Raw genomic sequence first — 115,343 nt, 5'->3', positions numbered from 1 at the left:
ACATGGTTTATGTGCAAGATCGCGCCCAGTACGAGCCTGCGGACGAAATCGAAAACAAAGAGAACGTGACCATCCTGAACATCTCGGGCACCGAGCTGCGTCGCCGTTTGGCCGAAGGTCTCGAAATCCCTGAGTGGTTCTCGTTCCCGACTGTTGTTCAGGAATTGCGCCGCACCCGTCCACCACGGGCCAAGCAGGGCTTTACCGTGTTCTTCACTGGTTTCTCTGGTTCGGGCAAATCCACGATCGCGAATGCGTTGATGGTCAAGCTGATGGAAATGGGCGGCCGCCCTGTGACGCTGCTGGATGGTGACATTGTTCGTAAGAACCTCAGCTCTGAGCTGGGCTTTTCGAAAGAGCACCGTGACCTGAACATCCGCCGGATCGGTTATGTCGCATCCGAGATCACCAAGAACGGTGGCATCGCGATCTGTGCGCCCATCGCGCCATACGCAACGACCCGCCGCGCGGTGCGCGAAGACATCGAATCTTTTGGTGCCTTTGTTGAAGTGCATGTCGCAACATCGATTGAGACATGTGAAGAACGTGATCGCAAAGGTCTCTACAAGCTGGCACGCGAAGGCAAAATCAAAGAGTTCACTGGCATCTCGGACCCGTACGATGTTCCAGAAAGTCCAGAATTGCGGGTTGAAACAGTTGGCTACGACGTCGACAACTGTGCGCATCAGGTATTGCTCAAGCTCGAGAGCATGGGTCTGATTTCGGCCTAAGCCGGTCAAACCTGAAACGAATTCATGGCCTCCGATGCAAGTCGGGGGCCACTTTTACATCACCCGCCCCCTGTGACCGCTGCGCGGTGAGTAGCGTCGATTTTTTGACATACTTAGGTGTTAGAGCGTCACCCGCGAACAACGCAGTGAGGACGACATGGCTGACATGACCCTAGAGAACCGGCCCAAATGGGGCCTAGCGGAATTCATTTTGGGTGCAATTGCGCTGCTCATGGTTGTCCTGACTATTGCCCAATTGTTTGGGCAATCTCAATCCGCGTCATCGACAAGTATCGGCACCAGCATAGGTGAAATCGCTGCTGAAATTCGCCAAGCCGCACAGCCCAAAATTTCCGGTGACCAGCGTCCCGAAGTGGTTCAAGCCCCAAAGACCACTGATCCGCGCGATGTCGTCGTCATCATCGCCTATGTGTTGGCAGGAATTTCGATCATCACAGGGGGGATCAGCCTCTATCGCGGGGAACCTGCGACCCTCGCCAAAATCACCATCGCACTGGGCCTATCGGCCATAGTGATGCAATACGCGTTTTGGATGGCGTTGCTCATTTGCGGGATGATGATCATCACCGCCGTCATAAACAACATTGGCGATATACTGGGCTAGATCAAAGGCAGCCACCCCGCCATAGGGTGGCTGTATCTCGTTCAATGTACGCGCACCGGCGACATCTCGTTTTCGCGGGCGATGTGATAGGCGAGCTGGCGATTGGCAACCAGCGCGATTTGTTCGCCCTTGGCATCATGCACTGAATAGATCCGCTCGGCGCCATCAGCCTGCTCTTGGATATCAGCAGGGAGTTCGGACACGTTCAACGGTTTTACATAGACCAGTTTTTCGGACAGCCGGTCGTTCAATGCATTCAGGTCAATTGGGGTGTTCATGTGTCGTTCCTTTTGATCTTGATAGTTTGTACAACGCTCTCTGGGACGGCGCGCTTCAGGTCGACGTGCAGCAGCCCGTTTTCCATGATTGCCTCACCCACGTCAACGCCATCAGCCAGAACAAAGCTGCGCTGGAATTGGCGTGCGGCGATACCGCGATGCAGGAACATGCGACCCGCGCTGTCATCCGCTTGGCGACCCCGGATCACCAGCTGATTGTCTTCAACTGTGATCGACAGATCCGCCTCGGCAAATCCCGCCACAGCCAAAGTGATGCGGTAGGATGTCTCGGATGTTTGTTCAATGTTGTAGGGTGGGTAGCCCTCGTTGCCAGATTTGGCAGTGCGTTCAACCAGCCGCTCTAGCTGTTCAAATCCCAATAAAAAGGGGTGCGCCCCCAACGTCAGCTTTGTCATGTCGACATGTCCTTTTTCCCAAGCGACCGTCAGTGTGGGTCCCGCATTCGGCAACCCGTCTGCTAAACATGGGAAGCATAACGCGCGCTTGCAAGCCCCTATGCGCGGGGCCGCAAATGCGCTAAAACGAAACGAATATGCAGGACCGCCCCCCTATGACGCCTTCAGCTAAGATGGACACGCTTGATGTATTACGCGTCAAGCTTGAGGTTTTGCACCGTGAGCACCGCGATTTGGACGATGCAATCGAAGCCTTGCAAGAGCGCGCATCAGCGGATCAGTTGACGATCCGGCGGCTGAAAAAGCAAAAGCTGGGTCTGAAGGATAAGATCGCCCAGATCGAAGATCGGATCACTCCAGATATCATTGCTTGATTCCGTGATTGAACCCTACAGCATGCTAGCTATAGTGCCGCTTCCTTAGATCAGGGGGTCATTATGACCGATATCACCGTAGGCATCATCATGGGCAGCACGTCGGACTGGCCGACCATGCAAGAAGCCGCAACCATTCTCGATGAATTGGGCATCGCCTATGAGACCAAGATCGTCTCGGCGCACCGCACCCCTGACCGACTGTGGGAGTACGGCAAGACCGCCGCTGATCGCGGGCTCAAGGTGATTATCGCGGGCGCCGGTGGTGCCGCACATCTACCTGGTATGATGGCGTCCAAGACACGCGTGCCGGTTGTAGGTGTTCCGGTCCAAACCAAGGCGCTATCTGGCGTCGATAGCCTGTATTCGATCGTGCAAATGCCCAAGGGCTATCCGGTTGCAACAATGGCGATCGGGACAGCTGGTGCGGCGAACGCGGGCCTGATGGCAGCTGGCATCTTGGCCACGTCTGACTCCGCTCTGGCCGAACGGTTGGATGCGTGGCGCGCGGCGCTCTCTGCCTCAATTCCGGACGCGCCATAATGCTAAGGACCGGCGATACGATTGGTATTTTGGGCGGTGGCCAATTGGGCCGCATGTTGTCTGTCGCGGCCGCGCGTTTGGGCATCAAGACCCACATCTTTGAACCCAGTGCGAACCCACCTGCTGGCGACGTGGCCCACCATGTCACGACAGCGGCTTATGATGATCATGTGGCACTGACTGCCTTTGCCCAGTCGGTCGATGTCATCACCTACGAATTTGAAAACATCCCTGCCGAAGCATTGGATGTCATCGAGGCCCTGCGCCCTGTGCATCCCAACCGCCGTGCGTTGGCCACATCCCAAGACCGGATGACGGAAAAGGCGTTCTTGAACGGCCTTGGGCTGGCTACAGCGCCGTTCGCGAATGTGGAAAACCTAGATGATCTGGTCAAAGCTATTGATCAGATCGGGGTGCCCAGCATCCTAAAAACCCGCCGGTTTGGCTATGATGGCAAGGGCCAGTCGCGTCTGACCGCAGACACCGATCCTGCCGCCGCATGGGCAGACATGGCGGACGCCCCCAGCGTTCTCGAAGGGTTCATTGAATTCACCCATGAGGTGTCGGTTGTCGCAGCCCGCACTGCCAACGGCGCAATTTCGTGCTTTGACCCCGGTGAGAACGTGCACCGCGATGGTATTTTGCACACGACGACTGTGCCTGCGCGGCTGTCACCGGCCCAGCGCACAGATGCGGTTCTGTTGGCCGCAAAGATACTCAATGAATTGGAGTATGTGGGTGTTCTGGGTGTCGAGCTTTTTGTCACGCCGCGTGGTCTGATCGTAAACGAGATCGCACCACGAGTGCACAACTCGGGACACTGGACCCAGAACGGCTGTGTCACCGATCAATTCGAACAACACATTCGTGCGGTTGCGGGTTGGCCATTGGGTGACGGCAGCCGCCATTCAAACGTCGAGATGGAAAACCTGATCGGCGATGATGTGGACCGGATCCCCGAGATTGCGGGAACGGCAACTGCGATCCACTTGTACGGCAAAGCTGACGTCAAAGCAGGCCGCAAGATGGGTCACATCAACCGCGTCACTGGGCCAGCGTCTTAATCCCCAAAAATCAGGTCGGTCATTGATAGGTCGTGATCAAAGCGGCCGTTTTCGAGAAACGCCTGAACCTCGGCAATCACCAGCGGATTGTTCATCATGAACGTATGGGTGACGGGCAAAACGATGTGATCGTCCATCCCTTCGAGACGTGTGGACGCGACTGAAACCTTGCCATCGTCCGGCCCTTCGATCAGCGCAGAATACACGGGGTTCAAAGTGCGGTCGCCCGCGATGATCCCCAGATCGAACCGCGCCAGATCAAGCCGGTTTACGTAGTCGTTCTCATCTGTGCCAAGCTGGAGACCCGCGGGTCCATTCACCCAAACGAACGGGTCAAATTCACCAAAGATATCGACCAGTTCAGACCCTTGGTTCGGCGGTGACAACATCACCACGCGCCCCATGTCTGCAGGACGGTTGTCGCCCAACCATGCCCGCGCCAGAATCCCACCCATTGAATGAGTGACAAAGTGCACCTTGCGTGGCCCACATTGCGCGACCGCGTCTGGCAGCGTCTCGACCACAAGCGTTTGGATCGTAGCGGTGGTCGAGGGGTAGCCCGTGTTTACTGTCTTATATCCTGCGCTTTTCAGCACTTCTTCCATCACGAGAAAGCTGATTTCGCTGCGGGCTAGGCCGTGCAGCAACACGACACATTCGTCCTGCCGGCTCGGCTCGTTCTCTTGGGCCACGGCAAAGAGCCCACCAATGCCCAAGAGGCTGGCGAAGGCCATGCTGATCAGTACAATTCGTTTCATACCGCCCAATATAAGCTTACGTTCACGTCATGTAAGGTATGGATTGTTTGACCTTACGTCGCGGTGTAGGTCGAAACTATGCCCAATCCACCCCGTATCGCGGCGCGTGCCGTTATCCTTCACCAAGATCGCCTGCTGATCGTCAATGCATGGCCAGGTCATACACGTCTGTGGTGTGCACCTGGCGGCGGGGTCGAGCCACATGCGTCCTTGCCCGATAACCTCGCGCGCGAAGTACTAGAAGAAACGGGTTTGACTGTCGTGGTTGGGGCACCCTGCCTGATCAATGAATTCCACGACAAGGACCGTGATTTTCATCAGATAGAGGTGTTCTTTCGTTGCACGGTGGATCAACCCGACATTGACCCCAACTGGACCGACCCAGAGGGCATCGTCAATCATCGGCGGTGGGTCACGCGCGCAGAGCTAGAGACGCTGACATTGCGGCCAAAGTCGCTCGCCAGCGTTGCGTGGGACGATACGCCGCTTAGCTACGACGCACTAGAGCCGATATTGAAATAAGCGACACGACGATCCCGCCGAGGACCAAGCATGCCGCAATGACCAACTGAATGGTAAGCGGTTCGGACAGGAACACGACGCCACCCAAGACGGCAATCACTGGCACAGTCAGCTGGGCGACGGCTGCGACGCTCGGCGTGATTTGCGGCAAGACGTGATACCAAAGGGCGTAGCCCAAACCCGACGTAATGGCACCCGCAAGCACTGCCAAGACAACGCCATCAACAGGCATGGCATCGCGCCAGATCAATGCGATCAAAACGCCAACCGGCACAGCGAACACAAAGTTCGACCCCGTCAATGCCAAAGGGTCTGAAGCGCCGCGCCCGTGTAGCGAATAGATGCCCCACGCGATCGCTGCGATAACCATAAGAGCCGCGCCACCCAGATCAGGCGCCACAGCCGCACTGGGCCACAGCAAATAAGCAAGCCCGATCAGTGCCATAGCCGCGCCAACATAGCGGCGCGCGGGGACAGTTTCGCCCGCAATCAGCGCACCGGCGAACATGGTCACCTGCACCACACCAAACAAAATCAACGCACCGGCACCCGCATCGAGCGTGACATACGCAAAGGAGAACCCGATCGCATAGACCAGCAGCGACCCTGCGCCCATTGCATCGAATGCGATCCGTCCAGAGCGACGCAAACGTATCAAAAGCCAAAGGGCGATTGCGCCAGAGAGCAAACGCACAGCGGCAAAGCTGGCAGGGCCCATCTCAGCCCCAACCAGAGCCATCCGGTTGAGCACGGAATTCGCCGCAAAGGCGATCATCACAAGGGTCACAGTCAGGATCAAGCGCATGCCCCACACTTGCGCCAATCAACCACCAACCACAACGCCCCATGTGGCTCTTCGAATAAACTCTGAGTGAGCCGTGTGGGCGGGCGAGAACGTCGGTGAGGGGCCTAAGACAAAAAAGGGCCCGCAAAAAGCGAGCCCTTCTTTAATCGTATAGCGACATCTTCCCGAAGGAAGACGTGATTTACATCATGCCGCCCATGCCGCCCATGTCAGGCATGCCGCCACCAGGCGCGCCGCCGTCTTTGGCTGGCTTGTCTGCAACCATGGCTTCTGTTGTGATCAAGAGACCTGCAACCGATGCCGCGTCTTCCAGAGCAGTACGAACAACTTTTGCAGGGTCAATGACACCGAATGCAAATAGGTCGCCGTACTCTTCTGTCTGAGCGTTGAAGCCGAAGGACAGGTCGTCGCTCTCGCGGACTTTGCCCGCAACGACTGCACCGTCAACACCAGCGTTCTCAGCGATCTGGCGCAGTGGCGCTTCGATTGCTTTGCGAACGATGTTGATGCCGTTGGTTTGGTCAGCGTTTACGCCTTCCATGTCAGCCAGCGCTTTGCCAGCCTGAACCAGTGCAACACCACCACCAACAACAACGCCTTCTTGAACCGCAGCACGTGTCGCGTTCAAAGCGTCGTCAACGCGGTCTTTGCGCTCTTTCACTTCGATTTCGGACATGCCACCGACGCGGATAACAGCAACACCGCCAGCCAATTTGGCAACACGCTCTTGCAGCTTTTCACGGTCGTAGTCGGATGCAGTTTCGTCGATCTGACCACGGATCTGAGCAACGCGTGCTTCGATCTCGGCCTTTTCTCCTGCGCCGTCGATGACTGTTGTCTCGTCTTTGGTGATGTTAACGCGCTTGGCGGAACCCAGCATGTCGATTGTTACGCTCTCGAGCTTCATGCCGAGATCGTCGGAGATCACCTGACCGCCTGTGAGGATCGCGATGTCCTGCAACATGGATTTACGACGATCGCCGAAACCAGGTGCTTTGACAGCTGCGATTTTCAGACCGCCGCGCAGTTTGTTCACAACCAGAGTTGCCAGTGCTTCGCCTTCAACATCTTCAGCGATGATCAAGAGAGGCTTGCCGGACTGGATCACTGTTTCGAGCAGTGGAACCATTGGCTGGAGCGACGAGAGTTTTTTCTCGTGCAGCAGGATCAGGCAGTCTTCGAGTTCTGCAGTCATCTTGTCAGGGTTGGTAACAAAATATGGCGACAGGTAGCCGCGGTCGAACTGCATGCCTTCAACAACATCAGTCTCTGTCTCGAGGCCTTTGTTCTCTTCAACAGTGATAACGCCTTCGTTGCCAACGCGCTGCATTGCGTCTGCGATCTGCTGACCGATTTCCGCTTCGCCGTTTGCCGAGATTGTACCCACCTGAGCAACTTCTGCGCTGTCGCTGACAGGGCGTGCTGCGGATTTGATCGCGTCGACAACAGTCGATGTCGCCAAGTCGATGCCGCGCTTGAGGTCCATTGGGTTCATGCCAGCCGCAACCGACTTCATGCCTTCGCGAACAATCGCTTGGCCCAGAACTGTCGCAGTTGTTGTACCGTCGCCAGCTTCGTCGTTTGTGCGCGATGCAACTTCTTTGACCATCTGTGCGCCCATGTTCTCGAACTTGTCCTCAAGCTCGATCTCTTTGGCAACAGATACGCCGTCCTTTGTGATGCGTGGCGCACCAAAGGATTTGTCCAGAACCACGTTACGGCCTTTTGGACCTAGTGTGACTTTGACAGCATCAGCGAGGATGTTGACACCGTTCAGCATGCGGTTGCGTGCGTCGGTGCCGAATTTGACGTCTTTAGCAGACATAATGAATGCTCCTTAGAAATTAGAATTTGTGCGAAAGGGGACGGATTAGGACAGGATGCCCAGTACGTCGCTCTCTTTCATGATCAACAGCTCTTCGCCGTCGACAGTGATCTCTGTGCCGGACCATTTGCCGAACAGGATTTTGTCGTCAGCTTTCAGCGTCATCGCGATCAGCTCGCCGCTGTCTTTGCGTGCGCCTTCGCCCACTGCAACAACGATGCCCTCAGCAGGCTTTTCTTTTGCAGTGTCGGGGATGATCAGACCACCCGCAGTTTTCTCTTCGCTTTCGATGCGGCGGACCGTTACGCGGTCTTGAAGCGGTTTCAATGCCATTGGTGTAGGCTCCCTTGAGTCTAACAGTTTCTCCCAAGCCCCTCGTTCGAGAGGCGTTATCACTCACCTCTGGCGAGTGCTAACGGCAGATACGTAAGGAGGTCATGGGGCCGAGTCAACAGGCGGGCCCTTTGGTTTTTCGCTCTGTTTTGATTTTTTTATTTTTGAGACGACCACCGCAAATTGCGACACGGTCTATGTCCGAGTAATTTCGGGGGTCCTCGATCCACCTTGGTTCACGAACTGATCGCCACGCTGTGGGGGCTTTTCGGGCAATTGCAAATGCGACAGCATGTCGACAGCAATTGGGATCACCGCGTGAAAAAAGTAACTGTCATCAGCGACTATGCCGCCCATGCCCCCAAAGTTTGGGCGCTCGCGACGGACTATGGTGCATTGGCGAAAATCATGAAGGGATACGCGACGTTCGACGTGCTACCGTCGGGGCGCACAAAGACCGGTCAAAGGATGGATGTCATGGTTTCGCTGTTCGGCAAACTACCGCAACAGCCGTATTTCATGGAAGTCTTAGAGTGCGATGACGAACACATGGTTCTACGCTCGTTAGAACGCGGAGCTGGCGTCAAAAATTGGCAGCATACATTGACGGTCACAAAAACAGAAACAGGCAGCCGACTGACCGATGAGATCGAGATAGATGCGGCGTGCTGACCTTCGCTTTCGCGCTGTGGGCCAAGTACCTTTATGGCGCATGCCACAAACCTCGACTGAGGATGTTGGGCGAACGGGAAACAGCGCAACCGCGCCGCCCGCACCGGGGGTGGCCCCGCGTTTGACAGAGAAACAAATGTCGAATACCAACATGCGTCAGGGGCGCGCAGGGGTCTCGTGAGGCGCCAGCAAAACCTTGCATCCTTCCAGTTTCAACCTTTCTCCGGAGGATGCTTTATGGCGTCGTACAACGAAATATCCGTGGCTAATTTGTCCCGATTGATGGGGACACCTGACTGTCCTGTCTTGCTTGATGTGCGCATCAACGAAGACTTTGACGACGATCCCAGGCTGATCCCCGGCGCCTACCGCCATCCATTCCAGACCGTCACGGATTTGGCAGATGATCTGCACGGCAAGATGGTTGTCATCTACTGTCAGAAGGGTCTGAAGATCAGTCAGGGTGCTGCGGCACTGCTGCGCAACTGTGGGGTTCAGGCCGAAGTTCTCGAAGGCGGTCAATTTGGATGGCGCGATGCCGGATACCCAATGGTCGACGCCCAAAAGGTGCCGACCGCCGACACGGCCGGTGGCACTGTTTGGGTCACCCGCCAAAGACCCAAGATTGACCGCACCGCCTGTCCGTGGCTGATCCGGCGGTTCATCGACCCCAAGGCCCAGATCCTGTTTGTAAGCGCCTCCCAAGTCGCGAATGTTGCCGAACGTTTTGACGTGACACCTTTTGATATTGAGAATGTGTTCTGGAGCCATCGCGGCGACCACTGCACCTTTGACACGATGATCCAAGAGTTTGGTATCAGTCACGCCGCATTAGATCGGTTGGCGCTGGTGGTTCGTGCAGCAGATAACAACAAACATGACTTGGCGCCCGAGGCTGCAGGCCTCTTGGCGGCATCGCTCGGGCTGTCCCGCATGTATCGGGACGACTTGGAACAGTTAGAGGCCGGCATGACGTTATATGATGCGTTCTACCGGTGGGCGCGCGATGCGACAAACGAAGGGCATGATTGGCCCGCTACAGCGTCAAAGGGATAGATATGGCTCATTCTAACTCAGCACCGACGTTGGGCGAAGCAACGCGAGTTTGGTGGAAAATCGGCATCCTGTCCTTTGGCGGCCCAGCCGCGCAAATTGCATTGATGCACAAAGAAGTCGTCGAAGACCGTCAATGGTTGTCCGAGCAACAGTACCTTAACGCATTGAGTTTCTGCATGCTGCTGCCCGGACCAGAGGCGATGCAACTGGCGACCTACGCAGGTTGGCGGCTGCACGGCACATTGGGCGGATTGATCGCCGGCCTTTTGTTTGTGATCCCCGGTGCGTTTGTCATCATGGCGCTCGCGGCGATCTACGGGGCCTTTGGCAACGTGCCATTGGTCGAAGCCCTGCTCTACGGCATCAAAGCTGCGGTTTTGGTGATCGTGGTCGAGGCGCTGTTTCGTGTGGCCAAAAAAGCGCTGTCGGAGAACCTGCATTGGGTCATTGCCGCGGCCGCGTTTGTCGGGATCTTCTTTTTATCCGTACCCTATCCGTTGATCGTCTTGATTGCGGGGCTCTTTGGGTGGTTCTACGGAACCCGGCGCCACGAACACACGGACGTCGACATGACGCATGTCTCGGTCGGCAAAACGACGGGCACTGTTGTCAGCTGGCTCGCGATTTGGTTGCTGCCTTTGCTGGCTCTCGCCCAATGGGGCGCGCCTGATATTCTGGTCGAAGTGGGCAAGTTTTTCTCAACGCTAGCCGTGGTGACGTTTGGCGGCGCATACGCGGTTCTGGCCTACATGGCCCAAGACGTCGTAGTGCAATTCGGATGGCTGACCGCAGGCGAGATGGTCGACGCTCTAGGGTTGGCGGAAACAACGCCCGGGCCGCTGATCCTCGTGACGCAGTTCGTTGGATTTTTGGCAGGTTTCAAAGAAGGTGGGTTTCTGTTGGGTGCGTCCGCCGCGATTGTTGCGCTATGGGTGACCTTTGCCCCATGCTTTTTGTGGATTTTCGCAGGCGCCCCTTACATCGAATGGATTTCGGCCCAACCGAGGCTCAAAGGGGCGCTAAAGGCGATCACTGCGGCCGTTGTGGGGGTTATCCTGAACCTGTCGATTTGGTTCGCGCTGCACGTCCTGTTTCAAAACGTGAACCGGACGCAGCTGGGGCCTGTCACGCTGTGGGTGCCCGATTTCGCATCGGTCGAATGGTTGGCGCTGTTTCTGTTTGGTCTAAGCTGCTTTTTGGTGTTCCGGCTGCATTGGGGCATCATTCAGGTGTTGATGGTTGCGGCGATCCTAGGGGCAGCCTTGCGGCTGCTGTTGTGAACAATTGCCGCCTAGACGGTGACATCCCCGTAGTCCCCTAACCCTGTGCGGCCCTGTTCAGACAGATCATAGATACCTTTGCTCACCTTGGTGAACCAACCGTAGTGATCGTCGCGCATGATGCGGGTGGCATGGGGGACCTCGGTCCATTCCGCGACTTTGGCCCCTTTGCTGGCACCATGCACAGCGAGAAACCGCGCACAGCGGATCGCGTCCTGCCGGTAGGCGGTGATGATGCCGTGGCGGGTTGCGCCGCCTTCGTTCGGGTCGCCAACGCGACGCTCAAATTCGCGTAGCATCTGCCTCTGCTTTTTCTTGTTCTTGCGCGGCGCGTAGGGGCCCGGATCGCATTGCGCCTCGACCGCGCCATCCCGTTCGCGCACGGTCAGCACGCCGACCCCTAACCTGCGCGCCATCGCCACGTTATCTTTGAGCGCGCGTTTTCCTTTGGGTTTGAACACCGCGATATAAACCAAATCAGTCAGCGCAAGCCGCGTGATCGCCTGATGAAACAGCGTCAGCGAAAACCCTACCTTGAGCTCAACAATCACGGGCGGTTCGCCATCACGCAGCGCCATGACGTCTGCGGCGCCGATCTCGCCTTTGACGTCATACCCTTGGCGCGTCAGGAACGCCTTGATTGGTGCATATAAATCTGCTTCTCGCATACCAGCCATGCGTGCCTCTTCGCCCCCGTGACAAGCTGCAACGACCTTCCTATAAGGCGGCTTGAAAAGACACCCCTATCCGCGACGGAAAAGTTGAAAATGATCAAAGTATTTGGCCACAAGGCCCCCGACACCGACACGACAGGCTCTGCTATTATCTGGTCATGGTACCTGAACCAGATCAAAGGCACGCCGGCGACACCCGTTTTGCTGGGCGAGCCGAACACCGAAGCCGCCTTTGTGCTGGACCGTTGGAAGTTCGACAAACCTGTGATCATCGCCGACGTCGCAGATGACGAGCCTTGTGTGATCGTCGATACAAACAACCCTGCGGAACTGCCTACGAACATCAACAATGCTGATGTTCAGGCGATCATCGACCACCACAAACTGGTCGGCGGTCTCGAGACCAAAGGCCCGATCGACATCACGATCCGTCCGCTCGCCTGTACGGCCACCATCATGTACGAACTGATGGGCAAAGACGTGGCACAGATGCCAACCGACATCAAAGGTGCTGTTCTGTCGTGCATTTTGTCCGACACATTGGGCTTTCGCTCACCGACGACAACCCAGACCGACGAAGCGTTGGCACATGGACTGGCCAAAGAGCTGGACCTCGATCTGACGGCCTATGCAGACGAAATGTTCGCTGCCAAATCTGACGTATCGGCATTCTCGGACGCTGAATTGCTACGGATGGATTCCAAAGAATACGCTGTTGGTGACACCAAATTCCGCGTCTCGGTTCTAGAAACAACAGCGCCAGCGATCGTTCTGGACCGCAAAGCGTCGCTGATGGAGACGATGACAACCGTGGCGGCCGAGGACGGCGTTGATCAGGTTCTGCTGTTTGTCGTCGACATCCTGAACGAAGAAGCAACCATGCTGATCCCGAACGACCTGACCAAGGGCGTAGCGGAAAAGAGCTTTGACGCGACAGTGTCAGCCGACAGTGTTGTTCTGCCTGGCGTGATGAGCCGCAAAAAGCAGATCATCCCGAACCTCAAAGTCTAAACCAATTCGCGCCCCCTGCATCACCGCACGGGGCGTTTCTCATTCTAAAAGGCGCGTCCTATGACCCAGATCATCGAGCATTTCTCTGAGATTTCTGCAAACTATGACGCGGCCTTTGTCGATCTATGGGGCTGTATCCACAACGGCATCACAGCCCACCCTGCGGCTGTTCAGGCGATGCAAGACTTTCGCGCCTCTGGCGGTGTTGTGGTGCTGGTCACCAATTCCCCGCGCCCTCGGGACAGTGTCGCAACCCAAATTGCCGGTATGGGCGTTCCAGACGACGCGTATGACGTGATTGCAACCTCAGGCGACAGCGCCCGATCTGCGATGTGCCGCGGTGTTGTGGGTGAAAAGATCTGGTTCATGGGCGAAAGCCCACGCGACGATGACTTCTTCAAGCCGCTCACAATCATCAAAGAGCCCGCGAACATTCAGCAGGTCCCGTTGGTTCAGGCCGAAGGCATTGTGTGCTGTGGTCCATTTGATCCAATGGCCGAACCGGACATCAACCGCCCCGAATTTCTTTATGCCAAGGAAAAGGGGCTCAAGCTGTTGTGCGCGAACCCTGACATTGTGGTTGATCGCGGAGAGACGCGCGAATGGTGTGCTGGCGCATTGGCGGCTCTCTATACCGAAATGGGCGGTGAAAGCCTGTATTTTGGCAAACCCCACCCGCCTATCTATGATTTGGCGCGGCGACGGCTTGCATCCCTTGGGAAATCGATTTCAGACGACCGCATCATCTGTATCGGCGATGGCATCATCACCGACATTGCCGGTGCCTTGAGCGAAGATCTCGATTCGCTGTTTATCTCGGGCGGTCTCGCTTCTGCGGAAACAAAAACTGACCGCCAGCCAGATCCAGACGCGCTAAGCGCTTATTTAGATGCGGAAAAGATGGTTGTTACCTTTACAATAGGTCACCTGCGCTGACCCTCTTTGCCGTTGCTTTTTCTGCAACTGCAAAGTAATTAAGTTACAAATACGAACGTAATGGCGGTTATTTGTTACCTTATGAGGCGCGACATGCTCGACAATATGCCCCGTGGCACGATCTGTATCGAAGACATCGAGATCGGGATGACCCGTTCGCTGCGCAAAGTTGTGACCGATCACGATATTGAGCTATTTGCCGAAGTTTCGACCGATCGGAATCCTGTGCACCTCGATGACGACTATGCCAATGACACGATTTTTGAAGGCCGGATTGCGCACGGTATGCTGACTGCTGGTCTTGTCTCTGCTGTGATTGGGGAACAACTGCCCGGCCATGGCACTGTATATCTGGGTCAGAGCCTGAAATTTCTGGGTCCGGTCCGACCGGGTGACATGGTTCTGGCCGAAGTCGAAGTCACAGATATCGATCATTCCAAGCGCCGCGTGAAAATGGATACACGGTGTTTGGTCGACGGGAAAAAGGTCTTGGTCGGTGAAGCAACCGTGCTGGCCCCGAGCCGCAAGTTCGACTGAGCGCGTACGCCCCCTTGAAGGCCCGCGCGATGGACGTTACCCAACCTCATGCGCATCATTCGTGACACCTCATTTCTGCCCCCTGACGACCGCGGCGCCGCTGTGGCGATCGGTAATTTCGACGGCGTTCATTTGGGACACCAAGCGGTTCTAAAGCAGACCAGTTCGGCGGCAGCAGGCGTGCCCTTGGGTGTGATGACCTTTGAGCCGCACCCCCGCGAATTTTTTGCGCGACAGCACGGCAAAACACTGGATCCATTTCGTTTGATGAATGCGGATGCCAAGGCGCGCCGCCTGAGCAAACTGGGTGTTGACCGGCTCTACGAGATTAGTTTCACCACCGCACTAGCCGAACTGAGCGACCGTGATTTTGCCCGCCAGATTTTGGTTGATGGAATGGGCGTGTCTCATGTGGTCGTCGGTGCCGATTTCCGGTTTGGCAAAGGGCGGACAGGAGACGCAAAGACGCTTGCGGCCTATGGTGCCGAGATGGGTTTTGGCGTGACAATTTCCGACATGATTTCGACCCCCGTTGGCGAGGTGTCTTCGACCAATATTCGTGCGGCACTGACCGAGGGACGCCCCCAAGATGCCGCCGCAATGCTAGGGCATTGGCACCGGATCGAGGGCGAGGTTATTCGCGGCGACCAACGCGGTCGCGAGCTGGGGTATCCCACTGCGAACGTGTCGATTGACGGGCTGCACCAGCCAATGTTCGGGGTCTACGCGATCAAGGTTGATGTCTTGGATGGCGCACATGTCGGCACCTATGACGGGGCCGCCTCGATTGGCGTGCGTCCGATGTTCGGTGTGAACACGCCAAACTGCGAGAACTTCCTCTTTGATTTCCAAGGGGATCTATATGGCTCACGCATCTCGGTTGCGTTGGTTGAATTTCTTCGCGGCGAAGAGAACTTTGACAGTCTCGACGCGCTGATCACGCAGATGGGCGCCGATTGCATCAAAGCAAGAGAGATCTTGTCAGATGTCTGACCCAATCAACCGCTCTTCGGTAAGGCGCGAGTTTTGGGCGCATGTTCCGACGGAAAAGATGACAGCCACCGAATGGGAAGCGCTGTGCGACGGCTGCGGTAAATGCTGTTTGAACAAACTCGAGGACGAAGACACTGGCCACGTGGTTCTGACCCGTATCGCGTGCCGCCTGCTGGATGACACAAGCTGCCATTGCAGCCAGTACGAAATTCGCCACCAATTTGTGCCTGAGTGCATCCAATTGACACCCAAGTCGCTGCCCGATCATATGTATTGGATGCCCGACACCTGCGCCTACCGGTTGATCTACGAGGGCCGCCCACTGTTTCCATGGCACCCTCTGATTTCCGGCAATGCCCAATCGGTCCATGATGCAGGCGTTTCGGCCCAAGGCATTACGGAATCCGAAATGGACATCCATGAGGATGATTGGGAAGACTATGTAATCGAGGAGCCGACCTGATGTTTTTTGCCTCTGACAATGCAGGCCCAGTTCACCCCAAGGTGATGCAGGCCCTGAACGATGCCAACACAGGCTATGCGATGCCATACGGCAACGACGAAATCATGAACCGTGTGCGTGCTCAGGTCCGCGAGATCTTTGAAGCACCAGATGCAGCTGTCTTTTTGGTTGCAACAGGAACGGCTGCGAACTCTTTGATCCTAGCCACCCAATGCCAACCCTATGAGACCGTCTTTTGTCACCGCGTGGCCCACATCCACGAAGACGAATGCAACGCACCCGAGTTCTATTCTGGCGGGGCGAAACTGTCGCTGGTCGAAGGCGAGAATGGCAAAATGACGCCAGACACATTGCGTGCAGCCATCGTGGCCGAAGAAGTGCGCGGAGTGCACGGCCCCCAACGTGGGCCTGTGTCGATCACCCAAGTCACCGAAAAGGGCACCGTCTATTCAGTTGATGAACTGACGGCGCTGACAACGGTCGCAAAGGACTACGGTCTGCCTACGCATCTGGACGGGGCGCGTTTCACCAATGCGATGGTTGCGTTGGGCTGCAGCCCTGCAGAAATGACATGGAAGGCCGGCATCGACGTGGTGAGCTTTGGCGGCACCAAGAACGGACTGATGGGTGTTGAGATCGTCGTTCTGTTTGACCGAAAACAAGCGTGGGAATTCGAGCTGCGCCGCAAACGGGGTGCGCATCTGTTTTCCAAGCACCGCTATTTGTCTGCACAGGTCGAGGCCTACCTGACGGACGGGCTATGGACCGATATGGCGACCTCTGCCAACCGTGCAGGCGCGCGCATGGCTGACGGCCTACGGGCGATCCCGCATGCCGATTTGGTCTTTCCTGCGCAGAGCAATTTGCTGTTCGCAACTTTCCCGCGGTCAGCACATCAACGGCTGAATGACGCAGGTGCGGTCTATTACATCATGTCCGGCTCGCTAGAAGGCGACGATCCAGACGAGCCTCTGCTGGCGCGGATTGTTTGTGATTGGTCAGCCAAGGATGCGGACATCGACCAATACCTAGCGCTCGTGCGCGGCGATTGATCTAGGCCAACGCCGCTGCCAATTCGGCAGGGTGGGTCACCGACATCATATGCGCCGCACCGTCGATCAGCAGCTCGGTCATTGACGACCGTCCCAAGAGTCCGCAGTGAATAGCCCCAACGATCGCAGGCGAAGCCGAGCCGCGGATCAGCGTCGTTGGTATGGCCAGCGCCTCTAGCCGCCCTGCCCCAAGCAACTGCGAGCGGTCCTGTTCCAAGAATGCCCCCGTCGCCGGAATGATGTGAATGCGGTCGGTCAGATAGGCGCGCTGTGGTGCAGGCAATTTGTCCCAGTTTTCTCCACTGCCCCAATGTGCCGTGAATTGACGCGTTGGCGTTTCGCGGTCACCCGCCTCAAAGGCCTCTTGGAATGGTGCAAAAAACGTCAGATGGTCACGGTGCGCCTGAGTTCCAGCAGCCGCTGCAAACAGCACCGGTTCAATGAGGCTAAGCCGTGCGATGCGGTCAGGGTGTTCCAGAGCCAAGCGAAGGGAAAGCGCGCCCCCCAGCGAATGGCCAATCAGATGGCAGGGTTCATCCGGTAAAACGGCCAAGAGCGCCGCGAGAGCCACGTCTGAATAGTCAGCTTGCCCGTCCCAATCGCCCGCCCGCCCATGTCCCAGTAGGTCGACCAAGACCGGACGCTCAGCCAACGCCATATAGGCGCACACCCCACGCCATATGCCCGCATGGGCCAGCGCAGGGTGCACAAAGACTGTTGGTATCGTCGTCAACGCTTAGAGGTTGTCCATGAGGTGTGCGTGCAGATCGCCCAGACGATCCTGGCCCCAGAACCGCTCGTCGGTTTCGGTGATATAGAACGGCACACCAAAGGCACCGCATGAAACGGCCTCTTCGAGGTTGGCCGCATAGGTTTCGGCCGAACCAAGCATATCCGCATCAGCCAACGCTGGGTCAAAGCCCGCTTTGCTCAGGCAGTCGCGGATAACGTCGTCTTGGGAGATGTCACGATCTTCGGCCCAGACCGCGCGCGTAATTGCATGAACGAGGACGCCCATGTCGCCGCCACCGCCATTTGCCGCCGCGATGATCGCGTAGGACGATGGCGCAGGGTTGGTAGGCCAAAACGCTGGTTTCAGGTTGATCGGCAGACCAACGAGACTGGCTTGGCGGCGCATATCTTGCAGGCGGTATTCCTGACGATTGGGGTGTCTGTCTTTTGGTGGTGTGCCGCCCGTGCGACCAAACAGGGCCGCCACGTCCAGTGGCTTGTACGCGATTGTTGCGCCACATTCGCCTGCGATTTCTTCGAGCCGCGTGCCCGCCATATACGTAAAGGGCGAGAGTGTCGCAAAGTAGTAATCAATATGTGCCATTTGCCCACCTTTAGGTTCAGATTTCTTTGCGAGACCCTATCCGTGTGCTAGGCGGTGTCAACGTTACGATTCTGTGACATGGCGCTGCTTGGGGACCACATACGATGGCAAATGTTCTTGAACCAAAACTGATTGCGGGCAACGCAAATCAACCATTGGCAAAAGCGGTCGCGCGACGGATGTCGATGCACCGTGGAATGAACGTCGAATTGTGCGATGCACGGGTCGAACGATTCAACGACGGAGAGGTCTTTGTCGAGGTTTACGAGAACGTCCGCGGTGAGGACATGTACATCGTCCAGCCCACATCAAACCCCGCCAATGACAACCTCATGGAACTGCTGATCATCGCAGACGCGCTGCGCCGCTCGTCAGCCGCACGCATCACTGCTGTGATCCCTTACTTTGGGTATGCCCGTCAGGATCGCCGCTCGAAGGCGCGCACACCAATCACAGCCAAGCTTGTGTCAAACATGATTGTCGAGGCTGGCATCGAACGGGTTCTGACGCTCGATTTGCATGCGACCCAGATCCAAGGCTTTTTCGATATTCCGGTCGACAATCTCTATGCGTCGCCGATCTATGCACTGGATGCAAAACATCATTTTCGCGACCAAATGGATGACTTGATGGTCGTATCACCAGACGTTGGTGGTGTGGCCCGTGCTCGTGATCTGGCCCAACGGATCAATGCGCCGCTGTCGATCGTCGACAAGCGTCGCGGCAAACCCGGTGAAGTCGCTGAGATGACCGTGATCGGTGATGTCAGTGACCGCGTTTGTATCATCGTCGATGACATCGTGGATACGGCTGGCACCCTATGCAAAGCTGCTGAAGTCCTGATGGAGAACGGCGCAAAGGAAGTTCATTCCTACATCACACACGGTGTTCTGTCGGGCCCTGCCATTGAGCGAATCACAAACTCAGCGATGAAGAGCCTTGTGATCACCGATACGATTAAGCCGACCCAAGCGGTCGCTGACGCCCATAATATCCGTATCGTGCCAACCGCACCCATGTTCGCCCAAGCGATCCTGAACACATGGAGCGGCACATCTGTCTCATCGCTGTTCAATCACAAGACATTGGGTCCAATCTACGAAGGTTTGTACGCCGCTGAATAAGCGCACAACCTAAAGAGAAAACAGGCGGTGTTGACCCAAGGGTCACGCCGCCTTTTTCATGCATGGTCTATCTAGGCGTTAGTAGAGATCTCACTCATCGGCATGACGCAGTTCACCAATGGCTGTCCAGCCGACCCGCAATCGGGCAACGCTTGTGTCGCCCCATGTCTGGAACTCGATCTTAAAGCCATCGTTCATCACGTCCACGGCACGGATGTCGCCACGGGTATTGGTCGTGCCGTCAAAGTCCCACATGGTCATAAACACTTGGGCAATCGGCGGGGTTCTAAAGCTCTCGGAAAACTTGACCTCTTGTGTCGCCGAGCGGTCACCGGTGCCGGTCCACATCTCGCCATTGTTCTCGAAATCCGAAAACATAATAACTTCGCCTTGATCGGCACCAACATAGTGGTTTTGTAGTCGCTTCATTCAAAATGACCTAACACGTGGACCCCCTGCATAATTCGGGAATTTGGCGCAAATTGGGCTAAAAATGACAAAAGGCCGCGGTTGATACCACGGCCTTTTGCAGAAATCAAAATGTCCGGTGGATCAGTTGTTGTTAGACAACCCCATATCACCACCCATTGCGACCATGTCTGACAACAGTTTAGCCGCGTCATCGACGGGACCAGGCTGGTTGTCAAAACCGTCGCCAGATTTAGCTGCTTCTACCGCTGCACGGGCTTCGGCCACCATCGCATCAAAATGCTCTTGGGTGACTTCACCGCGAGGCAAGGCCTGCTCGGCCAAAACCGACAAGCCCTCGCTGCTCATTTCAGCAAAGCCGCCGGACACGATATATTCGTCTGTCCCACCCGCATGGACAACACGCAGAACGCCAGGGCGCAGGGTCGTGATGACCGGTGCGTGGTTTGGCATCGCTGTCATATCACCGTCAGCGCCAGGGATCTGAACCTCGGTCACCTCGAGCGACGCAAGAGCGCGCTCGGGGCTTACAAGGCTGAATTGCATGGTGTCTGCCATATCGGCTCCTTACGCCGCGTCTGCGGCCATTTGCTCGGCTTTTGCGATCACTTCGTCGATGCCGCCAACCATGTAGAAGGCGCCCTCGGGCAGGTGATCGTATTCGCCAGCAACAACAGCTTTGAACGACGTGATTGTGTCTGCCAGAGGCACCTGCTTACCGTCAGAACCGGTAAAGACCTTTGCTACGTCAAACGGCTGGGACAAGAAACGCTCGATCTTACGGGCGCGTGCCACAGTCAATTTGTCGTCCTCGGACAATTCGTCCATGCCGAGAATGGCGATGATGTCCTGCAGCGATTTGTAGCGCTGAAGGATACCTTGGACGTCACGTGCAACCTGATAGTGCTCGGCACCAACAATGGACGGGTCCATCAGGCGCGATGTCGAGTCGAGCGGGTCAACCGCAGGGTAGATACCCTTTTCCGAAATCGCACGGTTGAGAACGGTTGTCGCGTCGAGGTGCGCAAACGATGTCGCTGGTGCTGGGTCGGTGAGGTCGTCCGCAGGCACGTACACGGCCTGAACCGATGTGATCGAGCCGGACTTGGTCGACGTAATGCGTTCCTGCATCTGGCCCATGTCTGTGGCCAGTGTTGGCTGGTAGCCCACCGCGGATGGGATACGACCCAAAAGCGCAGACACCTCGGAACCCGCCTGAGTAAAGCGGAAGATGTTGTCGACGAAAAACAGAACGTCTGTACCGGACTGGTCGCGGAACTGCTCGGCCAGTGTCAGACCTGTCAGGGCCACACGCATACGCGCACCGGGAGGTTCGTTCATCTGGCCGTAGACCAGTGCAACTTTGGAGTCGACGAGGTTATCAGGAACGATAACGCCGGATTCGATCATCTCGTGGTAAAGGTCGTTACCTTCACGTGTACGCTCGCCCACACCCGCAAATACGGAGAAGCCAGAGTGCACTTTGGCGATGTTGTTGATCAATTCCATGATGAGAACTGTTTTACCAACACCCGCACCACCGAAGAGGCCAATTTTACCACCCTTCGCGTAAGGCGCGAGAAGGTCGATAACTTTGATGCCTGTTTCCAGAACAACCGATTCAGTCGACTGCTCGGCGAACTCAGGTGCGTCAGCGTGGATCGAGCGGTGCTCGTCAGCTTTGACAGGTGCGCCTTCGTCGACGGGCTCGCCCACAACGTTCAGGATGCGGCCCAGTGTGGCGTTGCCCACTGGAACTGTGATTGGGCCACCTGTGTCGGTGACAGCTTGACCACGAACCAGACCTTCGGTCGAGTCCATCGCAATGGCGCGAACTGTGTTCTCACCGAGGTGCTGTGCAACCTCGAGAACCAGCTTTTTGCCGTTGTTGTCAGTGTTCAGCGAGTTGAGGATTTCCGGCAGGTCGCCCTCGAACTGCACGTCCACAACGGCGCCAATCACCTGAGTGATTTTGCCGGTGGCTGCTTTTGCTTTTGCCATGTTGTTTCTCCGGTTCGGTCTTAGAGCGCTTCAGCGCCCGAGATAATTTCAATCAGCTCGTTCGTGATGACGGCCTGACGCGAGCGGTTAAACTCAACAGTCAGTTTATCGATCATCTCGCCCGCGTTGCGTGTGGCGTTGTCCATCGCAGACATCCGTGCACCCTGTTCGGATGCACCGTTCTCTAGCAGCGCCGAGAAAATGGCCGTGGCCACACCGCGCGGCAGAAGATCGGCAAGGATTGCCTCTTCGCTGGGTTCATAGTCGTACATCGCCGATACGCTGGCATCTTCAGCTTCTTCAAACGAAGCCGGGATAACCTGTTGCGCCGTTGGGATCTGGGTCACAACGTTGACGAACTTGGAATAGAACAACGTAGCGACGTCGTACTCACCCGCATCAAAGCGAGCCAGAACGTCCTTGGCGATGCCCTGTGCGTCGGTATAGCCCACGCGCTTGACTTCGGTCAGGTCGACGTGGCCGACGAACATGTCGCCGAAGTCACGCTTGAGCGCGTCGCGGCCCTTTTTGCCAACAGTCAAAACCTTAACGGTCTTGCCTGCAGCGGTCAATTCGTTCGCCTTGGCACGCACCAATTTCGCGATGTTACCGTTAAAGCCACCGCACAAACCACGCTCGGAGGTCATAACGACCAAGAGATGCGTGTTGTCCACACCTGTGCCGGACAACAGTTTGGGCGCGCCCTCACCGGTACCAACACTTGAGGCCAGCGCACCCATCACAGCATTAAAACGCTCTGTATAGGGACGCGAGGCTTCGGCAGCTTCTTGGGCGCGGCGGAGTTTAGCCGCCGCGACCATCTGCATGGCCTTCGTGATCTTGCGGGTCGATTTGACCGACTCGATCCGAGTTTTGAGATCCTTGAGACTTGGCATTGCCTACGTCCCCTTACGCGAAATCTTTGGCGAAAGCGTCGAGTGCCGATTTGATCTTGTCTTCGGCGTCGCCTTTGATCTTTGGATCTTCGTTTGTGATGAAGTCCAGAACATCAGCGTGCTTGCCGCGCAGGTGCGCCAGAAGACCAGCTTCGAATTCGCCAACGCGGTTCACGTCAACTTTGTCGAGGTAGCCTTTGGTGCCCGCGTAGATCACGCAAACGATTTCGGCGTTTGTCAGCGGTGCGTACTGTGGCTGTTTCATCAACTCGGTCAGACGTGCACCCCGGTTCAGTAACTGCTGAGTTGCGGCATCAAGATCGGAACCAAACTGAGCAAACGCTGCCATCTCGCGGTACTGAGCAAGCTCGAGCTTAACCGGACCAGCAACAGATTTCATCGCGTTTGTCTGAGCGGACGAACCAACACGAGACACCGACAAACCTGTGTTCACAGCAGGGCGGATACCCTGATAGAACAGCTCGGATTCGAGGAAGATCTGACCGTCTGTGATCGAAATCACGTTTGTCGGAATAAACGCCGACACGTCGCCGCCCTGTGTTTCAATGATCGGCAGCGCTGTGAGCGAGCCAGAACCGTAATCTTCGTTCAGCTTGCACGAACGCTCGAGCAGGCGAGAGTGAAGATAGAAAACGTCACCAGGATAAGCTTCACGTCCGGGTGGGCGACGCAGAAGCAAAGACATCTGACGGTAAGACACAGCCTGTTTTGTCAGGTCATCATATACGATGAGAGCGTGCTTGCCGTTGTCGCGGAATTCTTCGGCCATCGCAGTCGCTGCGTATGGTGCAAGGAACTGCATCGGAGCAGGGTCGGACGCAGTCGCGGCCACAACGATCGAATACTCAATCGCGCCTGTCTCTTCGAGCTTTTTAACAAGCTGAGCAACAGTCGAACGCTTTTGACCGATCGCTACATAGACACAGTACAGCTTGTCGCTGTCGCTCTTGGCGGCATCGTTGTAGGATTTTTGGTTCAGGATTGCATCGAGCGCGATCGCTGTTTTACCAATCTGACGGTCGCCGATGATCAGCTCGCGCTGGCCACGGCCAACTGGGATCATCGCGTCAACAGATTTGAGGCCCGTCGCCATCGGCTCGTGAACCGATTTACGTGGGATAATGCCAGGCGCTTTTACGTCAGCAACGCGGCGTGTCTTGGTTTTGATCGGGCCTTTGCCGTCCAGCGGGTTGCCCAGACCGTCAACAACACGACCGAGCAATGCTTCGCCAGCAGGAACGTCCACGATCGAGTTGGTGCGCTTAACAGTGTCACCTTCTTTAATGTCGCGGTCAGAACCGAAGATAACAACACCGACGTTGTCGCTCTCGAGATTCAAGGCCATGCCCTGAATACCGCCGGGGAATTCAACCATCTCACCGGCCTGAACATTGTCCAGACCGTATACGCGGGCGATACCGTCGCCCACTGAGAGAACGCGGCCCACTTCGGCCACTTCAGCTTCTTTGCCAAAGTTTTTAATCTGGTCCTTAAGGATCGCAGAGATTTCTGCAGCTTGGATCGCCATTATCCGACCTCTTTCATGGTGTTTTGGAGTGCGTCGAGCTTGGAGCGGATCGACGTGTCGATCATCTTCGAGCCCACTTTCACGATAAGACCGCCGATGAGGGATTCATCAACGGTCGTATTGATTTTGACAGTCTTGCCGATCTGCTCTTTGAGCGTCTTGGCCAGCTTGTCCGACTGCGCCTTAGTCAATGCCTTGGCTGCGGTCACGTCTGCGGTGACTTCACCTTTTTCTTCTGCGATCTTTTCACGCAGCTGTTCAACCAACTGGGGCAGAACAAACAAACGACCCTTTTGCGCCATCAGCGCGAGGGTGTTTGAAACAATAGGTGAGAGTTCCATTTTCTTGGCAATCGCGGTGATCGCGGCGCCTTGTGCGTCGCGGCCGTAGATTGGCGACGAGATTAGGTCTGCAAAATCTGAACTGTCGTCCAGAGCAGCGCCCAATGCGTCTACATCAGTCTCTAGCGCTTTGAGCTTTTTGCCATCTTTGGCAAGATCAAACACTGCCGACGCATAGCGATCAGCGATGCTTGTTGAAATCGAAGCTGGTTCGGACACGTCCACCCTTCCGATGTCTAGGCCTGTCCCAGACGCGTATATGCGTCTCGTTCCGGCGTTGTACCTAGCCCAAACAACAGCATGAGCCACAAATCAGGGGCGATGTAGCAGACGGTTATCGCTGCCGCAACAGGCATCGAAAGTTATCCACAGTGCGTCTTTGGCGCGCTCAAAGAGTTTATTTTTAAGGGCTTAGTCGCCGGATTCCACCAAAACAGGGCGTTGCGACATAACGCCCGACGAAAATACCATGCGAATCTGGGCATCTTTTGGGGGCAAATCACCTGATCTGGGGTAATTTTATCGAGCGGGTGGCGCGAATTTGAAACAATTGCGCCTTAATGCCGTCGATGTTTCTGAATACTCGTCAATCATGGTGCAAGACCAAGCATGATTTGGCTCGCGCGCGCATCTCTCGCACCACTTACAAATTCTATTACTGTCTAGGAGAGTGTCGTGACTGGGTTTGGTGTTTTTGAATATGGCGTGCTGGCCTTTATGGTCCTTGGCCTTGCCAACAGCTTTTTTGATCTCGATTTCGGAAAAATTCTGGGATCTGAGCGCGGCGACGACGAGACAACAGATCCTGGTGTCGCCACGATCACCGATGACGAAGGCACCGTCAGCACGATTGACCTGGCGATGTCGACCGATGTGATTGGTACGACCGGCGACGATACCATCCAAGCAGACGAAGCATCGGCGCTTGCTTTGAATGTACGGGGCGAAGAAGGCGACGATACAATCAACGTAGGTTTTGGTGCGAATGTCGACGGCGGTGAAGGTGATGACACGATCAACCTGAACATCACGGCCGAGGCGCTCGAGGTCGAAAATGCGCGTAGTGGCACGATCGATCTGACCGAACCCGAAGATGCGCTGAACATCGAATTGCCAGATGAGTTCGAGGGCAACGTCCATGTTGTCACATTGACCGAGACTGTCACCAATGGCTCGGAGATCACAACAACCGAAACAATGTATCTGACCACATCTGAAAGCGATGAAGCGTTCGATCCGACACAGTTTAATTCCATCGAGGAAGATTAATTCCATCGAGGAAGAAGAAGCTGCCGGCTACACCCGTCTTGCGGTGATTGGCTTGGGCAGCACTGTCGATACGCTGGACGCAGACGGCAACGTCGAATCCACAACGGGCGCTATCAACGCGGACCCCCTTGTGGTTGTGGATGCCGAAGTCACCACGACCACCGAAGTTTTGGCATCTTCTGATGCGGCGGATGATGAAGGTGACGACGAGACGGAAGATACAGGAACCGACGACACGGAAACAGATGACGGCGCAGGTGGTGAAGAAGACGACACCGAGACCGCGGACGATTCTGAGGAAACGGACGACGGAGCCGAGGAAGAAGACGCTGGTGAGGAAACCGGAGACACCGGCACAGATCCAGAAGATGAAGAAGAAGATACTGCGGTCGCAGTGTAAGTGGTCGTCGCAGCAACAGCTCTTACAGACGCCTAAGGTTCTAGGCGCTGCGTTCTTGGCGATGCCCGACCTCTTGCTGGTTCGGGCGTCGCGATCCCTTCTAGGACACGCAGCGGTTTGCGCACTTTTTCTGTTAGACCAGACCTAGGTTTTGCCGCGACCTGCTTGCTGACTTCGACCATCAACACCCCGCCCGCGGTGATCCACGGCAAACTGCTTCCCATACGCTCCCAAAAAGCGGCTGTCTTGCGCCAGAATTTGCGGTGCGAGGGTGGTTGATAGAGCGTAGACAACGTGTGTTCTGTAACAAACCGATGTTTGCGCAATTGCGTTTCAAGCTGGCCCAACGAATAGGGCCGCCCATACCCCAATGGCGTCTGGTCGCGCCGCGACCATAGGCCTGCGCGGTTCGGAACCACAAACACGGCCCGCCCCCCCGGACCTAGAACGCGCCAACATTCCTCGAGCAGGGCAGCTGGATAGTCAGACGTCTCGAGCCCGTGCATCACGACCAACCGGTCAACGGTACCCGTTTCAATCGGCCATAGCATTTCCTGACACAGGACGCTGATATTATCGGCGCCATCCGGCCACGCCATAACGCCTTGTGGTCCCGGCATGAGCCCGACAACCCGCCGCGCTTCGCCCAAGAACGGACGCAGCAATGGCACAGCAAACCCAAAGCCCACAACCGACTGGCCCTTGGTTTCGGGCCACATTTCTCGCAAATGATTCCGCACGGTTTTTTGCGCGGCACGACCAAGCGTGCTGCGATAGTAAAAGCTGCGTAGATCCACCACATCAAGATGCATTGCGCATTGGCTCCGTCCTTGCGACAGTTGTACCCACGATAACAGCAAGGCGCGCAAAAGCTATGGCAATCGAAATCGTCACCCTGCCCTGTCTTGAAGACAACTATGCCTACATCATCCACGACCCTGTCAGCACGGCGACAGCACTGGTTGATGTGGCCGATCATGAACCGATCTTGGCCGAGCTTGACCGTCGTGGCTGGCGCCTGACCGACGTTTGGATCACGCACCATCATTGGGATCACGTTGATGGCCTAGCCCCGCTATTGGACGCGCTTGCAGCCAAGGGGATTGCGCCACTTGTTACTGCAGCTGCCGCCGATATGCACCGCATGCCAGAAGGATTGATCACAGACACGGTCGAGGAAGGCTCGAACATGCGGTTTGGCGATCATCCTGTCCAAGTCTTTGATGTCTCGGGTCACACCATTAACCACATTGCGTTTTACCTCGCGGCTGCAAATGCTGCGTTCACTGCCGATAGCCTGATGGCGTTGGGATGTGGCCGCTTGTTCGAAGGTACACCCGCGCAGATGTGGAAAAGCTTGCAAAAACTGCGTGTTTTGCCACCTGAAACGGTCATTTGTTCCGGCCATGAATATACCGCGAGCAACGCCAAATTCGCGCTGACTATTGAACCTGACAATTCCGAGCTTATCTCTCGCGTCCGGGCCGTTACTGCGGCGCGGGACAAAGGCGTGCCAACTGTACCCAGCCTATTGTCGGATGAAATCAACACAAACCCGTTTTTGCGCGCAGATCACCCCGATCTGCAACACGCAGTCGGTATGGCAGGTGCGAATGCGTCTGAAGTCTTCGCTCACGTGCGCCGCGCCAAGGATCAATTCTAGGGCAAAACGCCACAGACACGCCCCATTTGAGGGCTAAAAACAGGGCCGAACACACCGAATGGTGATTTTGTGACCCGAAAAACGAAGAAACTGCTTGAAGTGCGGCGATTTAAGCCAAACTTTAAGAGTTAGAGGCCACGGTTGGAACGGGCACTCGCCCACCCCGACCCCGATTATGAGGAGCACGCGACGTGCCGTCTTTCTCGAACACGCTGGAACAGTCCATTCACTCTGCCTTGGCGCTCGCCAATGCACGCAATCACGAGCTCGCAACGCTCGAGCATTTGTTGCTTGCGTTGATCGATGAACCCGACGCCGCCCGCGTGATGCAGGCCTGTTCAGTCGATCTCGATGATCTGCGCAAAACCCTCACGACATTCATCGAAGATGATCTCAGCACACTCGCCACCGATGTCGAAGGATCCGAAGCGGTTCCAACGGCCGCATTCCAGCGTGTGATCCAGCGTGCAGCGATCCATGTGCAATCCTCTGGCCGCAACGAAGTCACAGGCGCAAACGTGCTGGTGGCGATTTTCGCGGAACGTGAATCGAATGCGGCGTACTTCCTGCAAGAGCAGGATATGACCCGCTATGATGCTGTGAACTTTATCGCCCATGGTGTTGCCAAAGATCCGGCGTTTGGCGAAGCACGCCCAGTCAGCGGCGCGCCCGATCTCGACGACGAGCTGGGCGCACCAGAAACCGAAAAAGAAGAATCCGCGCTCGAGAAATATTGCGTCGATCTGAACGCCAAAGCACGCAAGAACGAGATCGACCCACTGATCGGTCGCAGCCACGAGGTAGAGCGCTGTATCCAAGTGCTGTGCCGTCGTCGCAAGAATAACCCGCTGCTTGTAGGCGACCCTGGCGTGGGTAAAACTGCAATTGCAGAAGGCCTCGCTCGCAAGATCGTTGCAGGTGAGACACCCGAAGTCCTGTCTGGGGCCACAATCTATTCGCTCGATATGGGCGCATTGCTGGCCGGCACACGGTATCGCGGTGACTTCGAAGAGCGGCTCAAGGCTGTGATGACCGAGATGGAGGATCATCCAGACGCTGTTTTGTTTATTGACGAGATCCACACCGTCATTGGTGCTGGTGCGACATCAGGCGGCGCGATGGACGCGTCTAACTTGCTGAAACCTGCATTGCAGGGTGGCAAGCTGCGCTGCATGGGATCGACCACCTACAAAGAATTCCGTCAGCACTTTGAAAAAGACCGCGCCCTGTCGCGTCGTTTCCAAAAAATCGACGTGACCGAGCCATCTGTCGAAGACGCGATCAAAATCCTACGCGGTCTTAAGCCGTATTTCGAAGAGCACCATTCGATCAAATACACGTCGGATGCGATCAAGACTGCAGTCGAGCTATCGTCGCGCTATATTAACGATCGCAAGCTGCCAGACAAAGCCATCGACGTCATCGATGAAGCTGGCGCTGCTCAACATCTGGTTGCTGAATCCAAGCGTCGCAAGACAATTGGCGCCAAGGAGATCGAAGCCGTCGTCGCAAAAATTGCGCGTATCCCGCCCAAGAACGTCAGCAAAGACGATGCCGAGGTTCTGCGCGATCTCGAAAAATCGCTCAAACGCGTTGTCTTTGGCCAAGATCCGGCAATCGATGCTCTGTCCTCAGCGATCAAGCTAGCGCGTGCCGGTTTGCGTGAACCTGAAAAACCGATTGGTAACTACCTCTTTGCGGGTCCAACCGGCGTCGGTAAAACCGAAGTTGCAAAACAGCTGGCTGACACGCTTGGCGTCGAGCTGCTGCGCTTTGACATGTCCGAGTACATGGAAAAGCATGCGGTTTCGCGTTTGATTGGTGCACCTCCTGGCTATGTTGGCTTTGACCAAGGTGGCATGCTGACGGATGGTGTTGATCAGAACCCTCACTGCGTTCTGCTGCTCGACGAGATGGAAAAGGCACACCCTGACGTCTACAACATTCTGTTGCAGGTGATGGACCACGGCAAATTGACCGACCACAACGGTCGTACCGTCGATTTCCGCAATGTGATCTTGATCATGACATCGAACGCGGGCGCAACCGAACTGGCCAAGGCGGCGATCGGATTTGGCCGTGATCACCGCGAGGGTGAAGATACTGCCGCGATCGAACGGACGTTTACGCCAGAATTCAGAAATCGGCTTGATGCGACCATTTCCTTTGCTCCATTGCCCAAGGATGTCATCCTTCAGGTCGTCGAGAAGTTCGTGCTGCAGCTCGAGGCACAGCTGATGGATCGCAACGTGACCATCGAACTGTCAAAACCGGCTGCAGAATGGCTGGCTGACAAAGGGTATGATGTCAAAATGGGTGCGCGTCCTCTGGGCCGCGTCATTCAAGAACACATCAAGAAACCGCTGGCCGAAGAGTTACTGTTCGGCAAGCTCGCCAAAGGTGGTGTGGTCAAAGTGGGCGTCAAAAAGGGTGAATTGCATCTGGAAACACTTGCCCCAGAACAACCGCGCCTCTCTGACAAGGGCGACAAGCCACCGCTGTTGACGGCCGATTGATCAAACAGACGACACATGCCGCAATTGGGGCGGCTCTGACCCTCGCAACGCCAGCCGTTGCGAGGGATCCTATTTTGCGGCAACCCATCGCCTGCACCTTGGGTGAGACCTGCTATATTCAGCAATACGTGGATCACGACGCCAGCAGCGGGACCTCTGACTTTCGCTGTTCGAAACTAACCTATGATGGCCATAAGGGTACCGATTTTGGGCTCTATTCACTCGCGGATCAGGCTGCGGGCGTTGACGTGCTTGCCGCCGCACCGGGAACCGTGGTCGCCACACGCAACCACATGCCCGACATCCTAAGCAACGCACCAGACGCACCGTCAGTCGATGGTGTTGAATGCGGCAATGGCCTGGTCATTCGTCATGGCGACGGTTGGGAAACGCAGTACTGCCACATGATGCAGGACTCGATCATCGTGTCCAAAGGCGACCGGGTCGCAGCGGATACCGTTTTGGGGCAAGTCGGCCTAAGCGGTCGGACCGAATTCCCTCATCTGCATCTCTCGGTTCGGCATCGGGGCACCGTGATTGACCCGTTTGATGCAGACGGCGGAATATCATGCACCAACAATACAGAAACCACATTGTGGGAAGACCCGATTAACTATGTCCCTGGCGGGATTTTGGCCGTTGGTTTTTCCGAGGAAGTCCCTGCATTTGACGACATCAAGGCCGGCGGCGCCCATGAAACCACCCTTGTGGCTAACGCGGCAAGCCTCGTGGCGTGGGGCTTTGCCTATGGCGGGCAAGTGGCCGACACCATGGCAATCACCATCACAGGGCCAGATGGTACGATCCTCTATGAGGGTGAAAATACGCTGGAACGTAACCAAGCCCAGTTTTTCCGCGCGGGCGGGAAACGTCTGCGCGCAAACGCTTGGCCTACCGGGCGCTATTCAGCAATTATCAAGCTGATCCGTGATGGTGAAATTCTCGACCAGTCCCAAACCGAAATGACCGTGGAACGCCCCTAGCGTTCCGTGAATTTCAGTTCGATCCTGCGGTTTTGGGCCCGCGCCTGGTCTGAATCCCCGTTGGTCACCGGCTGGTATTGGCCAAAGCCATTGGCGGCCAGACGGTTTGGTGGAATGCCTAGAAAATTAACCATGTAAAGCACAACAGACAGAGCCCGTGCTTGGCTCAGTTCCCAGTTGTTGGCGAATTGACCTAGGCCTGACAACGGGGTGTTGTCAGTGTGTCCGTCGACGCGGATCACCCAATTGATACTGGGTGGAATTTCGCTCGCGACACCGCGCAGGATGCCCGCGACTTTTGCAATCTCATCGCGACCAGCGTCGGACAAATCCGCACTGCCAGGACGAAACAAAACCTCGGATGCAAACACAAAGCGGTCGCCTTCAATCCGCACACCGTCTTGACCTTCGAGCAAGTCACGCAACTGTCCAAAAAACTCTGAGCGATACCGCTCGAGATCTTGAGCTTCAGCTTCGAGCCGCTTTCGTTCAGCTTCTTCCAACTCGGCACGCTTGCGCTGTTCTTGGGCGACGCGCGCCAATGCCGCGTTCAATTGCGCGCCCAATGCCTGAATCTCGACGTCCGATGCCGCATCTTGTTCCGAGGCCACATCGAGAAGGGTTTGAAGCGATGCCAGCTGGGTGCGCAATTGCGCGACCTGTTGGTTCAACGCCTCAATCCGCAGCTGGCCTTCGTCTGAAATCGCCTGTTCCTCTGCCAATCGCGCACGCGCAGCCGCAAGAAGCGTTTCTTGCTGCTCTGCTTCAGTCAGGCGATCTTCGATCGCACGCTCGGCCGCGAGACGCGCAGCCAAGGCCGCTGCGAGCTGGTCTCGCAGAGCATCTGCACCCTGCCCTTGTGCATCCATCGCGGCGCGCGCTGCAGCAAGCTCATTGATCGCCTTGTCCCGTTCGGCCAATGCCGCGGCCAATTGATCACGGAGATCAGCAGCACCAGCGCCAGCTTGATCCGCAGCCGCACGGGCCGCGGCCAAATCAGCCTCGACCGCAGCCTTTTGGTCCAGGGCCGCATCCAACGCGACTTGCAGGCGCGCAACCTCGGTCTGGGACGCACCGATTTGCGACGTCAGAGTTGCAATCTCATCGTTCGCAGCACCCAGTTCGGCGGTCAGCGCCGACGTTGTTTCGCCACCCGCCTCAATTGCGGCTTGGGCCGCACGCACTTGGGCATTGATGTCTTCGTTCTCAAGCAGTGCCGCAGCGAGCCGTGCCTCGATTTGCGACCGATCCGCATTGGCGGCCAGCGCTCCTTCTAGCGCGGTGCGAGCCGCCTCAAGGTCGCCATCGCTGACCTCTTGGGCGAGCAGCGCAGCTGCCAGTTGGGCGGCAACATCGTCTTGTGCGGCTTTGGCCGCGGCGAGCAAGGTCAACGTGTCCTCAGCGGCCTGCCTTTGCTCTTCGAGTGCGAGGGTCATTGCGGTCAGTTCGGCATCCGCATCCTGTAGTTTTGCGCGCAACGCTTCGGCTGCTGCTGCATCTACCAACTGCTGTGCTTCTAGCTCAGAGATTTGCGTTTGTGCCGCCTCAAGCGTTGCGGTTGTGTCAGACTGTTCTGCCCGTAATTCAGCAATCAAAGCATCAAGTGCGTCGCGACGGGCTGCCGCCAATCGCGCGGCCTCAGCAGCGGCATCAATTTCATCGCGCGATTGCGCCAGCGCAAGGTTCAGCGCCTCTTGTTCAGAAAGCAGCCGCGATTGCTCTGCCTCAAGCCCTGCGATTTGCTCGCGCGCCTGATCGCGGCCTGCCAATAGGGCAGCGACTTGGGCCTCGAACCCTGTGATCCGCGTTGTGGCCGCTGCCAGTTCGGCGGTTCGGGCATCTCGTTCAGCGGTCAGGCTGGCTATCAATGCAGACTGAGTTGCAGCCTCTTGGGCGGCATTGTCGAGATTGGTGGTGAGGGTTCCAACCTGTGTTTGCAAATCCGCAGCGTCGGCTTGGGAAATACCCAAGGCCTCGTTCAGCGCGATCACTTGGGCCGTCAGTTGGTCCAGTTCGGTTTCTTGTCCAGTGATCGTTTCGCGCAGAACAAATTGCACAACCATAAAGATGGTCAGCACGAACATCAGAACCAGCAATAGCCCTGTCATTGCGTCCACAAACCCCGGCCAGATCGAGGCTTGGAACCGCTGTCCTGATCTGCGGCTCAGCGCCATCGGTTACTCCTTGGGGGCGCGTTTGCGCGCAGGAGGGTTCTGTTGCCGCAGCGCGCGGCTGAGTGCGGCAAGGTCAGTGCGCAACTCGGCCATAGTCTCTTGGCGACCTGCGGCCATCTCTTCGAGAATACGGAGCATTTGGACATCGATCGACCGCAGTCGCATGCGGCTCTCGGCATCCATACCATCACCACCTGCCCCGCCACCTTCGGCCAGCTGGGCGATCAGTCGGTCCTGCCCTTCGGCGACACGGTCCAGTGCTGCAGACCCGCCGCCGGTGTTCAATGAATTCGCGAGCCCCGCAATAGCGCCCGTTAGATTATCTAGTCGTTCATCGACCTGCGCGCGACTGATGTCCGACTGAACGAACATTTGCTGCAGGCTCTCCATTTGTTCGGCCATGTGATCAAGCACGGTGGTCATCGCGTCCTGTTCAAAACTGCCACCATCCTCGCCACTAGAGAAACTGACGCGCGTGATCGTCGACAGCCATTCCTCAAGCTCGCGGTAGAACCGGTTTTGACCGTGGCCTGCGAACAATTCGAGCAATCCTAGGATCAACGACCCTGCAAGCCCCAAGAGAGACGATCCAAAGGCGACACCCATACCGCCGAGCTGCGCCTCAAGGCCGGTCATCAAACGGCCAAAGACCTCGACCCCGCCTTCGTCCTCGGTCGGGGCAAGTGAACGGATCGTATCGACCACAGCGGGAACCGTTGTGGCCAAGCCATAAAACGTCCCCAAGAGGCCGAGAAAAATCAGCATATTGACCAGATAGCGCGTGATCTCGCGTGCCTCATCAATCCGCGTCGCGACGGAATCGAGGATAGAACGGGTCGAACTGGCGCCCATCTGCATCCGCGCGCCGCGAGACCGCAGCAATGACGCCAACGGAGCCAGCAATTGCGGTGCTTTGACCAAATTATGGCCCAAACGTTCCTTTGCAAATCCTTCGATCCAGCCAACAGAACTGATCAACGTGATGACCTGCCAGAAACAGGCGATGACACCTACAAAGAATACCAAAACGATAAAGCCGTTCAGGTAGGGGTTTGCCAGAAACACAGGTGCGACGCTGGGGTACACTAGATAGGCGCCCACGCCCACCAGCGCGAGCACGATCAACATCGATGTAATTTGTCTGACCGGCTGGGAAAATTGCGGTTCAGTCTCGGGGCCCTTGGTGTCCATGTGGACGGGTCCTCTCTGCTCTGTCTCAACTGGGGCTAGGATACGTCCAATGCCGGCAAAACCCAAATAAATTATGCGGTATCGCCAGCAAGCTCGCGGACACGCCCAGTGAGCCATGTCATATCGTCGTCACGGACACCAATTTCGTCCAACATCTGTGTCGTATTATACAGGTATTCGGTGTTCGGCCCCCGCCCACCTGTCGCGTGGGCAATGCGCTGTGCCTGCTCTTCGAGTGGGAAATTACAATACTGTTCGTGTTCGCGGTTGATCACATAGGCCAACGCCGTCAACGCACGCCCGTCATCTGCGTGCAGCGTCACGGTGTCCTCGACATAAGCCGATGAAATCAGCTCGCGCTCACGCAGATACGCAAGCACACGGTCATGATCATCGTCTGCGACCCGCAACGCGAGACCCGTACATGCTTTGCCAGCCGACTGATCCAAGGCCAAAACCAAACCCGGATGCTCGTCTGTGCCGCGGTGATGGATCGACAGCATGCAAAAGCTGCGCGAATAGTCATCCAATCGCGCCCGTACGGTTTCAGCCGCATCAAACCCAGGGTTCCACAACAGCGACCCGTAACCAAACACCCAAAAGCTCATACTGCTGGTTCTCCTTTGTCTGTCGCTATAAACAACGCCCAACTTATGGGAAAGGCCCGTCAGATGCGTAAACTCTTTGTGCTTATCCTCGTCGCCGCAGCAGGCTACAGCGGATATTGGTTTGTCGGATCGTCTGCGGCCGAAAAGGGTGGCATCGCCGCACTGGATCAACTGCAGGCTGATGGGCTCGATATCAGCTATGATAGCCTAACCACCCGTGGCTTTCCTTCGCGGTTTGATACCACGATCGAAAACATCGATATCACCGATCCGGCGACAGGATTGGGATGGGCCGCGCCCTTTGTTCAAATTTTTGCACTGAGCTATCAGCCAAACGAGATCATCACCGTTTGGCCGAACACACAGACCGTCAAGACCCGAAACCAAGATGTCGAAGTTCTGACCCAAGACATGCGTGCCAGCGTCGCCTTTGATCCGAACACCGATCTCACGCTGAACCGCGGCACGATGGAAATTGACGCCGCGGCTTTGCTGCTTGGGGACACCCAAGAGTTACGCTTTGATCGGTCGTTGTCATCTATTCGTCAGGCCGAAGGGCGCACCAACGGCTATGATCTCTATGCTGATGTGCAGCGGTTGAATTTGCCCGATGACGCGGCTGCGTTGCTAGATCCCTCTGGGTCGCTGCCGCGTGCGATCGATCTGGTCAAACTTGACGCCACAGTCGCGCTAGACCGTCCGCTAGACCGTCACACGTCGCCAGTGAACAAACCGCAACCGACCGAAATCAACATGCGAGATGTGTCCATAACGTGGGGCGATATGAGCGTGGCGATGTCAGGCGATCTGGATCTCGACACGACAGGTCTTCCAACGGGCGAAGTCACGCTTGCCCTGCGCAACTGGCCTGCGATGGTCGCCGCCCTACAGTCAGTGGGTGTGTTGGATTTGCGCAGCCAAAAGATGTTATCTGCGACGCTTTCTGGGATGTCCGGTGACGGCGACGGTCCTGTCGAGGTCACCGTCAAGATGCGCAGTGGCGCCATGAGCCTAGGGTTCATCCCACTGGGTCGCGTGCCCCGTATCCGGTTCTAGCGACAGTACGATCCGCTGCGATACCGCGCCGTGTCAAAATGGAAATGATCGCGGTGGAACCTATCCGCCTCGGGGCCAAGCACGGTGCCGAACGGCCCACACGCAGCGCGGTGCATCTGACGCAAGGCGCGCCCTTTGGCCCCGCTGTTCCAATCGGTTAGAACGCTCATCTCGGACTCGTCGTTCAACCCAATGCCAGCAATATCAATTGCACGACCACTGCCATGTTCCGAAACCTTGGCGCCTGGTTGGTTGTTGCGCATCCGGCAAGCAAAGCCCGCTGCGACACGCAATGATCTAATGCCGCCCCCTTGGGTCCCAACGGCAGGTTTTGCACCGTTCTCGACCCATGTGCGCAACGCGCGTGCCGTTGTGCAATCCATCCGCGCGGGGGTGCTAAGCAGAACACCGGCAACAGAACGCACGCGCACCGGATTTACGACACCACAGCCAGCGATCCGCCTCGGTATGTCGGCAATTGCCTCGCCGTGGATGTTCAGATCCCCACAGACCGCACCCCTCGCCCGTTCATCAGAACGTCGCTGGCCCATTGCCAAAATCGCGGCCGGTCTATTTACCGGACGTTCCGTCAAAAGAGGTGCATGTTTGGTCGCCCGGTAGACGATCACACTGCTTTGAAAGGCGCGTTCGGCCAATACAGCATCATTGCGCAACTGAGGACGCAGCGGTCGCAAACTGGCGACGCTCGATGTTGAAATCCGATCTTCTTGGACTGCTGGAATTGTTTGCGCGACGTCACGTGCGATTGGTCGGAGCGATTGGCTTGGCCCATCGGCCAAAGCTGATCCCGCCAAAAGCACTGCGATCGAACCCGCAAATCTGCGCATTAGTTTTCTCCGCCATCCTGTCTGCCAAAGTTCGCAGCCTCTGTATCCTGTCCGGCCTCAACAATACCACGGCGGAGCGCGCGGGTACGGGTGAAATAGGCATGAAGCAGCTCACCATCCCCCGTGCGGATTGCGCGCTGCAACGCAAAAAGTTCTTCGGTAAAACGCCCCAAGACCTCGAGCGTGGCTTCTTTATTGTTCAGGAACACATCGCGCCACATGGTCGGATCGCTGGCAGCAATGCGCGTAAAATCCCGAAACCCAGACGCTGAATAGTTGATCACTTCGCTCTCGCTAACACGGGCGAGATCATCGGCGACCCCAACCATCGTGTAAGCGATCAAATGCGGCGCATGTGATGTGACCGACAGCACCAAATCGTGATGATCTGCATCCATCACGTTGACGTTGCTGCCCAGACCTTCCCAAAAATTGGTGAGGCGCGATACGGCGACACGATCGACATTTTCGCCGGCAGGCACGATCAGACACCAACGGTTGTCAAAAAGTTCAGCAAACCCAGACGTCGGTCCCGACTTTTCGGTTCCCGCAATCGGGTGTGCTGGAATGAAATGCACATTGTCGGGCAACGCGGGGCCAACAGCGTCGATCACCGCGCGCTTGACGGATCCAACATCGCTGACGGTGGCGCCATCCATCAAATGAGGTGCGATTTCCACAGCGATCCCGCCCATGACACCGACAGGGACACACAGGATCACCAGATCGGCCCCTTTGACCGCATCTGCGGCAGTGTCGGTCACGACGTCACACAGCCCAATCTCGCGGGCTGTGGTGCGCGACGCTTCGGATTTGGCATAGCCAACAATTTCATGCGCCAGATTTGCGCGACGAATACCATGGGCGATGGACGAGGCGATGAGCCCCAAACCGATTAGCGCCACTCGATCATATAGCTCGCTCATCCGGTCTCTCCGTCTTCTTTGAATTGCGCGACTGCATGGGCGACCCGTTTGCATGCCGCCTCGTCCCCGATGGTGATCCGCAAACAATTGGGCAACCCGTAGCCACCAACCCGCCGGACCAAGATCCCTTGGGTCTTGAGAAAGTCATCGCATGCATTTGCTTCGACTTTGGTTGCGAACCGCGCGAGGATGAAATTTGCCAGCGACGTGTCAGACGGCACACCCAGCGCGGCTAAAGCTTCGGCTAGCCATGTCCGCCAGCGAGCGTTGTCTGCACGGCACTTGTCTGCGTAGGTTTGGTCTCTTACAGCCGCTTCTGCCGCAGCCAGCGCTGGCACAGATAGGTTGAACGGCCCGCGCACGCGGTTCAGAACGTCAATGATCGCTTGGGGGGCATACCCCCAACCCACGCGCAATCCGCCCAACCCATACAGTTTCGAAAAAGTTCGCGTCATCACAACATTTTCGCGCGCCTCAACAATCGAAGCACCACCATCATAGCCATCAACAAATTCGGCATAGGCGCCATCTAGAACGAGGATCACATGGGGCGGTAGCCGCTCGGCAAGCTCGGACATCTGCGCGACTGAAATCATCGTGCTGGTCGGGTTGGCGGGGTTCGCAATGAACACCAGTCGCGTCTTGTCCGTGCAGCCTGCGACTATGGCATCGATATCCACAACACGGTCACGCTCGGCCACCTCGACAGGGGTCGCGCCCGCCGCGAGTGCCGAAATCCGGTACATCGAAAATCCGTGCTCAGTGAACAGGACCTCGTCGCCGATGCCAGCGTAGGCTTGGCATAAAAAGGTAATAATCTCGTCCGAGCCGACACCACAAATGATCCGCTCCGGGTCGAGGTCGTGGACTTCGCCAATCGCTGTGCGCAGGGCGATTTGATCGGTCGGGGGGTAAATGTTCAGGCCGCGTCCTGCACGACTGTAGGCATCAATGGCTTCGGGGCTTGGTCCCGCCAAGTTCTCGTTCGATGAAAGTTTGAGAACATTGGACTGCCCTTCGGCACCAGATGCGCCACTTTGGTACAGTTTGATGTCCATAATGCCAGATTGCGGCGTGATCGCAGTCATTGTCGTTCCCCCTTGATTGGGTTTCTAACGGGTGGCCTGACCAAGAGCCAGACGCAAAAAAGGCCGCGCTGGTCTCCCAACGCGGCCTTTTGGAATGTGTGTCTGCCAAGATTAGTTCTTGGCGTAGAATTCCACGACGAGGTTGGGCTCCATCATCACGGGATATGGAACATCGCCCAAACCAGGAGTGCGCACAAAGGTTGCAGTCATTTTCGAATGATCCGCATCAACGTAGTCAGGAACGTCACGCTCGGCCAACTGAACGGCCTCGAGGACAACAGCCAACTGCTTGGAACGATCACGCACCTCGATCACGTCGCCTTCTTTGACGCGGTAGGATGGGATGTTCACTTTTTTGCCGTTCACTTTGACGTGGCCGTGGTTCACGAACTGACGTGCAGCGAAAACGGTTGGAACGAACTTGGCACGGTAAACAACCGCGTCGAGACGGCGCTCGAGCAGACCAATAAGGTTTTCACCTGTATCGCCTTTTACACGCTCAGCTTCGGCATAGATCCGACGGAACTGCTTCTCTGTCAGATCACCGTAATAACCCTTGAGCTTTTGCTTAGCGCGCAGCTGTGTACCAAAGTCAGACAGTTTGCCCTTGCGGCGCTGGCCGTGCTGGCCGGGGCCGTATTCGCGGCGGTTCACTGGGGATTTTGGACGGCCCCAGATGTTTTCGCCCATACGGCGGTCAATTTTGTGCTTGGCAGACGTGCGTTTTGTCACGGCTGTTCTCCTTCTTAGGGAGCCACACGAGGTGGCTATGAAGGGCGTTGTCCTCTGGGCCGAAACCCCGACAGGGACCCTCTTGCGAGGACCACCAACACCATTGAAAGGCGGCGTATAAACGACCAACCCCACGAGTCAACAGCTAACAGCCGATTCAAACCCACGTTTTGTCATGAAAAAAAGCCCGCCCGATGAGGGGCGGACTAATAACAGAATGCGCCGAAAGGCGCGCAATCGGATCAGGCGACGTCGTGACGCAAGATTGCCGCCTCGGACGCTGACAACGACCGGCGCGCATAGGTGCCATATGACGTCGCATCTTCCACCACTTGGGGCATTTGCGCGACAAGACGTTCACGCTCTTGCGGCGTGATCGTGCTGAGTGATCCACTTGCTGGGTGAAAGCTCTCGGTTTCTACGCCGTTGGCGAACACAACCTGATGCTCTTCGAGCAGCATGTGGATATAGGTCACTTCGCGGACGGAATGATCAATGAACACCGTTTCTTCGTTCACAAGATCGCTTGCCGCGACCAGCACCTCGTCTGCATTGAACAAAGACCGCGCTTTGGGCCCCCGCACGATGATGCGGTGATCTGGCGACACCAGCAAACCTTGGTCAGGGATGTCATCGCCCAACGCAGTTTGGACCAAACGAACCGGTGCAAAACGGGGCATCGCATGAAGGCGCGCACCGGTGATCCGGCGGCGACCCATCCACAGCACCTCTTGGCACCCGTTGTCTTTGGTCTGGATTTTGACCCCTTCGTCGATTTCGTCGACAAGACGCGGGCCGTCCTCGCACTGAATCATAGTGCCTGGAGTAAAGCAGATGACGCCACCTGCGTTGGCGACTTCATTTTGCCATGCGGTCATGTCGATCGCTTGGTTCACGACCCACAGTTCGGCCTCTCGCGGCGGAATTGCGTCGTGGAACATCAACAATGGTCGTCCGCCCGTAGGGCGTTCAATCAGCGTCACGGTCCATGTGCCTCGGCCGTCCGTTACTGTAAAACTAGCGTCAAAAAACAGGGCGGAATCTGGATCCGCCTCAGCCTTTTCGATCAATGCGTCTACGTCACATCCGTCTACGGCCCCAATCAGCCGTTTCAAGGTGCGCGCGGCGCGTCTGCGTAAGTCTGCCTCTCCAATCGCGGAGCTCAGTTTGAGCACCTCGCGTGGACCATCCACGCGCACGGCCTCTCCGGTCCAACGCCATACCGCGCCCGTCCGTAAGGATGATATTGGTGCAGCCCAAAGGCCGTCCAACTCCGTCTGCGACCAGGAAATGACAAACGCGCCCTCAAAGCCCGTTTCCATTACTGCTTGCCTGCCTCTTTGTTCCCACGTCTTTGCGCGGATTTATTATTGGTTGTGTTTAACCGAGCTTATTCGCGCCGATCAAGACCCTACGATAGCCTTCTGATCAAAAGTTGAAATTCAGCTTGAGCGAGCCCAGAAACTGGCCTTCGCTTTGGCCTTCAAACTCTTCTGAAAGGTAGGTCACACCATAGAAAAAAGACGTATCTTCGGCCATTTGCCAATGTAGGCCCGCCCGTCCACGGCTGCGTTGCTCTTTTGCCGCAGGACCTGTGTCATTTGGCAAAAAGACGCTATCGCCGACCGCCACGTAGTCAGCGCCAACCACAAAAGAGAAGCCTGTCACGCTATTGTCTGTCCCGCGGTACAACTGGCCAGTTGTGACGTCTCGCAGCAGCAAATCATCACGCCCGACGGGGCCAAAAAATGCGTCAAAACCGATGCGCGCGATGTCTTCAACACCGGCAGAAACTTCGATAAATGGACGCACCATTGCGGGGCCAAACGTATAGCTCTTGGCGACTTCGATTGTGCCGCTCAAATGAAAACCGTCTTCGATTTGATCGTCCAGAACCTCAGGGATCTTTGCGCCGATCAAGCGGTGTACGCTTTCTTGAAAGCCGCCCAAGCCAGTTTGAGGACCAACTGCGACCAGATCAACACCGATTGAGAACTCTGCGCCAAACTCTTCGAAATGGGTGTGGATGCCGAACGAGAACATGCCCGCGTATTGACGGTCATCCGGCGCACGTTGGCTCAGCCTGGACGGCGCGATGATCTCGCTGCGGAAGCGGTATTCAATGATAGCGCCAAATGTGTCTGGCCGAGCGCCATTCCATTCGTAACCTCGCACTTGGCTCAGGACATATGATCCTGTGCGCCAGCGGTCTTTGTTGTCACCGAAATAGTCGTTTGTGAACAAACGCCCGTAGCCCAGAACATCGCGGTCCTGTGCCATCGCTGGCGTTGCTTGAAATCCTGTCACGAGGCCGAGGGCGGCCAATGTGGTGAACGCGAATGCGCGCATTATATTCCCCAATCTATGCCCCCCCGGCGCCCCCCTCATAGGGCGAGCACATTAACCAAGGCTAGTCGGCGATATTCGCAGTCGTCCGACACACCATAACTTGGCCATTCCGCAATACGGGCCCATTGATTTCATTGAGAAAATTTCATCCACCGGCGGCCAAAATGACCATTTACACATATCAAATGACCATCGAAAATTTCAAAAAAAATGCCACCCGAAGGCAGCATTGTGAAAATTAGATGTGGATAAACAAGCAAAATAGCAGTCAGCCCATCCAAAATCGAATCTCATCCGAGGCATTGTCGGGAGGATCTTCGATACATTTCATGATCTCGGTCGGCGAAACCATTACTGCCTCAAACCCATGATGATCCTTTAATCGATACACATTCTTCAAGTGCTGACCGAACAAAAGCTCTAGGATTGCCAGCAAGGTAACTCTAGTTTTCTCGGCCGCCTTCGCCAAATGCACATGCCCTACAGGTATGACATCCAAGACCTCAAATCGCCCTTCGATGAACTTCAAAACCTCATCGATCGACCTCCCATCGATCGCTTTTCCAACCTTACTTTTGAGTTCGTCGTGATCCTGTATTCTGCGCAACTGGCCCAGCTCAATCAAAGCAGCAACCAACGGCCGAGATGCGGACAACATGTCTGGGACCCGGGTGACAGGTGTTGCGTGTTTCGCACGTTCAATAAGAGGTTTCGCTTTAGCGTAATCGGCGACAACATTGGGAGCGCCTTTCAACGGCTCCGTTTCATTAATAACGCCAGCCAGCTCCAGAATTTTCGTCAACGTCTTTGAATGAAGGTGCTCAGCCTTCGCAATAGACGTGATGCTGGCAAAGCGCGGTGTGGTGATCTGCTTGCCCAAGAGCATCTGCCCCGGCACCAATGGCACATTGTCGACGATGACGTCGCGCACGATGTCACGAATGGGTCCTGGATCTTTTGACAGCTTACTGGCGAATAACCAGCCATAGAGCATGCCGAATGCGTTCCTTGGACTCGGGTGCCCGTTCTTTTTGATCGCACTCAGGAGCTGTGTGCTGATAATTTCACGGATTGCATCTTCTCCATCGCGCACAACAGGCCAACCAGTGCGGCCCGCTTCGTCCCACATATCTTCCGTCATTTCAGCTGCCCTTTGCGCTGAACCATATGTCATCAGGCCACCAAGTATGTGCACGGCGCGGCAGGCTTGATCAATACCTTGCCCGTCTAGCCAGGCAGGTCCCGCCTGACCCTCCAGACGTCCTTCGGCGTACTCTTGAAGCGGCGATGGAATCCGCGAAGGAAGCTTCTGTGCCGAAACGCAACCAGCTGTCACAGCATCATTCATCGCTTGAACCTCGTGAAGCATGTCGGTCCACTTGCCCATGCGTACATTGATCAAAGGGATATTGTGCTTTCGACAAGTCCGCACGGGCGAAAGACGCCAGAGTAAACGATGCCGCATAGCTGCGTTTGGCCAAGCCTGCCCATCGCGATCTTCTGCGAGGCAAAACGGGCAAAACCGCGTCACAATACCAGTAGTGAACTCCGCAGAAAACTCGCACCCGCGAAGACTGTAACGGCGCTCGCCCATAGCCATAATCGTGTTTACCAAGACAGGTTCCGGGTCCTAACCGGTGATCTGGCACAATCGCTCAACAGCCTCAGGTTTGCCCGTTGCAAGATCTGCAGCTGGGATACTCATAGCATTTAGAAACGGCAGAACGCGGCCTCCCGTATGGAAGGCCGCTAGTCGTGCTGCCCATGACATGGGCGTTTCGTCATGCTGAAACGGAAGATCTGGGAATAGAGCTGCCATAGCGTTCATCCTTTCCGTTTCCGGCGCGATCGCGGCATTGGCGCGTCATCACCAGCATCGGGATCCAAGACATGATAGTTGTCTGCATAGAAGACATTTTCCGACGCTGGACAGGCCTCGTTCATCGCATAAGCCGACGCGAAGTGATCGATGGTCAGATATTCATCATCCTGCTCAATCGCGAATTCCATAGCCAACAACAACAGTTCGATAGCCCGTCCAAAGCGATATCGCGCGCCATGGAAAATACGACCGATCAAGTCTGACTCAACAGGTGGCTCCAACCCGACTCGGCCGCAATAGTCAGCTAAAACAGCACGATACATGTCGCCATGAACGGTTTCGACCATCTCCGGTAGACCCATCGCCGTAAAGCGGCGCTTCACCTGGGCATCAGAACGGATAACTTCAGCCAATTCTTCAGTGCCAGACAAAACGACAGCGACAGCATTGTCGCCTTGCATGAGCGACTTCAAGGCGCGCAGGATAAGCCTCCGGTCAGCGCAAAAGAGATCCTGCGCCTCATCAATCCAAACCAACGCGGTCTCCAACATGCCGATCCTGTGTCGGAACATCTGCCAAAGGGACCAGGCTTCCTGACGAGGGTTCGCGCCCTCAAATCCCGACTCTTCCAGCAGGGCCAACACCATACTCTTGAAAGTAGCAGGACTCGGAACTGGACAAGCAATCACCGGGCGCGTGTCGACAGAGCGCTCGAGCACCTCGCCCATCTTGCTCAATGTGCGATCCATGAGGTGGGATTTGCCACTACCGGGCGCACCGACCAACATCATCCCGCGGGTCTCACCGGTCCGCGTTAACCGGCGCGCTTGGGGAAGTAATCTCCCCTCCTCATCCCGCCCCAGAAGCCGCTTGACATGCATTGCTGCCTCGCCATCCAAATCAAGTCCAATGTGAAGGTCTCGCACTGCGTCCAACGCCGCCTCTTTTGATACGAAATCCTTCATGATTAGTCCTCCTCGACTGTAAAGTTGGATGGTTTCTTGGGCAGATCAGACGACGCAAAAGATTTGCCCTTCTTGGTGGGGCGAGCTTGCATAGGCGCACCTGTCAGTTCCTCGACAGTCGGAATCTCGCTCCCCAATGTGCCCTTCAGTTGTGTAGGCTCTTTGCGCTCAAAGAACTCGATGCCGGCCAGCAGATTTTTCTCCGCCAGTGCCATACGCTCTTCGGACCAATCCTGAAGATTCAGGCTGGATGCCAACTTGGCCTGCTCATTGCGTTCAGAAATCGCCTTGATCGCCTCCCGCACAGCTAAGCTGTCCATACGGTTCGCCTTTGGGTTCGCCGACTTTGTATGACGCACTGCAGTCAACCACGTTTGCGCTGCGACACCGTCCAGAGTGCTATCCAAAGCAGGAATCTCAAACCATGCCTTCCCGATCCGCACCGAGATCGCGCCGATGTCTTTAGGGTGCCAGCGCACATCAACCTTATGCGGTTTTTTCCGGAGCATATGCTGGTGGAGCGCTTCTGACTGGTACCGTACACCCAAGATTGTGATCCCAGTCTTTTCGAGAACGTACTCCCGTTCTTGACCAAAACACAGACGCATCATTTCCATATCTGGAGAAGACGGCACGCCATATTCCTGCGATAGACGACGCCATGCCTTTACTGGCGTCTCACCGTTCAACCCGCCGTGCGGCGTGTTGTGGTAGATGTCCGTCACCCAGCGGATCAGTGCGAAGGTGAAATCATCCAAGGTTAGGGCAGCGCGCGCCTCGGGGTCAGCATCACCTTTTTCCACGATGCTATTGAAAGTATGGCCCGACAGTCGTGGCGCAAAGTCAGTGGCAAAAGTTCTAAATACACGCTCGATTGTACCACGGTTTTCAGGGACGCCATTCATAGCCATTTCCCAAATGACCCCAAGATCATTGACGGCCATACGAAATCGTTGCGATTTAAAGGCGGGCCCACCGTCGAAAACAATCAATTCTGGGGTGCCGTGCATATCCCAAGAAGTCAGCGCCCCGACGGCATCGCTCCACGCACCCTTGTTGGTCGTGATCATCTCCAACAGTTGAACTGCCGCCTCACTTCCAGGATTGCGGCTCAAGACCATCCCGACAATGCAACGTGTCGCGCAACAGATCGCAGCTGTCAGGGTCCAGCGCCCAAATTTCTTGCGCAATTTGCGATCATCCAAGTCTTGTTCGTCTTCAACGTAGAGCCCCAACGACTTCTTATCTTCGTCTGACATCAATGCGTACATGCCGGTGCTTTGCATGAAAGTGATGACGTCCACGGTCCATTCGTCGATTTCCACCCGCTCCAGTGGACGCGTCACCGAAATGCCAGTCATGACCGGCCGGAATTTTTTGCGCGCAGCGGCCTCACCATTGCGTGCCAATTCAACCTGGTAAGGATCAAGAGCTCGGATCGCTCGGCGGACAGTTTCACGGCTCGGAACGGTCAGAGGGTGCAGGCTCTTTACTTTTCGCTCTTCATTGCGTTTCTCGAAACCCAATACAACCTCTTCATGAACCTGCTCGATCGACGGCCTTTCGAGCGAAAGGTATTTACGCACCTCCTTCATCATCAGACCCGACGCCTCTGGCCCTAAATTACTTGCCCGATTACCCCGGCTATCAATCCGATCAACCAAACCGCTACGACCAAATTCATTCACTGCGGCAAGCCAACGGCGCAGTGTCCGAGCGGCTGGTGGCTTGCTGAAATCTTCTGTCTTCGGAAGCTTTGCATTCCCGCTTGGATTTAGGTTATCTACCAATCCCATAGCCCGCCCCATAAGCCGGTCAACGTTCGCTTTAATAGACACATCTGTAAAACTCATCAGGCCTTCATTACGCATTTCATATGCGGCCTGAGTGTATGCCTCTCTCTTGCTCAAGCGCGTTTTTACGCCAGCCGATAGGCCACCGTAGGCGGTACTTGCATGCAACTGACGTTTCGCCGCAAACTCGGGGTCAAAATAGCCACGTTCCACACGGACACGATGCGCATTGGTCAAACGCTGCATGTCCTCATGGCTGAACTGATGTGCCAACTGGGTTTCATCATCGCGGAGGAAGACAAAGCCAACTTCAGTTTCTTGATGAAAGCGGTAACCAACACCCTCGATCGTAACGCGATCAAATTTGGAGATAGCCAGGCGGGCGTTCTGAGAGAATTGTGTAGGGTTTGAGAGATCCATAAGAGTTTCCTTTCAGGAAGTTGGACGGCTTAGCGCCGCGGAATATGGACGCCGTGAAAGGCGCTGTGGTAATTTTAGTGGTTTCTTGAAATAGGAATTTACCGACTGAGATGCCTTCAAATCTAAGACCCAATCATCGACTTCGACGCGGGCAAACTTCTTGGCATTTCCTTTGATTTCACTGATTGGAGCCAGCCAATAACCGGCGATAGTTCTGTCTGAGTTCATAAAAAACTCGAGTTTGATGCGTGGCATAAGACTTACCTTCATTCACATGGCTGGAGACACCTCAGGCGATGGCCGCCTGAGTGATTTTAGAGATTGAGAAATGAGATCGACCTTGATCAGTTGTCATAAGCCGATCTCGAAGAAAGCAATCAGATCACGCGGGCCCTGAAAACCTCTGTTGAACGCTTGATACGTTCATGCCGAACCATCTTTAGGTGACCAGATTTGATCAGACGAACTGCAGCCCGAAAGCCCATTCCATCAAGGCTTGACTGATCAACCAAGTCACCAATCGTCGTCACGCCGACAGAGGATCCAACGACATCCTGCATGACGGGATCAGCAAAGCAATCCGGGCGGCGCACGGCATGAATCAGTTCAGCGTTAAACAGCTCTACCGGACAGACGTCTTGTTCCGTGAACAGTACGAAATCATCCAAGAAACACTGGTGGATAGCCTGCTCTTTGATACGAGCGAGTTTCGCGATATACTCAGTGCTTACTCGTCCCATTGGACGGACAGCATAGCCGACAACATCTCCATCAATCTGCGTCGCCACAAGGTCGATGTAATGTGTATGGTACTCACCGTGCTCATCATACCAAACGAACGAAACCTGCCCGGTGAGGTCAAGCGTTGAGGAACTTGCCAGCAGTAGCAAAGCCGCATTTTTCTCGAGATGGCTTTCAAGACCGAGGCGAACACCATGATCACCACCGATCACGGCGCCACCAGTAAAATGTCGTTTTGACCCAACTTGGGTGTCACGATCACCACGGCTTGCTTCAGGAAGGCGGGTACCGCCGGAGTGGAAAGGATAGGACATATTTCTGTCTTTCTATTGAGTGGGGTCGCGCCCCAAATTCTTGAGAAGAAAGATCTCGTCAGGCAGCCATCCGCTTGTTCGCGAAACGTCCCTTATGGACGGCGAAATCGGCTTCAGGCGCACCTCCCCCGTTGCCATCGAACGATGACTTGGAGCGAGATCAGGATTTTTTGAAAAACCGATGTCCTTGAAATGGGCCCTCATACGTGGTACCTAATCCTTGCTTAGAGGAAGGCTTCGGTCTTTCAGGAATTGTCGCGGTTTGCTTATGTAGGCCGCGTTTTTCTTTTTTAGGGCTCGGTCATATTCGTTCCTTTTTGTTGTTTCGGCTCATACCAAGAAGTTGCGTTAACGATAGCGTGCGAACGATGCTTAGTGAACTATTTTTACTTTTAAATTCAACACTCTACACGATGCTCACGAGTTCCATTTTCGCATGCGAATTCTCGCAATAGGTTGTGGTTATGGATCTTAGACTTCTAAATCTATGACCCCGGCGACCCCGTCAGTTCGGATTGCCGCTTGCGAAAAACCCTCATCCAAAATCGCACAAGAATTTTTCTCAAACAGGCATTCTCGGTTTCGCTCAGAATCCAGGGCCAGTCGGGCTCCGATTCGTCGCCGCCAACCGAAGGAGTGATGCGAAGTTTAGGCAGACTGACCACGTATTGATGGCCATCGATATGATGAGAATGAAAAAAACACGAGTATCGCTTTCGGACAGTTCTTACGAAACCGGCGCACTAGAATATGCGTCGAAATTACCTGGTTAGGTTATTCGTATGAGCCGTGAAGTGATATGATGTGCTGTGTTTGTCATGGGATAAGATTTGGAGGAACGATCGCCGAGTAACAAGGGAATCCGCGCAACCGTTTTGCCGCCTGCCACTCTACCGTGGCGTGTTCGACACAGGTTGGCACAACATTTTGATTGGGAATTGCGGCCTATTGATCAGCTGAGTAAACGCCTCCCTATCGGATTGGGAGAGTGTGCTCGACCAACGATGTCACCGATAGGGAGAACATCTCGGCTCGGACTAGAAAGCGAATTCGGGTAAATTTCTTCGGAAAATTAATTTCTCAACGAACCTTGAAACGTTGGCCGCAAGCTATCAACGGGCCGGCTTCATAAGCTTTTCTAAATTTGACTTTGCTGACGTGAGATTTGGAAGCTACTGGACTATGCAACGGCTTTGCAGTTGCGCCGGCGAACCTTTTCCCGCTGTTTGCGGTCAACACCCAGTTGCTTCAAGACATATCATATCGGATCAGGCAAAATTGGCATCACGCGCCTTCTCTTTGCAGGCAGCCTAGCAGTCTGACCTCAAAACCGACACAAAGCGTTGCGTTTTTTACCTCCTCCGAGTGTAGCCCCTTTTGGAGATTTGGCATACGTTTGGGGAGATACAGCTCATATATGACACCGTGAAATGTAAAGCGCACTTATCACCCCGGGGTATGTCCCCCCAAAAATGATAAGTGTACTTTACAAAATTTCGATGTTTCGGCCTGGCGGCAAAAAACGGCGACTTGATGGCGCGACTAAGCATCAAGGAATTTCGTCGCCTTCCTAGAACTTTCTAAGCAGGCACAATCGAACCGTCACAGCACCCATTAAACCGAATTGCAGCCCAACCACCCCACAGATAACGTCAGCCTAACAATAAGAGGCAGAGCATATGATTACCGGCACCGTTCGCACACAAATCGACCAAATCTGGAACGCCTTCTGGTCGGGTGGCGTGTCCAACCCGCTATCCGTTATCGAACAGCTCACCTTCCTACTATTCATCAAACGCCTTGACGATCTGCACACTGTCGAAGAACGCAAATCCGAAGACCTCGGCATACCGATGCAACGCAACATCTTTCCCGAAGGTAGCGACGACAAAGGCGAGCCTTACGACAATCTGCGCTGGTCCCGCTTCAAGAACTTCGAAGCCCGCGAGATGATGCGCATTGTCGATGAACACGTCTTCCCATTCTTGCGCCAGATGGGCGAGGAAGGATCGTCCTACGGCACCCACATGAAAGACGCGCGGCTTGGCTTCTCCAATCCAAACCTTCTGGCCAAGGTCGTGCAATTGCTTGACGATATCCCGATGGAGGACCGCGACACCAAGGGCGACGTGTTTGAATACATGCTCGGCAAGATCGCCAGCGCCGGTCAAAACGGCCAGTTCCGCACCCCGCGCCATATCATCAACCTGATGGTCAACCTCATGGCGCCGACACCGCAGGATACCATCTGCGATCCGGCCGCGGGCACCTGCGGGTTTCTGGTCCAGTCGGGGGAATACCTGCGAGACCACCACCCAAAGATGCTGCGCGACAAAGACCAACGCGCGCATTTCCATAACGATATGTTCCACGGCTTTGACTTCGACAGCACCATGCTGCGGATCGGCGCGATGAACATGACACTGCACGGCGTGGAAAACCCTGATGTGGCTTACCGCGATAGCCTTGCCGAGGAACACGGCGCGGATGAGGGACGCTATTCCCTGATCCTTGCCAACCCGCCCTTTGCCGGCTCACTGGATTACGACACGACGTCCAAAGACCTGCTCAAGATGGTCAAAACCAAAAAGACCGAACTCCTGTTCATGGCGCTGTTCTTGCGGCTGATGCGCACAGGCGGACGCGCGGCGGTGGTTGTGCCGGACGGGGTGCTGTTTGGATCCTCCAAGGCGCACAAAGACATCCGCAAAATGCTGGTCGAGGATCACAAACTGGATGCGATCATCAAAATGCCCTCGGGCGTGTTCCGCCCCTATGCCGGTGTGTCCTGCGCCATCGTGGTGTTCACCAAAACCGGCGTCGGCGGCACCGACGACGTATGGTTCTATGATATGGAGGCGGACGGGCAAAGCCTTGATGACAAACGCACGCCATTGCTGGATGACGCCAAACTTGGCCCAACGCCAAAGATCGCGCTGAGCGAAGACGAGCACGCCAAAAACAACCTGCCCGACATTCTGACACGCTGGCAGGCGTTGGAAGTTGAGGCAGAGCGCCCCCGCACTGCCCAAAGCTTTATGGTGCCCGCATCCGAGATCATCGCCACCGGATCATGGGACCTGTCCCTGAACCGCTACAAAGAGATCGAGCACGAAGAGGTGCATCATGACGCCCCCGCCGACATCATCGCCGAACTGCGTAAACTTGAGGCCGAGATTGCCGAAGGCTTGGATACGCTTGAGGGGATGTTGGGATGACGCCAGCCCATTTTGCGCCATTTCTGGAGGTTTGCGATATCCAAGGAGGAACGCAGCCACCCAAAAGCACCTTTATCGACGAGCCAACAGACGGCTACGTCCGTCTCCTGCAAATCCAAGACTTTAAGACCGACAAGAAGGCAGTGTTTGTTCCTGACAAACAGACGTTAAAAAAATGCAGTAAAAACGACATTATGATTGCGCGGTATGGGGCCTCACTCGGAAAAATTCTGTCCGGCCTTGAAGGTGCTTACAATGTCGCGCTGGTCAAGACCATTCCCGATTTGGAACGGTTGGATAGAGCATACTTCGCACATTTTCTTCGCGCGAATGCATTTCAAAGCTTCATCCTCAATCTTGGTGGTCGCGCTGCACAGGCGGGGTTTAATAAGGCCGACCTTGAGCGCATCAAAATCCCCCTCCCGCCGTTGGAGGAGCAGAAGCGGATTGCGGGGATATTGGATCAAGCGGACGCGCTCCGCCGCCTCCGCACCCGCGCCCTCGACAGGTTGAACACCCTCGGACAAGCGATCTTTCATGAGATGTTTGGGGATCCCACTCATAACTTTTCCTTGGCTACTCTTGGCGAGGTCTGCGATGTTCGAGATGGAACACACGACTCACCTAAGTATGTCGAGACAGGCTACCCTCTACTAACATCAAAGAACTTTTCGACTGGGGTGCTATCGTTTGATGGTGCCAAATCGATTTCTGAAGAAGACTACTTCAAGATCAACAAACGTTCTAAAGTGGACTTGGGAGACATCGTAATGCCTATGATCGGAACGATTGGTTCTCCAGTGGTTATCGAAGAAGAAGCTGCCTTCGCAATCAAAAATGTTGCGTTGATCAAATTTGTCGAAGGATCGCCTAAGGCCTCTTTTATTCAAACGTTGTTGTCTGGAGTTTATTTGGAGCGCATTGTCAAAACTCAAGGACGTGGGGGAACTCAGAAATTCGTATCTTTGGGCGACTTAAGAAAACTTCAGTTCCCTTTACCTCCGAAAGAGCAGCAAGAGGCATTCGAAGGCCTGATCAGCGAAATAAAAAAACAAAAATCAAAACTCTGCAATCTCGTAACAACCCAAGAAACCCTCTTCGCCTCCCTCCAACACCGCGCGTTTCGGGGGGAACTTTGATCCCGTCACACTCAAAGGTTGAGAAGCGGCACGCGCCCGTCTAACCTCCTGCGCATACAGGAATTATTTATGACCCAATTTGCCTTTCTCACTACCGATTTCCCCGACCTGAAACAGCACGCCGAAAAGGCGGAAAAGCTGGCCTTGTCCGATCCGCGTGGCGCGTGTTTCTGGGCGCGGTTGACGTTGGAAACCGCCGTCAAATGGCTCTACCGCCGCGACCGCAGTTTGCGTAACCCCTATGATCAAACCTTGGCCGCGTTGATCGCAGAACCCAGCCTAACCGCCCTGACCGGCCCCGCCATCACCACCAAGGCGAAATACATCAAGGATCAGGGCAACCGCGCCGCCCATGACAGCGGCAAGCCCCTCACCGCCAAAGACGCCGCCGCCACGGTGCGCGAGCTGTTCCACGTCTGCTACTGGATCGCCCGCACCTACGCGACAGGCCCCAAGCCCGACCCTGCGTTGACGTTTGATCTGGCCAAGCTGGAAAAATCCCTGACCATCTCGGCCAGCACCGTAGCGCAGATCCAAAACATCGAGGCCGACGTCAAAGCCGCCAACAAACGCGCGGCAGACGCCGAGGAGGCCCGCAAGTCATCCGAGGACGGGTTAAAGGCGGTTGAGGCTGAGCTTGCGCAATTGCGGGCCGAAGTGGCCGCGACCAAGAACGCCAACCAAGCCATCCCAGACGATCACGACTATGGCGAGGCCGAAACCCGCGATGCGTTCATTGATCTGCTGCTACACGAGGCGGGTTGGCCACTCGACCAAACCCGTGATCGCGAATTTCCGGTCAAGGGCATGCCCAACCAAAGCGGTGACGGATTTGTCGATTATGTGCTGTGGGGCGATGATGGCAAACCACTGGCCGTGATCGAGGCCAAACGCACCAAGAAAGACAGCCGCACAGGCCAGCAGCAAGCCAAGCTTTATGCCGACTGCCTAGAGGCCCAATATGGCCGCCGCCCTGTGATGTTCACGACCAACGGCTATGAACATTGGTTGTGGGATGACGCGCAATATCCGCCGCGCCCGGTCTCCGGCTTTTTGAAGAAGGCCGAGTTGGAGTTGCTGCATCAACGGCGCGGCAATGTGAAACCACTAGATGATGTCAAAATCGACGAAGACATCGCCGGACGTTTCTACCAACAACGCGCCATCCGCCGTGTGGGTGAGGCGTTTGAAAAACATGCCCAACGCAAGGCGCTTTTGGTCATGGCCACCGGCAGCGGCAAAACCCGTACGGTGATTGCACTGATCGACCAGTTGATGCGCGCCAACCGTGTGAAACGCGTGCTGTTCTTGGCTGACAGGATCGCCTTGGTGAAACAGGCCCACGGTGCGTTCAAGACACATTTGTCAGCGACCCCAAGCGCCAACCTTTTGGAACGTCACGACCCCAAGAAAAACGACCATTCCGGCGCGCGTGTCTGTATGTCGACCTATCCAACAATGATGGGGTTGATCGAACAGATGAAGGGCGGCCAAAAGCAATTTGGCCCCGGCCACTTCGACATGATCGTCATCGATGAAGCCCACCGTTCCGTTTATCGTAAGTACCGCGCCATTTTTGAGTATTTCGATTGCCTTCTGGTTGGCTTGACCGCCACCCCACGTGAAGAAATCGACAAAGATACCTATTCATTGTTTGGCTTGGAAAAAGGCATTCCGACGGACTCTTATGACCTAGATGATGCCGTCAGTGATGGCTTTCTTGTGCCGCCGAAGACCATTTCTGTCCCTCTGAAGTTTCAACGAGAGGGGATCGCTTATGATCAGCTTTCAGATGACGAGCAGGAAGAATGGGATGCCCTAGAATGGGATGAAGAGGGCAACGTTCCAGATCGGGTTGAAAGCGGAGAGCTTAACAAGTGGCTCTTTAACGAGGATACAGTAGACAAGGTCCTTGAGCATTTGATGCGCAACGGCATCAAAGTTGACGGTGGAGATCGCCTTGGCAAGACCATCATCTTTGCGAAGGGTAACAAGCACGCTCAATTCATCATTGATCGATTTAATGCCAACTACCCGCACTACAAAGGCGAATTCGCCAAGCTTATCGACTATAGCGTGACATACACGCAATCGCTAATCGATGACTTTTCTGAAAAGGATAAGGCTCCGCACATCGCCGTTTCCGTCGACATGCTCGATACCGGTATCGATGTTCCTGAAGTTGTGAACCTGGTCTTTTTCAAAGTTGTGCGTTCAAAAACGAAATTCTGGCAGATGGTCGGGCGTGGAACTCGATTGTGCCCTAATCTGTTTGGCCCAGATGAAGATAAGGACGAATTTGTCATCTTCGATTTCTGCCAAAATTTGGAATTCTTCAGTGAGAACCCAAACTTCACGGACGGCGTTGGGACCAAACCGATGGGTGAACGTCTTTTCGCGACACGGGTAGAGCTGCTCGATGCGGCCCAAGAAGATGACAACCCACACGAAGATCTGGTGCGTTCAGTCAAGCAACGGCTTCAGGATGAAGTGAACGGCATGCCTCTTGATAATTTCATTGTCCGAGCAAAGCGGCGTAGCGTCGAGAGGTTCCAAAAACCTGACAGCTGGTCAGATTTAACTTTAGAAGCACGCATGGCGTTGACCGACGATGTTGCGGGCCTTCCAAGTGCTTTTGAAGATGGTGCTCTACCTGCAAAACAATTCGACTTGCTTTGCTTGAATGCCCAGCTGCGGCTGCTGCAAAACGATGGCGGTTTTAGTTCCCTACAACAACGCATCATTCGTTTCGCATCTTCCCTAGAAGAACTCGAGAACGTGCCCTTGGTGGCAAATGAACTTGAACTAATCTTGGAACTTCAGACAGACATTTTCTGGGAGGACGTCACGGTTGAGATTTTGGAGAACGTGCGCAGGCATCTTCGTGGTTTGGCCGAACTCATAAAACCAAAAGAGCGGAAAATAGTCATTACAGACTTCATCGACGAAATTGGTGAAAGTGCGGATATTGTCATGCCGGATATTGGCAGTGGCGTGGATAAGGCCCGCTTCAAAATGAAAGTTCGCAAGTTTGTTGAGGAACATCGCGACCACATCACCTTGAATAAGGTTAAGTTCGGACAACAACTGACAAAGCAGGACTTAGACGAACTCTCAGCGATCCTTGTAAGCGAAGGGGTTACTGACCAAGAGACATTGAAGAACTTGGATGATGATGGTGGCTTAGGACCTTTCTTAAGGTCGTTAATTGGCCTAGATCGCGCGGCCGCGAAAGACGCGTTTGGCGGGTTTACATCGCTCCATCGTCTTAGTGCAGACCAAACCGAATTCCTTGACCTCATTATCGACAGCTTAACGGAAGGCGGCATTGTTGAACCCGCCGCGTTCTACGAAAGCCCATTCACAGATATAGACGACCAGGGGATTGCAGGCGTCTTTAACCGCGAACAGGCCAAAACAATTGTGGAGATTGTCAGAACACTGAATGACTCCGCAGCAGCATAAGTATTTAGGAATTAGTAATTTTGGTTAAGAAAAAAATTGAGACACCTTCGATGTCTGTAAGGGCAGCAAAGGCCACAGGACGCTCCGCGTTATTTTTGACAAAAACTGCTGGAAAAACAGGTTGGGCGATCGCCAAACCCGTAGGACGAAAAACGGGAAAATTGGCTGCAAAAGGCGGCAAAGCCGTCAAAGATCATGCTGTCGTAAAATATGCAGAGTTTGAACTGAGGCACGCTGACTATACTCGGGAAAACTTTTACGAAAAAGGCGCGATGGCCTTAGAAAATCTTGTCGATGCATTACTCATCGAGAAACAGGGGACTTCGGCAAGGATCGTCAGAGCCCTTTCTGTAAAGCTTGCTGCAGCGGGTACGACTGCTGGTTTATTTTCCATCGCTTCCATTCTTGGAACAGCCAGTACAGGAACAGTAATCTCTTCGCTTTCGGGTGCTGCGTTCAATAGTGCCGCATTGGCATGGATTGGTGGAAGCGTTGCGACAGGCGGATGGATTGTTTTGGGTGCGGCGGCGGCGGGTGGTGCTTTAGCATACTTCGGATCTCGCAAACTGATCAACAAATGGACAGGCAAACGACGCAAGAAAAAGTCCTTAGATGCGCAGGAGATGCGATTTGTTGAAACCTGTTTGATGCTGGCAACCGCATTTCGTGAACGCACCGCTCAAAATGCTGTCTTGGACCCGATCACAGCTAAAACCTTGCAACAGCACCTGAGGAATGACGTGCTCGAACAGCTGGATATCTGCATAGCCAAAGTCACTGACTGGCCGGACATCCCGCGCATGAAACTTGAAGGTCGCAAGGTGGACCTAGTCGCGTTTTTTGACGCCTTATCAACGTTCGAAGGTAAAAAGGTGCCTGCCAGCATGAAGGCAACTGCGACAGCCCCGCTGGTCACCGGTGTGGTTTCTGCGACCATAATGAAACTCATGTCAGATACCTTGCCCGCTTTCTCCGAGGATGAGGAATTGGTGCTTCAAGCGTTGCGTAGGTCGAATAATAGACTAACCGATGCCAGTGAAGCAGAGTTGGCAGACTACGTGCAATCGTTATCCGTAGACCAAATTTCGGGGCTTAAGAACAATGTCAAAGGCATCTACCATGAACTTGCGTTCCAGCAGCGCGAGAACCTTGATGGGGACGAATATATCGTTGAGCTCTTCGATGAAACGAACCACGCCGGAGCGGATGTCCGAATTATCAATACGGTGACAGGCGATTTTTCTGAGGTTCAGCTCAAGGCAACAAACTATGCGTCTTATGTACGTGAACATAACCAAAAATACGAAAACATCGAAGTCCTGACGACCAGTGAAGTTGCGGCTGCATCACCAGATTGGGGGGACACAGGTTTCACCAATGCTGAGATCACAGATGACACCGCCTTGGCACTACAAAAGCTCGACCAAGGTACCGAGGCCGGTGTTATTGACAGTATGGCTGTTGCCGCAATGGTAACACTTGCAACGAATGCTAAGTCTATGTTGAAGGGTGAAACTCTCTCGACTGCCGCAAAGGAGAAACTAATCCAAGACGGGGTAGTGGCCGCAAGCGTCGCCGGCTTGGTTCAACTTATCGTCTAGGATCATTCGCACGATCGCCGTTTGCGCACTCCACGGTCCGTAATAGTTGGAACTAGAAAAACTATGGCTGTGACTCACGGCCCAAAGCATGCGTAATCCCGCATTGCCTTGCGTGCCGCAGCCTGTCGCACATTCGGTGTCGTCAGTTCTTTCCCAGCAAATCCTTCAACACAACATTGTCGAGCATCGTGTCGGCCAGCAGACGCTTCAGCTTGGCGTTCTCATCCTCTATTCATATTCACGAAAAGACCGTCGTTGAATGCGGCCCATTGCTTCCGTTCAACCCACTTCGGTCATTTTGCCACGTGGCAAGTAGGAACGGACTTTCGCTGCAGATCCACGCTTTGCCACCCGATTGGGGTTTTAGTGACCGCCTTAAACGGGTACTCCTTCGTAAGGTTTCATCCATTGCGAGTTATTACTCTTGATCAAAATAGATTTTCACATCCATACAAAAAAGAGTATTCTCGACGCTGCATTTGATTTTTCTCAAGCAAAACTCGACGAATACATTGCAAGTGCAAATCTTGATTGCATAGCGATCACCAATCACAATCTCTTCGATAAGGAACAATTTGTCGCAATCAGAGACTCCGTTTCTGTGCCGGTTTTTCCGGGTATTGAAGTTGATCTTTGCAAAGCCCAAATTCTCGTTTTAAGCGACGGGCAGGACCTCAATAGCTTCGAAGCCCAGTGCAGCCAGATAACTGTTAAATGCGCCGAGGTTGGAGCCTCAATCACTGTCGAAGAGTTCAAAGACATCTTTGGTGATCTGAGTAATTACATATTGATCCCTCATTATGACAAAAAGCCAGCCATGAAAGAGGATACGCTTGCCCAACTCGCCCCGCACGTCACGGCTGGAGAGGTAAGTAGCGTAAAGAAGTTCATGTACTGCATGAACGCGACTGAGAGATTGGTCCCAGTGTACTTTAGTGACTGCCGTGTTCGGGACGAGCTAGATCCATTACCCACACGGCAAACCTACCTAGACTGCGGAGAGCCAACGTTTAGCACCATAAAGGAATGCCTCCGAGACAGGACTAAAGTCGCGCTTTCGAAGGCTGACGGGAACCGTCTGTTTCAGATATTTGAGGATGGTCAACAGCTTTCGACAGGTCTAAATGTGATTCTAGGCGACAGGTCATCCGGAAAGTCTCATACACTTGAGGCCTTAAAGAAACGATTTCCAGAGGCGCACCATATCCGGCAATTTGCATTGGTCGCCAGAAATCCGGATGATGATGAAAAAAAGTTCAACTCATACCTGACACGTAATCAGGGCCTCTTTTCAAAAGATCATCTTGCCGCTCTGCAACAAGTAATTGAGGATGTTCTGGATATCGACTTAGAAGACGATGAGCGTCAAGTTGAAGCGTATATTTCTTCTCTATTGGAATTTGCCCGAGAGCGTGAGCGGCACGACGCTTTTTCCAAGGCGAAGATCTACAGTGAAGACCCATTTCCAGACCGCAACCTTCAAGGGCTCCGAGACCTAATTGCGTCGACCAAGAACCTCATTAGTAACGTGGAGTTCAAAGAAACCGTTGCCAAGTACCTAGCTCGTGAGAGCCTTATCGCTCTCTATATCGACCTGATGCAGCAATATGCGCACCAAGAAGAACTGCGGTTGAAAAGGGTTTGGGTCAACGACCTTGTCCAAAACATTAAATCCAAGCTCCAGTTGCGATCGGCAGCGCCGAGAATAGCTGATGTTGAGTTGTATGATGTTGCTTTAAACAAAAGGAAGATCGGCAAATTCGAAGCCATCGCTAAGCTGGCGCAAGTGCCCAAGACACCACTGCGGAAAAGTATGCGCGGTTTTTCTGTTGTCGCCGAAGTTGGCCCTTTCATGGGTGTCCAAGAATTGTGGAATGTGTTGAGGCGGCGCACGGCATCATTCGCGAATGCTTTCAAGTCATACGAGGAGCCATACAAGTTCCTTCAGGAGTTGAAAGCAATTGGAGGTGAGGTGAAACCTCCTGATTTCTGTAAGTTTTTCGTCAAAATCGACTATCGCATTCTTAACAAAGATGGATTTAACGCGTCGGGTGGCGAGAGGTCAGAGTTCTTCCTTCTTGATGAGATCGAAGGCGCTGCGGATCACGAGATGCTGTTAATCGATGAGCCAGAGTCATCGTTTGATAATTCCTTCCTGAAAGACGACGTGAACGCCCTCATCAAAGAAATGGCAAAGAAGATGCCGGTTGCTGTGGTTACACACAACAACACTGTCGGCATGACCATCAAGCCTGACTATATGCTGTTTACCCGTAAGAGTATTGAAGATGGTGGAATCGTCTGGCGCACGTATTCAGGCTATCCGACCAGCAAGAAGTTGACAGCCCCCGACGGCGCACAGGTGGATACGCTCGACGTAGTGCTTGGAAGCCTAGAAGCGGGTTCAGAGGCATATAACGAAAGAAGGCTGAGCTATGAAAATCTTAAAGATTGACAACGGAAATGGATATTTCTGCCTTGAGCAGGCTGGTGAATGGCAGCCTATCGATACGATTGACAAAACCGCGTTGCTTAAACTCCTAGACTTGTACCTTGATAACGAGGTTGAGCTGGACTCCCCTGATGACCAGAGCTTGAGCAATCAGGCGCATGCAATTATTTATCGTGGTATCTTCGACAAGTTGTCACAGCTTGCCGAAGAAAAAAGCAGATTCAAGGACGAGAGCGAGACCCTCTATCTCGATGAGATGAAGAAGTACGCTACTCAGTGAATAAACTACCGCTGCGTTCCGTCTCGCAATTTTTCTGTTGCTTCCACGAATGTCAGCTTTCCCGTTCTGTTCAAGTCTCCACGCTCCCGCAGCGAATGACCGGTTTCCGCCACCCTCATTGAAGGACTGGCCTAGATACCAACGCCTCAGCCCGATCCAACATCCTGGACAATGTGCGCAGGCTTAGATTGTGTTCAGACCAAATTTCATGATCGAACACCTCGCCCAAAGCGGAAAGGCTCGGCTCAGGAAGTCCGCGCCGTTCACCTTCAGTCAAAGCAAAATCGCGCAACTGAGTTCGCGTCAAATCAGGTAGGTCAAGAACCACGCAACGGCTTTGCAACGGCTCAGGCAAGCCCTTGCGGCTATTCGCGGTCAGCACCCAGTTGGCCCAGGACATGTCGAAGGGGATCTGGTAGAAAGGACACTCCCAACCTTCCGCCGTCATACGCTCCAACAAAGGCAACAGAGCATCCGTTAACGTATGACGCGTTCCGTTATCGGCATTAACGTCTCCCGTCTTTTCGATCTCATCAACGATTACCAGCGGGCCAGCATGGCGCTCGCGAAGTATGGTTTGCATGAGTTTGCCCGGTGCTGCGCTACTCCATCCTCGCTGTGTTCCTACCAATGAAAACGTTCCCGGTTCGCCGGTCGCCTCAATTTTGGTTGTGGGCACCGCAAGGTGATGCGCCAACCGCCGCGCCCAGAAACTTTTGCCGATGCCAGGCGACCCAACCAGAACCAGCGGGTTAAACCGCAACCCAGGCAATCCCTCACGTGCAGATCGCCTGAGGCCATGCCAGACCTCTTCCGTCGCGGGCGCCATCCAAGGCATCTCAGCATGCAACGCGGCTGCGATCTCGTCCGCTTTGTGTTCGGTGTGGATATGGGTCACTGAGACACCATCTCGCAATGCGTTCAATTGGGTCTTGGCGGGATCCGGCAAATGGCCCATGCCGGATAGGCTCTGCACTCGTTCCAAAAATCGGATCGCACGGCGCTTGGTCATTTCGCGGTCATCATCGTTGATCAGCTGGTACCATAGGGTTGGATCATCGCCGCGATCCTCATTCCCCGCAGCGACTAACTTACGGTTCCTCATCTCACGGAGTGTTTCTTTAAGGCGATCTTCAACCTCTCCGAGGCGAGGTAGCTGATCTATGAATTTGAGCGAGCAGAATGAGATGGGGGTTTTCGAGAGAGTCATGGAGGCGTCCTTTCAAAGCACGGACCCATACTGGTTGTGCCAAAGGCCGGAACCGTTTTGGTTCGGCGGTTGAATATGAAAGGCTCCGGAGCCGATAGGAACACTTAGGGAACAAAATGGAGGGCAGATCAATAGGCTGCAACAATCATGCCCAACTGCAAACACCTATGGCGGCCGCCACCCCGAAATTTCCATAAGCAATTGATAAATAAATAAAACCACCGACAGAGAAACTATCGGTGGTCATTTGATGTGTGCGGAGTGGTCAAAAAACACCCCATAATGGCCAAGTTATGCGGGGTTCCACAGCAGTCGCGCGCTATGGCGCATCAGCCACACTTAGAGAATCCACAGCTGGCGCAAGTCATGCAGCCCTCAACCATTCGCAGCTCAAAGCTGCCGCAAGATGTGCAGGCTTTCCCTTTGGGTTTGCCCAACTGAACGACCTCGGCTTGGGGGTCAGTTTTTAGGCCCATTCCCTCGCCGGCGATGAACCCGGTCGACACCATATGCCGTTCGATGACGCCACCAATGGCCGCCAGAATAGAGGGGACGTATTTGCCCTGCATCCATGCGCCGCCGCGCGGGTCGAACACTGCCTTAAGTTCTTCTACGACAAAGGACACATCACCACCGCGCCGGAACACCGCCGAGATCATGCGCGTCAATGCGACGGTCCATGCAAAATGCTCCATATTCTTGGAGTTGATGAACACTTCGAACGGACGCAGCTGTCCGTTAACCACAACATCGTTGACCGTGATGTAGATCGCATGTTCGCTGTCCGGCCACTTCAGCTTGTAAGTCTGGCCATCCAATTCGGTCGGACGATCCAGTGGCTCGGTCATATAAATGATGTCTTGGTCTGCCTCGTCGGACTGGGCCACAACGGGTGCGGGTTTGTCCTCGCTCACACTCAAAACCGAGCCCGTCACATCGTTTGGACGGTAGGTTGTGCAGCCCTTACAGCCAGTGTCCCACGCTTCCATGTAGACCTCTTTGAAGTCTTCAAAGCTGATGTCTTCGGGGCAGTTGATGGTTTTTGAGATCGAGCTGTCGATCCATTTTTGCGCAGCAGCCTGCATGCGGACATGGTCCAACGGGGCAAGCGTCTGAGCGTTGACAAAATGATCCGGCAATTCCGCGTCTGCGCCGTGGATGTCGCGGTACAATTTCACAGCGTAATCAACGACTTCTTCCTCGGTACGGGTGCCGTCTTTTTGCAGAACTTTGCGGGTGTAGGCATAGGCGAAAACTGGCTCGATCCCAGAGGACACGTTGCCCGCGTACAGGCTGATCGTGCCAGTTGGCGCGATGCTGGTCAGCAGGGCGTTGCGAATGCCGTGAGTCCGAATAGCGTCGCGCACATCATCATCCATCGCCATCATCGCATCGCTCTGCAGATACTTGTCGGCGTCGAACAGTGGGAACGCGCCTTTCTCTTTGGCCAAGTCGACCGATGCCAGATAAGCGGCGCGGGCGATCGCGTGCATCCATTGCTCGGTTTGACGCGCCGCGTCCTCGGATCCGTAACGCAGACCAACCATCAACAGCGCATCAGCGAGACCTGTGACCCCCAGACCAATCCGTCGTTTCGCTTGCGCCTCGGCGCGTTGGGCGTCTAGTGGAAATCTCGAAGCGTCGACGACATTGTCCATCATACGAACAGCCGTCGCGACAAGATCGATCATCGCGGCTTCGTCCAGCGCTGCGGCGTCGGTGAAGGGATCAGTGACAATCCGCGACATGTTGATCGAACCCAAAAGGCAGGCGCCATAAGGTGGCAGTGGCTGTTCACCACACGGGTTGGTCGCCGCAATCTCTTCGACATACCCGAGGTTGTTAGCTTTGTTGATGCGGTCAATAAAGATCACACCGGGTTCGGCGTAATCATAGGTCGATTGCATTATTTTGTTCCACAAATCAACGGCTTGAACCGTTTTGCAGACTTGTCCTTTGAACACCAAATCCCAAGGTTGGTCAGCTTTGACAGCCTCCATAAAGGGATCGGTGACAAGAACAGAAACATTGAACATCCGCAGTCGTGCGGCGTCAGACTTTGCGGTGATAAAATCCTCGATGTCGGGGTGATCACAGCGCATCGTCGCCATCATCGCACCACGACGTGATCCTGCGGACATGATGGTACGGCACATCGCGTCCCACACATCCATGAACGACAAAGGCCCCGAGGCGTCGGCGGCGACACCTTTGACCGCAGCGCCCTTGGGTCGGATCGTGGAAAAGTCATACCCGATGCCGCCACCCTGTTGCATCGTCAGTGCGGCCTCGCGCAGGTGGTCAAAGATACCGCCCATATCATCAGGCACGGTGCCCATGACAAAACAGTTAAACAGCGTGACAGAACGTTTTGTTCCTGCCCCTGCGGTGATGCGACCTGCGGGCAAATATTTGAAATCTTCCAATGCGTTATAGAATTTTTCTCCCCAATCAGAAGGGGTCTTTTCAACGCTGGCGAGCGACGTCGCAATCCGGGTCCATGTGTCTTCGACAGTTTTGTCGATCGGGGTGCCGTCGGCGTCTTTGAAACGATATTTCATGTCCCAAATAGCTTCGGCGATGGGCGCGGCAAAACGGCTCATAAAACTGATGTCCCCATGGTGGATGATAAGTCGAGAGGTATGATTAATAAAGAAAGCGTTCGATTCTGGCCAGTGCAGATTTGGCCTTGGTAAGGGGCCAAAGGGAGCGCAGCGTTTGGGGGGCATGCGGCACTGGTAGAATCGAACGTTTTACAGTACTATTGCTATATCTTGTGGGTAATGCTGTCAAAGCCAATATATGGGGTGACATATGGTCAAAACAGTCAATCTGCTAAAACTGTCGGTCGGCACGGAAAACGTCGAGGGATTGGCCGCATGGCAGCAGATGAAGCAGGCTCAGGCGCCCGACGGGTTGCCCCGCCATGTCACACGGATGTGGCCAAAACGCGCTGAAGAAATCCTGAATGGTGGCTCGATTTTTTGGGTCATCAAGGGCGTTATTCTGGTCCGCCAACGGATCGTGCGCCTAGACGAGGTGACCCGTGCCGACGGTATAAGGCGCTGTGCGATCGTCTCTGATCCCGAATTGATCCGCGTCGAGGCAACGCCAAAACGGGCGTTCCAAGGGTGGCGGTATCTGACCACCGAGGACGCGCCAAGAGATCTGTCAGGAGACCGGTCAAACGAAGACAGCCTGCCGCCAAGCCTGAGCAAAGCGCTGGCGGATATCGGTGTTCGTTAACGGAGCGTTACCTCAGAATTCTTGTAATTTGTGTATTTTAGGTCCGAAATTACGTAATTTGCGTAATTAGCCGCCCAGCATGTCCACAAGGGCGTCAAAGGTCGATTTCTCGGCCTCGGTCATCGCCGCTGTTTGCGAGGCAAACAGGGTCGCTTGGGATTTGTGGATCGGCTCTTCGGACAACATTTTGAGGTGATTGGCCGTGAGCGTCACACCCGTCGACGTGATGTCAGCGACGGCCTCGGCTGTTTCATTCAAAACGGTGCCTTCGGTCGCACCTTGGCTGTCGACCAATTGATAGTCGGCAACGCCGTTGGCCTGTAGGTAGTCGCGAACAAGACGGTGGAATTTGGTCGCAATCCGCAAACGGAACCCGTGGGTCGCACGAAACGCGGCGCAGGCCGCATCTAGGTCATCGAGTGTGGCCACATCGACCCACGCGTTTGGCACAGCGATGATCAGATCAGCGTGGCCAAAGTCCAAAGGCGCGATTTCGGTAATCTGGGTCGCGTTGAGCGGCAGCTTTTCGTGGATCAGGTCCGACCCCGTAACCCCGAGGTGAATGCGACCAGCGGCCAGTTCGCGCGGGATTTCACCAGCAGAGAGTAGCACCAGTTCGACACCATCGATGCCAGTGACTTCGCCTGCGTATTCGCGATCAGAGCCGGATCTACGCAATGTAATCCCTTGGTCCGCAAACCAAGCGATCGTATCGGCCATCAAGCGACCTTTGGACGGGATACCAAGTTTGATCATGACGCGCCCTCGAGATCGACAATCAGACCGGGGCGAATAACGCCGCCCACGGCAGGAATGGCTGCCCCCTGCCCGAGTTGACGGGTCAGCGCATCATAGCGGCCACCCGTTGCGATTGGGGCAGCGGCCGGATCAGCGCGAAAGCCAAAGACAAAGCCATCGTAGTATTCAAGCAGGGTCCGGCCAAAATCAGTTTCGAACTGGAGCGTGTCCACATTGATACCGCGCACGGCCAATGCGTCGATCCGGCCAGCGAGACGTGTCACCGCAGGCGCCATTGTCGGGATATCAGATGTCAGCGCCTTGAGATTTGCCAGCGCCATTGGGGCCGTGTCGCGGATCGACAGGATTGCATCAATCAACTGAACCTCATCACCCGTGATGGGCGGTGTCGCGGAATCCTCGCGCAGAGCATCAATGCGGGCCGAAACTTCGGCTGCACTGCGCAGGCCGATGTGCGGGAAATCATGCGCCATTGGATCGGATTGTTCCAACAGGGCGACGCGGGTTTCAGGCGCAGGGGTGCGGCCAGAAAACCGGTTCAGCAATTGGCGGAACCGCGCGGGGCGCCAAATGTGACGCAACAGCGCGTTCTTGCGGCGGTCCGTCGTTGCAAGCCCCAGAACCGCAGCCATAAGGATACCAATGTCACCCGTCACAGGTGTCAGATTGAGATGTGACAACGCGTCATTGATCAGAGCAAAAACCTCGGCATCAGCCGCGGCGGGATCATCACGGGCAAAAAGCTCGTACCCGACCTGCAGGTATTCTGTGGCGCGGGCTGGATCGGTTTGCTGGCGGAACACACGGCCCTGATAAGTATAGCGCGCAGGGTCGGCGCCATGGGTCATGTGCATTTGCACAACTGGCACCGTAAAGTCGGGCCGCAACATTTGCTCGCCACGCAGCGGGTCGTGGGTCGTGTAGGCCCGCGCACGAATGTCTTCTCCGTAGAGATCAAGCAACGTGCCTGCGGGCTGCAAGATATCAGCAGACACAGGTGCGGCACCTGCGTCGAGAAAATGCTGGGTCAGGCGCGCGGCCTCAAGTTGAGCGGCAGTTGCGATCATTGGGCGTCCAGAATTTCGCGTACTTTGGCGACAAGATCACCACGCGCCACGGTGAACTGGGCTGGCTGACCTTTCCATTCCTCGACCGTCGCTGTTTTGGCGATTTCAGCGCCAAGGATCAGATCCTTGATCTGGATTTCGCCAGCGGCATGTTCATCGCCACCTTGGATGATCGCGACGGGGCTGTTGCGGGTGTCCGCGTATTTCAGTTGGTTGCCGAAATTCTTGGGGTTGCCCAAATAGACCTCGGCGCGGATGCCAGCGGTGCGCAGTTCTGTGACCATGGTTTGGTAGTCGGCCATGCGGTCACGGTCCATCACGGTCACGACCACGGGGCCGAGAGGTTTTTCCGTCTCTGGTCGCTGCATACGAAGTGCTGCGAGCAAGCGATCAACGCCGATAGAGACACCTGTCGCAGGAACCTCTTGGCCGGTGAAGCGTTTGACCAGATCGTCATAGCGACCGCCACCTGCGACCGAGCCGAATTGGCGCAGGCGGCCTTTTTCGTCTTTGATATCGAACGTCAGTTCGGCCTCGTAGACGGGACCGGTGTAATAGCCGAGACCGCGCACGACCGAGGGGTCCATGACGATACGGTCTGCGTCGTATCCTTGGGCCGCGAGAAGGGTCGCGATGGTTTCAAGTTCGTCAACGCCATCGTTGCCAATTTTGGAACCAGTCGTCAGTTCGCGCAGACGCGCAACCGTCTCAGCACCTGTGTCGCGACGCGCATCCATAAAGCCCATGACAACATCGGCTTGGCTTCCGGTCAGGCCCGCGCCATCCGTGAAATCGCCCGATGCGTCTTTGCGGCCTTTGCCCAACAACGCACGGACGCCGTCGACACCAAGACGGTCGAGTTTGTCGATGGCGCGCAAAACGATGCCGCGCTCGGCCTCGAATTTGGTCGGGTCAGAGGGGTCAAGGACGCCCGCGACTTCCATCACGCCGTTCAGCACTTTGCGGTTGTTGACGCGCACGATGTAGTCGCCGCGTGCAATCCCGACCTCTTCGAGCGTGTCGGACAACATCGCACAAATCTCGGCATCGGCTGCGACGCTGGTTGCGCCGACGGTATCTGCGTCACATTGATAAAACTGACGGAAGCGACCGGGGCCAGGTTTTTCGTTGCGCCAAACGGGGCCCATCGCATAGCGGCGGTACGGTTTGGGCAGGTCGTTTTGGAACTGCGCATAGACGCGGGCCAAGGGCGCGGTCATGTCATAGCGCAGGGCAACCCAATCGCTGTCGTCCTCTTGCCATGCAAACACACCTTCGTTCGGGCGATCCACATCAGGGAGAAATTTACCCAACGCCTCGACCGTTTCAACGGCAGAGGTTTCCAGCGCATCAAAGCCATAGCGCTGATAAACAGCAGAAATCTTGGACAGCATTTCAGAGCGTTCGGTGACGTCTGCGCCAAAATAATCGCGGAAGCCTTTGGGCGTTTGCGCCTTGGGGCGGGGCTGTTTCTTTTGCTTGGCCATGATGTGGTCCTTTGGGTGGTTGAGGGCCGTTTACCGTGCGGGCGGCGGGGGGGCAACTGTGACGTGCAGCTCTGGACGAGGTTTCAGGGGCGTGTTAGGCGGCTGACATGAGCGATACGCAAACCAATCTAGAAGAACAGTTGGCGCATTTGACCCGTACGGTCGATGATTTGTCGGATATTGTGGCCCGCCAAGAAGGCGAGATCGCAAAGCTGACGCGTCGGTTAGAGATGGTGATGCAACGCACTGCAGAACGCGAATTGGCCGAGGGCGGCTCGATCCCGTTGGCAGATCAGCGGCCGCCACACTGGTAGAATTTCCCGTCAGTCCGACCTAGCGGCTCTTGCGATCAATGGCGAGAACGCGACCATCGTGGACCAAAACCTCGACCCAGTCGGCATTCGTGCCAAAGCGTTCGTAGAGTGTAAAGAACATGGTGTTCGCCTCGAGACGTGACATCCGTCCGCCACAAGGTTTGCCAGTGCTAGAACGACAGATCGAATTCTTGACCTTTTCATAGGCCTGATCAGTCGTTGAATAGGGTGCTGATGACAGGGCCTCGTAGCGCAGGAATTCGTGGGTCACGAGATCCCCGGGAGTGACGATATTGGCGGTGAACTGGCGCGCGCATCCGTCTTCGAACCCTGTCAGGTAATAGGTGCGATTGGCGCTGGCATTCGGGATCGTGTCATACAGTTTATACCCCGAGCGATTATCAGGGAACCGTCCAACAGAGTTGCCCAGTGCGCTGCGACCTAGCCCGCAGACCGTCGCGATTTCACCGAATGGCAGAACTGTTCCCGGCTCGACAATGCGGGCATCGGGGCCTGTGCGTTCCGCATTCCGCCGACCAAACAGACCACGGCGCGCCGTTGCTGGTTCGGCTGGCATTTCTGCGACGCTGGCTTGGACAACTTCGTCTTGGGGCGGCGCGTCCGCTGTCGTAGCGGGTGTCAGCGGCGTTGCCGCCGAGGTCGTCTCAGGGTTTAGCAATCGACCAAAAAAACCGCGCCGCGCCGGAAGCGTTTCGGCGGCAGGTGCTGCAGCCTCGACAGGCTCGGTCGGGGCCAGTTCGGCAACGGCATCTGCCGATGCAGGAATTTCAGTTGCGAACGGGGCCGCCTCAGGTGCCGTCGCTGAGGCGAGCGTTGGTTCAACCTCTGCCGCGTCCCTGCTCAACAGACGAGCAAACAAGCCGCGCCGTGCAGGCGGCTCTTCGATCGTCTCTTGGGACTGATTGCCAGCGTCCGCTGCGAGCGTGCCCTCAGAGGGGGTGATTTCAAAATTCTCAGCAGGTTCGATCCCCAGAGCCACGTTTAGGCTGGCATCCACTGCTTCGGTCGAGGGGACATCGTCAGGGGCGGTGTCACGGTTCAAAATCCGAGAAAAGAAGCCGGATACCTGTTCAGCTTCTGGCTCTATAACCGCTGGGGTTTCGAGCGCGCTGTCGTCAACATCGAGATCAGCCAGACGCGGGGTATCGCGCAGCGGATCGCCACACGCCGCCAGCGTCGTCAAAGTGGTCAGCACCAAAATACAGCGATACACCTCTACACACTCCCGTTCCCTGAGCACGGTTTAGCGCACCTGAGACTCTGGGTCCATCCGGCTTTGTTGAGATGCGATTTTTCGCCTAGAGATCTTCGACGGTGATCACACCACCAAGCGATTTCAACGCGCCTTTGATCTGAGGCGAAACGGGGAAATCTTGGCCAAGGTCCATTTCGACCTCGCCGGGCAAATCAGCATTCATCAGGCAGAACAAGATCGGGCCCTTGTTGGCCTTTTGGGTGGCTGTTTTGACCTCTTCGAGGACGGTCGCGACGGATGCAATAGCCGCGGGATCATCGACATAAACCTTGAACCCCGTCGCGCCAGCCTCGGCGACGGCAATGTCGATCGGGGCGACCGAACGGCCCAGCAATTTGAGCTGGTCACTCTCCATTGTGGCCTCGACGGTCACCACGACTTGGGCGCCTGTTTCAAGATGATCGCGGGCTTTCTCAAGCGTATCCGAGAACATCGTCACCTCGAATTGCCCAGTAGGATCAGAGAGTTGCACAAAAGCAAAGCGGTTTCCGCGCGCCGATTTTCGTTCTTGGCGACCCGACACAGTACCGGCCATTTTCACAACACATGCGCCACGCTCAGCCTTGAGCATCACGTCATCCAGCGTCAATGCACCCTTTCGTTTGAGGGCGGGCATATAGTCATCAAGCGGATGGCCAGAGAGGTAGAATCCAATCGCCTTGAACTCCTCGGCCAAACGTTCGGCAGGCAACCAATCGGTGACAGGCGACAGGCGCGGTTCGGGCAGATCATCACCCGCCTCGCCAAAGAGGCTGACCTGATTGCTGCCCCGCTGATCATGAATCGCGGCGGAATAATTGGTCAGCGCATCGAGGCTGTCAAAAATGCGGCGACGGTTGGGATCAAGTTGGTCAAAGGCACCCGCCCGCGCGAGCATTTCCAATGGACGTTTACCGACGCGTTTCAGATCAACCCGGCGCGCCATGTCAAAGACGTTGGCAAAGGGTTTGTCAGCACCTTCGACCATGCGGCCGTCGGTCATCATGCGCATCGCCTCGACGCCCACGTTTTTAAGTGCGCCCAGCGCATAGACCAAAGTGCCGTCAACAACATCAAACGTGGCTTGGGATCGGTTCACGCAAGGCGGTGAATACGGCAGACCCAGACCCTTTTTCACCTCTTGGAAATAGACGGCGAGCTTATCTGTCAGGTGGATATCGCAGTTCATGACACCGGCCATGAATTCGACCGGGTGGTTCGCCTTGAGCCACGCCGTTTGATAGCTGACGACGGCATAGGCTGCAGCGTGCGATTTGTTGAAACCGTAGTTGGCGAATTTGTCCAACAGGTCCCAAACCTCTTTGGCCTTTTTCTCGTCTACACCGTTTTCTTTGGAGCCGGATAGGAACTTGGGTTTCTCCGCATCCATCGCCTCTTGGATTTTCTTACCCATCGCACGGCGCAGCAGGTCGGCACCGCCAAGGCTGTAGTTCGCCATCTCTTGGGCAATCTGCATAACCTGTTCTTGGTAAACGATAATCCCCTGGGTTTCATCCAAGATGTGGTCGATGGTCGGATGCAACAGATCGCGATCCGAGAGGCCGTTTTTCACCTCGCAGAACTTCGGAATGTTCTCCATCGGGCCGGGACGGTAGAGCGCCACAAGCGCGATGATATCCTCGATGCAGTCAGGTTTCATGCGCCGCAGCGCGTCCATCATGCCCGTGGATTCCACCTGAAACACCGCAACCGTTTTGGCGCTGGCGTAGAGTTTGTAGGACGCGTCGTCATCTAGCGGGATCGCGTTGATGTCGTTCTCGGTTCCATTGGCCGGCGTGTAGAGTTCTGCGCCATCCGCCGCCACGTGAATTGAGCGGTTTGATTTCAGGATCAAGTCCACCGCGTTCTGGATCACGGTCAGCGTCTTTAAGCCCAAAAAGTCAAATTTGACGAGGCCCGCCTGTTCGACCCATTTCATGTTGAACTGGGTGGCAGGCATGTCGGAACGGGGGTCTTGGTACAGCGGCACAAGCGCATCAAGCGGACGGTCGCCAATCACAACACCCGCCGCGTGGGTCGACGCGTTTCTGAGCAAGCCCTCGACCTGTTGGCCGTATGTCAAAAGCCGATCGACGACTTCTTCGTTTTGAGCGGCTTCGCGCAGGCGCGGCTCGTCAGCCAGCGCTTTGACGATACTGACCGGTTTCACGCCTTCAACGGGGATCATTTTCGACAGGCTGTCGACCTGCCCGTATGGCATCTGAAGAACACGACCCACATCGCGCACAGCAGCCTTGGACAATAGCGCACCAAAGGTGATGATCTGGCCTACTTTGTCGCGTCCGTATTTCTCTTGAACGTAGCGAATGACCTCTTCGCGGCGGTCCATGCAAAAGTCGATGTCAAAGTCGGGCATCGAGACACGTTCAGGATTGAGGAAACGCTCGAACAGCAGCGAATACCGCAGAGGATCAAGGTCGGTAATCGTCAGCGCATAGGCCACCAGACTGCCTGCACCAGAACCACGACCGGGCCCAACGGGGATCGCGTTATCCTTGGACCATTTGATGAAATCGGCAACGATCAGAAAGTAACCGGGAAAGCCCATGCCTTCGATAATATCCAGCTCGAAATCGAGCCGCTTTTCATATTCTTCGACGGTGACCGCATGGGGGATGACGGCCAGACGATCCTTGAGACCAGCGTGCGCTTGGCGGCGCAATTCCTCAACTTCGTCATCGGCAAACTTGGGCAGGATGGGGTCACGCTTGTACGCTTTGAACGCGCAGCGGCGGGCGATTTCGATTGTGTTTTCAACCGCTTCAGGGAGATCAGCAAAGAGCGTGATCATTTCCTGTGGCGACTTAAAATAATGCTGCGGCGTCAGACGGCGACGTGGTTCCTGTTGGTCGACATAGGCCCCTTCGGCGATACAGATCAGCGCATCGTGGGCTTCGTAAATCTCGGGCTTGGGGAAATAGACATCGTTCGTCGCAACGAGCGGCAGGCCCATCGCATAAGCCATATCAATCAGGGCCGTCTCGGTGCGTTGTTCATTGTCGGGAAGCCCGCCATCGCCAGGGTGACGTTGAAGTTCAACATAGAGCCGGTTTGGATAGGTTGCGGCCAGACGGGTCATCAGGGCCTGCGCCTTGGGGCCTTGCCCTTGCTGCAGGAACTGACCAACAGGGCCGTTTGGGCCACCAGACAGACAGATCAAACCATCCGAATATTGTTCAAGCTCTTCGAGCGACACCTGCGGCAGCGCCCCGCCCGCGTCGATATACTCACACGAGTTCAGCTTCATCAGGTTTGCATAACCGGTCTCGTTCTGAGCCAACAAAACCAATGGGGCGGGCGGCTTTTCGCGCTGTCCCTGTTCTGCCTGATCATAGGTCAAATCAATCTGACACCCGATAATCGGTTGAATTCCGGATTTGGCCGCGCCTTCGGAAAATTCCAAGGCGCAGAACATGTTGTTGGTATCGGTGACCGCAACCGCAGGCATATCTGCGTTGATACACATCTGCGGCAACTTTTTGACCGGTATCGCACCCTCGAGCAGCGAATACTCGGTGTGAAGTCGCAGGTGTATGAATCGAAGTGCAGCCATGGGATCGACCCTAATGACGCGAGGCTGGGTGCGAAAGATGCGAAACGCGGCGGCGATGATTTTTTGTATGTGCAGCGCGACTGGTTTTTGCGATTGCGCCGAACGTCAGACCTCTGGGCGCGCAAATTTCCCTTCTCGCTTAGTGCTTTGCGAGAGGCTGCGATGATAGATGTAGCGCCTATGATCTAAGCAAAGGCGTGTGACTGACGGCAGGTCCACGTGCGCTTTTGGACTAAACACTTGCCAAATCGTGCGCGGGACGCTTTCATTGATGCAACGGGTTTGCTCCTCTACGCCGCATCGAGGTTCAGACATCCCGCTGACACTGGTACCGCGGCAGGTCAAATTCATGAACATTACGTTTCTTCTAAACGGAGAGACCGTCACAACCGACGTTGCCCCAACAGCGACGCTGCTAGATTGGTTGCGTGCGCATCCACAACTGACCGGCACCAAAGAAGGTTGTAACGAAGGGGACTGTGGCGCGTGTTCGGTCATGGTAACCGACACGAACGGCGCTCGTAGCCTGAACGCCTGTATCCTGTTTATGCCGCAACTGAATGGCAAAGCGGTCCGGACAGTCGAAGGCATGAGCGACGCTGACGGCACCTTGCACCCTGTCCAGCAGGCGATGATCGACCACCACGGATCGCAATGCGGTTTCTGCACGCCCGGCTTTGTTGTCTCGATGGCGACGGCGCATCTGAATGGTGCAACGGATCACGACACGCAACTGGCCGGAAATCTGTGCCGTTGCACGGGCTATGCCCCGATCATTCGCGCGGCTGAAGCGGTCCAAGAGTTGCCAGTTCCAACTTGGGTGAACGACACACCCCACTTGGGCGCCCAAGACAAGCTGGCCGAGGCCGCGTCATTTGCAAGTTTGGATGACTTTGCCGATTGGTATGTAGCCAACCCAGAGGCGACCCTAATCGCAGGGGCCACGGATGTGGGGCTTTGGGTGACCAAGCAAATGCGGGATCTGGAAGAGGTCGCGTTTCTGGCTCATGTGCCTGATCTCGCGGCGATCATCGACACAGGTGATACTCTGCACATTGGGGCAATGGCCACGATGACAGATGTTGGTGCTGCTGTGGCAGACACTTTGCCAAGCTACGCCGAAATGATCCGCCGGTATGGATCAACTCAGGTGCGCAATGCGGCGACTATTGGTGGCAACATCGCCAATGGATCACCTATCGGGGACAACCCTCCAGCGCTGATCGCTCTTGGGGCGACGTTGCATCTACGACGGGGTGCCGAGCGGCGCGCGATGCCAATCGAGGATTTCTTTGTCGCCTACGGCCAACAGGACCGCGTGGCGGCTGAATTTGTCGAAGCCGTAAGCCTGCCGAAAGAGGCCGCTGCCCTGCGGTGTTACAAGCTGAGCAAACGCTTTGACCAAGATATCTCGGCTGTGTGCGGGTGTTTTAACGTCGAGGTGGCAGATGACACCGTTCGCTCCGCCCGCATTGCATTTGGCGGGATGGCGGGAACACCGCTGCGGGCCAGCGGGTGCGAGGCAGCGCTGTTAGGTCAACCGTGGACCCCAGAGACCATCGAGGCCGCAACAGAGGCGATGACCTCGGACTACACACCGATGACCGATATGCGCGCCTCGGCCGACTACCGGATGCAGGCTGCACAGAACATGCTACGCCGCTATTTTCATGATCTCGCTGGCGCTCCGACCAGTGTGTTGGAGGTGTCGCTATGAGTGTGCGTAACCCCCTACCCCATGACGCAGCCGCCCTGCATGTGACTGGTGCTGCACGTTACGTAGATGATGTCCCGATGCCAGCGGGAACGCTGCATCTGGCCTTTGGCACGTCAGAGATCGCGCATGGAACCCTTGCCGATCTGGATCTGAGCGCTGTTTGGTCAGCGGATGGGGTTGTCGCCGTTCTGACCGCAGATGACATGCCGTTTGAGAACGATGTATCGCCGTCCGTCCATGACGAGCCGATGCTGTGTACGGGCGAGATCATGTACTACGGGATGCCACTGTTTTTGGTGGTGGCAACGTCGCATCATGCGGCGCGTCATGCAGCGGCCAAAGCCAAAGCGAGCTTCGATGCGTTGCCTGCGATCCTCACGATCGATGATGCATTGGCAGTCGACAGCCGTTTTGAAGACGTACCGCGGATTTACGAAAAGGGTGCATTGGAGGACGGCTTTGCCGCGGCCAGCCACCGAATCAGCGGATCGTTCGAGATGGGCGGCCAAGAGCATTTCTATCTCGAAGGTCAGGCCGCCCTTGCGATGCCCCAAGAGAACGGGGATATGGTGATCCAATCATCGACCCAGCACCCGACAGAAATTCAACACAAGGTCGCCCATGCGATCGGCGTGCCGATGCATGGGGTGCGTGTCGAAATTCGCCGGATGGGCGGCGGGTTTGGCGGCAAGGAAAGCCAAGGCAACGCGCTGGCCGTGGCCTGTGCCGTGGCCGCGAGGCATACGGGCGCGCCATGCAAAATGCGGTATGACCGCGACGATGATATGATGATCACGGGCAAGCGGCACGAATTTCGTGTGGCCTATGATATAGGCTTTGACGACGATGGCCGATTGCACGCCGTGGATTTCACGCACTGGGCGCGATGCGGCTGGGCGCAGGATTTGTCGTTGCCGGTGGCCGATCGCGCAATGCTGCATGCGGACAATGCGTATCTGCTGGATCATTTGCGGATCACATCGCACCGGATGAAAACCCACACGCAATCGGCGACCGCATTTCGCGGCTTTGGCGGCCCTCAGGGGATGCTAGGGATCGAGCGGGTGATGGATCACGTGGCCCACGCGTTGGGGATGGATGCCGCACAGGTGCGGCGGGTGAACTACTATGCAGCGGCGGGAGAGAACGACGCGCAAACAACGCCGTACCACATGCCAGTGACAGATTTTGAGCTGCACGCCATGACAGACGAGTTGCTTGCGCAGTCCGACTATACCGCGCGGCGTGCCGCAATTGCCGACTGGAATGCTGGCTCGCCAATCCTGAAACGCGGCATCGCGTTTTGCCCGGTCAAGTTCGGGATTTCCTTTACGCTGACCCATCTAAACCAAGCCGGGGCTTTGGTGCATGTCTACCAAGACGGATCAATCCAGCTGAACCACGGCGGCACCGAAATGGGCCAAGGATTATTCCAGAAAGTAGCGCAGGTTGCAGCGTCCCGATTTGGCGTCGATATGGACCACATCCGCATAATGGCAACGGATACCGGCAAGGTGCCCAACACCTCTGCAACGGCAGCCTCGTCTGGCACGGACCTAAATGGCATGGCCGTGCAAGCCGCCTGTGACACGATCCGCGAAAGGTTGGCGGTGTTTCATGCCGAACGCGCGGGTGTGACGGCCAACGATGTCCAGTTCAACGACAACCAAGTCATCGCAGGCGATCACAGTATGACCTTTGCCGAGGCCGTGATGCTGGCCTATCAGGCGCGTGTGAGCCTATCGTCGACAGGGTTTTATGCGACGCCAGACGTCGAATGGGACCGGATCGCAGGACGCGGCCGACCGTTTTTCTATTTTGCCTATGGAGCCGCAATCAGCGAGGTCGTGGTCGACACGCTTACTGGCGAAAACCGAATTTTGCGCACCGATATTTTGCATGATGCGGGTGCATCCCTGAACCCTGCGCTGGACATCGGCCAAGTCGAAGGCGGCTTTGTTCAGGGCGCGGGCTGGCTGACAACAGAAGAGCTGGTTTGGGATGACACCGGACGGCTGCGCACGCATGCGCCATCAACCTACAAAATCCCCGCATGTGGCGACCGGCCAGATGTGTTCAATGTGGATTTATGGGACGGGCGCAACCGAGAAGACACCATCTATCGGTCCAAAGCCGTGGGTGAGCCGCCGTTCATGTTAGGCAATGCAGTGTTCTTTGCACTCAGCGATGCGGTCGCGGCGAGTGGTGCAACATATCCCGACCTACAGGCGCCCGCGACTGCAGAGGCGGTACTGGCCGCTGTTGGACGTGCGCAGTCATGAGCTTTGACTTGAACACTTTGACCAATACGATTGCCGATCACGGTGTGGTTGTGCGTGTCGTTTTGGTTCAGGTCAAAGGGTCAGCACCGCGCGACATCGGCACTGCCATGTTGGTCTGGGCAGACGGACAGGACGGCACGATTGGCGGCGGGACGTTAGAGTTCGAAGCCGCCGCGCGCGCCCGTCAGATGATCGAAACCGGCACTGATCGTCAGGGTCGCACTGTCGCGCTGGGACCCGACATGGGGCAATGTTGCGGTGGGGCGGTAACCCTGTTGTGGGAGCGGTTCGAAGCGGCGACCCTGCCCGAGAATTTCCCATATGTGCGGCCCGTGATGGCCGCAGGGGATCGGCCAGCGTTTGGCCGGCACCCCGGTTATTCGGCAGGTTGGTTTGCAGAAGACCGCGTTCAGCCTGATCGCGCAATTTGGATTTATGGGGCTGGCCATGTGGGCCGCGCAATTGTCGATGTTTTGGCACCCCTGCCCGACCTCACACTGACTTGGGTTGATACAGGTGCGGACCGGTTTCCAAGCGACGTGCCTAACGGTGTGGATGTGTTGGTCGCAACTGATCCGACACAAGCGGTTCGCCATGCCCCAGATCACGCCGAGCATTTGGTGTTGACCTATAGCCATGATCTGGACCTTGGGTTGTGTCATGCGATTCTGAGCCAGCCGTTTGGCAGCGCCGGATTGATCGGATCAGCCACCAAATGGGCACGGTTCCGCAAGCGGTTGGCCGGATTGGGGCACGCGCCGGTACAGATCAACAGAATTTTATGTCCAATCGGTGCGCCCGAGCTGGGCAAACACCCGCAGGCTATTGCGATTGGCGTTGCCACGGACATAGTGAAAGGCGCGCACCGAACCGTGCGCTTGGGGGAGTTGGGATGAGTGACATACTATTGACGTTAGAGGGGCTGACCAAAGCCTATCCTGGCGTCGTGGCAAACGATGATGTGTCTTTCGAGATCGAGCGCGGCGAAGTGCATGCGTTGCTCGGAGAAAACGGCGCAGGCAAGTCGACCCTGGTCAAGATGATCTATGGTCTGGTTAAGCCAGACGCAGGAGCCATGACTCTGAGCGGCACCACCTTTGCCCCAGCTGAGCCGCGTGTGGCGCGGGCATCCGGTGTCGCGATGGTGTTCCAGCATTTCAGTCTGTTTGACGCATTGAACGTCGCCGAGAACATCGCGCTAGGGATGGAAAACCCGCCCAATCAACGCCAGCTAGCTGCTGAAATCCGGAACGTATCCGAAACCTACGGCCTGCCATTGGACCCTGACCGCATTGTCGGTGATCTATCCGCAGGCGAGCAGCAGCGGGTCGAAATTATCCGGTGTTTGTTGCAAGATCCCAAGCTTTTGATCATGGACGAACCGACAAGCGTTCTGACGCCACAAGAAGTCGATATTTTGTTCGAGACCCTGCGCAAGCTTAGCGCCGAAGGGACAGCGATTTTGTATATTTCGCACAAGCTCGAGGAAATTCGGACACTGTGTGATGCCGCCACAGTTTTGCGAATGGGCAAGGTGGTCGGCAAGTGCGACCCCAAGGTCGAGACCGCTCGGACGATGGCCGAAATGATGGTCGGTGGAACACTGCACACGCCCGAACGTGCCGCCCGCGAGATGGGTGATGTCATTTTGGCGCTCAATAGTGTCTCGGCCGCCTCGCCCAGCGCATTTGGCACGTCGCTGCGCGATATCAGTGTCGAGGTCCGAGCGGGCGAAGTGCTGGGGATTGGCGGTGTTGCGGGCAACGGGCAGGATGAACTGCTGGCGGCCCTTTCAGGCGAGATTTTGGTCGAAGCCGGAGCTGTGCAATTGCATGGCGCAGACATTGGCCGGTTGGGGCCAAATGCGCGCCGCGGTCTGGGCCTGCTTTGCGCACCCGAAGAACGGCTAGGCCATGCGGCCGCGCCTGACATGAGCCTGACGGAGAACGCTGTCCTAACCGGTACTGTGCGCGAAGGGCTGACAAATCGAGGGTTTGTGAACTGGGGTTCAGCGCGAAAGTTTGCTGAACAGATCATCGAACAGTTCGACGTACGTACACCTGGGCCGGATGTTGCTGCGCGCGCGCTGTCGGGCGGCAACCTGCAGAAATACGTGATTGGCCGCGAAGTTATGCAACGCCCAGAGGTGTTGGTCGTGAACCAACCGACGTGGGGCGTGGACGCCGCAGCGGCCGCATCGATCCGGCAGGCTTTGCTAGATCTGGCGACGGGGGGTGCGGCGGTCATTGTGATCAGTCAGGACCTCGATGAATTAATGGAAATCAGTGACCGGTTCGCCGCGCTGAACGAAGGCCGGTTGAGTGCGCCGCGTGCCGCCAGTGGGCTGAGCGTGGACGAGATTGGTCTGATGTTGGGCGGCGCCCACGATATGGAGGTCGCTCATGTGGAAGCTTGAAAAACGACCCACGCCGTCGCGTGGCTGGGCGATTGGTGCGCCGCTTCTTGCTGTTGTAATGACAATGATTGCAGGTGGCTTGATGTTCGCGCTGTTGGGCAAAGAGCCGTTGACCGCGATCAAAGTGATTTTCTGGGAACCGCTGTTCGGCGAGTTTTCGTTCTACTACCGACCGCAATTGTTGATCAAAGGTGCGCCATTGGTCCTGATCGCGCTGGGGCTTTCGTTAGGCTTTCGCGCGGGGATTTGGAACATCGGTGCCGAAGGCCAGTATGTCATCGCGGCCGTCACTGGCGCGGCCGTGGGGCTGGCGTTTTATCCATGGGAAAGCTGGATCATCTTTCCACTGATGGTGATCGGCGGGGCCGTGGGCGGCCTGTTGTGGGCGTTAGTGCCTGCGTTTCTTAGAGTGCGGCGCGGAACTAGTGAAATTCTGGTGACGTTGATGATGGTTTATGTCGCCGAAGCATTGCTGTCGGCGGCGGCCTTGGGTGTTCTCAAGAACCCCGATGGCATGGGCTTTCCGGGTTCGCGGAATTTGCAGCAATACGCCAGCGCCGCGAACAAAGAGTTGATTGCAGGATCGGGTATTCACTGGGGCGTGGTGGCCGCATTGGTTGCCGTGATCGTTGCGCATATTTTGCTGAACCGTCACATCATGGGCTTTAACATCAAGCTATCGGGCCAAAGCCCCCGTGCCGCGAAATTCTCGGGCGTGAGCCCCGGGCGGTTGATCTTTTTCTGCCTTGGAGCGTCTGGTGTCTTGGCCGGTCTTGCAGGTCTTTTCGAAGTCTCCGGCCCTGCGGGTCAGATCACGATCGACTTTAACGTGGGCTATGGCTTTACGGCGATCATTGTGGCGTTTCTGGGTCGATTGAATCCGTTTGGAATTTTGGCTGCAGGTGCGTTGATGGCGCTGACGTATATTGGTGGCGAGATTGCTCAGAGCAATCTGGGCCTGCCTGGAGCCGCCATTCAAATGTTCCAAGGGATGCTGTTGTTCTTCTTGCTAGGAATGGACGTGTTCACGAACTTTTCGCTGAAACGAGTTAAGCGGGGTATTGCATAATGGACGGATCATCAATCAGTCTGGTCATTCTGATCGCGTCGCTCATGGTTGCGGCGACACCAATTCTGCTGGCAGCACTCGGCGAATTGGTGGTCGAGCGTGCCGGTGTTCTGAACCTCGGAGTTGAGGGAATGATGATCACAGGCGCGATCTGTGGGTTTATTGTCGGAGTCGAAAGCGGCAGCCCTGTTTTGGGATTTGCCGGTGCGGCGATCGGTGGGGCGCTGCTATCGCTGGTCTTTGGCTTTTTGACCCAAGTGTTGATGGCGAACCAAGTGGCCAGTGGTCTGGCACTGACGTTGTTTGGTTTGGGGCTAAGTGCGCTGTTGGGTCAGGGATATCAGGGTGTACGCGGGCCGACGTCTATGCGGCTCGACCTGCCCGTGTTCAGTGATCTGCCAATCGTTGGGCGGATTTTGTTCAGCCACGATTTGATGGTCTATGTCGGTCTGGCGCTGACAGTCGCCGTTTGGTGGATGCTTAAATATTCGCGGGCCGGTCTGGTGTTGCGCGCTGTGGGTGAGAACCATGATGCAGCGCATGCGCTGGGCTACAAGGTTGTGCGCATACGGTTGATGGCGATTGCGATTGGCGGGGCCTGCGCAGGTTTGGGCGGGGCCTATATCAGTCTGGTTCGTGTGCCGCAGTGGACCGAAGGAATGACGGCAGGTGCTGGATGGATCGCGCTCGCGATTGTTGTCTTTGCCAGTTGGAAGCCCGTACGTGCGTTGCTAGGTGCCTATCTCTTTGGTGGGGTCACTGTGCTACAGTTGAACCTACAGGCGGCTTCGCTGCCATTGGTTGAAGTGCTGATTTGGTTGTCGACCGCAACTGCGGTGATTCTCTTGATCGTCTACGGTCTATTGCGCAGGTCGGGCCGGCAAGAATCAGCATCCGGATGGATCAAATGCGCGATTGTTTTTGCGATCTTTGCGGCAATCACTGCCATTTTTAACAGCATTTTCGGAATTAATCTGTTTCGGAACGAAACTTTGTGGCTTTCGATGTCTCCATATCTAGCCACGATCATCGTCCTTGTCGTAATGTCCGCGGGACGCGCGCCCGGTTCATTGGGCCGGACGTTCCATGCCTCGAGCTAATCGAGGCGCTGCTCAAGACCAACCAGGGGGAAACCTACCTATGAAATTTACCAACATCATGACCGGTGCGGCAGTTGCACTTGGCCTCGCAACAGGTGCGATGGCTGCAGGCCACGAGCCTACCAAAGTCGGCTTTGTATATGTCGGCCCAGTGGGCGACGGCGGCTGGACCTACGAGCACAACGAAGGCCGTTTGGCCGTCGAAGAGCATTTCGGTGACGCAGTAGAAACTGTGTTCGTTGAAAGCGTGCCAGAAGGTGCAGACGCTGAGCGTGTGATGACACAGATGGCACTGGAAGGTGCTGACCTGATCTTTACAACATCGTTCGGCTACATGGACCCGACCATCAACGTTGCGGCCAAATTCCCAGACGTAAAATTCGAGCACGCCACTGGCTTTAAGCGCGCCGGTAACGTGTCCACATACTCTGCACGCTTCTACGAAGGTCGTGCTGTTCAGGGCCACATCGCGGGCAAGATGACCGAGAGCAATATCATCGGTTACATCGGATCCTTCCCGATCCCAGAAGTTATCCGTGGCATCAACTCGGCCTATCTGCACGCAAGCCGCGTAAACCCTGACGTCGAGTTCAAGATCGTTTGGGTCTACACATGGTTCGACCCAGCGCAGGAAGCTGAAGCTGCCAAAGTTCTGATCGAGCAAGGTGCTGACGTTATCATGCAGCACACAGACTCGACTGCGCCTTTGGCTGCGGCTCAAGACGCTGGCGGCGTGATCGGCTTTGGTCAGGCATCTGACATGGCACAGTTCGGCCCAAGCCCACGCGTATCGTCGATCATCGACGACTGGGCGCCTTACTACATCGCACGTACACAGGCCGTCATCGACGGCACATGGGCAAGCGTTGACACATGGGACGGCATTGGCGCTGGCATGGTTGCAATCGGTGAAATCACCGACGCAGTTCCTGCCGACATCAAAGCAGAAGCAGAAGCACTGCGCGACAGCCTCGCATCGGGCGAGTACCACGCGTTCACTGGCCCAATCAACAAGCAGGACGGTTCGGTCTGGTTGGCTGAAGGCGAGACTGCTGACGATGGCACATTGGCTGGCATGGGCTTCTACATTGAAGGCCTAACAGGCGACATCCCGCAATAAGCGAGGGTGCTGCGTCCCGATCACGGGGCGGTCAAAATCAAACTCAAAGGCCCGCGCGCAAGCGTGGGCCTTTTCCTTTGGATCACGGCGTGCCAGAGTTTTTGAATGATAGACTTTTTGATTATTGGCGGGGGAATGGCAGGCGCATCTGCGGCTGCTCGTTTGTCCGAATTGGGATCCATTTTATTGCTCGAGAGCGAGAGTGCGCTAGGCTATCACGCCTCGGGGCGGTCAGCCGCGTTGTTCGAGGAAAGTTATGGCAAACCCTCGACCGTCGCGCTGAATGCCGCGAGCCGCATCTACCACGAGACTGCGCATGGCGGGTTTCTGTCGCCACGTGGTTTGATGATGATTGGCACCGCAGATACCGCCGAGGATTTTGCCGCCGATTGCAAAACCATGTCGCTAAACGCGATGAGCGTTGAAGAAGCCCGCGCGATGTTGCCGATTTTGAACCCCAACGTCGTGGACCGCGCCGCGTGGCATTCGGACGCGCTGGATATTGATACGGATCGGTTGATCCAATGTTTTGCCGCAGATGCCCGCGCCAACGGTGGTCGGGTGGTCACCGGCGCAGGGGTCACGGCCATTCGCAAAATTCCCACGGGTTGGGTTGTCGAGGCTGGCGAGACCTATGAGGCCCGTGTGATCGTCAACGCGGCGGGTGCTTGGGTCGATCAAGTCGCCAAACTGGCGGGCGTCGCGCCATTGGGTGCCACACCGCTGCGCCGATCAATGGGCCGCATCCCAGCGCCCGGCGGCCACGATGTAAGCAGCTGGCCTATGATCTTTGGCCCGGGCGAGACATGGTATGCGAAACCTGACGCAGGTGCGTTGTTGGTGTCTCCTGCGGATGAGGAACTGGTCGAGCCGCATGACGCATGGGCCGACGATATGGTTCTGGCCGAGGGGTTCGCCCGATACGAAGCGCATGTGACCGAACCAGTGACGCGATTACTGTCCTCATGGGCGGGCCTGCGCACCTTCGCGCCAGATCGGTCATTGGTTTTGGGGCCCGATCCTGCAGACGCGAGCTGGGTGTGGTGTGCCTGTCAGGGCGGCTACGGCATCCAGACATCCCCCGCAGCCAGCCAGTTTCTGGCCGATATGGTTAGCGGGCGACCATCAGAGCTGGGGACTGATGTGACGGCCCAGCTGCTGCCGGACCGTCTCAGATCATAGGTTAGGCGTCGACGCGGATGGTCGCGTTCTTGGGGTCGTAGGGGCTGTCTTCGGTGATGGTTGCCGTGAACAGTTTGTCCTGCATTTTCACCTGCAGCACTGTGCCCGGAACAGCTAGATCAACGGGGACATAGCCCATGCCGATGCTCTTTTCGAACGCCACGGAATAGCCACCAGACGTCAAACGCCCAACGCGTGTATCGCCGTGATAGAGCGCCTCGTGGCCCCATGGATCAGCGTCATCCGGTCCATCAATCAGCAGGGTCACACAGGTGCTGCGAATGCCAGTGTCTTGCATTGCTTGTTTGCCGTGGAACTCTTTTGACAGGTCAATAAAGCGCGGCAAATCAGCCTCGGCTGGTGTCGCATCGCGGCCCAGTTCGTTGCCGAACGCACGATAGGATTTTTCCTGACGCAGCCAGTTTTGCGCACGCGCACCGACCAGCTTCATTCCGTGTGGTTCACCCGCCGTTTCGAGCAGATCAAAGAGATAGTTCTGCATCTCGATCGGGTGGTGCAATTCCCAACCCAGCTCGCCGGTATAGGCCACGCGGATCGCGTTGACGGGGCACATGCCCAGTTCGATCTGGCGTGCCGACAGCCATGGGAAGCGTTTGTTCGACAACGCCGTTGCTGGATCGGCGTCGTTGATGACAGCGTTCAAGACATCGCGGGATTTTGGACCTGCGATGGCAAAGACGCCCCATTGGGTCGTGACATCGTGGATTTCGACATAGCCGAATTCGTCCATCTTATCCTCGGCCGCTTTGCGCAAGAAGTCGGCGTCATAGGCTGTCCAAGCACCAGCAGACACGAGGTAATAGTCGTTCTCGCCGTTGCGCACGATGGTGTATTCGGTGCGCGTCGTACCAGCAGAGGTCAGCGCATAGGTCAGGTTGATCCGGCCAATCTTGGGCAGTTTGTTGCAGGTGAACCAATCGAGGAACTGCGTGGCACCGGGACCGCGAACGATGTGTTTGGTAAACGCGGTTGCGTCGATCAGGCCAACACCCTCGCGGATGGATTTGGCCTCATCGACAGCGTGCTGCCACCAGCCACCACGGCGGAAGGATCGCGCGTCGTAGTCAAAGGTTTCAGGTGCATCAAGCGGGCCATAATAGTTGGGGCGTTCCCAGCCATTGACCCAGCCGAACTGTGCGCCACGTGCCTTTTGGCGATCAAACGCTGGTGCTGTGCGCAAGGGGCGGCAGGCGGGGCGTTCTTCGTCGGGGTGGTGCAGGATGTAGACGTGTTCGTAGCACTCTTCGTTTTTGCGTGCTGCAAATTCGGTGGTCATCCAGTTGCCGTAGCGTTTGGGGTCGAGCGACGCCATATCGATCTCGGCCTCGCCGTCGACCATCATCTGAGCGAGGTAGTAGCCTGTACCACCTGCCGCTGTGATGCCAAACGAGAAGCCCTCGGCCAGCCACATATTGCGTAAACCAGGTGCCGGACCCACGAGCGGGTTGCCGTCTGGTGTATAGCAAATCGGGCCGTTGAAATCATCCTTGAGCCCGCTTTCCTCGCAAGACGGGATGCGGTGGATCATCGCCATATATTGCTCTTCGATCCGGTCGAGCGCGAGCGGGAAGAGATCGGCGCGGAAGGCATCGGGGACACCGTGTTCAAACTGGGCCGGTGCGTCTTTCTCGTAGACGCCCAAGATCCAGCCGCCGCGTTCCTCGCGCACGTAGGATTGCGCGTCAGCGTCGCGAATGACGGGGTGCTCTGGATTGCCCTCGGCGCGGTATTCCACCAGCGCGGGGTCTTGGTCCATGACGATGAACTGGTGTTCGACCGGAATGGCGGGGATTTTGATCCCTAGCTTTTTCGCGGTGGTTTGGGCGTGGTTGCCCGAGGCCGTGATGACATGTTCCGCGGTGATGACGATCTGTTCGTCCGAGGGCACGAGGTTGCCGCCCTTTTCCACCATCTTGGTGGCGGTGACTTCCCAATGGGTGCCCGTCCAATGATAGGCGTCGGCCTGCCATTTGCGTTCGATCATCACACCACGTTGGCGCGCACCTTTGGCCATCGCCATGGTGACGTCCGCAGGGTTAATATAGCCGTCCGTATTGTGGTAAATAGCACCCTTGAGGTCTTCGGTACGGATCAGGGGCCATTTCGCCTTGATCTGATCAGGGGTCATCCATTCGTAGGGCACATCACAGGTTTCAGCAGTCGACGCATAGAGCATGTATTCGTCCATGCGTTCCTGTGTCTGCGCCATGCGCAGGTTGCCGACGACCGCAAAGCCCGCGTTCAGGCCTGTTTCCCCTTCGAGCGATTTATAGAAATCGACCGAGTATTTGTGGATGTGAGTTGTCGCGTAGGACATGTTGAACAGAGGCAACAAACCAGCCGCGTGCCAAGTCGAGCCAGACGTGAGCTCGTCGCGTTCCAGCAACATCACGTCATCCCAACCGGCTTTGGCCAAGTGATAGGCGATTGAGGTTCCGACAGCACCGCCGCCGACGACAAGGGCTTTGACCTGAGTTTTCATAGCATTGATTCCCTGAACATGTTGCCCAGACAATGACCTATTGGCACGCAAGACGCCAAAGCCAGCCGACGCAAAAACGCGAAAATGCGACCTCTTGGTCGGTTGGGGGTTTTGGTGTTAGGCTCGAGGTGACCATAAGGGGTTGTTATGCGGCGATTTATTGGATTCTTCGGATCGGGCTTTGTAATGGGTGCCGTGTTTGGCGCGATCATATGGTATTTGTTTTCACCACTTTTGTTTGACGAGGTCGTCAGCGAGAATTTGGACGGCGGAAGCGGGTTCGCAGTCATCGCAGGTGGCACATTGGTTGACGCGGACGGGGCCCATCGTGGCACCGGAGAGGTCACGATCGTGCGGGACACCGACGGTATGATCCAAGTCCAGCTCAGCGCATTCGAAGTAACCAACGGTCCGGACCTTGAGGTCTGGCTGTCGGCGCACCCCGATCCGCAGAGCAGTTCGGATGTCAAAGGCGAAGCCTTTTTGTCGTTGGGCCAGCTCAAAGGAAATGTAGGCGACCAAGCCTATTACGTGCCCATGGGCGAGGATTTGAGCGCCTATAAGTCGTTGGTCATTTGGTGCGAACAGTTCGGCGTCTTGTTTTCGCCGGCCGTGTTGACGCCTCGCAGCTAGTTGAGATCGCGAGCCCTGCGCGTTAGAACGGCGCAGAGCCAAACCAGTTGGATGCGTTGATGATAGTCTGCCGTAGTATTTCTGAGATCCGGAGCAGCATCGCCGCGTCGAAAAAGCCGACGGATACAATCGGCTTGGTCCCGACGATGGGGTTCTTGCACAACGGCCACATGGCGTTGGTTGAACAGGCCAAAGCCAAGGCGAGTTGTGTTATCGCGACAATCTATGTGAACCCATCCCAGTTTGGCGAGGCCACCGATTTGGACGCATATCCCCGCAACGAAAGCCGCGATTTAGTAATGCTAGAGGCGGCTGGCGTTGACACGGTTCTGATCCCTGACACCGGCGATATCTATCCCGAAGGGGACGAAACCATTGTCGAAACGACGCGGTTGGCGAACACTTTGCACGGCAAGGTACGACCCGGCCATTTTCGCGGTGTCACGACCGTGGTCGCGCGGTTGTTCAACATCGTACAGCCTGACTTTGCGTTCTTTGGCGAAAAGGATTTCCAACAGCTGCAGGTGATCAAACGGATGGTGCGCGATTTGCATTTCCCGATCCAGATCATTGGTGTGCCCACAGTCCGAGAGGCAGACGGATTGGCGATGTCATCGCGGAACGTCCGTTTGCCAGAGGCTGATCGTGCAGCCGCAGTCGTGTTGTCACAGGCACTGACGCAAGCCGCGCATCTCGCCCGGCAAGAAACGACAATCAGTGCCATCGACGATTTGATCCGTGGCATGATAAACAGCGAATCGCGCGCTGACCTGTCTGCGGTGGATATCGTGTGGAGCGATACGCTAGAGCCCGCGCAGGGCCCTTTGACCAAACCCATTGCCATCATGCTGTCCGCACAGTTTGGTGACGTCCTGTTGATCGACCAAAGAGAGATTGCACCGTGAGTTCACAAACAGAGACCATTCGCCGGACAACTGTCCCCCAAATCGCCAACCGCAAAGGCGGCGAGCCGATCGTATCATTGACCAGCTACCATGCGCACACTGCGGCGATTGTGGATCGGTATGCTGATTTCATCCTTGTGGGTGACAGTTTGGGCATGGTGATGCACGGAATGGACAGCACTGTCGGGGTCCCGCTGGATCTGATGATCATGCACGGCAAGGCGGTCGTCCGCGGCACGCAAAAGGCGCTGATTGTGGTCGATATGCCCTTTGGCACCTATGAGGAAAGCCCAGGCGTCGCGTTTCGCAATGCGGCCAAGATCATGAAAGAAACCCAATGTGGTGCGGTCAAACTAGAAGGCGGCGCACGCATGGCTGAAACCATCCGGTTTTTGACAGAACGCGGCATTCCGGTGATGGCCCATATCGGCCTGACCCCACAGTCGAGCCACGTCATGGGCGGGTTCAAAACCCAAGGTCGCGACGAAGACACATGGCATTTGCACGAGGCAGACGCCAAGGCCGTGTCCGAGGCTGGTGCCTTTGCCGTTGTGCTAGAGGGCATGGTTGAACCGCTGGCCGCCAAGATCACCAAGCAGGTCCATATTCCGACAATCGGGATTGGCGCGTCTGCTGATTGCGACGGTCAAATCTTGGTGCTCGAGGACATGTTGGGCCTGAACGCTTGGACACCCAAATTCGTCAAAGTCTACGGGGATTTGGGCCCACAAATCGAGGCGTCGGTCAAAGCCTATGCCGAAGAAGTGCGCGATCGCAGCTTCCCCGGACCGGACCAAACCTACAAATAGAACAATGCGGGTGATCTGCACCTCTGGACCGCGCGGCCCAGAGGTTTGACAGATCCGTAAGGCTGTTGTGACGCAGCAGTGACGCGCTTTTCAGACATATTTTGAAAGGCTTGTGCGAGCACTAAGTCAGGGGAAATGTCATGAAAGTTATCGACGCCGCATATCTTGTAGATGCCAGCTATGACGGAAAATTCCCCAGTACACCTGTTGATGAGGTCAACGACGACGGGGTGCAGGCCTATCTGTTGAAGGATGGGACGTTGGTTCTGCGCGGCACCGACGAGCGGTATGTCGATTGGGACAAAAACGCCGATGTCGCGGCGTACAGGATTGATGGAAATAATTTCGGCGGGGTTCCATCAATCGTGGGCACCAAGTGGCATCGTGGGTTTTTCCGCTATGCCGAACGGGTCGACAAAATGGTAAAGGGACAGCGCGTTAAGCGCGTGATGGGTCATTCACTGGCGGGTGCGGCGGCACAGCTGCTGGCACTGGCATATGGGGTGCCGGCCATTGTTTTTGGCTGTCCAACGCCGCTGTTTGGAAAACAGCTTTTGAAAGGGGAACACCGTATTCTGAACATCAGATTGAGTTATGACAAAGTGCCAAAGTTAGTGCCTAAACTGATCCCGTTCCAGAACGCCAGACAGACCGGACACCGCTATGAACTGACGTTGCCTTATATGACGTTTCCGAACCACAAGATGGATTACTACATCAAGGCGGTCAGACAGAAATCAGTCACGAAGACGATGCCGCTTAGGTGGCCCTAAAGCATCGCGGGGACGACCAAATCAGGCGGGCGGTGACCATCATCGAACGTCTTGATGTTGATGATCACCTTTTCACCCATCTCGATACGGCCTTCGACAGTCGCCGATCCCATATGCGGCAACAGCACGACATTTGGCAATTCCCGCAGGCGCGGATTGATCTCGGCACCGCGTTCATAAACGTCTAGGCCTGCACCCGCGATTTCACCCGATCGCAACATCCGGGTCAGCGCATTTTCGTCAACAACTTCGCCGCGCGAGGTGTTGATCAGCACGGCATTGGGTTTCATCAGTTTCAGACGTCGCGCATTCATAAGGTGAAAGGTCGACGGGGTGTGCGGGCAGTTGATCGATAGGATGTCCATGCGCGCCACCATTTGATCAAGGCTCTCCCAATAGGTCGCGCCAAGGGCATCCTCGATTTCGGGGCGTAGACGTTTGCGGTTGTGGTAATGCACCTGCATCCCGAACGCTGCCGCGCGACGGGCAACCGCCTGACCGATGCGGCCCATTCCAAGAATCCCCAGACGTCGGCCCGCGATGCGCCCCCCCATCAGGGCGGTTGGCGACCAACCCGCCCATTCGCCGCGCTGCATCTGGGCGAGCCCTTCGGGAATGCGGCGGGTCACGCTCAGGATCATTGCCATCGTCATGTCCGCTGTATCATCGGTGACAACACCGGGCGTGTTGGTGATCAGAATGCCACGTTGGTGCGCTGTGGATGTGTCAATGTGGTCGACCCCTGCCCCATAATTGGCAATCAGACGCAGCTGTTCGCCCGCCTGCCCCAAGAGACCCGCATCAATGTTGTCGGTGATTGTGGGGACGAGAACATCGGCAGTTTGTATCGCCTCGACCAGCTCGGCACGGGTCATGGGCGTATCGTCATTGCGCAATTTGGTGTCAAAAAGTTCGGAAAGCCGCGTCTCGACGACAGGTGGCAACCGTCGCGTCACGACAACACTCAGACGTTTCCCGCTCATTTTGACACTCCGATTCTTTTTTTGATCTGTGGTTTATGCAAGGTTGCCCCAAATGGGACGCGAGGCACAAGAACCACCGCGCCCAAGAGGCAGTATCTAGGTGAGGTCCTTTGGGACGATGAGCAGTGTTTTCAAATCCGTTCTAGCCGCCGCCATATTGGCAGCGACCACAACTGTGTGCAGCGCCCAAGAGCGTGGCCCAGTGACCAATCTTCCGATACCGCGATTTGTGTCGCTCAAGGCGTCCGAGGGGAATGTGCGGCGTGGTCCATCGCTGAGCCACCGGATCGATTGGGTGTTCAAACGCCGCGATATGCCGCTGGAAATCACTGCCGAATATGGCAACTGGCGGCGCGTTCGCGACCGCGAAGGTCAAGGCGGCTGGGTTCATTATTCGCTGTTGTCTGGCACTCGCACCGTGATCATTGATGCTGATCTGTTGACGTTATACGCGCGCCCCGATCCCAATGCGCCGGAAAATGCACGGCTCGAAGCCGGCGTTGTTGCACGGTTGGGCGAATGCCAGCCCGCGTGGTGCCGCCTGAATGCAGGCGGCTACCGTGGTTGGGCGCCTAAATCCGCGCTGTGGGGCGTCAAACCGAGCGAATTGCGCGACTAGGCTGCGTCTAGCCCGCGGCCCTTGAGCAACGCCTCGACACCCGGCATACGACCCCTGAATTTTGTATAGAGAACATCGGCCTCTTGGCTGCCGCCCGCTGATAGGATGTGGGTTTCCAAGGCACGCGCCATGTCCGCGTCAAACGGATCGCCAACTTCTTCAAATGCTTCAAAGGCATCGGCGTCCATAACTTCGGACCACATATAGCTGTAGTAGCCGCTGGAATATCCGTCACCCGAGAACACATGGGCAAAGTGCGGTGTCGCGTGGCGCATCCGGATGGCGTGGGGCATGCCGATGCTTTCCAGAATTTCCGCCTGCTTTTGCATCAGATCCTTCGGGGCTTGGCCGTCGTGAAATTCTAGATCAACAAGCGCCGAGGCCACGTATTCTACGGTCGACATACCCATGTCATAGGTCGAAGCCGCAAGCAGCCGTTCGAGCATGTCTGCCGGCATCGGTTCACCCGTTGTGGCGTGGGTGGCAAACGACTGGAGAACCTCTGGCACTTCGAGCCAGTGTTCATAAAGTTGGCTGGGCAGTTCGACGAAATCACGTGCGACCGATGTGCCGCTGATGCTCTCGTATGTTACGTCGGATAGCATCTGATGCAATGCGTGGCCGAATTCGTGGAACAATGTCCGTGCATCATCATACGACAGCAATGCGGGGTTATTTTTAGCCGGTTTAGCAAAATTGCACACATTTATGACATGTGGGCGTTGGTCCACCCACAGCCGTTTCTGTGACCGGATCGCAGAACACCATGCACCTGAACGTTTTGAGCCACGGGCAAAGTAGTCGCCTACAAAGATTGCCAAATGCGTGCCGTCACGGGTCACTTCCCATGCGCGACAGTCGTCATGATAGAGCGGGACATCGACAGGTTTGAATTCCAGATTAAAGAGCCGCGTCGCACAGTCAAAAGACGCCTCGATCATGCGGTCCAGCTGCAAGTAAGGCTTTAGCTCAGCCTCGTCGAGATCATGCTCGATCTTGCGCCGCTTTTCCGAATAAAACCGCCAGTCCCACGGCTCGAGAGGGCCATCAAACCCGTCCGCGTGCAGCATGCGGGTCAGGATTTCGGCGTCGGCCTCGGCGCTGGCTTTGGCGGGGGTCCAGACATTGTGCAACAGGTCGCGCACAGCCGATGGCGCTTTCGCCATTTCGGTCTCGAGCTTGTAAGTCGCAAAGTTCTCGTAACCGAGCAATTGCGCCCGTTCATGACGCAGGGCGAGGATTTCAGCCGCGATTGCACGGTTGTCTGTTTTGCCACCATTTGCGCCACGGGCGGTCCACGCCTCGTACGCCTTTTCGCGCAAATCGCGACGTTGAGAGAATTGCAGGAATGGCACGATCAAAGACCGCGACAAAGTGACGACCGGTCCAGCGGCGCCCTTTTCGTCCCCTGCTGCGCGGGCGCTGGCCACAACGAAATCAGGTAGGCCGATCAGGCCATCCGTGTCCAAATCCATGAACCAATCGCGTTCATCGGCCAGCAGGTTTTGGGTGAATTCCGTCCCAAGACTGGCGAGGCACGATTTAACATCGGTCAGACGCGCGGCGGCATCGCCCGTCAATTCAGCGCCAGACCGGACAAAACTGCGGTGGGTCAGCATCAAGACCCGTTGTTGTTCATCCGTCAGGTCCAGGTCATCGCGGGCATTCCAAACGGATTGGACCCGCGCGAACAATTTTGCATTGTTCGTGATCTCTGACGAATATGCCGAAAGTTTCGGTGAGAAATCGCGCATGAGATTTTGGCGCGTGTCATTACTGTCCGACCCCGCAACCGTGTAGAAGGCCGAGGCGACTTGGGACAGGTCGTGGTCGGCAAGCTCGAGCGCCTCGATCGTGTTTTCAAATGTCGCGGGATCTGTGTTGTCCGCAATCGCGCCAATTGCTGCGAGACCCGTTTCTAGAGCAGCGTCCATCGCAGGGGCATAGTGATCGTCGGTGATCTGATCAAAGGGCGGAAGTCCGAAGTTGTCGGTCCAGTCGGTCAACAGAGGATTGGTCATGGCAGTGCTCCTTTGGAACAATAGATAGGGTGTTGGGATGCCGATTACAGCGTTCCGCACACCGAGCAGTTGGGATCTCGTTTTAGGGCGATTTTGCGGCTCTCACCATAGAGCGCATCGTAGATAAGCATTTGACCGTGCAAGGGAGCGCCCGCACCGGTGATCAATTTGACAGTCTCGACTGCCATCATCGCACCAACCACGCCGGGCAAGGGGCCAAGAACACCCGCCTCGGCGCAGCTGGGCGCGAGGGCAGGATCAGGAGCCTTTGGAAAGACGCAAGCGTAGCAAGGCGCATCGTTGGCGGGATCATAGACGCTGATCTGCCCCTCGAACTGGGTCAGGGCAGCCGCGACAAGAGGTTTTCCAAGCGCCACGCAGGTCGCATTGACCAGATAGCGAGTGTCAGAATTATCGGTGCCATCGAGAACGATATCGTATTCAGCAAACAGGTCCTGCACGATATCCGCTGTCAGGCGGCGGTGATAGGGGCGCACTGTGACAAAGGGGTTCTGTGCCTTGATCGCGGTTTCGGCAGAAAACACCTTGGGCGTGCCAATGCGGGTGTCCGTGTGGACCACTTGGCGTTGAAGGTTCGTGTTCTCGACACTGTCGTCATCAATAACGCCAATGGTGCCGACGCCTGCTGCGGCGAGATATAACAGCACGGGCGAGCCGAGACCGCCTGCCCCGATCACAAGGATCTTTGCGGTCTTGAGCGCCTTTTGTCCGGGACCGCCGATTTCGCGCAGAACGATGTGGCGCGCGTAGCGTTCAAGCTCGACCTCGGCAAAGGTGCCGGGGGCCTGAGCGGGTGGATCGATGGACACAGGGTTAGTGCGCGCGCGCAGCGCCATCAGGCCTTTGCGGTAGGCAAACACCAATGCGCCCAGCCCGCCCAGCAACAGCCACAAACGCGGATCGCTGCCAGTGCCTTCGCGCAGGGGGTGACCGTCGGGCAGGATGAATTGGATCGCTAGAACACCGGCAAAAAGAACACCAATCATGGTCCAACGGGCGCGGCGCGGCGTATTCATCGCGGCGCCAATCCCCCATAGGGTGGCGGCCATCACCAAGACGACGATCATGTTGTGCCAGTCGAGCCAAAGCCGCCCGCACCGCGATCAGTCTCGTCCGAACCACCGATTTGGAATGTCGCCTGAACGACGGGGGCTACGACCAGCTGGGCGATGCGGTCGCCGTGGGCAATGGGAAACGGATCAGTTCCGGCGTTCATAACGATCACTCCTAACGGGCCGCGATAATCATGATCTATTGTGCCAGGGCTGTTGGGCAAAGTGATGCCATGCTTCAACGCGAGCCCCGAACGAGGACGCACCTGAATTTCAAAGCCATGCGGGATCGCGACACGCAACCCCGTTGGGATCAGAGCGCGGCGACCAGGTAGGATCGTTGTGCCGACGTCGCGCATCCCCAATTCAAAGTTTGCGCGTACATCTGCACCTGCTGCACCTGCCGTCTCGTAACTGGGCAGCGCGATTTCAGGGTCTGCGCCATCGAGGTGTTCGATCAAAACAGTGGGCTGCATCCGTTAGCCCAGCGCGTCTGCGATTGCTGCCGCCAGTTTCTGTGCGACTTGCGATTTACCCATGCGCGGCCAGTCTTCGCTTCCGTCTGCTGTGATGAGGGTCACGTCGTTTTCAGCCCCCCCCATGATCCCTGTTTCGGGCGACACGTCATTGGCAACGATCCAGTCACAGCCTTTGCGTTTGCGTTTGGCAGTCGCGTTTTTGATTACGTCATCTGTTTCGGCGGCAAAGCCCACAACCAATTGGGGCCGCCCTTCGCGCAGGGCCGAGACGCCAGCGAGGATGTCTGGGTTTTCCGCAAACGAAAGCGTGGGCAGACCGTCTTTGGTCTTTTTGATCTTGCTGTTGCTGGCGCTGGTCACACGCCAATCGGCAACGGCAGCTGCAAAAACCGCTGCGCCTGCTGGCAGAGCCGCGGTTACTGCGTCCTGCATTTGAGCGGCAGTTTCAACGCGGATCACATCGACGCCAGTTGGTGGTTCAACGTCGGCGGGCCCCGTGACAAAGCTGACGCGCGCACCAAGGTCGCGCAGTGCGGTGGCAATTGCGGTGCCTTGCGATCCTGACGAACGATTGGCGATATAGCGTACGGGGTCTATTGGTTCATGGGTTGGGCCAGATGTGACAAGCACGTGCTTCCCGTTAAGCGGCCCATCCGAAAGAGCACGGTCCACTGCATCAATGATCGCGGGAACCTCGGCCATGCGGCCAGGGCCGTATTCACCACAGGCCATGTCACCCTCGTCAGGGCCAACAACCAAAACGCCGTCTGACTGCAATGTTGCGAGGTTGCGTTGGGTCGCGGGATGATCCCACATGCGGACATTCATCGAGGGTGCGATCTGCACCCGTTTGTCTGTCGCCAGCAACAATGTCGACGCGAGATCATTGGCATGCCCCCCCGCCATTTTCGCCATCAGATCAGCCGTTGCCGGCGCCACAACGATCAAGTCAGCTGCGCGGGACAATTCAATATGTCCCATCTCGGCCTCGTCGGTGAGATCAAAGAGGTCGCGGTAAACCCTGGCCGCGGTCAGTGCCGACACTGAAAGAGGTGTCACGAATTCTTCGGCAGCGCGGGTCAAAACAGGGGTAACCGTCGCACCACGCTCGCGCAGACGACGGATCAAATCCAAGGATTTGAACGCAGCGATACCACCACCGATAATCAAGAGAATATGTTTGCCTGCTGGCATGTCCGCGCCCTTTGCGTCGTTGCACCCTTAATGGATAGGGTGCGCGGCGGTCGAACTCAAGAGGTGGAGGGTCGACAGGAGCAACCGGGGGGGCGTGCTCCTGTCGAAAAAAATTGCGTCAACGCTAGGGAAACGTTACGCAAAAAAGTGGTGCAACTCGCGCGACTGACCTTCGAGCGATTTACGCATCTTGATAAAGGCCGCAGCTTCGAGTTGGCGGATTCGTTCTTTGGACAGGCCCAGCTCATGGCCCAGACTTTCCAGTGTGCGTGTCTGATCTTTGATCTTGCGCTCGGTTACGATGTATTGCTCGCGGTGGCTAAGCGCAGAGAGCGCGGTGACCAACCATGACCGCAATGTTTCGGTATCGTGATCGTTTTCGACATTTTCAGCCGCCTGATCACTGTCGTCTTCTAGCGCATCAATCCATTCACGACCTTCGTCTTCGGACGATTGGGTGGCGTTGAGAGAATAATCCGACCCGCTGAGCCGCCCTTCCATCATCTCCACATCATGAAGCGGGACGCCGACTTCGGTCGCGATCATCTGGCGCATCTGGTGGCGATCAAGCTCTTCTCCGGCGGTCGCTGCTTCGCGCTCGAGGCGCGCTTGGACACGGCGAAGGTTAAAGAACAGGGATTTTTGCGACGACGTTGATCCGGTGCGTACCATCGACCAGTTGCGCATCACATAGTCCTGAATAGAGGCCTTGATCCACCAGACTGCGTAGGTCGAGAACCGCACGCCGCGGTCTGGGTCAAACTTGTCCGCAGCTTTCATTAAGCCGAGCGATGCCTCTTGAATCAAGTCATTCATCGGAGCGCCATAACGCTTGAACTTGGACGCCATCGAGATGGCGAGGCGCATGTAGGCCGTGATCAGGCGGTGCAAAGACTGTTCGCATCGTTCGTCACGCCAAGCGTACGCCAGCTTTAGTTCTGTTTCAGCGTCCAATAACTCGGCTCGCATTGCGCGACGCGTCAGCTTTGGGTCGAAGGTTCCATCTAGTGCCATGGGTCGCTCCTGATCGTCTTTGGGCAGCGCGTTCTTTCTTTTGGAACGCAACTTGTTTACGGATCGTTAAGGCCGACGGATCAAAGAAAGTGCAGAAATGACATTGCTAAATGCAACATTAGTGCTGGGTGGCGCGGCCTCTGGCAAATCCGCTTTTGCTGAAAAGTTGGTCAAAACCACTGGAAAAGAGCAAATCTATATTGCCTCGGCCCAAGTTTGGGACCCCGAGATGCACGATAAAATAGATCGGCACAAAGTTTCACGAGGCGCCGGATGGACAACAATCGAAGCGCCCTTGGCAGTGGATGAAATCCTCGCCAAACGCACATCGGATCAGGTGGTGTTGTTTGATTGTGCGACGCTCTGGCTGACAAATCACGTCATGAAAGAAAGCGATCTAGAGGCAAAAGTGCATGGGTTATTGGATGCGGTTGCAGCCTGCCCTGCTCCGATGGTGATTGTGTCAAACGAACTGGGGCACGGGATCGTGCCAGACAATGCGATGGCACGCGCGTTTCGGGATCAACACGGACGTATGAACCAGCGCATTGCAGAGGCTTGTGATTTGGTGGTCATGGTCACTGCCGGATTGCCACAGGTCCTAAAGGGGACGCTGCCAGAGGCTGCGCAATGACGCGGTGGTGGTGGGTTCGTCATGGGCCAACGCACCAAAAATCATTTTGTGGATGGCGCGATGTCCCTGCGGACCTATCGGATACCGCAATGATCGCACGGCTAAACGCGTATCTACCAGACGACGCAGTTGTTGTATCTTCGGATCTGATCCGCGCAGTCGCGACAGCCGATACATTAGGACGGACGCGGTTAGATCACGCACGCGACATTCGTGAGTTTGATTTTGGCATCTGGGACGGAATGCATTTCACCGAAGTTGAAAAACGCGATCCAGTTCTAAGCCGGTCCTATTGGGAAAACCCCGGAGACATCCGTGCACCCAAAGGTGAAAGCTGGAACGATGTCGCAGAACGTGTTGCGCCGTGGGTCGAGAAAATGAACCGTGACCATGCGGGTCGCAATATCATCGCCGTTGCACATTTCGGAACCATCCTGACCCAAGTCAGACAGGCGATGGGGTGCAGTGCATATGACGCCATGGCCCATCCGATCGACAACCTATCGGTCAGTGATATGTCTTGGGACGGCACATGGCGCATGGGCACGATCAATCACGTTGCGTGATGTTGTTCGTCACAGAACTCTGATTGGCCCGCGGGACAGCGCGTGCCTTGGCCAATGAAATGCATTCCAGCTTTGGCGGATTGCGCAGCGATTGGGCCGTAAATTTGCCTGCCGCATATGAAACGGTGACACCACCGCCTGCGATCGGGGCCGAACTCGACCGGCTCGAAGCATTGTGGACACATGCGCGGGGTGTGACGGGATCAAAGGGCCCGTGGCTGTGTGGCGAGTATTCGTTGGTCGACGCAATTTTTGCGCCGATGGCGACACGCCTTGCGACCTACGGATTTGACACACGCCCGACAACACGCGCGTATGTCGCCGCACATCTGAACGATCCGGCATTGCGGCGGTGGCGAGCGATGGCGCTAGCGAACGAACCGATCCTGCCAGCGTTCAAAGAAGCTCAAGAATTTTTTCGAAGGTCAGTTTGGAATAGCAACTCGCAGAGACATCGACAGAAAGCCGATCCAGCACCTTAGCAACCTTCTTGAGCTCGTCGGCCTGAAAAATCGGAAAGATAAGGCCCGAAAAACCGGATCAAAGACGGTGTACTACTATCGGATTGCGAGAGATGATTTGGACCATATGCAGTAAACAGTACGGAGGCGGGCAGCGGTCAAGGGGTGGGATTTCATCAATCGAACTTACGGGTTTGAAGAGAGCCAAGATGACAATAACTGACAGCTCACATTGAAAAATACAAGCTAACGACCTTGTAAATAATTAGAGCATGCAGGCTGAGGCTGGCGCTCATTATTCCAAACAGTTTGATTTTTTGCACCATGAAGCGACACTGACAGTTTGCGAGTCAACGTTTAGTTAAGCCGTCACCAAGCTTCTCGATGCAAGGTGGCCTGTGCGGCATCACACTGGTAAACATCAAGACTAGGAAAAGTTTGCCTTGCGGACGAGAAAATTACTTTGAAAGCGCAAGTGACAGGTTCGCCAAGGCTAAGTTCTGTTGCGTCAAGTAGAGTTCTCGCTTCTTGGAGCTAGGTTCCCAGGCAATCCTGTTATTCAGTACATCGACTTTGTACATGAGCTGGCGAATTTGGTTGGCCTTCCCTTGATTGTTTTTCGAGGTTTCATCTAGCAAGCAATATTGCCTGAACCTGATAAGGTTTGTCGATGAGCTGGATACATCTAAATGTGATGAGTGGTTATCAAAGCTGCTCCTATCATCAACCATGAAGACGGTCTCTCCAGGTGGCACTAAGATGATCTGGTGATGACCTGGATTCCAACGGGCAAGATTTGGCTTCTTGGGTGAACTGGCTGACCATCATGTTCAATCGAGCAGACATTGAAATGTGTTGGGTTCTACAGATGTCTTGGAAGTCGGCTTTCAAAGATGGTGGAATCCTGAAGTTGAGCAGGATGCTTGGATGCTTAGTTTCCTGGTTTAGAGATTTCATTGGTTACCTTTCTGGTTTGCCTTTGACCTTGGCACTACAAAGATTGAAGGCTCGGCGAAGAGGCATCATTCAAAGCGGTTATGTGGTGAAGCACGTTCGGTAGGGAGTATTTACTCAGCGGACCAATTGGGTGTTCATGATGTCCCAGCCATCAATTGACTGGTTCTTGGTGATATAGGATATCCAACCTGAAGCATCGTAGATTGGCTGGGCGTCAACTTGGCCGTAGCCCATCTCGTCGTAGACCAGCAATCCCAGATGCAGTTCATACTTTCAGAAAGCTCTTCGAATGGCTTTTCCATAGCCAGATGGAAGTGCCATCTGTTGCCCGCAGATCGTTCAAGAACAGGAAAAGCACGGATTTTTTTCCCGTATATAGCGGCAGCGTTTCCGAAGGTCTTCTTATTGAGGCGATTGAAAAAATGGCGAAGGTTCTTCTCAGCTTCCTGCTGACTAAGCGAAGTCGGGCCATCTTGTTGCTTCAGTGTAAGTGTAACGGCCAAGTCCCAACCCTGCGGATTCTGAAGGGCAAGTTTTCGAAGTGGTTGTCTAAGGTCATTTTTCAACGGGTTATCTCTGATTTCTCTGTATATCAGAGGTATTTATACACTTCGGAAATTGGACGAGCTTCGTCATCATCATCAAGGTCTCGATCACAAGCCGGCATAGAACCAGATCTATGCCAGTCTTAAACCCAAACTTAACCACCAGAGATAACTCAAGCCTAAATTCTATATTCTTTTAAAAAGCGGGTCGTTATCACCACAAGCATTGTGGGCGGAAAGGAGACATTCGCTGCGGACGCGAACTTTTCATAGTCGAATTCAGAAGCCGACATTGGGTTTGTTTGAAGCCACTCTTCTTGTTGTTCGGCCAAAAATCCGCATAATCTAGGCTGTCAGCCAGAAGCTCTGTCCTGTTGAGCTACGCACAGGCTCTCATCGATTTCGATTAAAGTGATTGGTCTAAAATCACACTTACTCCTCAAATTTTTCAGCAGGGCGAAAGATCGGTCCTACTTAGACAAGTGCTCAAACAATCTAGCTACCGCCTCTGCACCTGGATCGACATGACCCGAAAGTTGCTGTGCATTGATATATGTCGCTCTCCCGGCCTTGGCCCTAGTTAGCGTAGCGGTGTAGTCCGCGCCTTTGCGAGCAGCGATTGCCGCACTTTCCAAGCCTCCGTCTAAGGCATCTAACGCAGGAGCTAACGCATCGACCATTGTTCGGTCGCCGGGATTTGCACCCCCAATCTGGCACAAGCGAGCAAGTCCTGATTTGAGCGCGTCGGTCATAGGTTGCCCAGCCGAAGAGGCATCGCCGGCAGCAGCAAAGAAGATTGCGAGTAAGACCCCTGAAGACCCACCCATCGTTTGGCTCAACTCAAGACCGATTGCGCGGTAGAGTTGGGTTTGGTCAGCAAGCGGTAAAGTGTCCATTGCTTCAGTCAAAGCGCGTGCCGCACCTGCGAGAGTAGATCCCGTATCCCCATCACCAGACTTTGCATCTAGTGTGTTGAGGTCTGACTCGGACGCAATCAAAATCTCGCAACAGGCGAGCAAGAAGTCCTTTGTATTGGCATGTTCCGAAGCCGGTGCGCGGATGGGGGAAAGACCATCGGGTAGCGGCAAGATTTTGGCTGAATTGATCTTCATACAGCCTGGCCAACTGGCGCACTCGACCGGTTGCGCCAACATCGCTTCATCGTCTTCTGTTAGCTCAAGGGCAGATATGGAAAAGCCATGCATGTCTAATGCAGTCATCATGGAACTTGGACCAACCATAAGGTCGGCACGTTCACCAAGGCCGCCTTCTATGAGTTCTTTGGTTAGAATTGCCATTTCTAGTTCGGTCGCTCCACCAAGGTTATTGACCAAGACCGCATGGGGCGTTTTTGACATCGTCGCCAATAGCTTTTCAGCCACTTTGTTGACTGAATATTTGGCGCCATCAGCTGCGATTTGTTCGACACCGGCTTCCCCGTGGATGCCAAGTCCAAGCTCGGCCATACCTTCGGGAACGCGATCCTCCTTCTGTGACCCCGGAACATTGCAGGTATCCAGCGACATCCCGATGCTCTTACTGTTCCCAATGACCCGCTCAGCAGCTTTCGTGCAGGTGTCCAAGGTGGCTCCATTTTCGGCCATGGCTCCTGCGATTTTATGGACAAAAAGCGTTCCGGCCAACCCGCGAGCTTGAGGCAATTCCGGCAAAGCCACATCGTCATCCACAATCACAATGCTAACCTTATGGCCAAAGGCACGCGCGCGCTCAGCCGCAAGGCCAAAGTTCAAACGATCACCCGTGTAATTCTTCACAATCAACAGACAGCCAGCCGGACCAGTGACCGCCAAGATCCCGGCCAAAACGGCATCCACAGAAGGAGAGGCGAAAACATCGCCACAAACCGCCGCCGTCAACATGCCCTTACCGATGAACCCCGCGTGTGCTGGTTCATGCCCTGACCCTCCACCAGAGACCAAAGCAACCTTGGACTTGTCCCAATCGGCACGGACAACCACCCGGATATGTGGGTAGCCGTCCAGCCGGGTCAATGCGCCGCCAGAAGCTGCAATGGTGCCGTCAATGGCATCTGTGACGATGTCTTCTTTGGCGTTGATGAACTGTTTCATGGCGGTCCCCCCTTAGCTGACGCGCGCGCCAGCGGCGTCGAAATAGTATGGATTTTGGGGGCGGATTTTGACGATGTCGCCCCCTTTTAGATCTGTATGGGCGTCGGTCACGGTGATCAGGTCGTGATCCTTGAACACCAGATGTAAGCGCGTTTGATCGCCCAAATGTTCAACCCGCTGCACAAGGCTATCGGCCCCATCGCCCTGCACGATGTGTTCAGGGCGCAACCCAATGGTCGCGGCATTGCTGGGCGCACCTGCAAACAAATCCGCAGGTAGAACATTGATGCGCGGTTGCCCCAACCGGCTGGCCGCGTAGACGCTGACGGGGTTTTCATAGATCTCGCGCGGCGTCCCGAACTGTACCAGTTTACCGTGATCAAGCACACCGACGTGGGTTGCCATGGTCATTGCTTCGATTTGATCGTGCGTGACATAGAGCAAAGTCGCGCCGGAATTGGCTTGAATGTTCTTCAGCTCGATCCGCAAATCCGAACGCAGCTTGGCGTCCAGCGAGCTGAGCGGTTCGTCCATCAGATAGACCGAAGGGTCACGGACAAGCGCACGCCCGATGGAAACACGCTGCATCTCTCCGCCAGAGAGCGCGGTTGCTTTGTTATCGAGCTTGTGGCTGATCTGCAAGATCTCGGCCACTTCGCCAACCTTGCGGTTAATCTCGTCCGCAGGTGTTTGCAGTACCGGAGACTTCAACGGAAACTCAAGGTTTTGACGCACCGATAGATGTGGGTAGAGCGAGTATTGCTGGAACACCATCGCCACGTCGCGCTGCGTGGGAGTCAGTCCAGTCATATCGCGGCCGCCAATGCTGATCTGTCCCGCGTCTGGCAGATCAAGGCCAGAAACCATGCGCAGGGTCGTCGTTTTCCCGGCACCGGTTGGACCAAGCAGTACCACGAATGATCCATCGGGAATGGTCATCGTGACGTCGTCCAAAGCTACGTCATTGCCAAAGGATTTGGAAATGCCTGAAAGGGAAACCTCAGCCATGGGTCAGCACTCCTTCGTTGGCTTCGCTATGCAATGCGCGCCCAGAACTGGCGTCAAAAAGCGTGATTGTGCGTGGGTCGAAATGCAGGCCGGTCTGGTCGCCCACCTTGGCGGTATCGGATGACGCAACGCGCGCTTTGATGGCGCCATTGCTTGTTTCAACCGTCACGATCTGGGTGGTGCCTAGGTATTCTGTGGCCGCGATACGACCCCGGAAGGCGGCTGTGTCGTCCAGCCGGATATGCTCTGGCCTGACGCCGAAAGTAAGATCACCATTCATGCCCTCACGTTGCGCGGGAATGTTGAACTGAGCCTCACCGAAGGACACCTTCGTTTCGCCTGTTCCGACCATGCCGTGGAAGTCGAGGAAGTTCATTGGCGGCGAGCCGATGAATTCCGCCACGAACTTTGTCGCGGGCCAATCGTAGATGTCTTGTGGAACGCCGAACTGTTCGACAACTCCGTGGTTCATGACCACGATCTTGTCGCCCATCTGCATGGCTTCCAGCTGATCGTGGGTCACGTAGACTGTCGTCGCTTTCATGCGATCATGAAGGGCACGAAGTTCTTCGGACATATGTTCGCGGAATTCAGCGTCCAGCGCGCCCAAAGGTTCATCCATAAAGAACGCCTTTGGATCGCGCACAATGGCCCGGCCCAAGGCCACCCGCTGGCGGTCGCCACCGGAAAGCCCGCCAACAGGGCGGTCTAGGATGTCTGTGATCCCGAGGATTTCTGCAATCTCGCCGACCTTCTTTTTGACTTCGGCCTTCGGCATTCCTTGGGACACCAAAGGATAGCTGATGTTCTTGCCCACATTTAGATGCGGGTAGAGAGCGAACATCTGAAACACGAAAGCAATATCGCGTTGGCTGGCTGGCTTTTGACCGACCTCTTCACCGTCGATGTAGATTTGTCCTGACGTGGGCAGGTCAAGTCCGGCCATCATTCGCAAGGTTGTCGTTTTCCCGCAGCCTGACGGACCGAGCAGCATAAAGAACTCACCATCTTCAATCGTGAAGCTTGAGGACTTAACGGCATTGAAAGACCCAAAATCCTTGCGCACGTTTTCAATTCTAATTTGTGCCATGCGCCTACTCCGGAAAATGACTTACGATGATGAACATCACCGTGCCGACAAGGGTGACAATGAAGGAGTAGCTATAAAGCCCCAGCACAAAAGGCTGCATCAGCATGATAACACCCGCCGCGATAAGGATAGAGGCGACCATTTCCCAAGGGCCACGGCGCAGCCGCAGCAGGCCATTGATAAACATACTCATTTGCGAACCGCTCCGAATGTGATCCCGCGAAGCAGGTGTTTACGTAAGAGGACGGTGAAGACCATGACCGGAACTAGGAAGATCGTCGCACCAGCCGCCACTGCGGGCCAGTCTTTCCCGTTCACCCCGATGATGTTGGGGATGAAAGGCGGGGCTGTTTGCGCCGTGCCGGAGGTAAGCAACACAGCGAATGCGTATTCGTTCCAAGCAAAGATCAGGCAGAAGATCGCGGTAGAGGCAATTCCGGTCGCCGCTTGCGGCAGCACAACTTTATAGAAGGCCTGGAACCGCGTGTAGCCGTCGATCAGTGCTGCCTCTTCATATTCAATCGGGATCTCGTCGATGAAGCCTTTCAACAGCCAAACCGAAAGCGACAAATTCACAGCAGTATAAAGAAGGATCATTCCGATATGCGTGTCATTCAGGCCCAGATTCCGGAACATTAGAAAGATCGGGATCGCGACTGCAATTGGCGGCATCATTCGGGTGGACAGGATGAAGAACAAAAGATCGTCCTTCAGCGGCACCTTGAACCGGCTGAAAGCATAGGCGGCAGCCGTCCCAAGGACCATGCAAAGCGCCGTTGATCCAAATCCGATGATCACGGAATTCAGGAAGCGCTCGCCATACCGGGACGGGCCAGAAATCACCGTGCCCCGTTCGCGGGCGATTTTGTCGTACCAAGTCGTCGCTGGGCCGGCTTCCTCGATCATTTGATCGGTGGCACGTGTACGGTCGGTGAACAGGTTCACGTATCCTTCCAGCGTCGGTTCAAAGACGACAACAGGCGGATAAGCGATTGAATCGGTAGGTGATTTAAAGCCGGTGGCAATGATCCAAAGCAAAGGGATCAGAGTGATAACAGCGTAGCCGATAACCAAGGTGCCAGCGAACCACTTGGTGCCTTTGGTGGGCTCTGTGACGGAAAAGCTCATCGTTCTTTAACCTTATTCAACGCTTTGACGTAGATCGACGCAAGGCCGAAGACGGTGACAAACAGGATGACGGCGTAGGCAGAGGAATAGCCGGTGCGCCACTTTTCAAACGCTTCTCGCTTGAGGTCGATTGAAGTGAGCGTGGTGGTGTTGCCGGGGCCACCCCCTGTCAGCTGCACGACAAGATCAAACATTTTGAAGTTTTCGATCCCACGGAACAGCACTGCCAACATCAGGAAGGGCAAGGCCATCGGAATGGTGATTGTCCAAAACTGGCGCCATTTGGTGGCGCGGTCACATTCGGCTGCCTCGTAAATGCTGTCGGGAATGGATCTGAGACCCGCCAGACAGATCAGCATCACAAAGGGCGTCCACATCCAAGTATCGGCAATGACGATCGCCCAAGGAGCCAAATGCACATCGCCGATCATCGAAAACCCGGCCGGGTCGCCGCCGGTAAAGAAGGTCACGATGTAGTTAAACAGACCAATCTGCGGCTGATACAAGAACGTCCAAAAGTTACCGACCACAGCAGGAGAGAGCATCATCGGAAAGACAATGATTGTTGTCCAAAGATCGTTGCCTTTGAATTTCTTATTGATCAGATAGGCAAGCGCGAAGCCGATCAAGACCTGCAAGACGATTGTCCAAATCAGGAAATGCGCCGTAGCTTGCATCGTGTTCCAGATATCAGGATCCGTCAGGATGCGTTCGTAGTTTCGCAACCCAACCCATTCGACATCGCGGTTGGGTCGGTTCACGCGAAAATTGGTAAAGCTTAGCCGGATTGTCCAAATCAGCGGAAAGATATTGACGGCCAGCAACAGAAAGATCGTAGGGGCCACGAAGATCCACGCGATTGTCCGGTCTGATAAGCCGCGAATGCGTCGCGCCATCCCGTCGGGCGTTTTTCGTGCCGCCTTTTCGATGGGGGTGTCTGTCATGAGTGCGGATCCTTCATCGCAGAGGCGAGTACGCCTTTGCTGCCAACTTTAGCCGATTTTGTTGATTTTGTTGATTTCAAATCCCCGGCCGACTTTTCAGCCGGGGACCAGACGTCAGGCATCAGTGTGTACTATGCCTGACAAGGAGGTGAGCTTACAGCTTGCCTTCATCTTCGAATACTTCGGTCCAATCGCGAACCAAGCCGTCAAGCGCGTCTTGTGCGCTGCCGTCACCGGCAATGACGTAATTGTGGATGCGTTCCTGCATCGGGATCAAGAGATCTGCGTAGGCAGGTTCAGCCCAGAAGTCTTTAACGATCGCCATGCTGTCGAGGAACGTTTGCGCATAAGGCTGGCTGGTTGCAAAACCGGGATCTTCAACCACAGCCTTGAGTGCTGAATAGCCGCCAAGTTCCCACCACTGCGCTTGAACTTCAGGTTGCGCGAACCACTGGATGTATTCCAAGGCTGCGTCCTGCTTTTCAGAATAGGCTACAACGGAAATCCCTTGCCCACCGAGCTGCGCAAACTGGCCTGCAGGACCAGCAGGATTTGGGAAATACCCAGACTTGCCGTTACCGACGTTTTCGTCGGCTTCAACGCCGGGCCAGATAAACGCGAAGTTCATCTGCATCGCGACTTGACCGGAACGATAGGCGTCGATGTTTTCGCCCATGTACCAGTTGGATGATCCTGGAGGAGCTCCGGCTTCATAAAGCGACTTGTAGAACTCTAGCCCTTCGATAGCGCCAGCGGAGTTCACAAACCCTTCGAGATCATAGGGTTGATCAGGGTTTTCGTACTGGAAACCGTAGTTGTAAAGCGCGTTGGTCACACCCATTGTGATGCCTTCTGACCCACGTTCTGTGTAGATCGCAGCACCGTAGACGGTGGTTCCATCAATGTCGCGGCCTTGGAAAAACGCAGCGATGTCTTTCAGTTCTGCCAGTGAAGCAGGGACGCCGAGTGCGCGGCCGTAAGTTTCCATGAACTCTGTCTGAAGCTCTGGGCGGTCGAACCAATCTTTGCGATACGTCCATCCGACCACATCACCAAAGGCTGGCAAAGCGTAGTAGTTCGGAGTGTTCTTCGGCCATTCGGCGTAGCCGGTGACAGTCGCAGGAATGAAATCATCCATTGTGATATTGTTGGCGTCGAAGAAGTCGTTCAGCTTCACATAGTGACCGTTCTCGGCACCGCCGCCGATCCATTGGCTGTCGCCAATCATCAAGTCACAAAGCTGGCCGCCAGAGTTCAGCTCGTTCAGCATCCGATCTGCAAAGCTCGTCCAAGGCACGAACTCAAAGCTCATGTTGTGACCAGACTCAGCCTCGAAGTCTTTGCTGAGTTCAATTAGTGCGTTCGCAGGGTCCCAAGCGGCCCAGCAAAGCGTTAGATCCTCGGCAAAAGCCGCAGTGGACATACCGGTGCCGAGCATTGCGCTGGCTGCGGCCGTCATCATTAATTTGGTTTTCATTTTTGATCCTCCCGGAGTTCTGAGAGACCCAGCCTCCTCGCTGCGACTCTCCCTGCCAACTTTAGTAATGAGGCACGTGCCTCAAGACAAGTATTTTTTGAGACACGTGCCTCAATTTTTGCTATAGGCTTTCAAATGAGGTTCCCGCGCGGCACCAAAGGGAACAAGCCAACTGACTGATTAGAAGTAAGAAATGAAGACTGTCTCGACCATAAATCTCGCTTTAAGACCGACAACAAAAGACCTTGCAAAGGCGGCAGGCGTCAGCCGTGCGACCGTTGATCGTGTGTTAAATGGCAGAGAAGGTGTTAAGGAAAAGACCGTCGAACGGGTCAATCTGGCTATCAAGGAACTTGGATTCGTTCGCAACCTACAAGCCGCGAATTTGGCAAAGTCCCAAAGCTATAGGTTCATCTTTGCACTGCCTTCCTCGGGCGATCAATTCCTTGAACAAATCGTATCTCGGATCAAAGAAGCGCAAACCATTTTTGCGGCGGATCACGTGTTTTGCGACGTTCAGCATATTGATGAAAACGACCCTCATAGCATTTCTGCTTTCTTGGCGTCTCTTGATCAGTCGGATGTTACTGGCGTCGCGATCATGTCGCCCGAAACACCGCAAGTGCGTGATGCGACTATGCGCCTGCAAGAACGGGGAATTGCAGCGCTTCCTTTCGTTTCAAACCAGACTTTGATGAACGAAAACTGGGTGGGTATCGACAACAAAGCGGCGGGTGCTACGGCCTCACTTCTTTTGGGGCAATGGATTGGTCAGCGGACCGGGAAGATTATGGTCATTGCTGAAAGCATGCAGTCGCGGGATAGCCTTGAGCGGCGACTTGGATTTGATGGCATCATGAATGAGAGCTTTCCAAATTTGCAACCGCTGCCTTCGCTTGAAACCTACGGAAACGAAACCCGTGCGAAAGACATCATCGCGGCAAACCTTAGTAACAATCCAGATATTGTCGGCATCTATGTCATGTCCTCGGAAGCAAGGGCGCCACTTCGCATCCTTCAAGAGCTGAACGTAGATCCCAACATTGCCAAGTTCGCGCACGAAATGACGCCATATACAGAAGAAGCGCTAAGGGCGAAAAAGCTTGACGGCGTTGTTGCTCAAAACCCGGGACATCTGGTGCGCAGCGCCATTCGACGACTGAAGGGTATAGTCGACAATCGTACCACGCTTGGCTCGCAAGAGAGCATACGAGTGGAGATTCACTTGCGAACAAATGTCTAGCGCTTTGAGTGCGATGTATGACCACAAGATGCCGATGCGTTTAGCCGCCCTTAGCGATGTAACCATAGCAATCGTCTAAGTTTGTTTAGATTTAGCAATTTTGAAAAGTAGCCTTTGAGGCAGATATGGGCAATTTGACCGTTTGCTTACGGTCTAAAGGATTGGCACTGGATCGCGAATGAATGTCTGCGTTCAGGAAGCTCCAATGCAGAGAGGGTTATCGTCGCGGACGGCGGCTTTGGGCCGTTCGTGTCGATCAAAACATGCTCGTTTGGCCGGAAAGCGGCGATGCAGCGAAGGGCAGGAATGAGCCCAGACTGTATAATGCTGCAAGCGATACGAGCGACAGCTTAGGGGATGATATGATTAAGCGCTCTGCCAAAGCTGAGGTATTTCAGGGCGTGGTGTTTTGCTTGACTTAAGCCTTCTAACCCGATTTTTTCATTATTAAGCCTTTGGTTGGCTGGTCAAAAACTTGGGAGTAGACAGTGAGCGAAGCGACGAAAGAACAAGCGCGGGAACACGGGTTGATTGCACGGGTATTTCACTGGGGATTTATTGTCGTTTTTGTGTATGCGCTTCTAAAGCAGTTAGATGCCATTGAGCAGCTTCAAGACCCAGATCTACTTAGGTTTGAAATGGTTTTTGCCATGGGATTTTTAGCCCTCCTCGCCGTTCGATTCACCTATATGCGCATCACAATGCCGACGGCGTTGCCAGCGAGCACTTCGCCAAGACTAAAGGTTCTGGCGCGTGCCGGACATCTTGCGATGTACCTTTCTTTAGCCACTATGGCGATCTCTGGGCTTGCGATCGGTGCAATCTATTCATCAGGTAGTCCTGAAGGGGCAGGTATGAGAATCGCGATGTTCTTCCATGAGAATGCTATTTTGGTCGCTTACCTGAGTATCGGCCTCCACATAGCAGCAGCTGTATTCCATCGACTGAAAGGTGACGGAATTTGGAGTTCAATGGTTCCAATTTGGAAGGAAACCCAAAATTGATCGACGGTGCTACTATGTGCCTCTTAAACCAAAGGAGACCTTGTAACACCCAAAGCGAAAGCTAACAAAGTCCCGCGTTGCAGTCATCCGGTCCAGCCAAAATGCTGCGAGTTGCATGAACGGCAGCTTTCGCGAAGGCCAATGGCTGAAATTTTCATCAGTCGAATGGCAGCTTTGGGCCGTCCTTGCTGAGGGCAGTGACAACTAATGGCCAACATGCTGCATAAGATCTAACGGCGGCAACGAGCCCATATTCCCCATTAGGGCGCACGCTGCGACGGCCCGGTTCTCAGGCTGCGTTGACCTTCAACATATGACAGGCATTTCTTCCGTTCTCTTTGACTATGTACAGACACTGATCGGCTAGACTAAGCATGTCTGGCAATGCGACTTGTCTGTTATGTGGCTTAATAGCAAGACCAATACTGACCGTGATCTGGCAGGCGTTCACTCTTATCCCAGCAACCGCTTCGTGTATGCGATTGCAAAGCGCGGTTGCTTCAGAAGCATCGGTGTTGTTAAGGACGCAAACAAATTCGTCCCCACCCAGTCGGGCAACAATGTCGTTTTCTCGGCAGGTCGATTTAAGCACATCGGCGAGCGCACGGATCACTTGGTCGCCAATGTCATGACCGTGAGTGTCATTGACGGCCTTGAAACGATCAATATCCAACATGACGAGGGACACAGGCACGGCACCTCTATCCGCATCCAGAAGTACACGTTTTGCAGATATTTCGAGGTCTCGTCGGTTTGACAACCCTGTCAATTCATCGGTCCGTGCCAACATTTCGTATCCCCACATGTCGTTATGTTTCCAGCCGACGGGCTGCTGCCAACAGACGCATCATAACAGCGCGTAACATCATCCATCCAGTCAGACAGACAGAAATCATGTAGTCAGGTTGTCAGTGGCCGATCTCAATCTACTTTCTTAATTTAATAGGAGGGGTCGGCGCAGAAAATGACACGCAAAACGATCATCGTTGCCGAAAACATCGACAAGTTTTTTGGAGACTTTCAGGCGCTGACCGACATCAACCTACAAATTCATCAAGGTGAACGGGTTGTTGTTTGTGGTCCGTCTGGCTCGGGGAAGTCGACACTGATCAGGTGCTTTAACGGGCTGGAAAATCATGATGCCGGCACCTTGCGCGTCAACGACATTGAACTTCATGAAGACGTGCCGAAAATCCGTCAATTGCGTCAGGACGTCGGCATGGTGTTTCAGCAATTCAATCTGTTTCCGCATCTGACCATTCTGGAAAACCTGATGATTGGCCCGATGAAGGTGCGCAAACTTGGATCCCAGCAGGCCGAAGCACTCGCACGTAAATACCTTGAACGCGTGCGCATTCCCGAACAGGCCGACAAACGCCCAGCGCAGTTATCAGGCGGTCAGCAACAGCGTGTGGCGATTGCGCGCGCACTGTGCATGGAACCGCAGGTGATGTTGTTTGACGAACCGACGTCATCGCTTGATCCCGAAATGATTGGCGAGGTTCTGGATGTCATGGTGGAGCTGGCAGAGACTGGCATGACCATGGTTGTCGTTACCCACGAAATGGGGTTTGCGCGCAAAGTCGCGGACACAATGGTGTTCATGGAGGCCGGCAAGATCGTTGAGGTATCGCCACCTGAGACGTTTTTCACCAACCCCACGTCGGCACGCGCGCGGGTGTTCCTTGACCAGATACTGGACCACTAAGACATGCCCACGGCCCGCCCAATGTCCAAAAAAAAGATGATGAACACCCTGCCGTTGGGCGTGGGACTGTATCTGATCATTGTGGGCGGCATCGTGTGGCTGGCTTACAGTGGCGCGCAGCAGATGGGGTACAATTGGCAGTGGTACCAAATCCCGAAATATATCTACACGTTCACCGATGACGGGTTTCAGCTCGGTGAAATCCTGAAAGGCCTTTGGGTGACGATCGTGTTGTCCGTGGTGTCGTTCACGTTTGCCACTGTGCTAGGGCTTGGCATTGCGTTGTTGCGGCTTTCGGGTCTGGTTGTGGGTAAGGGCGTTGCCATCGGCTACCTGGAGTTCATTCGCAATATCCCACTATTGGTGTTGCTGTACTTGTTTTATTACGTGCTTGGGCCGGTGTTCGGCTTTGATCGCTGGTCGGCTGCGGTGCTGACCCTTGGCGTGTTTCATTCTGCGCTGATCTCCGAAATTTTCCGGGCAGGCATCAATTCGGTCGACAAGGGCCAGTGGGAGGCTGCGGCGTCCATCGGCATGTCGCGTGGACAGGCCTACCGCTACATCATCCTGCCCCAGTCCGTGCGCTTCATGCTGCCGCCGCTTTTTGGCGAATTCGTCCACCTGATCAAATCATCCGCCATTGTCAGCGTGATTGCCGTAGCCGAGCTGACCACGATTGGCCGCAACATCATTTCTGACACTTACATGAGCTTTGAAATCTGGTTCACCATTGCGGCCGTTTATCTGGCCCTCACCCTCGTCCTGTCGTTTGGCGTTTCTGCGCTCGAGCGGCGTTTTCAACCCTAACCAACCAAGGAATACCTTATGTCTAAGATACGAAGAAAAATCATGTCCAATACACTTGGCCTCGCGTTTGCGGCGCTGACCAGCACTGTGTTTGCAGCCCCCGCGTTCGCACAATCGGCGACACAAAACCTGTCATCTGAATCCGTGATTGAATCGATCAAAGAACAAGGCGTCATTCGCATCGGCCTGTCCATTTTCACCCCGTGGTCCATGCGTGATCTGAACGGTGAACTTATCGGGTTCGAGCTCGACGTGGGTCGTGCGTTGGCCGAAGACATGGGCGTCGATGTAGAATTCGTACCCACCGCATGGGATGGCATCATCCCACAGTTGGTATCGGGCAACTTTGACGTCATCATTTCTGGCATGTCCATCACACCGGCGCGCAATCTGACAATCAACTTTTCCAACCCCTACGCCTATTCCGGTCTGACTGTTCTGGCCAATTCATCCATGACGGATGGTTTCGCGATCGAGGATTACAATTCCCCCGACGTGACATTTGCTGCCCGCCGTGGGGCAACGCCAGCCACAGTGATCGCACAATTGTTCCCCGAGGCGACGTTGTTGTTGTTTGACGAAGATGGCGCGGCCACTCAAGAGGTCCTGAATGGCAACGCACACGCCACAATGGCCGCAGAACCCACGCCATCAATGGAACAGCGCCGCTACCCCGATACGCTGTCTGTGCCGTTCAATGAATCGTTCCTCGCAACAGGCGAAGCCTTTGCAATGCGCAAAGGTGACATTGATGCACTGAATTTTTTCAACAACTGGATCTCGGTTCGTCATGCAAGTGGCTGGCTGAGCGAGCGTAATGATTACTGGTTCAAAGGCGACGCGTGGATGGACCAAGTGGCCCAGTAAGGACTGATCAGCGTGCCCTCATTTTTGAAACGAATGCGCTGGCTTGACTGGCTGATCCTCGCCCTATTGGCGGGGATCACGGGTTATATTGGCCTGCGCATGCAGGGCGCGCTGAACTACGATTGGCGTTGGGAACTGATCCCCGACTACATTCTGCGCTACCGCGAGGACCGGCAGGAATGGTTTCCCAATTTATTATTGCAGGGTCTGTTTGCCACCATTCGTATCAGCATCTACGCGAGCATCCTTGCACTGATCATCGGCACGATCCTCGGGGTAGCGCGGTGTTCTGAAAACTTGACGACACGACTTCTTGCGCGCACATATCTTGAACTGCTGCGCAACATCCCGCCGGTCGTCATTATCTTTATCTTCTTCTTTTTTCTGTCCCAACAATTGATCGACGCGATCAACCTCAATTCATGGTCGCGCGGCATCGCACGCGGGGACAATGCCCATATTTGGGAATTCTTCTTTGGCGAAATGCGCCGGTTTCCGTCGCTGATTTCCGGCGTCATTGTGCTGGCCATGTTCGAGGCCGCGTTCGTGGGCGAGATCGTGCGCGCAGGTATCCAATCCGTTCCTAAGGGACAACGCGAAGCCGCGCGCGCCATTGGCATGAGCAGTTTTCAAGAAATGCGCTACATCATCATGCCACAAGCCATGCGCAAAGTCGTCCCCCCCATGGCAAATCAGTTCATCAGTTTGATCAAAGACAGCTCGATTATTTCGCTGATATCGGTACAGGAACTGACCTATAAAACTGTCGAACTCGTCGCCTCAACCCGCCTGATATTCGAGGCATGGCTGACGACCGCTGCGTTCTATTTCATTTTGTGTTTCGGTCTGTCGATGCTGTTTCGGCGGTTGGAAAACAATAGGTCTCGCGAATAGTGGATACGACAGTATCTGACATGACGCGGCCCTCTAAATGGTGACCGCCAACATAATTTCTGGTGCTGTCAGACGAATGCGAACCAGTCTCTGCAAGGACAATGGAGTGCCCTTTATGCCATGCCCAACTGACGCCACTCAGCGAGCGCGACCGCGCGGTTAAGCTTGAATTTTTCTCGGCTGTAGAGGTGGCGTTCCTGGTTAAAGTGGTTGTGGACTCATGAATGAACTGAGGCAAATTTCTGCAGGCATCGCATTTGCCTGAAGCGCAGCATCGACCGTTCTCGTCGTCGAAATGGCAGGTGGGAATTCTCAGCCCGATTATTTAACCAGCGGCCAGTTTCTTGCCGGTTGTCGTTCCCTATAACTCGCATTGCGGCGCCATAAGACCGCAGTTTGTCGGTCACGATGATTTCGGGTTTGCCGCAACGCTTCATTGATTTCCTGAGGAATTTCAAAGCTGCTTTGCGGTCACGGCG

Annotated in this window: 105 protein-coding genes and 4 pseudogenes (2 of these 109 cut by a window edge); 52 read left to right on the top strand and 57 right to left on the bottom strand. The window is 55.4% G+C overall.

What is annotated here, in order from left to right:
- Positions 1-731 carry the end of a bifunctional sulfate adenylyltransferase/adenylylsulfate kinase gene (locus TR2A62_RS15660; protein ID WP_009159231.1) on the top strand. Its footprint begins 1,345 nt before the window's first position, so only the last 731 of its 2,076 coding nucleotides appear in the window; its start codon lies beyond the left edge, outside the window; it ends in the stop codon at positions 729-731.
- A 157-nt stretch (positions 732-888) separates the two neighbouring features.
- On the top strand, positions 889-1,356 hold the full coding sequence (locus TR2A62_RS15655) for a hypothetical protein (protein ID WP_009158638.1): 468 nt from the start codon (positions 889-891) through the stop codon (positions 1,354-1,356).
- 41 nt (positions 1,357-1,397) lie between these two features.
- Here the strand turns inward: TR2A62_RS15655 and TR2A62_RS15650 are convergent, their stop codons facing one another.
- On the bottom strand, positions 1,398-1,634 hold the full coding sequence (locus TR2A62_RS15650; protein WP_009158834.1) for a DUF1150 family protein: 237 nt from the start codon (positions 1,632-1,634) through the stop codon (positions 1,398-1,400).
- Complete coding sequence (locus TR2A62_RS15645; protein WP_009158472.1) at positions 1,631-2,050, bottom strand: Hsp20 family protein; 420 nt, start codon at positions 2,048-2,050, stop codon at positions 1,631-1,633. Before TR2A62_RS15645 ends, TR2A62_RS15650 begins: the two co-directional genes overlap by 4 nt.
- A gap of 155 nt (positions 2,051-2,205) precedes the next feature.
- Between TR2A62_RS15645 and TR2A62_RS15640 the strand changes: the two genes are divergently transcribed.
- The 3 genes from TR2A62_RS15640 to TR2A62_RS15630 all read left to right on the top strand — a co-directional run bounded on the left by TR2A62_RS15640 (position 2,206) and on the right by TR2A62_RS15630 (position 4,031).
- Positions 2,206-2,424: a YdcH family protein gene (locus TR2A62_RS15640; RefSeq protein WP_009158817.1), complete on the top strand. Its 219-nt coding sequence runs from the start codon at positions 2,206-2,208 to the stop codon at positions 2,422-2,424.
- 63 nt (positions 2,425-2,487) lie between these two features.
- Positions 2,488-2,967, top strand: a complete 480-nt coding sequence (purE, locus tag TR2A62_RS15635) for a 5-(carboxyamino)imidazole ribonucleotide mutase (protein ID WP_009157790.1) — start codon at positions 2,488-2,490, stop codon at positions 2,965-2,967.
- Positions 2,967-4,031: a 5-(carboxyamino)imidazole ribonucleotide synthase gene (locus TR2A62_RS15630; protein WP_009159831.1), complete on the top strand. Its 1,065-nt coding sequence runs from the start codon at positions 2,967-2,969 to the stop codon at positions 4,029-4,031. The genes purE and TR2A62_RS15630 overlap by 1 nt, the downstream gene beginning before the upstream one ends.
- On the opposite strand, the gene TR2A62_RS15625 is transcribed toward TR2A62_RS15630, so the two are convergent.
- On the bottom strand, positions 4,028-4,789 hold the full coding sequence (locus tag TR2A62_RS15625) for an alpha/beta fold hydrolase (RefSeq protein ID WP_009160922.1): 762 nt from the start codon (positions 4,787-4,789) through the stop codon (positions 4,028-4,030). The two genes, TR2A62_RS15630 and TR2A62_RS15625, sit on opposite strands and share 4 nt — an antisense overlap.
- A gap of 78 nt (positions 4,790-4,867) precedes the next feature.
- On the opposite strand from TR2A62_RS15625, the gene TR2A62_RS15620 reads away from it, so the two are divergent.
- Positions 4,868-5,311, top strand: coding sequence for an NUDIX domain-containing protein (locus tag TR2A62_RS15620; RefSeq protein ID WP_009157441.1), 444 nt, complete (start codon positions 4,868-4,870; stop codon positions 5,309-5,311).
- Here the strand turns inward: TR2A62_RS15620 and TR2A62_RS15615 are convergent.
- From TR2A62_RS15615 to TR2A62_RS15605, 3 genes are all read right to left on the bottom strand, one after another.
- Complete coding sequence (locus TR2A62_RS15615) at positions 5,277-6,116, bottom strand: DMT family transporter (protein ID WP_040820857.1); 840 nt, start codon at positions 6,114-6,116, stop codon at positions 5,277-5,279. The genes TR2A62_RS15620 and TR2A62_RS15615 overlap by 35 nt on opposite strands.
- A 181-nt stretch (positions 6,117-6,297) precedes the next feature.
- A complete protein-coding gene (gene groL / locus TR2A62_RS15610) occupies positions 6,298-7,941 on the bottom strand; it encodes a chaperonin GroEL (protein WP_009160112.1) in 1,644 nt (547 codons plus the stop codon).
- Between the two features lie 45 nt (positions 7,942-7,986).
- Positions 7,987-8,274 carry a co-chaperone GroES gene (locus TR2A62_RS15605; RefSeq protein ID WP_009159549.1) on the bottom strand — a complete coding sequence of 96 codons (288 nt, stop codon included), beginning with the start codon at positions 8,272-8,274 and terminating at the stop codon, positions 7,987-7,989.
- A gap of 318 nt (positions 8,275-8,592) precedes the next feature.
- Between TR2A62_RS15605 and TR2A62_RS15600 the strand changes: the two genes are divergently transcribed.
- From TR2A62_RS15600 to chrA, 3 genes are all read left to right on the top strand, one after another.
- Positions 8,593-8,946: a hypothetical protein gene (locus TR2A62_RS15600; protein ID WP_150103508.1), complete on the top strand. Its 354-nt coding sequence runs from the start codon at positions 8,593-8,595 to the stop codon at positions 8,944-8,946.
- 237 nt (positions 8,947-9,183) lie between these two features.
- The gene (locus TR2A62_RS15590) at positions 9,184-10,002 is read left to right on the top strand and encodes a sulfurtransferase/chromate resistance protein (RefSeq protein ID WP_009160435.1); all 819 of its coding nucleotides are present in this window, start codon (positions 9,184-9,186) and stop codon (positions 10,000-10,002) included.
- A 2-nt stretch (positions 10,003-10,004) separates the two neighbouring features.
- Positions 10,005-11,282, top strand: coding sequence for a chromate efflux transporter (chrA, locus tag TR2A62_RS15585; RefSeq protein ID WP_009160605.1), 1,278 nt, complete (start codon positions 10,005-10,007; stop codon positions 11,280-11,282).
- Between the two features lie 11 nt (positions 11,283-11,293).
- On the opposite strand, the gene TR2A62_RS15580 is transcribed toward chrA, so the two are convergent.
- Positions 11,294-11,959 carry a DUF2161 domain-containing phosphodiesterase gene (locus tag TR2A62_RS15580; protein ID WP_009158387.1) on the bottom strand — a complete coding sequence of 222 codons (666 nt, stop codon included), beginning with the start codon at positions 11,957-11,959 and terminating at the stop codon, positions 11,294-11,296.
- 90 nt (positions 11,960-12,049) lie between these two features.
- Between TR2A62_RS15580 and TR2A62_RS15575 the strand changes: the two genes are divergently transcribed.
- From TR2A62_RS15575 to TR2A62_RS15550, 6 genes are all read left to right on the top strand, one after another.
- Positions 12,050-12,967: a manganese-dependent inorganic pyrophosphatase gene (locus TR2A62_RS15575; RefSeq protein WP_009159459.1), complete on the top strand. Its 918-nt coding sequence runs from the start codon at positions 12,050-12,052 to the stop codon at positions 12,965-12,967.
- A gap of 60 nt (positions 12,968-13,027) precedes the next feature.
- Complete coding sequence (locus TR2A62_RS15570) at positions 13,028-13,903, top strand: TIGR01459 family HAD-type hydrolase (protein WP_009158437.1); 876 nt, start codon at positions 13,028-13,030, stop codon at positions 13,901-13,903.
- A 93-nt stretch (positions 13,904-13,996) separates the two neighbouring features.
- On the top strand, positions 13,997-14,440 hold the full coding sequence (locus tag TR2A62_RS15565) for a MaoC family dehydratase (RefSeq protein ID WP_009159263.1): 444 nt from the start codon (positions 13,997-13,999) through the stop codon (positions 14,438-14,440).
- Positions 14,441-14,488: 48 nt separating this feature from the next.
- Positions 14,489-15,433, top strand: a complete 945-nt coding sequence (locus TR2A62_RS15560; RefSeq protein WP_009159685.1) for a bifunctional riboflavin kinase/FAD synthetase — start codon at positions 14,489-14,491, stop codon at positions 15,431-15,433.
- Positions 15,426-15,896, top strand: coding sequence for a YcgN family cysteine cluster protein (locus TR2A62_RS15555; protein WP_009157711.1), 471 nt, complete (start codon positions 15,426-15,428; stop codon positions 15,894-15,896). Before TR2A62_RS15560 ends, TR2A62_RS15555 begins: the two co-directional genes overlap by 8 nt.
- Complete coding sequence (locus tag TR2A62_RS15550; RefSeq protein ID WP_009157389.1) at positions 15,896-16,948, top strand: low specificity L-threonine aldolase; 1,053 nt, start codon at positions 15,896-15,898, stop codon at positions 16,946-16,948. The genes TR2A62_RS15555 and TR2A62_RS15550 overlap by 1 nt, the downstream gene beginning before the upstream one ends.
- A 1-nt stretch (position 16,949) precedes the next feature.
- Here TR2A62_RS15550 and TR2A62_RS15545 read toward each other — a convergent pair whose 3' ends face one another.
- Positions 16,950-17,681, bottom strand: coding sequence for an alpha/beta fold hydrolase (locus TR2A62_RS15545; protein WP_040820855.1), 732 nt, complete (start codon positions 17,679-17,681; stop codon positions 16,950-16,952).
- 3 nt (positions 17,682-17,684) lie between these two features.
- The gene (locus TR2A62_RS15540) at positions 17,685-18,284 is read right to left on the bottom strand and encodes a 2-hydroxychromene-2-carboxylate isomerase (protein ID WP_009160054.1); all 600 of its coding nucleotides are present in this window, start codon (positions 18,282-18,284) and stop codon (positions 17,685-17,687) included.
- 104 nt (positions 18,285-18,388) lie between these two features.
- Here TR2A62_RS15540 and TR2A62_RS15535 point away from each other — a divergent pair, with 104 nt between their 5' ends.
- Positions 18,389-19,408: a ribose-phosphate pyrophosphokinase gene (locus TR2A62_RS15535; protein WP_009159099.1), complete on the top strand. Its 1,020-nt coding sequence runs from the start codon at positions 18,389-18,391 to the stop codon at positions 19,406-19,408.
- A gap of 90 nt (positions 19,409-19,498) precedes the next feature.
- Here the strand turns inward: TR2A62_RS15535 and TR2A62_RS15530 are convergent, their stop codons facing one another.
- The 6 genes from TR2A62_RS15530 to TR2A62_RS15505 form a co-directional block, all read right to left on the bottom strand.
- Positions 19,499-19,837, bottom strand: a complete 339-nt coding sequence (locus tag TR2A62_RS15530) for an H-type lectin domain-containing protein (RefSeq protein ID WP_009158550.1) — start codon at positions 19,835-19,837, stop codon at positions 19,499-19,501.
- A gap of 123 nt (positions 19,838-19,960) precedes the next feature.
- Positions 19,961-20,395 (bottom strand): F0F1 ATP synthase subunit epsilon, encoded by a 435-nt coding sequence (locus TR2A62_RS15525; RefSeq protein ID WP_009157691.1) that lies wholly within the window; start codon positions 20,393-20,395, stop codon positions 19,961-19,963.
- A 9-nt stretch (positions 20,396-20,404) separates the two neighbouring features.
- A complete protein-coding gene (atpD, locus tag TR2A62_RS15520) occupies positions 20,405-21,838 on the bottom strand; it encodes a F0F1 ATP synthase subunit beta (RefSeq protein ID WP_009160060.1) in 1,434 nt (477 codons plus the stop codon).
- Between the two features lie 20 nt (positions 21,839-21,858).
- Positions 21,859-22,734, bottom strand: coding sequence for a F0F1 ATP synthase subunit gamma (locus TR2A62_RS15515; protein ID WP_009159752.1), 876 nt, complete (start codon positions 22,732-22,734; stop codon positions 21,859-21,861).
- 13 nt (positions 22,735-22,747) lie between these two features.
- Positions 22,748-24,283 (bottom strand): F0F1 ATP synthase subunit alpha, encoded by a 1,536-nt coding sequence (gene atpA, locus TR2A62_RS15510; protein WP_009158501.1) that lies wholly within the window; start codon positions 24,281-24,283, stop codon positions 22,748-22,750.
- The gene (locus tag TR2A62_RS15505; protein WP_083791115.1) at positions 24,283-24,843 is read right to left on the bottom strand and encodes a F0F1 ATP synthase subunit delta; all 561 of its coding nucleotides are present in this window, start codon (positions 24,841-24,843) and stop codon (positions 24,283-24,285) included. Before TR2A62_RS15505 ends, atpA begins: the two co-directional genes overlap by 1 nt.
- A 456-nt stretch (positions 24,844-25,299) precedes the next feature.
- On the opposite strand from TR2A62_RS15505, the gene TR2A62_RS15500 reads away from it, so the two are divergent.
- Positions 25,300-25,893: a hypothetical protein gene (locus TR2A62_RS15500; protein WP_009158513.1), complete on the top strand. Its 594-nt coding sequence runs from the start codon at positions 25,300-25,302 to the stop codon at positions 25,891-25,893.
- A complete protein-coding gene (locus tag TR2A62_RS15495) occupies positions 25,847-26,293 on the top strand; it encodes a hypothetical protein (protein WP_150103507.1) in 447 nt (148 codons plus the stop codon). The genes TR2A62_RS15500 and TR2A62_RS15495 overlap by 47 nt, the downstream gene beginning before the upstream one ends.
- 32 nt (positions 26,294-26,325) lie before the next feature.
- Here TR2A62_RS15495 and TR2A62_RS15490 read toward each other — a convergent pair whose 3' ends face one another.
- Positions 26,326-27,105, bottom strand: a complete 780-nt coding sequence (locus tag TR2A62_RS15490; RefSeq protein WP_009160152.1) for a class I SAM-dependent methyltransferase — start codon at positions 27,103-27,105, stop codon at positions 26,326-26,328.
- 62 nt (positions 27,106-27,167) lie between these two features.
- On the opposite strand from TR2A62_RS15490, the gene gloB reads away from it, so the two are divergent.
- The 3 genes from gloB to TR2A62_RS15475 all read left to right on the top strand — a co-directional run bounded on the left by gloB (position 27,168) and on the right by TR2A62_RS15475 (position 31,455).
- On the top strand, positions 27,168-27,956 hold the full coding sequence (gene gloB / locus TR2A62_RS15485; protein WP_009157644.1) for a hydroxyacylglutathione hydrolase: 789 nt from the start codon (positions 27,168-27,170) through the stop codon (positions 27,954-27,956).
- A gap of 191 nt (positions 27,957-28,147) precedes the next feature.
- Complete coding sequence (gene clpA, locus TR2A62_RS15480; RefSeq protein WP_009160106.1) at positions 28,148-30,472, top strand: ATP-dependent Clp protease ATP-binding subunit ClpA; 2,325 nt, start codon at positions 28,148-28,150, stop codon at positions 30,470-30,472.
- The gene (locus tag TR2A62_RS15475; RefSeq protein WP_009158962.1) at positions 30,469-31,455 is read left to right on the top strand and encodes a M23 family metallopeptidase; all 987 of its coding nucleotides are present in this window, start codon (positions 30,469-30,471) and stop codon (positions 31,453-31,455) included. The genes clpA and TR2A62_RS15475 overlap by 4 nt, the downstream gene beginning before the upstream one ends.
- Here TR2A62_RS15475 and TR2A62_RS15470 read toward each other — a convergent pair.
- The 3 genes from TR2A62_RS15470 to TR2A62_RS15460 all read right to left on the bottom strand — a co-directional run bounded on the left by TR2A62_RS15470 (position 31,452) and on the right by TR2A62_RS15460 (position 35,428).
- Complete coding sequence (locus tag TR2A62_RS15470) at positions 31,452-33,629, bottom strand: peptidoglycan -binding protein (protein WP_009159298.1); 2,178 nt, start codon at positions 33,627-33,629, stop codon at positions 31,452-31,454. The genes TR2A62_RS15475 and TR2A62_RS15470 overlap by 4 nt on opposite strands.
- A gap of 3 nt (positions 33,630-33,632) precedes the next feature.
- Positions 33,633-34,820 carry a MotA/TolQ/ExbB proton channel family protein gene (locus tag TR2A62_RS15465; protein WP_009158147.1) on the bottom strand — a complete coding sequence of 396 codons (1,188 nt, stop codon included), beginning with the start codon at positions 34,818-34,820 and terminating at the stop codon, positions 33,633-33,635.
- A gap of 71 nt (positions 34,821-34,891) precedes the next feature.
- Positions 34,892-35,428 (bottom strand): gamma-glutamylcyclotransferase, encoded by a 537-nt coding sequence (locus TR2A62_RS15460; RefSeq protein WP_009160574.1) that lies wholly within the window; start codon positions 35,426-35,428, stop codon positions 34,892-34,894.
- Positions 35,429-35,491: 63 nt separating this feature from the next.
- Between TR2A62_RS15460 and TR2A62_RS15455 the strand changes: the two genes are divergently transcribed.
- On the top strand, positions 35,492-36,484 hold the full coding sequence (locus tag TR2A62_RS15455; protein ID WP_009157915.1) for a DUF2125 domain-containing protein: 993 nt from the start codon (positions 35,492-35,494) through the stop codon (positions 36,482-36,484).
- On the opposite strand, the gene TR2A62_RS15450 is transcribed toward TR2A62_RS15455, so the two are convergent.
- The 13 genes and pseudogenes from TR2A62_RS15450 to TR2A62_RS15395 all read right to left on the bottom strand — a co-directional run bounded on the left by TR2A62_RS15450 (position 36,481) and on the right by TR2A62_RS15395 (position 48,482).
- The gene (locus TR2A62_RS15450; RefSeq protein ID WP_009159002.1) at positions 36,481-37,332 is read right to left on the bottom strand and encodes an extensin family protein; all 852 of its coding nucleotides are present in this window, start codon (positions 37,330-37,332) and stop codon (positions 36,481-36,483) included. The genes TR2A62_RS15455 and TR2A62_RS15450 overlap by 4 nt on opposite strands.
- Positions 37,332-38,258, bottom strand: a complete 927-nt coding sequence (locus TR2A62_RS15445) for a prephenate/arogenate dehydrogenase family protein (protein ID WP_009157309.1) — start codon at positions 38,256-38,258, stop codon at positions 37,332-37,334. Before TR2A62_RS15445 ends, TR2A62_RS15450 begins: the two co-directional genes overlap by 1 nt.
- Entirely contained in the window at positions 38,255-39,346 is a 1,092-nt protein-coding gene (hisC, locus tag TR2A62_RS15440; RefSeq protein WP_009160019.1) for a histidinol-phosphate transaminase, read from the bottom strand. The genes TR2A62_RS15445 and hisC overlap by 4 nt, the downstream gene beginning before the upstream one ends.
- Before the next feature lie 111 nt (positions 39,347-39,457).
- Positions 39,458-40,078 carry a 30S ribosomal protein S4 gene (rpsD, locus tag TR2A62_RS15435; RefSeq protein WP_009157792.1) on the bottom strand — a complete coding sequence of 207 codons (621 nt, stop codon included), beginning with the start codon at positions 40,076-40,078 and terminating at the stop codon, positions 39,458-39,460.
- A 242-nt stretch (positions 40,079-40,320) separates the two neighbouring features.
- On the bottom strand, positions 40,321-41,400 hold the full coding sequence (locus tag TR2A62_RS15430) for a Hint domain-containing protein (RefSeq protein ID WP_040820852.1): 1,080 nt from the start codon (positions 41,398-41,400) through the stop codon (positions 40,321-40,323).
- Between the two features lie 106 nt (positions 41,401-41,506).
- The gene (locus TR2A62_RS15425; protein ID WP_009159974.1) at positions 41,507-42,427 is read right to left on the bottom strand and encodes a lipid A-modifier LpxR family protein; all 921 of its coding nucleotides are present in this window, start codon (positions 42,425-42,427) and stop codon (positions 41,507-41,509) included.
- A 268-nt stretch (positions 42,428-42,695) separates the two neighbouring features.
- A complete protein-coding gene (locus TR2A62_RS15420) occupies positions 42,696-43,814 on the bottom strand; it encodes a hypothetical protein (RefSeq protein ID WP_223296175.1) in 1,119 nt (372 codons plus the stop codon).
- 24 nt (positions 43,815-43,838) lie between these two features.
- Positions 43,839-44,021 (bottom strand): annotated as a pseudogene (locus TR2A62_RS19240) (TniQ family protein); the annotation flags it as partial.
- A gap of 36 nt (positions 44,022-44,057) precedes the next feature.
- Positions 44,058-44,246 (bottom strand): hypothetical protein, encoded by a 189-nt coding sequence (locus TR2A62_RS15415; RefSeq protein WP_009157356.1) that lies wholly within the window; start codon positions 44,244-44,246, stop codon positions 44,058-44,060.
- Between the two features lie 5 nt (positions 44,247-44,251).
- Positions 44,252-45,130 (bottom strand): TniB family NTP-binding protein, encoded by an 879-nt coding sequence (locus TR2A62_RS15410; protein WP_223296171.1) that lies wholly within the window; start codon positions 45,128-45,130, stop codon positions 44,252-44,254.
- Between the two features lie 86 nt (positions 45,131-45,216).
- Entirely contained in the window at positions 45,217-47,427 is a 2,211-nt protein-coding gene (locus TR2A62_RS15405) for a Mu transposase C-terminal domain-containing protein (protein WP_009159380.1), read from the bottom strand.
- 12 nt (positions 47,428-47,439) lie between these two features.
- Positions 47,440-47,682, bottom strand: a complete 243-nt coding sequence (locus TR2A62_RS15400) for a hypothetical protein (RefSeq protein WP_009160811.1) — start codon at positions 47,680-47,682, stop codon at positions 47,440-47,442.
- A gap of 122 nt (positions 47,683-47,804) precedes the next feature.
- Positions 47,805-48,482: a hypothetical protein gene (locus tag TR2A62_RS15395; protein WP_009157933.1), complete on the bottom strand. Its 678-nt coding sequence runs from the start codon at positions 48,480-48,482 to the stop codon at positions 47,805-47,807.
- 1,679 nt (positions 48,483-50,161) lie between these two features.
- Between TR2A62_RS15395 and TR2A62_RS15390 the strand changes: the two genes are divergently transcribed.
- The 4 genes from TR2A62_RS15390 to TR2A62_RS15370 all read left to right on the top strand — a co-directional run bounded on the left by TR2A62_RS15390 (position 50,162) and on the right by TR2A62_RS15370 (position 57,905).
- Positions 50,162-51,700: a class I SAM-dependent DNA methyltransferase gene (locus TR2A62_RS15390; protein ID WP_009157973.1), complete on the top strand. Its 1,539-nt coding sequence runs from the start codon at positions 50,162-50,164 to the stop codon at positions 51,698-51,700.
- Positions 51,697-52,839, top strand: coding sequence for a restriction endonuclease subunit S (locus TR2A62_RS15380; protein ID WP_009159006.1), 1,143 nt, complete (start codon positions 51,697-51,699; stop codon positions 52,837-52,839). The genes TR2A62_RS15390 and TR2A62_RS15380 overlap by 4 nt, the downstream gene beginning before the upstream one ends.
- 69 nt (positions 52,840-52,908) lie before the next feature.
- On the top strand, positions 52,909-56,304 hold the full coding sequence (locus TR2A62_RS15375) for a DEAD/DEAH box helicase family protein (RefSeq protein ID WP_009160116.1): 3,396 nt from the start codon (positions 52,909-52,911) through the stop codon (positions 56,302-56,304).
- 20 nt (positions 56,305-56,324) lie between these two features.
- Complete coding sequence (locus TR2A62_RS15370; RefSeq protein WP_009157445.1) at positions 56,325-57,905, top strand: hypothetical protein; 1,581 nt, start codon at positions 56,325-56,327, stop codon at positions 57,903-57,905.
- 92 nt (positions 57,906-57,997) lie between these two features.
- On the opposite strand, the pseudogene TR2A62_RS18580 reads toward TR2A62_RS15370, so the two are convergent.
- Positions 57,998-58,137: pseudogene (locus TR2A62_RS18580) on the bottom strand (IS3 family transposase); the annotation flags it as partial.
- Positions 58,138-58,329: 192 nt separating this feature from the next.
- Here TR2A62_RS18580 and TR2A62_RS15365 point away from each other — a divergent pair.
- Complete coding sequence (locus TR2A62_RS15365; RefSeq protein ID WP_040820850.1) at positions 58,330-60,360, top strand: hypothetical protein; 2,031 nt, start codon at positions 58,330-58,332, stop codon at positions 60,358-60,360.
- Positions 60,341-60,637, top strand: a complete 297-nt coding sequence (locus TR2A62_RS15360) for a hypothetical protein (protein ID WP_040820848.1) — start codon at positions 60,341-60,343, stop codon at positions 60,635-60,637. The genes TR2A62_RS15365 and TR2A62_RS15360 overlap by 20 nt, the downstream gene beginning before the upstream one ends.
- A gap of 115 nt (positions 60,638-60,752) precedes the next feature.
- Here TR2A62_RS15360 and TR2A62_RS15355 read toward each other — a convergent pair whose 3' ends face one another.
- Both TR2A62_RS15355 and TR2A62_RS15350 read right to left on the bottom strand, forming a co-directional pair.
- Positions 60,753-61,847 (bottom strand): AAA family ATPase, encoded by a 1,095-nt coding sequence (locus TR2A62_RS15355; RefSeq protein WP_009157471.1) that lies wholly within the window; start codon positions 61,845-61,847, stop codon positions 60,753-60,755.
- 329 nt (positions 61,848-62,176) lie between these two features.
- The gene (locus tag TR2A62_RS15350; protein ID WP_009160138.1) at positions 62,177-64,450 is read right to left on the bottom strand and encodes an adenosylcobalamin-dependent ribonucleoside-diphosphate reductase; all 2,274 of its coding nucleotides are present in this window, start codon (positions 64,448-64,450) and stop codon (positions 62,177-62,179) included.
- Between the two features lie 211 nt (positions 64,451-64,661).
- On the opposite strand from TR2A62_RS15350, the gene TR2A62_RS15345 reads away from it, so the two are divergent.
- Complete coding sequence (locus TR2A62_RS15345) at positions 64,662-65,093, top strand: DUF1489 family protein (RefSeq protein WP_009159166.1); 432 nt, start codon at positions 64,662-64,664, stop codon at positions 65,091-65,093.
- Between the two features lie 66 nt (positions 65,094-65,159).
- On the opposite strand, the gene hisG is transcribed toward TR2A62_RS15345, so the two are convergent.
- Genes hisG through hisS form a run of 3 tightly spaced genes read right to left on the bottom strand, consistent with a single transcriptional unit; the run spans position 65,160 to position 68,406 of the window.
- Positions 65,160-65,849, bottom strand: coding sequence for an ATP phosphoribosyltransferase (gene hisG, locus TR2A62_RS15340; RefSeq protein WP_009159071.1), 690 nt, complete (start codon positions 65,847-65,849; stop codon positions 65,160-65,162).
- Complete coding sequence (locus TR2A62_RS15335; protein ID WP_009158050.1) at positions 65,846-66,919, bottom strand: ATP phosphoribosyltransferase regulatory subunit; 1,074 nt, start codon at positions 66,917-66,919, stop codon at positions 65,846-65,848. Before TR2A62_RS15335 ends, hisG begins: the two co-directional genes overlap by 4 nt.
- On the bottom strand, positions 66,916-68,406 hold the full coding sequence (gene hisS, locus TR2A62_RS15330) for a histidine--tRNA ligase (RefSeq protein WP_009160654.1): 1,491 nt from the start codon (positions 68,404-68,406) through the stop codon (positions 66,916-66,918). Before hisS ends, TR2A62_RS15335 begins: the two co-directional genes overlap by 4 nt.
- 107 nt (positions 68,407-68,513) lie before the next feature.
- Here hisS and TR2A62_RS15325 point away from each other — a divergent pair, with 107 nt between their 5' ends.
- A complete protein-coding gene (locus TR2A62_RS15325) occupies positions 68,514-68,720 on the top strand; it encodes a SlyX family protein (protein WP_009159634.1) in 207 nt (68 codons plus the stop codon).
- Between the two features lie 19 nt (positions 68,721-68,739).
- Here TR2A62_RS15325 and TR2A62_RS17755 read toward each other — a convergent pair whose 3' ends face one another.
- A complete protein-coding gene (locus TR2A62_RS17755) occupies positions 68,740-69,936 on the bottom strand; it encodes a hypothetical protein (RefSeq protein ID WP_190275716.1) in 1,197 nt (398 codons plus the stop codon).
- A gap of 103 nt (positions 69,937-70,039) precedes the next feature.
- On the bottom strand, positions 70,040-73,549 hold the full coding sequence (gene dnaE / locus TR2A62_RS15315; RefSeq protein ID WP_009158342.1) for a DNA polymerase III subunit alpha: 3,510 nt from the start codon (positions 73,547-73,549) through the stop codon (positions 70,040-70,042).
- Between the two features lie 349 nt (positions 73,550-73,898).
- On the opposite strand from dnaE, the gene xdhA reads away from it, so the two are divergent.
- The 8 genes and pseudogenes from xdhA (at position 73,899) to TR2A62_RS15275 (ending at position 84,435) form a co-directional block, all read left to right on the top strand.
- Positions 73,899-75,266 carry a xanthine dehydrogenase small subunit gene (xdhA, locus tag TR2A62_RS15310; protein WP_009159126.1) on the top strand — a complete coding sequence of 456 codons (1,368 nt, stop codon included), beginning with the start codon at positions 73,899-73,901 and terminating at the stop codon, positions 75,264-75,266.
- Positions 75,263-77,548 (top strand): xanthine dehydrogenase molybdopterin binding subunit, encoded by a 2,286-nt coding sequence (gene xdhB / locus TR2A62_RS15305; RefSeq protein ID WP_009160383.1) that lies wholly within the window; start codon positions 75,263-75,265, stop codon positions 77,546-77,548. The genes xdhA and xdhB overlap by 4 nt, the downstream gene beginning before the upstream one ends.
- Positions 77,545-78,444: a xanthine dehydrogenase accessory protein XdhC gene (xdhC, locus tag TR2A62_RS15300; protein ID WP_009157696.1), complete on the top strand. Its 900-nt coding sequence runs from the start codon at positions 77,545-77,547 to the stop codon at positions 78,442-78,444. Before xdhB ends, xdhC begins: the two co-directional genes overlap by 4 nt.
- On the top strand, positions 78,441-79,964 hold the full coding sequence (locus TR2A62_RS15295) for an ABC transporter ATP-binding protein (protein WP_009160610.1): 1,524 nt from the start codon (positions 78,441-78,443) through the stop codon (positions 79,962-79,964). Before xdhC ends, TR2A62_RS15295 begins: the two co-directional genes overlap by 4 nt.
- The gene (locus TR2A62_RS15290) at positions 79,951-81,033 is read left to right on the top strand and encodes an ABC transporter permease (protein WP_009158163.1); all 1,083 of its coding nucleotides are present in this window, start codon (positions 79,951-79,953) and stop codon (positions 81,031-81,033) included. The genes TR2A62_RS15295 and TR2A62_RS15290 overlap by 14 nt, the downstream gene beginning before the upstream one ends.
- Positions 81,033-81,833, top strand: a pseudogene (locus TR2A62_RS15285) (ABC transporter permease); the annotation flags it as partial. The gene TR2A62_RS15290 and the pseudogene TR2A62_RS15285, both read left to right, overlap by 1 nt.
- A gap of 340 nt (positions 81,834-82,173) precedes the next feature.
- Positions 82,174-83,253 (top strand): BMP family ABC transporter substrate-binding protein, encoded by a 1,080-nt coding sequence (locus tag TR2A62_RS15280; RefSeq protein ID WP_009158353.1) that lies wholly within the window; start codon positions 82,174-82,176, stop codon positions 83,251-83,253.
- A gap of 105 nt (positions 83,254-83,358) precedes the next feature.
- On the top strand, positions 83,359-84,435 hold the full coding sequence (locus TR2A62_RS15275; RefSeq protein ID WP_009160191.1) for an FAD-binding oxidoreductase: 1,077 nt from the start codon (positions 83,359-83,361) through the stop codon (positions 84,433-84,435).
- A gap of 1 nt (position 84,436) precedes the next feature.
- Here the strand turns inward: TR2A62_RS15275 and TR2A62_RS15270 are convergent, their stop codons facing one another.
- Positions 84,437-86,938, bottom strand: coding sequence for an FAD-dependent oxidoreductase (locus TR2A62_RS15270; protein WP_009157982.1), 2,502 nt, complete (start codon positions 86,936-86,938; stop codon positions 84,437-84,439).
- A 147-nt stretch (positions 86,939-87,085) separates the two neighbouring features.
- Between TR2A62_RS15270 and TR2A62_RS15265 the strand changes: the two genes are divergently transcribed.
- The 4 genes from TR2A62_RS15265 (at position 87,086) to TR2A62_RS15250 (ending at position 90,058) form a co-directional block, all read left to right on the top strand.
- Entirely contained in the window at positions 87,086-87,571 is a 486-nt protein-coding gene (locus TR2A62_RS15265; RefSeq protein ID WP_009160281.1) for a DM13 domain-containing protein, read from the top strand.
- A gap of 59 nt (positions 87,572-87,630) precedes the next feature.
- Entirely contained in the window at positions 87,631-88,476 is an 846-nt protein-coding gene (gene panC, locus TR2A62_RS15260; protein ID WP_040820844.1) for a pantoate--beta-alanine ligase, read from the top strand.
- On the top strand, positions 88,473-89,285 hold the full coding sequence (gene panB, locus TR2A62_RS15255) for a 3-methyl-2-oxobutanoate hydroxymethyltransferase (RefSeq protein WP_009158821.1): 813 nt from the start codon (positions 88,473-88,475) through the stop codon (positions 89,283-89,285). Before panC ends, panB begins: the two co-directional genes overlap by 4 nt.
- A gap of 140 nt (positions 89,286-89,425) precedes the next feature.
- Positions 89,426-90,058, top strand: a complete 633-nt coding sequence (locus tag TR2A62_RS15250; protein WP_009158253.1) for a hypothetical protein — start codon at positions 89,426-89,428, stop codon at positions 90,056-90,058.
- Here the strand turns inward: TR2A62_RS15250 and TR2A62_RS15245 are convergent.
- On the bottom strand, positions 90,055-91,041 hold the full coding sequence (locus TR2A62_RS15245) for a D-glycerate dehydrogenase (RefSeq protein WP_009159673.1): 987 nt from the start codon (positions 91,039-91,041) through the stop codon (positions 90,055-90,057). The genes TR2A62_RS15250 and TR2A62_RS15245 overlap by 4 nt on opposite strands.
- Before the next feature lie 118 nt (positions 91,042-91,159).
- On the opposite strand from TR2A62_RS15245, the gene TR2A62_RS15240 reads away from it, so the two are divergent.
- On the top strand, positions 91,160-91,660 hold the full coding sequence (locus tag TR2A62_RS15240) for an SH3 domain-containing protein (protein WP_009160177.1): 501 nt from the start codon (positions 91,160-91,162) through the stop codon (positions 91,658-91,660).
- Here TR2A62_RS15240 and TR2A62_RS15235 read toward each other — a convergent pair.
- The 5 genes from TR2A62_RS15235 to TR2A62_RS15215 all read right to left on the bottom strand — a co-directional run bounded on the left by TR2A62_RS15235 (position 91,657) and on the right by TR2A62_RS15215 (position 97,441).
- On the bottom strand, positions 91,657-93,681 hold the full coding sequence (locus TR2A62_RS15235; protein WP_009159065.1) for a M3 family metallopeptidase: 2,025 nt from the start codon (positions 93,679-93,681) through the stop codon (positions 91,657-91,659). The two genes, TR2A62_RS15240 and TR2A62_RS15235, sit on opposite strands and share 4 nt — an antisense overlap.
- 44 nt (positions 93,682-93,725) lie before the next feature.
- A complete protein-coding gene (locus tag TR2A62_RS15230; protein WP_009157519.1) occupies positions 93,726-94,769 on the bottom strand; it encodes a molybdopterin-synthase adenylyltransferase MoeB in 1,044 nt (347 codons plus the stop codon).
- On the bottom strand, positions 94,766-95,230 hold the full coding sequence (gene dut / locus TR2A62_RS15225) for a dUTP diphosphatase (RefSeq protein ID WP_009157523.1): 465 nt from the start codon (positions 95,228-95,230) through the stop codon (positions 94,766-94,768). Before dut ends, TR2A62_RS15230 begins: the two co-directional genes overlap by 4 nt.
- Before the next feature lie 3 nt (positions 95,231-95,233).
- Positions 95,234-96,427, bottom strand: a complete 1,194-nt coding sequence (gene coaBC, locus TR2A62_RS15220; RefSeq protein WP_009158617.1) for a bifunctional phosphopantothenoylcysteine decarboxylase/phosphopantothenate--cysteine ligase CoaBC — start codon at positions 96,425-96,427, stop codon at positions 95,234-95,236.
- 135 nt (positions 96,428-96,562) lie between these two features.
- Positions 96,563-97,441, bottom strand: coding sequence for an RNA polymerase factor sigma-32 (locus TR2A62_RS15215; RefSeq protein WP_009158213.1), 879 nt, complete (start codon positions 97,439-97,441; stop codon positions 96,563-96,565).
- Between the two features lie 97 nt (positions 97,442-97,538).
- Between TR2A62_RS15215 and cobU the strand changes: the two genes are divergently transcribed.
- From cobU to TR2A62_RS15200, 3 genes are read left to right on the top strand one after another with little or no spacing between them, the layout of a single operon-like run.
- Positions 97,539-98,075 (top strand): bifunctional adenosylcobinamide kinase/adenosylcobinamide-phosphate guanylyltransferase, encoded by a 537-nt coding sequence (gene cobU / locus TR2A62_RS15210; protein WP_009160888.1) that lies wholly within the window; start codon positions 97,539-97,541, stop codon positions 98,073-98,075.
- Entirely contained in the window at positions 98,072-98,641 is a 570-nt protein-coding gene (locus tag TR2A62_RS15205; protein WP_009160286.1) for a histidine phosphatase family protein, read from the top strand. The genes cobU and TR2A62_RS15205 overlap by 4 nt, the downstream gene beginning before the upstream one ends.
- 23 nt (positions 98,642-98,664) lie before the next feature.
- Entirely contained in the window at positions 98,665-99,123 is a 459-nt protein-coding gene (locus TR2A62_RS15200) for a glutathione S-transferase (protein WP_009159259.1), read from the top strand.
- A gap of 1,070 nt (positions 99,124-100,193) precedes the next feature.
- Here the strand turns inward: TR2A62_RS15200 and TR2A62_RS18570 are convergent.
- The 8 genes from TR2A62_RS18570 to TR2A62_RS15160 all read right to left on the bottom strand — a co-directional run bounded on the left by TR2A62_RS18570 (position 100,194) and on the right by TR2A62_RS15160 (position 108,341).
- The gene (locus TR2A62_RS18570) at positions 100,194-100,562 is read right to left on the bottom strand and encodes a hypothetical protein (protein WP_223296127.1); all 369 of its coding nucleotides are present in this window, start codon (positions 100,560-100,562) and stop codon (positions 100,194-100,196) included.
- A 512-nt stretch (positions 100,563-101,074) separates the two neighbouring features.
- Complete coding sequence (locus TR2A62_RS15190) at positions 101,075-102,694, bottom strand: dihydroxyacetone kinase subunit DhaK (protein ID WP_009160611.1); 1,620 nt, start codon at positions 102,692-102,694, stop codon at positions 101,075-101,077.
- A 12-nt stretch (positions 102,695-102,706) separates the two neighbouring features.
- Complete coding sequence (locus TR2A62_RS15185; RefSeq protein ID WP_009159720.1) at positions 102,707-103,702, bottom strand: ABC transporter ATP-binding protein; 996 nt, start codon at positions 103,700-103,702, stop codon at positions 102,707-102,709.
- The gene (locus tag TR2A62_RS15180) at positions 103,695-104,792 is read right to left on the bottom strand and encodes an ABC transporter ATP-binding protein (RefSeq protein WP_009157365.1); all 1,098 of its coding nucleotides are present in this window, start codon (positions 104,790-104,792) and stop codon (positions 103,695-103,697) included. The genes TR2A62_RS15185 and TR2A62_RS15180 overlap by 8 nt, the downstream gene beginning before the upstream one ends.
- A gap of 4 nt (positions 104,793-104,796) precedes the next feature.
- The gene (locus TR2A62_RS15175; protein ID WP_009160298.1) at positions 104,797-104,979 is read right to left on the bottom strand and encodes a hypothetical protein; all 183 of its coding nucleotides are present in this window, start codon (positions 104,977-104,979) and stop codon (positions 104,797-104,799) included.
- Positions 104,980-104,981: 2 nt separating this feature from the next.
- A complete protein-coding gene (locus TR2A62_RS15170) occupies positions 104,982-105,920 on the bottom strand; it encodes a carbohydrate ABC transporter permease (RefSeq protein ID WP_009158944.1) in 939 nt (312 codons plus the stop codon).
- Complete coding sequence (locus TR2A62_RS15165; RefSeq protein WP_009159818.1) at positions 105,917-106,864, bottom strand: carbohydrate ABC transporter permease; 948 nt, start codon at positions 106,862-106,864, stop codon at positions 105,917-105,919. The genes TR2A62_RS15170 and TR2A62_RS15165 overlap by 4 nt, the downstream gene beginning before the upstream one ends.
- 154 nt (positions 106,865-107,018) lie before the next feature.
- Complete coding sequence (locus TR2A62_RS15160; protein WP_009160583.1) at positions 107,019-108,341, bottom strand: ABC transporter substrate-binding protein; 1,323 nt, start codon at positions 108,339-108,341, stop codon at positions 107,019-107,021.
- 193 nt (positions 108,342-108,534) lie between these two features.
- Here TR2A62_RS15160 and TR2A62_RS15155 point away from each other — a divergent pair, with 193 nt between their 5' ends.
- Positions 108,535-109,584: a LacI family DNA-binding transcriptional regulator gene (locus TR2A62_RS15155; RefSeq protein ID WP_009157723.1), complete on the top strand. Its 1,050-nt coding sequence runs from the start codon at positions 108,535-108,537 to the stop codon at positions 109,582-109,584.
- 488 nt (positions 109,585-110,072) lie between these two features.
- The gene (locus TR2A62_RS15145; RefSeq protein ID WP_009158235.1) at positions 110,073-110,588 is read left to right on the top strand and encodes a cytochrome b; all 516 of its coding nucleotides are present in this window, start codon (positions 110,073-110,075) and stop codon (positions 110,586-110,588) included.
- 289 nt (positions 110,589-110,877) lie between these two features.
- Here the strand turns inward: TR2A62_RS15145 and TR2A62_RS15140 are convergent, their stop codons facing one another.
- Complete coding sequence (locus TR2A62_RS15140; protein WP_050761096.1) at positions 110,878-111,378, bottom strand: GGDEF domain-containing protein; 501 nt, start codon at positions 111,376-111,378, stop codon at positions 110,878-110,880.
- A 174-nt stretch (positions 111,379-111,552) separates the two neighbouring features.
- On the opposite strand from TR2A62_RS15140, the gene TR2A62_RS15135 reads away from it, so the two are divergent.
- From TR2A62_RS15135 to TR2A62_RS15120, 4 genes are read left to right on the top strand one after another with little or no spacing between them, the layout of a single operon-like run.
- Complete coding sequence (locus TR2A62_RS15135) at positions 111,553-112,296, top strand: amino acid ABC transporter ATP-binding protein (protein ID WP_009157978.1); 744 nt, start codon at positions 111,553-111,555, stop codon at positions 112,294-112,296.
- A 36-nt stretch (positions 112,297-112,332) separates the two neighbouring features.
- Positions 112,333-113,103 (top strand): amino acid ABC transporter permease, encoded by a 771-nt coding sequence (locus tag TR2A62_RS15130; protein ID WP_223296126.1) that lies wholly within the window; start codon positions 112,333-112,335, stop codon positions 113,101-113,103.
- Between the two features lie 42 nt (positions 113,104-113,145).
- A complete protein-coding gene (locus tag TR2A62_RS15125; protein WP_040820835.1) occupies positions 113,146-113,970 on the top strand; it encodes a transporter substrate-binding domain-containing protein in 825 nt (274 codons plus the stop codon).
- 33 nt (positions 113,971-114,003) lie between these two features.
- On the top strand, positions 114,004-114,864 hold the full coding sequence (locus TR2A62_RS15120) for an amino acid ABC transporter permease (RefSeq protein ID WP_040820833.1): 861 nt from the start codon (positions 114,004-114,006) through the stop codon (positions 114,862-114,864).
- A 113-nt stretch (positions 114,865-114,977) separates the two neighbouring features.
- Here the strand turns inward: TR2A62_RS15120 and TR2A62_RS15115 are convergent.
- A pseudogene (locus TR2A62_RS15115) lies at positions 114,978-115,343 on the bottom strand (IS6 family transposase); it runs 342 nt beyond the window's last position.

Source organism: Thalassobium sp. R2A62, assembly GCF_000161835.1.
Classification (GTDB): Bacteria; Pseudomonadota; Alphaproteobacteria; order Rhodobacterales; family Rhodobacteraceae; genus Thalassobium.
Note: the sequence above shows the minus strand (reverse complement) of the source record. Positions and strands in the feature narration are given on the sequence as shown.

What these genes read in the sequence shown, in the direction of transcription:
- groL (WP_009160112.1), bottom strand. Translation starts at nt 7,941, where the DNA reads ATGTCTGCTAAAGACGTCAAATTCGGCACCGACGCACGCAACCGCATG.
- TR2A62_RS15140 (WP_050761096.1), bottom strand. Translation starts at nt 111,378, where the DNA reads ATGTTGGCACGGACCGATGAATTGACAGGGTTGTCAAACCGACGAGAC.
- TR2A62_RS15375 (WP_009160116.1), top strand. Translation starts at nt 52,909, where the DNA reads ATGACCCAATTTGCCTTTCTCACTACCGATTTCCCCGACCTGAAACAG.
- TR2A62_RS15640 (WP_009158817.1), top strand. Translation starts at nt 2,206, where the DNA reads ATGACGCCTTCAGCTAAGATGGACACGCTTGATGTATTACGCGTCAAG.
- TR2A62_RS15565 (WP_009159263.1), top strand. Translation starts at nt 13,997, where the DNA reads ATGCTCGACAATATGCCCCGTGGCACGATCTGTATCGAAGACATCGAG.
- TR2A62_RS15135 (WP_009157978.1), top strand. Translation starts at nt 111,553, where the DNA reads ATGACACGCAAAACGATCATCGTTGCCGAAAACATCGACAAGTTTTTT.
- TR2A62_RS15555 (WP_009157711.1), top strand. Translation starts at nt 15,426, where the DNA reads ATGTCTGACCCAATCAACCGCTCTTCGGTAAGGCGCGAGTTTTGGGCG.
- TR2A62_RS15570 (WP_009158437.1), top strand. Translation starts at nt 13,028, where the DNA reads ATGACCCAGATCATCGAGCATTTCTCTGAGATTTCTGCAAACTATGAC.
- TR2A62_RS15245 (WP_009159673.1), bottom strand. Translation starts at nt 91,041, where the DNA reads ATGAGCGGGAAACGTCTGAGTGTTGTCGTGACGCGACGGTTGCCACCT.
- TR2A62_RS15410 (WP_223296171.1), bottom strand. Translation starts at nt 45,130, where the DNA reads ATGCATGTCAAGCGGCTTCTGGGGCGGGATGAGGAGGGGAGATTACTT.
- TR2A62_RS15270 (WP_009157982.1), bottom strand. Translation starts at nt 86,938, where the DNA reads ATGAAAACTCAGGTCAAAGCCCTTGTCGTCGGCGGCGGTGCTGTCGGA.
- TR2A62_RS15350 (WP_009160138.1), bottom strand. Translation starts at nt 64,450, where the DNA reads ATGAGCCGTTTTGCCGCGCCCATCGCCGAAGCTATTTGGGACATGAAA.
- TR2A62_RS15395 (WP_009157933.1), bottom strand. Translation starts at nt 48,482, where the DNA reads ATGTCCTATCCTTTCCACTCCGGCGGTACCCGCCTTCCTGAAGCAAGC.
- cobU (WP_009160888.1), top strand. Translation starts at nt 97,539, where the DNA reads ATGACATTGCTAAATGCAACATTAGTGCTGGGTGGCGCGGCCTCTGGC.
- TR2A62_RS15170 (WP_009158944.1), bottom strand. Translation starts at nt 105,920, where the DNA reads ATGAGCTTTTCCGTCACAGAGCCCACCAAAGGCACCAAGTGGTTCGCT.
- TR2A62_RS15325 (WP_009159634.1), top strand. Translation starts at nt 68,514, where the DNA reads ATGAGCGATACGCAAACCAATCTAGAAGAACAGTTGGCGCATTTGACC.
- TR2A62_RS15360 (WP_040820848.1), top strand. Translation starts at nt 60,341, where the DNA reads ATGAAAATCTTAAAGATTGACAACGGAAATGGATATTTCTGCCTTGAG.
- TR2A62_RS15400 (WP_009160811.1), bottom strand. Translation starts at nt 47,682, where the DNA reads ATGCCACGCATCAAACTCGAGTTTTTTATGAACTCAGACAGAACTATC.
- TR2A62_RS15280 (WP_009158353.1), top strand. Translation starts at nt 82,174, where the DNA reads ATGAAATTTACCAACATCATGACCGGTGCGGCAGTTGCACTTGGCCTC.
- TR2A62_RS15425 (WP_009159974.1), bottom strand. Translation starts at nt 42,427, where the DNA reads ATGCGCGCATTCGCGTTCACCACATTGGCCGCCCTCGGCCTCGTGACA.
- TR2A62_RS15190 (WP_009160611.1), bottom strand. Translation starts at nt 102,694, where the DNA reads ATGAAACAGTTCATCAACGCCAAAGAAGACATCGTCACAGATGCCATT.
- TR2A62_RS15250 (WP_009158253.1), top strand. Translation starts at nt 89,426, where the DNA reads ATGAAAGTTATCGACGCCGCATATCTTGTAGATGCCAGCTATGACGGA.
- TR2A62_RS15460 (WP_009160574.1), bottom strand. Translation starts at nt 35,428, where the DNA reads ATGAGCTTTTGGGTGTTTGGTTACGGGTCGCTGTTGTGGAACCCTGGG.
- TR2A62_RS15335 (WP_009158050.1), bottom strand. Translation starts at nt 66,919, where the DNA reads ATGATCGCAACTGCCGCTCAACTTGAGGCCGCGCGCCTGACCCAGCAT.
- TR2A62_RS15215 (WP_009158213.1), bottom strand. Translation starts at nt 97,441, where the DNA reads ATGGCACTAGATGGAACCTTCGACCCAAAGCTGACGCGTCGCGCAATG.
- TR2A62_RS15445 (WP_009157309.1), bottom strand. Translation starts at nt 38,258, where the DNA reads ATGAGCGAGCTATATGATCGAGTGGCGCTAATCGGTTTGGGGCTCATC.
- TR2A62_RS15550 (WP_009157389.1), top strand. Translation starts at nt 15,896, where the DNA reads ATGTTTTTTGCCTCTGACAATGCAGGCCCAGTTCACCCCAAGGTGATG.
- TR2A62_RS15235 (WP_009159065.1), bottom strand. Translation starts at nt 93,681, where the DNA reads ATGACCAATCCTCTGTTGACCGACTGGACCGACAACTTCGGACTTCCG.
- hisG (WP_009159071.1), bottom strand. Translation starts at nt 65,849, where the DNA reads ATGATCAAACTTGGTATCCCGTCCAAAGGTCGCTTGATGGCCGATACG.
- TR2A62_RS15605 (WP_009159549.1), bottom strand. Translation starts at nt 8,274, where the DNA reads ATGGCATTGAAACCGCTTCAAGACCGCGTAACGGTCCGCCGCATCGAA.
- TR2A62_RS15295 (WP_009160610.1), top strand. Translation starts at nt 78,441, where the DNA reads ATGAGTGACATACTATTGACGTTAGAGGGGCTGACCAAAGCCTATCCT.
- TR2A62_RS15120 (WP_040820833.1), top strand. Translation starts at nt 114,004, where the DNA reads ATGCGCTGGCTTGACTGGCTGATCCTCGCCCTATTGGCGGGGATCACG.
- TR2A62_RS15575 (WP_009159459.1), top strand. Translation starts at nt 12,050, where the DNA reads ATGATCAAAGTATTTGGCCACAAGGCCCCCGACACCGACACGACAGGC.
- TR2A62_RS15455 (WP_009157915.1), top strand. Translation starts at nt 35,492, where the DNA reads ATGCGTAAACTCTTTGTGCTTATCCTCGTCGCCGCAGCAGGCTACAGC.
- TR2A62_RS15580 (WP_009158387.1), bottom strand. Translation starts at nt 11,959, where the DNA reads ATGGCTGGTATGCGAGAAGCAGATTTATATGCACCAATCAAGGCGTTC.
- TR2A62_RS15420 (WP_223296175.1), bottom strand. Translation starts at nt 43,814, where the DNA reads ATGGGCAAGTGGACCGACATGCTTCACGAGGTTCAAGCGATGAATGAT.
- TR2A62_RS15645 (WP_009158472.1), bottom strand. Translation starts at nt 2,050, where the DNA reads ATGACAAAGCTGACGTTGGGGGCGCACCCCTTTTTATTGGGATTTGAA.
- xdhB (WP_009160383.1), top strand. Translation starts at nt 75,263, where the DNA reads ATGAGTGTGCGTAACCCCCTACCCCATGACGCAGCCGCCCTGCATGTG.
- TR2A62_RS15275 (WP_009160191.1), top strand. Translation starts at nt 83,359, where the DNA reads ATGATAGACTTTTTGATTATTGGCGGGGGAATGGCAGGCGCATCTGCG.
- TR2A62_RS15540 (WP_009160054.1), bottom strand. Translation starts at nt 18,284, where the DNA reads ATGGCACATATTGATTACTACTTTGCGACACTCTCGCCCTTTACGTAT.
- TR2A62_RS15620 (WP_009157441.1), top strand. Translation starts at nt 4,868, where the DNA reads ATGCCCAATCCACCCCGTATCGCGGCGCGTGCCGTTATCCTTCACCAA.
- TR2A62_RS15430 (WP_040820852.1), bottom strand. Translation starts at nt 41,400, where the DNA reads ATGGAAACGGGCTTTGAGGGCGCGTTTGTCATTTCCTGGTCGCAGACG.
- TR2A62_RS15415 (WP_009157356.1), bottom strand. Translation starts at nt 44,246, where the DNA reads ATGGCAGCTCTATTCCCAGATCTTCCGTTTCAGCATGACGAAACGCCC.
- dut (WP_009157523.1), bottom strand. Translation starts at nt 95,230, where the DNA reads ATGCAGCCCACTGTTTTGATCGAACACCTCGATGGCGCAGACCCTGAA.
- TR2A62_RS15125 (WP_040820835.1), top strand. Translation starts at nt 113,146, where the DNA reads ATGTCCAATACACTTGGCCTCGCGTTTGCGGCGCTGACCAGCACTGTG.
- TR2A62_RS15355 (WP_009157471.1), bottom strand. Translation starts at nt 61,847, where the DNA reads ATGACTCTCTCGAAAACCCCCATCTCATTCTGCTCGCTCAAATTCATA.
- TR2A62_RS15180 (WP_009157365.1), bottom strand. Translation starts at nt 104,792, where the DNA reads ATGGCACAAATTAGAATTGAAAACGTGCGCAAGGATTTTGGGTCTTTC.
- TR2A62_RS15240 (WP_009160177.1), top strand. Translation starts at nt 91,160, where the DNA reads ATGAGCAGTGTTTTCAAATCCGTTCTAGCCGCCGCCATATTGGCAGCG.
- purE (WP_009157790.1), top strand. Translation starts at nt 2,488, where the DNA reads ATGACCGATATCACCGTAGGCATCATCATGGGCAGCACGTCGGACTGG.
- hisS (WP_009160654.1), bottom strand. Translation starts at nt 68,406, where the DNA reads ATGGCCAAGCAAAAGAAACAGCCCCGCCCCAAGGCGCAAACGCCCAAA.
- TR2A62_RS15230 (WP_009157519.1), bottom strand. Translation starts at nt 94,769, where the DNA reads ATGATCGTCGTCTTGGTGATGGCCGCCACCCTATGGGGGATTGGCGCC.
- atpD (WP_009160060.1), bottom strand. Translation starts at nt 21,838, where the DNA reads ATGGCAAAAGCAAAAGCAGCCACCGGCAAAATCACTCAGGTGATTGGC.
- TR2A62_RS15465 (WP_009158147.1), bottom strand. Translation starts at nt 34,820, where the DNA reads ATGGACACCAAGGGCCCCGAGACTGAACCGCAATTTTCCCAGCCGGTC.
- TR2A62_RS15345 (WP_009159166.1), top strand. Translation starts at nt 64,662, where the DNA reads ATGGTCAAAACAGTCAATCTGCTAAAACTGTCGGTCGGCACGGAAAAC.
- TR2A62_RS15470 (WP_009159298.1), bottom strand. Translation starts at nt 33,629, where the DNA reads ATGGCGCTGAGCCGCAGATCAGGACAGCGGTTCCAAGCCTCGATCTGG.
- TR2A62_RS15130 (WP_223296126.1), top strand. Translation starts at nt 112,333, where the DNA reads ATGATGAACACCCTGCCGTTGGGCGTGGGACTGTATCTGATCATTGTG.
- TR2A62_RS15175 (WP_009160298.1), bottom strand. Translation starts at nt 104,979, where the DNA reads ATGTTTATCAATGGCCTGCTGCGGCTGCGCCGTGGCCCTTGGGAAATG.
- xdhA (WP_009159126.1), top strand. Translation starts at nt 73,899, where the DNA reads ATGAACATTACGTTTCTTCTAAACGGAGAGACCGTCACAACCGACGTT.
- TR2A62_RS15525 (WP_009157691.1), bottom strand. Translation starts at nt 20,395, where the DNA reads ATGGCAGACACCATGCAATTCAGCCTTGTAAGCCCCGAGCGCGCTCTT.
- TR2A62_RS15530 (WP_009158550.1), bottom strand. Translation starts at nt 19,837, where the DNA reads ATGAAGCGACTACAAAACCACTATGTTGGTGCCGATCAAGGCGAAGTT.
- TR2A62_RS15185 (WP_009159720.1), bottom strand. Translation starts at nt 103,702, where the DNA reads ATGGCTGAGGTTTCCCTTTCAGGCATTTCCAAATCCTTTGGCAATGAC.
- xdhC (WP_009157696.1), top strand. Translation starts at nt 77,545, where the DNA reads ATGAGCTTTGACTTGAACACTTTGACCAATACGATTGCCGATCACGGT.
- panC (WP_040820844.1), top strand. Translation starts at nt 87,631, where the DNA reads ATGATAGTCTGCCGTAGTATTTCTGAGATCCGGAGCAGCATCGCCGCG.
- TR2A62_RS15515 (WP_009159752.1), bottom strand. Translation starts at nt 22,734, where the DNA reads ATGCCAAGTCTCAAGGATCTCAAAACTCGGATCGAGTCGGTCAAATCG.
- TR2A62_RS15265 (WP_009160281.1), top strand. Translation starts at nt 87,086, where the DNA reads ATGCGGCGATTTATTGGATTCTTCGGATCGGGCTTTGTAATGGGTGCC.
- TR2A62_RS15590 (WP_009160435.1), top strand. Translation starts at nt 9,184, where the DNA reads ATGGCGTCGTACAACGAAATATCCGTGGCTAATTTGTCCCGATTGATG.
- TR2A62_RS15490 (WP_009160152.1), bottom strand. Translation starts at nt 27,105, where the DNA reads ATGCATCTTGATGTGGTGGATCTACGCAGCTTTTACTATCGCAGCACG.
- gloB (WP_009157644.1), top strand. Translation starts at nt 27,168, where the DNA reads ATGGCAATCGAAATCGTCACCCTGCCCTGTCTTGAAGACAACTATGCC.
- TR2A62_RS15495 (WP_150103507.1), top strand. Translation starts at nt 25,847, where the DNA reads ATGAAGCGTTCGATCCGACACAGTTTAATTCCATCGAGGAAGATTAAT.
- hisC (WP_009160019.1), bottom strand. Translation starts at nt 39,346, where the DNA reads ATGACTGCGATCACGCCGCAATCTGGCATTATGGACATCAAACTGTAC.
- TR2A62_RS15625 (WP_009160922.1), bottom strand. Translation starts at nt 4,789, where the DNA reads ATGAAACGAATTGTACTGATCAGCATGGCCTTCGCCAGCCTCTTGGGC.
- TR2A62_RS15650 (WP_009158834.1), bottom strand. Translation starts at nt 1,634, where the DNA reads ATGAACACCCCAATTGACCTGAATGCATTGAACGACCGGCTGTCCGAA.
- TR2A62_RS15655 (WP_009158638.1), top strand. Translation starts at nt 889, where the DNA reads ATGGCTGACATGACCCTAGAGAACCGGCCCAAATGGGGCCTAGCGGAA.
- TR2A62_RS15205 (WP_009160286.1), top strand. Translation starts at nt 98,072, where the DNA reads ATGACGCGGTGGTGGTGGGTTCGTCATGGGCCAACGCACCAAAAATCA.
- TR2A62_RS15450 (WP_009159002.1), bottom strand. Translation starts at nt 37,332, where the DNA reads ATGCGCAGATTTGCGGGTTCGATCGCAGTGCTTTTGGCGGGATCAGCT.
- TR2A62_RS15160 (WP_009160583.1), bottom strand. Translation starts at nt 108,341, where the DNA reads ATGAAAACCAAATTAATGATGACGGCCGCAGCCAGCGCAATGCTCGGC.
- TR2A62_RS15630 (WP_009159831.1), top strand. Translation starts at nt 2,967, where the DNA reads ATGCTAAGGACCGGCGATACGATTGGTATTTTGGGCGGTGGCCAATTG.
- atpA (WP_009158501.1), bottom strand. Translation starts at nt 24,283, where the DNA reads ATGGCGATCCAAGCTGCAGAAATCTCTGCGATCCTTAAGGACCAGATT.
- dnaE (WP_009158342.1), bottom strand. Translation starts at nt 73,549, where the DNA reads ATGGCTGCACTTCGATTCATACACCTGCGACTTCACACCGAGTATTCG.
- TR2A62_RS15290 (WP_009158163.1), top strand. Translation starts at nt 79,951, where the DNA reads ATGTGGAAGCTTGAAAAACGACCCACGCCGTCGCGTGGCTGGGCGATT.
- TR2A62_RS15535 (WP_009159099.1), top strand. Translation starts at nt 18,389, where the DNA reads ATGGCAAATGTTCTTGAACCAAAACTGATTGCGGGCAACGCAAATCAA.
- coaBC (WP_009158617.1), bottom strand. Translation starts at nt 96,427, where the DNA reads ATGCCAGCAGGCAAACATATTCTCTTGATTATCGGTGGTGGTATCGCT.
- TR2A62_RS15560 (WP_009159685.1), top strand. Translation starts at nt 14,489, where the DNA reads ATGCGCATCATTCGTGACACCTCATTTCTGCCCCCTGACGACCGCGGC.
- TR2A62_RS15155 (WP_009157723.1), top strand. Translation starts at nt 108,535, where the DNA reads ATGAAGACTGTCTCGACCATAAATCTCGCTTTAAGACCGACAACAAAA.
- TR2A62_RS15390 (WP_009157973.1), top strand. Translation starts at nt 50,162, where the DNA reads ATGATTACCGGCACCGTTCGCACACAAATCGACCAAATCTGGAACGCC.
- TR2A62_RS15615 (WP_040820857.1), bottom strand. Translation starts at nt 6,116, where the DNA reads ATGCGCTTGATCCTGACTGTGACCCTTGTGATGATCGCCTTTGCGGCG.
- chrA (WP_009160605.1), top strand. Translation starts at nt 10,005, where the DNA reads ATGGCTCATTCTAACTCAGCACCGACGTTGGGCGAAGCAACGCGAGTT.
- TR2A62_RS15405 (WP_009159380.1), bottom strand. Translation starts at nt 47,427, where the DNA reads ATGGATCTCTCAAACCCTACACAATTCTCTCAGAACGCCCGCCTGGCT.
- TR2A62_RS15380 (WP_009159006.1), top strand. Translation starts at nt 51,697, where the DNA reads ATGACGCCAGCCCATTTTGCGCCATTTCTGGAGGTTTGCGATATCCAA.
- TR2A62_RS15165 (WP_009159818.1), bottom strand. Translation starts at nt 106,864, where the DNA reads ATGACAGACACCCCCATCGAAAAGGCGGCACGAAAAACGCCCGACGGG.